This is a genomic window from Sinomicrobium halophytocola (assembly GCF_052983395.1).
The window spans coordinates 1-115,343 of sequence record NZ_JBRKIT010000025.1; the positions used below are offsets into that span (position 1 = coordinate 1).

Annotated in this window: 95 protein-coding genes, 1 tRNA gene and 1 pseudogene; 67 read left to right on the plus strand and 30 right to left on the minus strand. The window is 43.1% G+C overall.

What is annotated here, in order from left to right; translation table 11 throughout:
- The 15 genes and pseudogenes from ACVBDY_RS09420 to ACVBDY_RS09490 form a co-directional block, all read left to right on the plus strand.
- On the plus strand, positions 1 to 183 hold a 183-nt coding region (locus tag ACVBDY_RS09420; RefSeq protein ID WP_447174366.1), incomplete at its 5' end, for a transposase.
- A gap of 29 nt (positions 184 to 212) precedes the next feature.
- Positions 213 to 1,064, plus strand: a pseudogene (locus ACVBDY_RS09425) (IS3 family transposase); the annotation flags it as partial.
- A gap of 525 nt (positions 1,065 to 1,589) precedes the next feature.
- Positions 1,590 to 2,525: a M57 family metalloprotease gene (locus tag ACVBDY_RS09430; protein WP_447175226.1), complete on the plus strand. Its 936-nt coding sequence runs from the start codon at positions 1,590 to 1,592 to the stop codon at positions 2,523 to 2,525.
- 587 nt (positions 2,526 to 3,112) lie between these two features.
- Positions 3,113 to 3,700, plus strand: a complete 588-nt coding sequence (locus ACVBDY_RS09435) for a YceI family protein (RefSeq protein WP_447175227.1) — start codon at positions 3,113 to 3,115, stop codon at positions 3,698 to 3,700.
- A gap of 30 nt (positions 3,701 to 3,730) precedes the next feature.
- Complete coding sequence (locus ACVBDY_RS09440) at positions 3,731 to 4,996, plus strand: hypothetical protein (RefSeq protein ID WP_447175228.1); 1,266 nt, start codon at positions 3,731 to 3,733, stop codon at positions 4,994 to 4,996.
- Positions 4,997 to 5,095: 99 nt separating this feature from the next.
- Positions 5,096 to 5,677 carry a hypothetical protein gene (locus ACVBDY_RS09445; protein ID WP_447175229.1) on the plus strand — a complete coding sequence of 194 codons (582 nt, stop codon included), beginning with the start codon at positions 5,096 to 5,098 and terminating at the stop codon, positions 5,675 to 5,677.
- Between the two features lie 61 nt (positions 5,678 to 5,738).
- A complete protein-coding gene (locus ACVBDY_RS09450; protein WP_447175230.1) occupies positions 5,739 to 7,037 on the plus strand; it encodes an acetyl-CoA hydrolase/transferase family protein in 1,299 nt (432 codons plus the stop codon).
- A 204-nt stretch (positions 7,038 to 7,241) separates the two neighbouring features.
- Positions 7,242 to 8,480 carry a PAS domain-containing sensor histidine kinase gene (locus ACVBDY_RS09455; RefSeq protein WP_447175382.1) on the plus strand — a complete coding sequence of 413 codons (1,239 nt, stop codon included), beginning with the start codon at positions 7,242 to 7,244 and terminating at the stop codon, positions 8,478 to 8,480.
- Positions 8,458 to 9,507 carry a response regulator gene (locus ACVBDY_RS09460; protein WP_447175231.1) on the plus strand — a complete coding sequence of 350 codons (1,050 nt, stop codon included), beginning with the start codon at positions 8,458 to 8,460 and terminating at the stop codon, positions 9,505 to 9,507. The genes ACVBDY_RS09455 and ACVBDY_RS09460 overlap by 23 nt, the downstream gene beginning before the upstream one ends.
- Before the next feature lie 175 nt (positions 9,508 to 9,682).
- Positions 9,683 to 10,525 carry a universal stress protein gene (locus ACVBDY_RS09465; RefSeq protein WP_447175232.1) on the plus strand — a complete coding sequence of 281 codons (843 nt, stop codon included), beginning with the start codon at positions 9,683 to 9,685 and terminating at the stop codon, positions 10,523 to 10,525.
- Positions 10,526 to 10,771: 246 nt separating this feature from the next.
- On the plus strand, positions 10,772 to 12,313 hold the full coding sequence (locus tag ACVBDY_RS09470; RefSeq protein ID WP_447175233.1) for a helix-turn-helix domain-containing protein: 1,542 nt from the start codon (positions 10,772 to 10,774) through the stop codon (positions 12,311 to 12,313).
- 278 nt (positions 12,314 to 12,591) lie between these two features.
- Positions 12,592 to 12,954: a hypothetical protein gene (locus tag ACVBDY_RS09475; RefSeq protein WP_447175234.1), complete on the plus strand. Its 363-nt coding sequence runs from the start codon at positions 12,592 to 12,594 to the stop codon at positions 12,952 to 12,954.
- A 408-nt stretch (positions 12,955 to 13,362) separates the two neighbouring features.
- A complete protein-coding gene (locus tag ACVBDY_RS09480) occupies positions 13,363 to 14,574 on the plus strand; it encodes a GTP-binding protein (protein ID WP_447175235.1) in 1,212 nt (403 codons plus the stop codon).
- A 23-nt stretch (positions 14,575 to 14,597) separates the two neighbouring features.
- A complete protein-coding gene (locus tag ACVBDY_RS09485) occupies positions 14,598 to 15,266 on the plus strand; it encodes a superoxide dismutase (RefSeq protein ID WP_447175236.1) in 669 nt (222 codons plus the stop codon).
- Positions 15,267 to 15,876: 610 nt separating this feature from the next.
- Complete coding sequence (locus ACVBDY_RS09490; RefSeq protein ID WP_447175237.1) at positions 15,877 to 17,130, plus strand: lanthionine synthetase C family protein; 1,254 nt, start codon at positions 15,877 to 15,879, stop codon at positions 17,128 to 17,130.
- Here the strand turns inward: ACVBDY_RS09490 and ACVBDY_RS09495 are convergent.
- Positions 17,127 to 18,221: a hypothetical protein gene (locus tag ACVBDY_RS09495; RefSeq protein WP_447175238.1), complete on the minus strand. Its 1,095-nt coding sequence runs from the start codon at positions 18,219 to 18,221 to the stop codon at positions 17,127 to 17,129. The two genes, ACVBDY_RS09490 and ACVBDY_RS09495, sit on opposite strands and share 4 nt — an antisense overlap.
- Positions 18,222 to 18,466: 245 nt before the next feature.
- Entirely contained in the window at positions 18,467 to 19,336 is an 870-nt protein-coding gene (locus ACVBDY_RS09500) for a Crp/Fnr family transcriptional regulator (protein WP_447175239.1), read from the minus strand.
- On the opposite strand from ACVBDY_RS09500, the gene ACVBDY_RS09505 reads away from it, so the two are divergent.
- The 9 genes from ACVBDY_RS09505 (at position 19,324) to ACVBDY_RS09545 (ending at position 28,702) form a co-directional block, all read left to right on the plus strand.
- Positions 19,324 to 21,654 (plus strand): heavy metal translocating P-type ATPase, encoded by a 2,331-nt coding sequence (locus ACVBDY_RS09505; protein WP_447175240.1) that lies wholly within the window; start codon positions 19,324 to 19,326, stop codon positions 21,652 to 21,654. The two genes, ACVBDY_RS09500 and ACVBDY_RS09505, sit on opposite strands and share 13 nt — an antisense overlap.
- A 68-nt stretch (positions 21,655 to 21,722) precedes the next feature.
- Positions 21,723 to 21,908 carry a cbb3-type cytochrome oxidase assembly protein CcoS gene (gene ccoS / locus ACVBDY_RS09510; RefSeq protein WP_447175241.1) on the plus strand — a complete coding sequence of 62 codons (186 nt, stop codon included), beginning with the start codon at positions 21,723 to 21,725 and terminating at the stop codon, positions 21,906 to 21,908.
- A 2-nt stretch (positions 21,909 to 21,910) separates the two neighbouring features.
- The gene (gene ccoN, locus ACVBDY_RS09515; protein ID WP_447175242.1) at positions 21,911 to 24,112 is read left to right on the plus strand and encodes a cytochrome-c oxidase, cbb3-type subunit I; all 2,202 of its coding nucleotides are present in this window, start codon (positions 21,911 to 21,913) and stop codon (positions 24,110 to 24,112) included.
- Positions 24,113 to 24,114: 2 nt separating this feature from the next.
- A complete protein-coding gene (locus tag ACVBDY_RS09520; protein WP_447175243.1) occupies positions 24,115 to 24,300 on the plus strand; it encodes a CcoQ/FixQ family Cbb3-type cytochrome c oxidase assembly chaperone in 186 nt (61 codons plus the stop codon).
- Entirely contained in the window at positions 24,297 to 25,157 is an 861-nt protein-coding gene (locus ACVBDY_RS09525; protein WP_447175244.1) for a cbb3-type cytochrome c oxidase N-terminal domain-containing protein, read from the plus strand. Before ACVBDY_RS09520 ends, ACVBDY_RS09525 begins: the two co-directional genes overlap by 4 nt.
- Positions 25,158 to 25,275: 118 nt before the next feature.
- Positions 25,276 to 26,694: a cytochrome c oxidase accessory protein CcoG gene (gene ccoG, locus ACVBDY_RS09530; protein ID WP_447175245.1), complete on the plus strand. Its 1,419-nt coding sequence runs from the start codon at positions 25,276 to 25,278 to the stop codon at positions 26,692 to 26,694.
- Between the two features lie 268 nt (positions 26,695 to 26,962).
- Complete coding sequence (locus tag ACVBDY_RS09535) at positions 26,963 to 27,418, plus strand: FixH family protein (protein ID WP_447175246.1); 456 nt, start codon at positions 26,963 to 26,965, stop codon at positions 27,416 to 27,418.
- A gap of 38 nt (positions 27,419 to 27,456) precedes the next feature.
- Entirely contained in the window at positions 27,457 to 28,158 is a 702-nt protein-coding gene (locus ACVBDY_RS09540) for a sulfite exporter TauE/SafE family protein (RefSeq protein ID WP_447175247.1), read from the plus strand.
- Between the two features lie 142 nt (positions 28,159 to 28,300).
- Positions 28,301 to 28,702 (plus strand): group III truncated hemoglobin, encoded by a 402-nt coding sequence (locus ACVBDY_RS09545; protein ID WP_447175248.1) that lies wholly within the window; start codon positions 28,301 to 28,303, stop codon positions 28,700 to 28,702.
- Between the two features lie 57 nt (positions 28,703 to 28,759).
- Here ACVBDY_RS09545 and hemN read toward each other — a convergent pair whose 3' ends face one another.
- On the minus strand, positions 28,760 to 30,124 hold the full coding sequence (hemN, locus tag ACVBDY_RS09550) for an oxygen-independent coproporphyrinogen III oxidase (protein ID WP_447175249.1): 1,365 nt from the start codon (positions 30,122 to 30,124) through the stop codon (positions 28,760 to 28,762).
- A 361-nt stretch (positions 30,125 to 30,485) separates the two neighbouring features.
- Between hemN and ACVBDY_RS09555 the strand changes: the two genes are divergently transcribed.
- The 4 genes from ACVBDY_RS09555 to ACVBDY_RS09570 all read left to right on the plus strand — a co-directional run bounded on the left by ACVBDY_RS09555 (position 30,486) and on the right by ACVBDY_RS09570 (position 35,042).
- Positions 30,486 to 31,877: a M16 family metallopeptidase gene (locus ACVBDY_RS09555; RefSeq protein WP_447175250.1), complete on the plus strand. Its 1,392-nt coding sequence runs from the start codon at positions 30,486 to 30,488 to the stop codon at positions 31,875 to 31,877.
- Entirely contained in the window at positions 31,874 to 33,262 is a 1,389-nt protein-coding gene (locus tag ACVBDY_RS09560; protein WP_447175251.1) for a M16 family metallopeptidase, read from the plus strand. The genes ACVBDY_RS09555 and ACVBDY_RS09560 overlap by 4 nt, the downstream gene beginning before the upstream one ends.
- A 179-nt stretch (positions 33,263 to 33,441) precedes the next feature.
- On the plus strand, positions 33,442 to 34,302 hold the full coding sequence (locus ACVBDY_RS09565) for a helix-turn-helix domain-containing protein (protein ID WP_447175252.1): 861 nt from the start codon (positions 33,442 to 33,444) through the stop codon (positions 34,300 to 34,302).
- 275 nt (positions 34,303 to 34,577) lie between these two features.
- Positions 34,578 to 35,042: a YHS domain-containing (seleno)protein gene (locus tag ACVBDY_RS09570; protein ID WP_447175253.1), complete on the plus strand. Its 465-nt coding sequence runs from the start codon at positions 34,578 to 34,580 to the stop codon at positions 35,040 to 35,042.
- A gap of 88 nt (positions 35,043 to 35,130) precedes the next feature.
- Here the strand turns inward: ACVBDY_RS09570 and ACVBDY_RS09575 are convergent, their stop codons facing one another.
- Positions 35,131 to 35,919: an SDR family NAD(P)-dependent oxidoreductase gene (locus ACVBDY_RS09575; protein ID WP_447175254.1), complete on the minus strand. Its 789-nt coding sequence runs from the start codon at positions 35,917 to 35,919 to the stop codon at positions 35,131 to 35,133.
- A gap of 409 nt (positions 35,920 to 36,328) precedes the next feature.
- Positions 36,329 to 37,639, minus strand: a complete 1,311-nt coding sequence (locus tag ACVBDY_RS09580) for a spondin domain-containing protein (RefSeq protein WP_447175255.1) — start codon at positions 37,637 to 37,639, stop codon at positions 36,329 to 36,331.
- A 260-nt stretch (positions 37,640 to 37,899) separates the two neighbouring features.
- Here ACVBDY_RS09580 and msrA point away from each other — a divergent pair, with 260 nt between their 5' ends.
- Both msrA and msrB read left to right on the plus strand, forming a co-directional pair.
- Positions 37,900 to 38,589 (plus strand): peptide-methionine (S)-S-oxide reductase MsrA, encoded by a 690-nt coding sequence (gene msrA / locus ACVBDY_RS09585; protein ID WP_447175256.1) that lies wholly within the window; start codon positions 37,900 to 37,902, stop codon positions 38,587 to 38,589.
- A gap of 74 nt (positions 38,590 to 38,663) precedes the next feature.
- Positions 38,664 to 39,113 (plus strand): peptide-methionine (R)-S-oxide reductase MsrB, encoded by a 450-nt coding sequence (gene msrB, locus ACVBDY_RS09590; RefSeq protein WP_447175383.1) that lies wholly within the window; start codon positions 38,664 to 38,666, stop codon positions 39,111 to 39,113.
- Between the two features lie 111 nt (positions 39,114 to 39,224).
- Here the strand turns inward: msrB and ACVBDY_RS09595 are convergent, their stop codons facing one another.
- Together ACVBDY_RS09595 and ACVBDY_RS09600 are read right to left on the minus strand one after the other, a co-directional pair.
- Positions 39,225 to 39,434, minus strand: coding sequence for a GNAT family N-acetyltransferase (locus ACVBDY_RS09595; protein ID WP_447175384.1), 210 nt, complete (start codon positions 39,432 to 39,434; stop codon positions 39,225 to 39,227).
- 36 nt (positions 39,435 to 39,470) lie between these two features.
- Positions 39,471 to 39,710, minus strand: a complete 240-nt coding sequence (locus ACVBDY_RS09600) for a hypothetical protein (protein ID WP_447175257.1) — start codon at positions 39,708 to 39,710, stop codon at positions 39,471 to 39,473.
- 203 nt (positions 39,711 to 39,913) lie between these two features.
- On the opposite strand from ACVBDY_RS09600, the gene pdxH reads away from it, so the two are divergent.
- From pdxH to ACVBDY_RS09625, 5 genes are all read left to right on the plus strand, one after another.
- Positions 39,914 to 40,561, plus strand: coding sequence for a pyridoxamine 5'-phosphate oxidase (gene pdxH / locus ACVBDY_RS09605; protein WP_447175258.1), 648 nt, complete (start codon positions 39,914 to 39,916; stop codon positions 40,559 to 40,561).
- A 77-nt stretch (positions 40,562 to 40,638) separates the two neighbouring features.
- Entirely contained in the window at positions 40,639 to 41,124 is a 486-nt protein-coding gene (locus ACVBDY_RS09610; protein ID WP_447175259.1) for a SixA phosphatase family protein, read from the plus strand.
- 8 nt (positions 41,125 to 41,132) lie between these two features.
- Positions 41,133 to 43,229 carry a polyphosphate kinase 1 gene (gene ppk1, locus ACVBDY_RS09615; protein WP_447175260.1) on the plus strand — a complete coding sequence of 699 codons (2,097 nt, stop codon included), beginning with the start codon at positions 41,133 to 41,135 and terminating at the stop codon, positions 43,227 to 43,229.
- A 121-nt stretch (positions 43,230 to 43,350) separates the two neighbouring features.
- The gene (locus ACVBDY_RS09620) at positions 43,351 to 44,247 is read left to right on the plus strand and encodes a Ppx/GppA phosphatase family protein (RefSeq protein WP_447175261.1); all 897 of its coding nucleotides are present in this window, start codon (positions 43,351 to 43,353) and stop codon (positions 44,245 to 44,247) included.
- 112 nt (positions 44,248 to 44,359) lie between these two features.
- On the plus strand, positions 44,360 to 45,121 hold the full coding sequence (locus ACVBDY_RS09625; protein WP_447175262.1) for an alpha/beta hydrolase: 762 nt from the start codon (positions 44,360 to 44,362) through the stop codon (positions 45,119 to 45,121).
- 28 nt (positions 45,122 to 45,149) lie between these two features.
- Here the strand turns inward: ACVBDY_RS09625 and ACVBDY_RS09630 are convergent, their stop codons facing one another.
- Complete coding sequence (locus ACVBDY_RS09630) at positions 45,150 to 45,482, minus strand: sigma factor (protein WP_447175263.1); 333 nt, start codon at positions 45,480 to 45,482, stop codon at positions 45,150 to 45,152.
- Between the two features lie 388 nt (positions 45,483 to 45,870).
- The gene (locus tag ACVBDY_RS09635; RefSeq protein WP_447175264.1) at positions 45,871 to 46,701 is read right to left on the minus strand and encodes a UDP-2,3-diacylglucosamine diphosphatase; all 831 of its coding nucleotides are present in this window, start codon (positions 46,699 to 46,701) and stop codon (positions 45,871 to 45,873) included.
- 246 nt (positions 46,702 to 46,947) lie between these two features.
- On the opposite strand from ACVBDY_RS09635, the gene aroC reads away from it, so the two are divergent.
- The 3 genes from aroC (at position 46,948) to ACVBDY_RS09650 (ending at position 50,726) form a co-directional block, all read left to right on the plus strand.
- Complete coding sequence (gene aroC, locus ACVBDY_RS09640; RefSeq protein ID WP_447175265.1) at positions 46,948 to 48,012, plus strand: chorismate synthase; 1,065 nt, start codon at positions 46,948 to 46,950, stop codon at positions 48,010 to 48,012.
- Between the two features lie 74 nt (positions 48,013 to 48,086).
- Positions 48,087 to 49,625, plus strand: a complete 1,539-nt coding sequence (locus ACVBDY_RS09645) for a dicarboxylate/amino acid:cation symporter (protein ID WP_447175266.1) — start codon at positions 48,087 to 48,089, stop codon at positions 49,623 to 49,625.
- A gap of 111 nt (positions 49,626 to 49,736) precedes the next feature.
- The gene (locus ACVBDY_RS09650; protein ID WP_447175267.1) at positions 49,737 to 50,726 is read left to right on the plus strand and encodes a YpdA family putative bacillithiol disulfide reductase; all 990 of its coding nucleotides are present in this window, start codon (positions 49,737 to 49,739) and stop codon (positions 50,724 to 50,726) included.
- 16 nt (positions 50,727 to 50,742) lie between these two features.
- Here ACVBDY_RS09650 and ACVBDY_RS09655 read toward each other — a convergent pair whose 3' ends face one another.
- The 4 genes from ACVBDY_RS09655 to ACVBDY_RS09670 form a co-directional block, all read right to left on the minus strand.
- Positions 50,743 to 51,120: a DUF4258 domain-containing protein gene (locus tag ACVBDY_RS09655; protein ID WP_447175268.1), complete on the minus strand. Its 378-nt coding sequence runs from the start codon at positions 51,118 to 51,120 to the stop codon at positions 50,743 to 50,745.
- A gap of 43 nt (positions 51,121 to 51,163) precedes the next feature.
- Positions 51,164 to 52,363, minus strand: coding sequence for an alanine dehydrogenase (locus ACVBDY_RS09660; protein ID WP_447175269.1), 1,200 nt, complete (start codon positions 52,361 to 52,363; stop codon positions 51,164 to 51,166).
- Positions 52,364 to 52,399: 36 nt separating this feature from the next.
- Positions 52,400 to 52,618 (minus strand): hypothetical protein, encoded by a 219-nt coding sequence (locus ACVBDY_RS09665; RefSeq protein WP_447175270.1) that lies wholly within the window; start codon positions 52,616 to 52,618, stop codon positions 52,400 to 52,402.
- A 399-nt stretch (positions 52,619 to 53,017) separates the two neighbouring features.
- Positions 53,018 to 53,242 (minus strand): hypothetical protein, encoded by a 225-nt coding sequence (locus tag ACVBDY_RS09670; protein ID WP_447175271.1) that lies wholly within the window; start codon positions 53,240 to 53,242, stop codon positions 53,018 to 53,020.
- A gap of 395 nt (positions 53,243 to 53,637) precedes the next feature.
- Between ACVBDY_RS09670 and ACVBDY_RS09675 the strand changes: the two genes are divergently transcribed.
- Positions 53,638 to 56,046, plus strand: a complete 2,409-nt coding sequence (locus ACVBDY_RS09675; RefSeq protein ID WP_447175272.1) for an outer membrane beta-barrel protein — start codon at positions 53,638 to 53,640, stop codon at positions 56,044 to 56,046.
- 13 nt (positions 56,047 to 56,059) lie between these two features.
- Here ACVBDY_RS09675 and ACVBDY_RS09680 read toward each other — a convergent pair whose 3' ends face one another.
- The gene (locus ACVBDY_RS09680; protein WP_447175273.1) at positions 56,060 to 57,181 is read right to left on the minus strand and encodes a C1 family peptidase; all 1,122 of its coding nucleotides are present in this window, start codon (positions 57,179 to 57,181) and stop codon (positions 56,060 to 56,062) included.
- A gap of 59 nt (positions 57,182 to 57,240) precedes the next feature.
- Between ACVBDY_RS09680 and ACVBDY_RS09685 the strand changes: the two genes are divergently transcribed.
- The 7 genes from ACVBDY_RS09685 (at position 57,241) to ACVBDY_RS09715 (ending at position 63,077) form a co-directional block, all read left to right on the plus strand.
- On the plus strand, positions 57,241 to 58,083 hold the full coding sequence (locus ACVBDY_RS09685) for a 1,4-dihydroxy-2-naphthoyl-CoA synthase (RefSeq protein WP_447175274.1): 843 nt from the start codon (positions 57,241 to 57,243) through the stop codon (positions 58,081 to 58,083).
- Positions 58,084 to 58,155: 72 nt separating this feature from the next.
- Positions 58,156 to 59,058, plus strand: coding sequence for a 1,4-dihydroxy-2-naphthoate polyprenyltransferase (locus ACVBDY_RS09690; RefSeq protein WP_447175275.1), 903 nt, complete (start codon positions 58,156 to 58,158; stop codon positions 59,056 to 59,058).
- A gap of 36 nt (positions 59,059 to 59,094) precedes the next feature.
- Positions 59,095 to 59,772, plus strand: coding sequence for a metal-dependent hydrolase (locus ACVBDY_RS09695; protein ID WP_447175276.1), 678 nt, complete (start codon positions 59,095 to 59,097; stop codon positions 59,770 to 59,772).
- 15 nt (positions 59,773 to 59,787) lie between these two features.
- A complete protein-coding gene (locus ACVBDY_RS09700; RefSeq protein WP_447175277.1) occupies positions 59,788 to 60,831 on the plus strand; it encodes an o-succinylbenzoate synthase in 1,044 nt (347 codons plus the stop codon).
- Between the two features lie 3 nt (positions 60,832 to 60,834).
- Positions 60,835 to 61,788, plus strand: coding sequence for a CPBP family intramembrane glutamic endopeptidase (locus tag ACVBDY_RS09705; RefSeq protein WP_447175278.1), 954 nt, complete (start codon positions 60,835 to 60,837; stop codon positions 61,786 to 61,788).
- Between the two features lie 23 nt (positions 61,789 to 61,811).
- Complete coding sequence (locus tag ACVBDY_RS09710; protein WP_447175279.1) at positions 61,812 to 62,906, plus strand: AMP-binding protein; 1,095 nt, start codon at positions 61,812 to 61,814, stop codon at positions 62,904 to 62,906.
- Between the two features lie 97 nt (positions 62,907 to 63,003).
- Positions 63,004 to 63,077: transfer RNA gene (locus tag ACVBDY_RS09715), tRNA-Arg, on the plus strand.
- Positions 63,078 to 63,248: 171 nt separating this feature from the next.
- Here ACVBDY_RS09715 and ACVBDY_RS09720 read toward each other — a convergent pair.
- Both ACVBDY_RS09720 and ACVBDY_RS09725 read right to left on the minus strand, forming a co-directional pair.
- A complete protein-coding gene (locus ACVBDY_RS09720; RefSeq protein ID WP_447175280.1) occupies positions 63,249 to 64,616 on the minus strand; it encodes an NAD-dependent succinate-semialdehyde dehydrogenase in 1,368 nt (455 codons plus the stop codon).
- Between the two features lie 4 nt (positions 64,617 to 64,620).
- On the minus strand, positions 64,621 to 66,279 hold the full coding sequence (locus ACVBDY_RS09725; protein ID WP_447175281.1) for an acetolactate synthase large subunit: 1,659 nt from the start codon (positions 66,277 to 66,279) through the stop codon (positions 64,621 to 64,623).
- Positions 66,280 to 67,617: 1,338 nt separating this feature from the next.
- Between ACVBDY_RS09725 and ACVBDY_RS09730 the strand changes: the two genes are divergently transcribed.
- Genes ACVBDY_RS09730 through ACVBDY_RS09750 form a run of 5 tightly spaced genes read left to right on the plus strand, consistent with a single transcriptional unit; the run spans position 67,618 to position 76,642 of the window.
- Positions 67,618 to 70,710 (plus strand): SusC/RagA family TonB-linked outer membrane protein, encoded by a 3,093-nt coding sequence (locus tag ACVBDY_RS09730; protein ID WP_447175282.1) that lies wholly within the window; start codon positions 67,618 to 67,620, stop codon positions 70,708 to 70,710.
- 10 nt (positions 70,711 to 70,720) lie between these two features.
- The gene (locus tag ACVBDY_RS09735) at positions 70,721 to 72,379 is read left to right on the plus strand and encodes a RagB/SusD family nutrient uptake outer membrane protein (protein ID WP_447175283.1); all 1,659 of its coding nucleotides are present in this window, start codon (positions 70,721 to 70,723) and stop codon (positions 72,377 to 72,379) included.
- A 35-nt stretch (positions 72,380 to 72,414) separates the two neighbouring features.
- Positions 72,415 to 73,911, plus strand: a complete 1,497-nt coding sequence (locus tag ACVBDY_RS09740) for a sulfatase (RefSeq protein WP_447175284.1) — start codon at positions 72,415 to 72,417, stop codon at positions 73,909 to 73,911.
- 60 nt (positions 73,912 to 73,971) lie between these two features.
- On the plus strand, positions 73,972 to 75,288 hold the full coding sequence (locus ACVBDY_RS09745; protein WP_447175385.1) for a 3-keto-disaccharide hydrolase: 1,317 nt from the start codon (positions 73,972 to 73,974) through the stop codon (positions 75,286 to 75,288).
- A gap of 13 nt (positions 75,289 to 75,301) precedes the next feature.
- Positions 75,302 to 76,642 carry a Gfo/Idh/MocA family protein gene (locus ACVBDY_RS09750; protein WP_447175285.1) on the plus strand — a complete coding sequence of 447 codons (1,341 nt, stop codon included), beginning with the start codon at positions 75,302 to 75,304 and terminating at the stop codon, positions 76,640 to 76,642.
- A gap of 186 nt (positions 76,643 to 76,828) precedes the next feature.
- Here the strand turns inward: ACVBDY_RS09750 and ACVBDY_RS09755 are convergent, their stop codons facing one another.
- Entirely contained in the window at positions 76,829 to 77,287 is a 459-nt protein-coding gene (locus tag ACVBDY_RS09755; RefSeq protein ID WP_447175286.1) for a COG2426 family protein, read from the minus strand.
- A 283-nt stretch (positions 77,288 to 77,570) separates the two neighbouring features.
- Here ACVBDY_RS09755 and ACVBDY_RS09760 point away from each other — a divergent pair, with 283 nt between their 5' ends.
- The 6 genes from ACVBDY_RS09760 (at position 77,571) to ACVBDY_RS09785 (ending at position 83,642) form a co-directional block, all read left to right on the plus strand.
- A complete protein-coding gene (locus ACVBDY_RS09760) occupies positions 77,571 to 78,449 on the plus strand; it encodes a CPBP family intramembrane glutamic endopeptidase (RefSeq protein WP_447175287.1) in 879 nt (292 codons plus the stop codon).
- A 137-nt stretch (positions 78,450 to 78,586) separates the two neighbouring features.
- The gene (locus ACVBDY_RS09765; protein ID WP_447175288.1) at positions 78,587 to 79,585 is read left to right on the plus strand and encodes a glycosyltransferase family 2 protein; all 999 of its coding nucleotides are present in this window, start codon (positions 78,587 to 78,589) and stop codon (positions 79,583 to 79,585) included.
- A 10-nt stretch (positions 79,586 to 79,595) separates the two neighbouring features.
- Positions 79,596 to 80,570: a YbbR-like domain-containing protein gene (locus ACVBDY_RS09770; protein WP_447175289.1), complete on the plus strand. Its 975-nt coding sequence runs from the start codon at positions 79,596 to 79,598 to the stop codon at positions 80,568 to 80,570.
- Positions 80,571 to 80,691: 121 nt separating this feature from the next.
- The gene (gene coaE / locus ACVBDY_RS09775) at positions 80,692 to 81,279 is read left to right on the plus strand and encodes a dephospho-CoA kinase (protein WP_447175290.1); all 588 of its coding nucleotides are present in this window, start codon (positions 80,692 to 80,694) and stop codon (positions 81,277 to 81,279) included.
- 72 nt (positions 81,280 to 81,351) lie between these two features.
- On the plus strand, positions 81,352 to 82,923 hold the full coding sequence (locus ACVBDY_RS09780; RefSeq protein WP_447175291.1) for a sensor histidine kinase: 1,572 nt from the start codon (positions 81,352 to 81,354) through the stop codon (positions 82,921 to 82,923).
- Positions 82,924 to 82,928: 5 nt separating this feature from the next.
- Complete coding sequence (locus tag ACVBDY_RS09785) at positions 82,929 to 83,642, plus strand: response regulator transcription factor (protein WP_447175292.1); 714 nt, start codon at positions 82,929 to 82,931, stop codon at positions 83,640 to 83,642.
- Between the two features lie 89 nt (positions 83,643 to 83,731).
- Here ACVBDY_RS09785 and ACVBDY_RS09790 read toward each other — a convergent pair whose 3' ends face one another.
- Positions 83,732 to 84,436 carry an RluA family pseudouridine synthase gene (locus ACVBDY_RS09790; RefSeq protein WP_447175293.1) on the minus strand — a complete coding sequence of 235 codons (705 nt, stop codon included), beginning with the start codon at positions 84,434 to 84,436 and terminating at the stop codon, positions 83,732 to 83,734.
- An 85-nt stretch (positions 84,437 to 84,521) separates the two neighbouring features.
- Positions 84,522 to 85,340: a 3-methyl-2-oxobutanoate hydroxymethyltransferase gene (gene panB, locus ACVBDY_RS09795; protein ID WP_447175294.1), complete on the minus strand. Its 819-nt coding sequence runs from the start codon at positions 85,338 to 85,340 to the stop codon at positions 84,522 to 84,524.
- Positions 85,341 to 85,434: 94 nt separating this feature from the next.
- Here panB and ACVBDY_RS09800 point away from each other — a divergent pair, with 94 nt between their 5' ends.
- Positions 85,435 to 85,893: a nuclear transport factor 2 family protein gene (locus ACVBDY_RS09800; RefSeq protein ID WP_447175295.1), complete on the plus strand. Its 459-nt coding sequence runs from the start codon at positions 85,435 to 85,437 to the stop codon at positions 85,891 to 85,893.
- A 194-nt stretch (positions 85,894 to 86,087) separates the two neighbouring features.
- A complete protein-coding gene (locus tag ACVBDY_RS09805; protein WP_447175296.1) occupies positions 86,088 to 87,566 on the plus strand; it encodes a TPM domain-containing protein in 1,479 nt (492 codons plus the stop codon).
- An 8-nt stretch (positions 87,567 to 87,574) separates the two neighbouring features.
- Here the strand turns inward: ACVBDY_RS09805 and ACVBDY_RS09810 are convergent, their stop codons facing one another.
- Positions 87,575 to 88,999, minus strand: coding sequence for an L-serine ammonia-lyase (locus ACVBDY_RS09810; RefSeq protein WP_447175297.1), 1,425 nt, complete (start codon positions 88,997 to 88,999; stop codon positions 87,575 to 87,577).
- A gap of 463 nt (positions 89,000 to 89,462) precedes the next feature.
- Here ACVBDY_RS09810 and dnaK point away from each other — a divergent pair, with 463 nt between their 5' ends.
- A complete protein-coding gene (gene dnaK, locus ACVBDY_RS09815) occupies positions 89,463 to 91,385 on the plus strand; it encodes a molecular chaperone DnaK (protein ID WP_447175298.1) in 1,923 nt (640 codons plus the stop codon).
- A gap of 126 nt (positions 91,386 to 91,511) precedes the next feature.
- On the opposite strand, the gene pckA is transcribed toward dnaK, so the two are convergent.
- The 8 genes from pckA to ACVBDY_RS09855 all read right to left on the minus strand — a co-directional run bounded on the left by pckA (position 91,512) and on the right by ACVBDY_RS09855 (position 103,188).
- Positions 91,512 to 93,116, minus strand: a complete 1,605-nt coding sequence (gene pckA, locus ACVBDY_RS09820; RefSeq protein ID WP_447175299.1) for a phosphoenolpyruvate carboxykinase (ATP) — start codon at positions 93,114 to 93,116, stop codon at positions 91,512 to 91,514.
- 51 nt (positions 93,117 to 93,167) lie between these two features.
- The gene (locus ACVBDY_RS09825) at positions 93,168 to 94,667 is read right to left on the minus strand and encodes an SLC13 family permease (protein WP_240643134.1); all 1,500 of its coding nucleotides are present in this window, start codon (positions 94,665 to 94,667) and stop codon (positions 93,168 to 93,170) included.
- Positions 94,668 to 94,902: 235 nt separating this feature from the next.
- Entirely contained in the window at positions 94,903 to 96,126 is a 1,224-nt protein-coding gene (locus ACVBDY_RS09830; RefSeq protein WP_447175300.1) for a putative porin, read from the minus strand.
- Positions 96,127 to 96,145: 19 nt separating this feature from the next.
- A complete protein-coding gene (locus tag ACVBDY_RS09835; RefSeq protein WP_447175301.1) occupies positions 96,146 to 97,696 on the minus strand; it encodes a M14 family metallopeptidase in 1,551 nt (516 codons plus the stop codon).
- Between the two features lie 10 nt (positions 97,697 to 97,706).
- The gene (locus ACVBDY_RS09840; protein ID WP_447175302.1) at positions 97,707 to 99,017 is read right to left on the minus strand and encodes a porin; all 1,311 of its coding nucleotides are present in this window, start codon (positions 99,015 to 99,017) and stop codon (positions 97,707 to 97,709) included.
- 15 nt (positions 99,018 to 99,032) lie between these two features.
- Positions 99,033 to 100,178 carry a beta-aspartyl-peptidase gene (gene iadA / locus ACVBDY_RS09845; RefSeq protein WP_447175303.1) on the minus strand — a complete coding sequence of 382 codons (1,146 nt, stop codon included), beginning with the start codon at positions 100,176 to 100,178 and terminating at the stop codon, positions 99,033 to 99,035.
- A gap of 10 nt (positions 100,179 to 100,188) precedes the next feature.
- The gene (gene dcuC / locus ACVBDY_RS09850; protein ID WP_447175304.1) at positions 100,189 to 101,553 is read right to left on the minus strand and encodes a C4-dicarboxylate transporter DcuC; all 1,365 of its coding nucleotides are present in this window, start codon (positions 101,551 to 101,553) and stop codon (positions 100,189 to 100,191) included.
- Between the two features lie 15 nt (positions 101,554 to 101,568).
- On the minus strand, positions 101,569 to 103,188 hold the full coding sequence (locus ACVBDY_RS09855) for a lamin tail domain-containing protein (RefSeq protein ID WP_447175305.1): 1,620 nt from the start codon (positions 103,186 to 103,188) through the stop codon (positions 101,569 to 101,571).
- A 275-nt stretch (positions 103,189 to 103,463) separates the two neighbouring features.
- On the opposite strand from ACVBDY_RS09855, the gene pdxR reads away from it, so the two are divergent.
- On the plus strand, positions 103,464 to 104,984 hold the full coding sequence (pdxR, locus tag ACVBDY_RS09860) for a MocR-like pyridoxine biosynthesis transcription factor PdxR (protein WP_447175306.1): 1,521 nt from the start codon (positions 103,464 to 103,466) through the stop codon (positions 104,982 to 104,984).
- Between the two features lie 97 nt (positions 104,985 to 105,081).
- Complete coding sequence (locus tag ACVBDY_RS09865) at positions 105,082 to 106,005, plus strand: alpha/beta hydrolase family protein (RefSeq protein WP_447175307.1); 924 nt, start codon at positions 105,082 to 105,084, stop codon at positions 106,003 to 106,005.
- Between the two features lie 19 nt (positions 106,006 to 106,024).
- Here the strand turns inward: ACVBDY_RS09865 and ACVBDY_RS09870 are convergent, their stop codons facing one another.
- Positions 106,025 to 108,811, minus strand: a complete 2,787-nt coding sequence (locus ACVBDY_RS09870; protein WP_447175308.1) for a S8 family peptidase — start codon at positions 108,809 to 108,811, stop codon at positions 106,025 to 106,027.
- A gap of 173 nt (positions 108,812 to 108,984) precedes the next feature.
- On the opposite strand from ACVBDY_RS09870, the gene ACVBDY_RS09875 reads away from it, so the two are divergent.
- From ACVBDY_RS09875 to ACVBDY_RS09895, 5 genes are all read left to right on the plus strand, one after another.
- Positions 108,985 to 109,815: a M57 family metalloprotease gene (locus tag ACVBDY_RS09875; RefSeq protein ID WP_447175309.1), complete on the plus strand. Its 831-nt coding sequence runs from the start codon at positions 108,985 to 108,987 to the stop codon at positions 109,813 to 109,815.
- A gap of 199 nt (positions 109,816 to 110,014) precedes the next feature.
- Positions 110,015 to 110,440, plus strand: coding sequence for a PaaI family thioesterase (locus ACVBDY_RS09880; protein WP_447175310.1), 426 nt, complete (start codon positions 110,015 to 110,017; stop codon positions 110,438 to 110,440).
- Between the two features lie 63 nt (positions 110,441 to 110,503).
- Positions 110,504 to 111,646 carry an isochorismate synthase gene (locus ACVBDY_RS09885; RefSeq protein ID WP_447175311.1) on the plus strand — a complete coding sequence of 381 codons (1,143 nt, stop codon included), beginning with the start codon at positions 110,504 to 110,506 and terminating at the stop codon, positions 111,644 to 111,646.
- A gap of 174 nt (positions 111,647 to 111,820) precedes the next feature.
- Entirely contained in the window at positions 111,821 to 113,503 is a 1,683-nt protein-coding gene (gene menD, locus ACVBDY_RS09890; protein ID WP_447175312.1) for a 2-succinyl-5-enolpyruvyl-6-hydroxy-3-cyclohexene-1-carboxylic-acid synthase, read from the plus strand.
- A 75-nt stretch (positions 113,504 to 113,578) separates the two neighbouring features.
- On the plus strand, positions 113,579 to 113,920 hold the full coding sequence (locus ACVBDY_RS09895) for a DUF2853 family protein (RefSeq protein ID WP_447175313.1): 342 nt from the start codon (positions 113,579 to 113,581) through the stop codon (positions 113,918 to 113,920).
- A 94-nt stretch (positions 113,921 to 114,014) separates the two neighbouring features.
- On the opposite strand, the gene ACVBDY_RS09900 is transcribed toward ACVBDY_RS09895, so the two are convergent.
- Positions 114,015 to 115,307 (minus strand): mechanosensitive ion channel family protein, encoded by a 1,293-nt coding sequence (locus tag ACVBDY_RS09900; protein WP_447175314.1) that lies wholly within the window; start codon positions 115,305 to 115,307, stop codon positions 114,015 to 114,017.
- Between the last annotated feature and the right edge of the window lie 36 nt (positions 115,308 to 115,343).

Consider the following 115,343-nt stretch of genomic DNA (forward strand, 5'->3'; position numbering starts at 1 on the left):
CGAATGATAGTGGAAAGTAAAAGTTTATCAAAGAAGCACAAAGAGCAGGCAGAGCGCATTAAGGAGCTGGAACGGGCTTTGGGTCAAAAGCAAATGCGCATTGATTATTTAGAGAAGTTGATGGCGTTGGCCTCAGATCGGATGGGGGAGGATATTGAAAAAAAGAACAAAGGGCTGTCTTAGAATGGTTTCGTTGTCATCGGTCGGCTCATCGGTATAAGATGCAATCTTTATATGAGATGGTAGGTATAAGCAAACAGGGGCATTATAAGCAAGTGCGTGACCACCAGGAACAACTCCGGGTTAGGAATAGTGTTCTGGAAGCCGCAAGGGAGCTTCGTAAGGGCCATCCTCGGCTGGGTTGTAGGAAGCTCTATGCGGAGCTCAAGCCTACCGGGATGGGTCGGGACAAGACCGAGGCCTTATTGCTGAGTCATGGCTTTAGGTTAAAGCGCAAGCGCAACCGTTACCGTACCACTTATGGGGGGAAGCATTGGTATCCTAATCGGATCACTGATTTACAACTAACCGGGATCAACCAGCTTTGGGTGAGTGATATTACCTATATCGCTGTATCAGCTAAGAAGCCTTATTACCTGACCTTGATCCTGGATGTGTACAGTAGGAAAATCAAAGGCTGGAGTTTGTCAGCCACCCTGACCGCGGAGGATACTATAGTTGTAGCTTATAGGCAAGCTCTGGCCACGACTGCTAAAGCCGAACGGAAACAACTCATCTTTCATTCGGATAAAGGCAGCCAATACGTTTATAAGCGATTAGCTGAGTTACATACAGAAAATCAGGTACAGCCCAGCATGGGCGGTAAAGCCTGGGAGAATGCTCATGCAGAATCTTTAAACGGCATATTAAAAAATGAATATATCGATTTTGACCACTCCCATATCAGTTTAAAACAAGGGAGAATATTGATAAAAAAAATCGTAGAAAAGTACAATTATCAACGTCCACATGGTTCACTAAAAAATATGAAACCTGTAGAATTTGAAACCTTTGTTCAGGGGTTAACCCCTGAACAAAAACCGAGATTTAAGATTAATTATTAACCTGAAAAAAGGCAACCATATTCAGGCATGCCCAATGCCCAAACCTAAAACCTAAAACCTACAACCTACAACCTACAACCTACAACCTGCAACCTGCAACCTGCAACCTGAAATCTGTAACCCGTAACTTGAAACCTGCAACCAACCACCTCCGTTGCGTTTTTGGGACAAAGGTTTGCGAAAAGGGGATAAAATGTCGGTTATTTTATGAATACTTTTGGATTTTAACAGGTTAATTCCTCCTGTATGACAGGAAATTATTTCGCGAAACATGGCTGTTTCTCTATCCGGAAAGAGATAACCAAAATTACTAAAAACCTGTATAAAGTCGCTCTGCGGCATTACTAACTTAACTAAAATTTAAACTATGACCCAAGTATTTTTAATGCGCTACCGGAATCCTCCGGAAAACATTCCGTATATCATTGGAGTGCCTTTGCTTAAAGACCCTGCCCCGAAGTCATACGATTTAAAAGAGTAATGATCATTTTTTCTAAACACAAACAAAATTAAATATGATTTAAAATGAAACGTATTATAGCCCAAATCCGATTGAAATATACTATACCTGCAATCTGTACAGCGTTTATGCTCGTAGGTTGTGAAAAGGAAGACACTGCCGTGGTGGACAACAACACCCAAATGGAGATCAGTGACGAGGAAAAAGAAAATATATTCCTTGCCGGTTTTTCTCCCGAAGGTGTTATTAAGACCGACGGCGGATACCTTGTGGAAGGTGATATTTTTTTAACTGCCGAAGCTATAGAATACCAGAAAGAACTCATGTACAATACCATTACCGGCACCCCTTCTCCGGAGCAGTACAGCAGTCCTTTTAAAGTAGATGTAGGAAGCAGTACCCGTACCCTGAAGATCAAGGTAGATGCCGGGGCTCAACAAACCTATTTTTATAATTCGACGGAAGAAGCCATAGCGCGGTTTAACGAGCTGGACCTGGTCCTCGATTTTGAATTGCTTGATGCCGACGCTACGGATACTCCCGATATCGTGATTAAGGGAAGGCAGTTTGAAGATGGCAATGTATTAGGACAATCTTATGGTTTCCCGGATGCAGACGGCAATCCGGCCCCCCAGATCGACCTCAGTATAGATCATTACAACCCACAGACAAACAGGGCGGATTTTGTGACTACTATTGCTCACGAAATAGGACATGCCATCGGGTTCCGTCATACCGATCTGCACGATCGCAGCCTGAGTTGCGGTCAGTACATCAGTCCGCTGCAAGCTCTTATTCTTCGTTTCCAGTATGGAATAAACGACCCGTATGACGAGACAGAACTCGATCCTGATGAAGTTCCGTATCACATAACAGGAACCCCGACCGGCGCGGACCCGCAGTCCGATCCGTCCTGGATGCTCGCATGCTCTAACGGTACCAACCGTCCTTTTACTCCGAATGACCTGATAGCCATAAAACATCTCTATCCGGAGTTATAATAAAACAGATGCTGATTTAGAGAGTAGTTATCTGAGAAGCCCGGGCAATATGAGGTAGTTTGCCCGGGTTTCGATTTTTATGTCCCTTGAATCTTTCTTCTTTAGGGCCCGCCCCGGGATAATCGGGATTCCTGAAATCCCATATCGCCAGCCCAAAAATTCTATACTTTCACAAAGTCCGGGGGAATCCCGGCAAAGTTATTAGTTTTATTTGAAGGAACTTAATCCCTGTTCCCGATCCCGATAATTATGGGGATAACCGGGGTTATAGCAGCACTTGCACCTTCCAATGCGGAGTGGTTTAGGCTTAATTACAATTTACCTTCTCCTACAGGCCTACCCGGTTTCTGTTAGCGCATTCCACATCCTTTTTTATAATTCTCTTCAGGCATTTCTACCGGACCTGATAAATATCATGTTATAAGATTTCCTTTCACCCCACTTTTGTCCTGTAAATAAATACGAGGGTAAGACCTTATAAAATGTTACTATTATGAAATGAGCCATAACAATGTGAGTTGATACCAACCGGAATGTTCAATGGCGAATTACATCTGACCAATTAAAAACAAATAAAAAATGAACAGATGAAAAACACAAAACTATTAAAAGGAAAAATAGCAGGAGCATTACTGGGAATTATATTCTTCTTTCCGTTTGCCAGGGCACAGGAACTTCATGTAGTGCCTTCCGAAAGTAAGTTGGAGGTATTAGGAACTTCCAATCTGCACGACTGGGAACTCGAAGCGACATCTTTCAATGGAAAAGGGACCTTTTCCGTAGAAGAAAACCGGTTGAAGTCCGTGGAAAATCTATCGTTTACCCTGGCCGTAGAAGGGTTGAAAAGCGGAAAAAGCGGAATGGACAAAAACACGTATAAAGCCCTTAAAAGTAAGGATCATAAGGAAATATCTTTCCGTTCGGACAAAGCTACGGCTATAAAAGAAACCGGGACAGGACAGTACCAGGTTGAAATACCTGGAAATCTGACCGTAGCGGGAGTAAACAAAAAAGTCACCCTTACATTAACAGTAGTGCTCAAAGACAAAATACGCCTTTCCGGCAGTACCGATATAGTGATGACCGACTACGGCGTGGAACCGCCTACGGCATTGCTGGGAACCGTAAAAACAGGAGAAAAGGTTACGGTGAAATTTGAAATGACCTATAACTAAATACAGATAATATTCTTTAAACAAGCAATCATGAAAAGATTAACAACCATTGGATTACTGGCTATATGCAGTATGCTTACCGTGACGGTAAATGCCCAGCAGAGAAACCCGGACAACTACAGGAGTCCGGATAAGAACGGGATAAACGTTTTTGAGAGTCCTAAAGATACCGTATCTACTTTTGATGGAGTAAAGGTACGCGTCGGAGGGGCGTCCACCCTGCAGTTCCAGGCCCTGGACCACAGCAACAGCGGTAGTGTAGCGCTGAAAGAAATAGGAGATAACTTTAACCTGGCAACAGCCAACCTGGATCTTGACGTGGCCCTTTTTGACGGCGTCCGCATGCATTTGAGGACTTACCTCTCTTCCCGTCATCACCCGGAACCTTATGTAAAAGGCGGTTATTTCCAGATTGATAAACTGGACTTTATACGTCCCGGATTCCTGGAAGACGTGATGCAATATGTCACCATTAAAATAGGACATATGGAAAACAACTACGGGGATGCTCATTTCCGAAGATCAGATAACGCTCAGGCCATCTATAATCCTTTCGTAGGAAACTATATTATGGATGCCTTTACTACCGAAGTAGGCGCCGAGGTATATTACAGGAAGAACGGCTTTATTTCCATGTTGGGAATTTCTAACGGAAAGCTTAACCAGGCCGTAGATCAACCCGGGGAAACCAGTCCGTCTTTTTTGGCAAAACTAGGATATGACAGGCAAATACAACCGGATTTGAGATTGCGTCTTACCGGGTCTGTTTACCATACCGCTCATTCATCAAGAACGTATTTATACGCAGGAGACAGGGCAGGGTCCAGGTATTATTTTGTAATGGAAAACGAAGAGGCTACTTCTAAAGGGAATTTTACTTCAGGAAGGTATGATCCCGGTTTTAGTAACGAACTCACTGCCGTAATGATAAACCCTTTTGTAAAATATAATGGCCTGGAATTCTTCGGGATGTACGAAAGATCTTCCGGTAAAGCTGCAGGAGAGACCGATTCCCGGGTGTGGAATCAATATGGGGCAGAACTCCTGTATCGCTTTGGAAATTCGGAAAATTTCTATATAGGAGGAAGATACAATCTGGCTACAGGAGAAGAAACCCTTACTTATAATGATGTGGATATTACCAGGTATCAACTTGGTGCCGGATGGTTTATGACCAAAAATATATTGGCCAAACTGGAATATGTGAATCAGAAATACGATGGTTTTGACACTTCCAGCATCCTGAATGACGGTAAATTCGACGGATTGATGGTAGAAGCAGTGATTAGTTTCTGATCGGAATTCATACAATAACTCAGGGCTGTTCCGGAGGCCATAGCCATGGTATCCGATAAACCCGGCACTCCGGAAACAGCCTTGTAATTCGTTAAAACAATGGAAATGATCTTCCGGATAGGTATAATGCTGGTGTTTACTCTGTTCTGCTCTGGTAACCCTTTTTCCGAAGAGAAATGTGTGGTACGGATAAGTAAGGGAAGCGAACTGTATTTAGAAGGCTCTGCCAATGTTCGCGATTTTAGCTGTATTTATGACCGGGAACTCCTGGAAACATCCGTTCCCGTTAGTTTTAGAAGAAAACAAGACAGAATGATTTTTGACCGGGCCCTGATCCGCCTTGAAAATAAAGGATTCGGATGCGGGGGAAAAGGTATCAACAAAGATTTTCATAGTCTTTTGGAAACGGAAACCTATCCGCACATCGATCTGAATCTGAAGGAAGTAATATACAAATCAGGGGAAATGAATGCCTTCATATCCATTACTATTGCAGGGATCAGGAAAATGTATAACATTCCTGTACAACTTGATACGGACGAGGGATTGCGATGTTCGGGGATTTTGCCGTTGAATATCCGTGATTTCGGGCTGCAACCCCCGAAAAAGATGTTCGGGCTTATCGTTGTAGATGAAAAGATAGATATATATTTTGATTTGTCTCTAAAAATTGCTAAATAAACCTAAGCCGCTACCAGGGGGAGAATAATAGAAAAACAGATTGTTTAAAACTAATACAGACATGTTACATTACACTACAGCAGAAGAAGCCGTTGCCCTCGTAACCTCGGGGAGCCGGGTGTTTTTTCAGGGAGCGGCAATGACCCCTAATACATTGATCAACGCCCTCTGTAACCGGTATAACGAATTGGAAAACATAGAGATCGTACAGATGCATACCGAAGGGGAGGCTCTTTACACTAAACATCCCTATAGTGAAACCTTCCGCATCAACAGTTTTTTTGTAGGGGGTAATGTCCGTCCCGCAGTGAATTCCAGTCATGGCGATTACATTCCTGTGTTTCTGAGTGAGATACACCTTCTTTTTCGGCAAAATCTCTTGCCTGTAGATGTGGCCTTCGTCCAGGTTTCTCCGCCGGACAGGCACGGGTATTGTTCGCTGGGAACTTCCGTGGACATTACGCTTCCGGCAATCAGCGCCGCTAAGAAGGTCATAGCACAGGTGAACCCCAATGTACCCAAGACACACGGGGACGGCATTATCCATATCAATAAAATAGATGCTGCTGTATTTGCGGACGAACCCATATATTGTACGGAAATGAAGGAGCCTTCGGAAATAGAAAAACGTATTGGGTATCATGTAGCGGGACTGGTAGAGGACGGTGCTACCCTGCAGATGGGAATAGGAGGTATTCCCAACGGTGTTCTCAGTCAGCTCAAAAACCACAAGAGGCTCGGTGTACATACCGAAATGTTCTCCGATGGTATCCTGCCCCTGGTGGAAACAGGGGTAATAACCGGTGAGGAAAAGAATGTTAAACGCGGAAAACTGGTAACCTGTTTCGCCGTCGGCTCACCCGTCCTGTACCGTTTTCTTGACGACAACCCCATAGTGCATTTTAAAGAAGCAGCATATACCAACGATACGGCCATTATCCGCCGGAACCCTAAAGTAACAGCTATTAACAGCGCCATTGAAATAGACCTTACCGGGCAAGTGTGTGCTGATAGTATAGGGGCCATGCAATATTCCGGGGTAGGCGGACAGATGGATTTTATCCGTGGGGCATCACTTTCGGAAGGAGGAAAAGCCATAATAGCATTACCTTCGATAACCGCGAAGAACATATCTAAAATAGTTCCCTTTCTCAAACAGGGCGCCGGGGTTACCACCACTAGGGCACATGTGCATTATGTCGCTACGGAATACGGAGTAGTGGACCTCTTTGGCAGAAATCTCAAGGAAAGAGCAAAAGCCCTGATTTCCATAGTCCATCCCGATCATAGGGAAGCACTGGAAAAAGCTGCTTTTGAAAGGTTCGGGAGCAATATATCGGCAATATTCCGAACGACATGAAAAGGGAGGAATAATTTATACAACAATTTTTGATATTCAGGCGGAGCGGGAGAAACCAATATTTATTTCCGTTCCGCTTTTTGTTTTATACGTTGTTTTTTAAGACATATATTTTTAAATATGTCTTAAATTCCTATCTTTGAAAGCCTCGGTATAGTGAACCTTGTAGTTCGTGTAAACACTTGTAAATACTGGTAAATTGTGATGAAGTTTTTCCAACAGGAAGAAGATATTTTCGGTATTCTCCTCGAAACTATTTCAGAAGGTATTCTGGTTGTGGACGGAGAAAAAAATATAATGGCGGTCAACTCCACCCTGGAAAACATGTTCGGTTATGTAAAAGACGAGCTGGTCGGAAAAAAACTGGATATACTCATCCCTTTTCATTATCACAACAGCCACGACCAGTATTTCAGCAATTATTACGAGAAATCAAGCAAACGCAAGATGGCTGCCGGAAGGAACCTGTGGGGAATACGTAAAGACGGTACGGAGCTTCCTGTGGAAATTGGGCTGAACCCGTTTACTGTAAACGACAAAAAGTTTGTAGTGGCGCTGGTGATGGATGTTACCGTAAGCCGGGAAGCCGAAAATAGGATCAGGCAGCTCAATGAAGAACTGGAGGAAAAGGTAGAAAGCCGTACGCAGGAGCTGAAAGAATCCGTAAGCCTGCTGAAAAAAGAAGTGAAACGGAGGACAGAGGCCGAAAACAAGATCAAGAACGCGCTTCAGAAAGAAAAAGAACTCAACGAACTGAAGACCAAATTCCTTTCGCTGGTATCTCACGAATTTAAAACCCCGTTGAGCAGTATCCTGGTTTCGGCCACGCTCATAGGAAAATATACGGAAAACGGACAACAGGAAAAACGGGAAAAGCACCTGGAGACCATCAAAAACAAGGTACGTTACCTGAACAACATACTCAACGATTTCCTTTCCGTAGAGCGTATAGAATCCGGTAAGGAAAAATATACGTTTGCGCCTTTCCGTATTAGCAGGGTGTTCAACGAGGTGATATACGATGCCAATATGCTGTTGAAAACAGGGCAAAGGATCAATTTTCCCGACGAGATAGACGATTATATTATTTATCAGGACGAAAAGATACTGGAGCTCATCCTATCCAACCTGGTGCGTAATGCCGTCAAATATTCCCCCGAACATACCGAAATTGATATCATCGTGGAACAAGAAGGAAACCTGTTCGTCTTTAAGATAAAAGACCACGGCATAGGTATTCCTGAAGAAGACCAGAAATATATTTTCAGCAGGTATTTCCGGGCCAGGAATGCCATTATAGACCAGGGTACGGGTATAGGCCTCAATATTGTAAAAAGTCACCTGGAAAACCTGGGCGGGGAAATAGATTTTATCAGCGAAGAAGGAAAAGGAACTACATTTACGGTAAAACTACCTAACCATGAAAAAGATATTGCTCATTGAAGACGACCCCGTTTTGCGTGAAAGCACAGCAGAACTACTAGAATTGTCCGGATATGAAATGCTTACCGCACCCAATGGTAAAAAAGGCGTGGCCCTGGCAACAGAGGAAAAGCCCGATATTATCGTATGCGATATTATGATGCCTGAACTGGACGGATATGGCGTGCTGGAAACACTTTCCGCCAATCCAGGAACCAGGCAGATACCGTTTATATTCCTTTCGGCGAGGACAGAACGTAAAGAAGTGCGAAAAGGTATGGACTTGGGAGCCGATGATTACCTGACCAAACCTTTTGAAGAAGAAGAGTTGATAAGTGCCATAGAAAGCAGGTTGGCCAAGGTATCTCTTCTTAAGGAAGGTGTGGTGCCCGTATCACTTGCAGAAGAAGATGAGGAAGAAATACGGAACATCAATGAACTCAAGAATTTTTTTACTGACGAAGGGGAGTACTTTACTTTTGAAGAAGGAGATATCATTTATACCGAAGGTAACCATGCCAATTATATTTACCTCGTGGAAAAAGGCATGGTAAAAACGCATCGTATCGAAGAATATGGTAAGGAACTGATTACCGACATAAGCAGGGATGATGATTTTTTCGGTTACTATTCCTTTACACAAAACATTCCTTACGAAGAATCGGCAACGGCTCTCAAAAAAACCACGCTCTATGGCGTCCGCAAAGACTCCTTTGCCGAAATCTTAAGGAATAACCACAAACTGGCTGTAGAATTGGTGGAGTTTCTGGCCGGAGACCTCTCCGGAGTCAAAGAAAAATTGTTACAAATGGCTTATGGTTCCGTACGGAAAAAGACTGCGGGTACCATTTTACGCTTCGTGGAAAAGCTTCAACATCAGCCCGAACGGGAAATCCGTATTTCACGTAACGACCTGGCAAGTGTAGCAGGAATCGCTCCGGAGAGTTTTATCCGTACACTGTCCGAACTAAAAAAAGAAGGCCTGATCGCCATAGAAGGCCGAAACATAAAGGTGCTGGATATAGACGGGCTGGAGAAAATGCGTTAAAAAAACAAGAAGGGTAAATTTGTTACCCGGGGCTTCGATACACCCTTCGCTGCACTCAGCCACCTCCGCTTAGTGCTCACTGCAACCAATAACCCGACCGTTATCCCGGTTGATATTTATCATATTTTATTCTGTTCCTTCCTCATATTTTTGCTCGTGATAGATAAGAAATGTGATGAAAAATATCCTTATCCCGACCGATTTCTCCATAAATTCACGGAACGCCGTCAGATATGCCATGCTACTGTTCGGCACTTCCGAATGTAATTTCTACCTGTGTAATGTAGTAGAGCCCTATGTATATGCAGGTGGAGGAATGCCGTTGGTGGCTTTCCCTGAAGATTATGATACCGACGTACGGTCACGGTCAGAGGCAGGGCTGGAAAAAATGGCACTATGGATGAAAGAGGAACTGCCGGAAAGCAATTCGGATTTCATTCCGCTACCGGAATATGATTTTTTTATAGAAGCGATAAGAAAACAGGTCAAAGAAAAGAATATAGACCTGATTGTAATGGGAACGAAAGGGGCTTCCGGGCTCAGGGAAATGACGGTGGGGAGTAATACGGGGGATGTCATTACCAAAGTAAAATGTCCCGTACTTGTAGTGCCGGAAGACACGGCCTTCCATTTCCCGAAACAGATTGTTTTTCCTACGGATTACAGCATTCCCTATTCTCCAAAGGTATTGGACACGATGTTTTTCCTGGTGGATAAATTTTCTGCTGCCGTAAGGGTGCTCCATGTAGTAAAGAACGCGCATGAAAGCCTTGGGGAAGAGCAGGAAAGAAATAAAAGCTACCTCAAAAATTATCTCCGTGGGAGGGAGTACAGTTTTCACCGCATGACCCATAACAATCTGGGAGAAGCCATAGAGGAATTCACGGATAGTACGGATATAGACTGGATAGCCATGATGGCGAAAAAACTGAATTTCTTCCAACAGGCCCTCTTCAGGCCCACCGTGGCCCGGATAAGTTATCATACGAGAATCCCTTTTTTGGTACTCCACGAATAATAAGCCGGTAAAAACACCGGTTTTGTAGTTAATTTCCAGTTGTAGCTAAGGGATCGGGGACCATTATTTACAGAATATTCGTGATATGTGATTCCTAAAACGTATATTTGTTTTTTCCGTTTCGGGAAGGAAAAATCTGTTCACCGTAGAATATCCTTCCCGGATACCTTTCCGGATTAGCCCCTTCAAAAATTCCGGAAGTATGCAACCTGCCTTTTGTTTGTCAGATTAACCAACCGTTACCCGATGACAAGATATTATATTCTTCTGTTTTTCCTATTTCTGTTCGCAGAAAAGGCAAGGCCGCAGCAACGAGATGCTTTTGACAGTATTTACTATCGTTTGTATACGGCTAATAAAGATCTCGGTTACGGGATCCGCACTGCGGATTCGCTTTACCGGGCTTCCGTGGGAGAACATCAGAAAGTAAAATCTCTACTGTTGCTGTCCAGTTTGTACAGGCGTAAAAAAGCCAAAAAAAAAGCCCTTGAATACTTACTGGAAGGGGAGCGCCTGGCTTCCAAAGCCGGGATTTACGAATGGCAAGCGAGAGCCTGTGGAGCACTGTCCAGTCAATACAGGGAATCCGGTTTGCCGGAAGTGGGAATGCGCTACCTGGAAAAAGGTATAGCAATAAGCGGAAAAATCAGGGAGAAAGAGATATCCAACGAATACCAGGGCCTCTTGTACCAGGAAAAAGCGTATTACGCAATAGCCGAAAATAATTTCCGGGAAGCCGTGCAATTGGAACATAAAGCCGGTACCTATTTTATTTTGCTGAAAGATAATTTCCGAAGGAACCTCCACCTGGCTACTACACAGAAAGCCCTTGGAGAAAACTATCACAGGCTGCACAAAAATGATTCTGCCCGGTACCACTATCGCAAAGCCCTGGATTTCATTGCCGGTACTAACGGAGTGCCCATACAGGAAGGAATGATTCACTTGGGGTTGGGGAAAATTTTTATGGAGAAAAATGATTATCCCCGGGCCTGTAACCATCTGGAAAAAGCCCTTGGTTTTGCCGATGCTTCCGGAGATATTTCCCTTCAGGGAGAGGTTTACCAGGCTTTGTCAAACTACTACAAAGCTGTAGGGAATGTGGAGAAATATGCCTTTTACAATGACCGGTACCTGGAAGTAATAGAAAGGGAAATAGAGGCCAGGCAGGAAACCTACAGCCAGGCCGTCAGCCAGGTTTATAAAGAACAGGCAAAGACATCTCAGGTATATTACGTTATCATTGCCATTGTGTCCCTGCTGTTGTTGCTGGTAATTATATTCGTACTTATAAATCGTAAGAGACAAAAGGACAGGTACAGGAAATTCAGAGAAAAACTAACGAAAGTAAGCAGGAATACCAGGGTATTAATACCTGCGGAAAAAAGGGAAAGTGCGATAAGGGAGACGGAACTGATGCCGGAAAAAACCGAGAAATTACTGTTGAATAAATTATCGCGTTTCGAGGAATCCGGAAAATTCACGGACCGGAATATTTCTTCTTCTGCCCTGGCAGCAAGAATAGGTACCAATACCAAATACCTTTCCTATATTATTAACAAGTACAAAGGGAAAGACTTTAATACATACATTAATGAACTCCGGATACACTATATCGTTAAAAAATTGGAAGAGACACCCGATTACCTGAATTATAAGATCAGCTACCTGGCCAAGGAGTGTGGGTTTTCATCTCACAGTAAGTTCAGCATGGTTTTCCGAAGTATTATAGGCCTGCCTCCTTCCGAATTTATGGCGTATCTCAGGGAGAAGAAAAAAGTAGTGTGAGATATTTGTTTGTTGTTGACATTTTTGATTGTCAGGGATGGTAAAAAACGCTGTTAACGGTTGTAGATGTTGAAGGAAATGGATCGGTATTCCTTATCCGTATTCGCGAATATGAAAAGCCAAAAGCTTCCCTGAAGATCTGTATTTCTCTATTTTCGTAGGGTATATGAGTTTTCCAGACTTATGTGTTTTCTACCCCGGAAATAAGAGAAAAGGCCGGTCCTGTATTGGACCGGGTATTTTCTTGTTTTTTTTAATTTTATGCTCTTTTCTTAAAAATGATAAGAACATTGTTAGCCAGCGAGGTAGAATTTCAAAAGAAAATAGAGAGGTTCCGGAGTACCGGAGCCCTTCATAAGCACCCTTTTTTAGGATTTTATTATACCGAAGGCGTAAAATATGTGATGTGCGACCTGTTTAAAACGCAGAAACTCTTATTGCGTATAGCCAGGGGAGCATCCTGCATTTCCGAAACTTCCTTTATATCTATCCGGATATATGGTACCTGTATCGAATTCCGGGACAGGGATGGTCGTGTATTACAAAAACAAAAAGAAGAAAACCCGGTTCCGATACCCAGGGGCACGTCTTTTTGCCTGTACTGGATAGGAAGAACATTGCTTTTGCCTACGGAATATTAGAATAGTGAAACTTTTTTGTAAAATACCGCTCCGGCAAGTCTTGTACCAGGAATTGTGGACTCTTGTGTTTTCGTAGAAGCACTTAGCCGTTTCAGTTGGAAAATGCTGAGCGGAAACGTCGGACCTATATACGCTACAACTTTTTATCCTGCCCATCTTATTCCCGGGATAAACGCATCATATATTTTTTGATTATAATTTCGGCACTTGCAGGGGGATTTTTCTTTACCCCGACCCTAAGGGGAGGAAAAAATCCCTGATTATGAAAAGCCTTCTTTCCATTATATCAGGATGGAACAAGGAATAGTTTTATATGCGTTTATCTTCCTTTTTCTCTTAATTCTTTTATGCTACATAGTTGCGTTTATAAGAATATTTTTATATTTGCAATAAAGTTGCATTTAAAAAATGGATAAGAATACCAGAAAATTACCGGTAACCGTACTGAGCGGCTTCCTGGGAGCGGGGAAGACTACTTTATTGAATCATATATTACATAACAGGCAGGGACTTAAAGTAGCAGTGATCGTCAATGATATGAGTGAGGTAAATGTAGATGCCCGGCTGGTGGAGAGTGAAAACGTTCTTTCTCGAACCGAAGAAAAGCTGGTGGAAATGAGCAACGGTTGTATTTGTTGTACACTTCGTGAGGACCTTATGGTGGAAGTAGAGCGCCTGGCACACGAAGGAAAATTCGATTACCTGCTCATTGAAAGCACTGGCATAAGCGAACCTGTTCCCGTGGCGCAGACTTTTTCTTTTGCCGATCCGGAAAATGGAATAGACCTTTCCGCTTTCAGCTATATAGATACGATGGTAACCGTAGTGGATAGCTATAATTTCCTGAGAGATTTCGGTACGGATGAAATGCTGGCAGACCGGCAACTTACGGATATGGAGGGAGATTACCGCACCATAGTTAATCTCCTTACGGACCAGGTGGAGTTTGCCAATGTAATCATACTGAATAAAACGGACCTGGCAGGTGAAAGAACCACAGGACTGCTCCGTGCGGCCATAAGTAAACTCAATCCCGATGCCAGGATAGTGGAAACGACCTTCGGTAAGGTAGACCCCAAAGAAATTTTAAACACCGGGCTGTTTGACTTTGAAGAAGCCCAGGCATCTGCCGGATGGCAGAAGGAACTGGAGGCAGGGCATCACACCCCGGAAACCGAAGAATACGGTATAGGATCTTTTGTTTTTCGCAACCCGAAGCCTTTTCACCCACAACGTTTATGGGAATATCTGAACGAAGCATATCCGGGAAATATTATCCGTGCCAAAGGATTGTTCTGGCTGGCTTCCCGGCCTGATGAAGCCCTGAATTTTTCGCAGGCCGGAGGATCGTCAAGACTGGAACGGGCAGGGGTATGGTGGTGCAGTATGCCTTTTGCCGACAGGATTAGCTACCCTTCTTACCTGGACAACCGGGATGTTATAGAGGACAGGTGGAGCAAAAAATGGGGAGACCGGATCAATGAACTCGTATTTATCGGCCAGGATATGAACAGGGGAAAAATGATAAACGATCTGGAGAATTGCCTGCTATTTGACGAAGAAGAAATACTGTTTGAAGACAAAACGGCTTTCCCCGATCCGTTTCCCGAACATCTTTAATAAACGATAAATTAAATAACACCATGAAAACCGTAAAGATCCTTTTAATCGCCTTGTCCGTTCTGACCTTACAAGAGGTGGCTGCTCAATTTCGGCAGGAGCCCTTGCCATATGCTTATGATGCCCTGGAACCTTTTGTAGATGCACAGACAATGGAGATCCATTACAGCAAACACCATGCGGGGTATGTAGCCAATCTGAATAAAGCCCTTCAAAAAACGGGTAAATCTCCCGCTTCACTGGAGGCAATTTTCAGTGATATTTCCGAGTATGGCGTGGCCGTACGCAATAATGCGGGAGGGCATTTTAACCATACCTTGTTCTGGCCTGTCCTTACCCCGCAGAAAAATACCAAACCCTCCAAAGAGCTTTTGGAAGCCATAAAAAGGGATTTCGGTGGAATGGACAGACTTAAAGAAAAATTTCTTGGTGCTGCGGCTACCCGATTTGGTTCCGGATGGGCATGGCTCATTGTAACTGCGGAAAAGAAACTGGCAGTGACATCCAGTCCAAACCAGGATAATCCACTTATGGCAGATGCTCCTGTGAAGGGAACCCCTATTCTGGGAGTAGATGTATGGGAACATGCCTATTACCTGAAATACCAGAACAAGCGTCTGGATTACCTGGAAGCCTTGTGGAATATAATTAACTGGAAAGAAGTGAACCGAAGATACGGGGAATCCCTGTAAAATCATTTCTCCACACATCCCGGTTGTTATCCGGATGGAGTATTTCAAATCTAACCGGTAAGTAAACGGTTTTCGTCTTAAAACCGTGAGTTAATAATTGTTTCTATAAAAATCCCTGATTTCAGGGATTTTTTTATGGTTGTTAATGATCTATATTTGATAGCCTTATATGTAAAATAATAAAAAAGAATATAACCTGCTATGCATTGGAAGCCATTGTCTCGGGTGGTTTCCCTTGCCCCGGAAAAAAGGGGAAGCCGAAAACCTTTAATCAAAAAGAGTAGGCATAACTTCAAAAATCTCTTACCATGAAAAAATCACTGAAAAATTTACAGCTTAAGAAAGAAGTTGTAAGCAATCTGAGCACCCAAGGAATTAAGGGGGGAGCCATTACGGACGGACCAAGGTGTGAGGACTCTTATTGGTGTCCTACAAACGGGCCTCTGAACACTTGTCCTCCTCCGGGCATGCAATGTTATTAGTGGTAGACTGCAAACACGGGTCGTGCACTCTCAACAGGTGCCACGGCCTGTGTTTTTTGTGTCTGGCATAAAACGGAATTCTGATCGACCTGCAACTTTATAACCCATATCTCATTACTATCTTCACAATGCTTGAATCACATCCCGATACTTTTGTGTCTATACCTCCCGAAGCTTTTTTAAGGGCCAAATTGGAAGAGATCAGTGCCGTGCTGGAAAAGCAATACATGCAAACGAAAGATATAGGCGTGCTTACCGGTATATCCGGGATAGCCGTGTTCTGTTTTTATTACTCCAGGTTTTCAGGAAAGGAATATTATGCGGATTTGGGAAGTGAAATACTTACCGAGATCTTTGACAGGATGAATAATGGTTATGATATACATACCTACTGTTCTGGTATATCCGGAGCTTTGTGGAGTATGGAACATCTGCGGGAAGAAGGGTTTATTGACCTGGAAAGTGATACGATCTTTCCCGTGTTGGATGATTTTCTGGCGGACTGTATAGATCGGTATACGGACAACAATTTTTATGACTTTCTGCATGGCATAATGGGAATAGGCCATTATTTTCTGATCCGTTACCGAAATACGGGCTCGGGAGTATTAAAAGAGCGCTATGCAAAACTCCTGAACAAGATTGTCTACAGGTTGAAAGAAGCTACCATTACAGAGAATAGCGGTAATAAATGGAAGTCCTGGCTTATCCGGGAAGAACAACTTAAAGGATATAACCTAAGCCTGTCTCATGGTATGTCCGGTATAGTGAACTTCCTGTCCCGTCTCCTTGTTTACCCCGAATTCTCTGAGGTCAAACCATTGTTGAAAGGTGCTGTATATTATATTTTATCCTGGGAAGGCACGATATCCGGGACTTCTCTTTTCCCGGCATGGATAACAGATTCCGGTGAGAAAAGCAACAAGAACCGTCTCGGATGGTGTTATGGAGATGTAGGAACGGGATTATCTCTTTGGCATGCGGGAAAAGTTCTGAAAGATGACAAATTATCTGCCCGGGCACTAAAAGTATTGGAGTATTCCACATGGCGAAAAAATATGGAAGAAGCCGGGATCCGGGACGCGGGCCTCTGCCACGGTGCTTATGGTATTATGCATATATACCGATATATAGAGCGGCAAACAAACCAAAAAGTATTTGCAATGGCTGCTGATTTCTGGCGCCAAAAGGCACTGGAAATGGCTGTGCATTCCAACGGATATGCCGGTTATATGCAGTGGCGGGGTGGAGACAGACAGGATTGGCAACCGGAAACCGGGATACTGGAAGGAATAGCCGGTATAGGTCTTTCCATAATGGCCGAATTCTCTCCTGAATACACCCGGTGGAACGAATGCTTGTTAATAGGCAATTCCCGTTAATGCAGATCTACCCGGTATGCCTCAGACCTGTCCGGGGTTTGCCAGGCTCCTTCCAGGCGAAAAGAATGGTCATATTTTAGGTAGAATATTCCGGTAACAGTTTTCTGGTCCGGTCCTATTTCTCTGAATTCGTAGGAACCATCCGGTTTCCTTTCCGTTTGCAGATCTATTCTTTTTGCAGCTTTGTCGTAATAACAAAATGCCCTTAAAGAGCCGTCACCATAAATTTTTTCCACAAAAATACTTACAGGTTGTTGCTGTTCTATGTTGCCCCGGTACAACCCGATATGGATACCGCTTTTTTTATTTTGAAAATACCTGTCGTTGGAGGCAGAAGAAAAAAGGTGTTTGCCATATGTATTGAGGAAGGGCTTTAACTGCTCAAAATCAAATTCATTTTCAAAGTCACCTAGCTCGTCATGGATGTTATCGGAATGGGAATAACAACTGTTGCGGATAACCTTGAGTGAATTGTTGGTGAGCAGTAATTTATCGTATACCAGGTCGTCTTTTTTCAGGGCAGACAGGCAATCCGCGTATTTTTGATATTGCCTGGCATCATTCCGGTTGGTCGTATCCAGGGAGGTCAGAAAACGGTGTAATAAGTCTGCCCTTTGTTTTATAGCCAGTTGTTGCAGACCTTCCAGTCCTTTTGAAGTAAAAAGGTCATCAAGGGTTATGGGTTGTCCGCTTTGTGCATCGAAATTCTGAATGACCGAAAAGCGGGAACTGTGCATTCCGGCGTATTCCCCGGTAATATCTATGGAAATATACCTGTTGTTATTGGCATATACTAGGTAATTGAGCATGGTTACCCCTTGGACTGACCTGTTTTTGGGCCATATTTTTTCAAAAGGGGAGTACTGAAATTGTCCGGGAAGTATTTCCAGAATAGTACCGTGCAGCCAGGTATTTATCCTCATAGCAGCATCGGTACTGTCCGTTATAAAAGGAAAGTTGAAATGTTCCTTGTTTACCGGATGTGTGTCTCTTAGAGGTTTTAACGAAAAGTGCTGTGCACGGGCTACCGGGGATAACCCTGTAAAAATGCATAATAGCAATAAAAAAATGCGGGTAGTTTTTTTCATCATACGGTGTGTTTTCAGGTTAGTTAAAACAATAATAAAGATGCTCCGGGAATCCATCATATGGACTCCTGGAAATTTCACGGAATAACCAAAGTACGCATGTGGTACATACCGATTGTAAAAAGAATATTTTCTTTTTGTGAACTTTTTAATAAGTAGAAAGGGGATAGCACAAATATACGATATTTTCAGGAGGATGTAAAAAAAAGATATCCCGAAGAACGGGGCAAAGCCGGATAAAAGTTATTTCAAGATAAAACGCTTTCCTGTCCGTTGGAAATTTTTTTCAGCGCCGGTATATTATTAAGACGTATTTTTTTGCCTTCGGTTTTTATGTATCCTTCCCGTATGAGCCCCGAGAGTGTACGTATGAGCGATTCTGTGGGCGTACCTACCATACCGGCCAGTTCTTCCCTGCTGAGTTGTGCCAGAAGAAAACCGTTATTACTTGTACCATAGGTATTGTGAAGATATAAGAGTGTATCTGCCAGGCGCTGTCTTACCGTTTTTTGTGCCATATTTACGGTAGAATTGTTAGCGTTTTTCAGGTCATGACATACATCTTTCATTATTTCGGAAGAAAATTCCCTGTTATTAGTCAGGGACCTCAGTATATCTTCTTTCGGCAACATGCAGATTTCCATATCACTAACCGCAACGGCACTGAGATTCACCTTATCGCCGCTCAATATGCTCCGCTGTCCGAGCAGATCACCACGGGTCACCAGTTTTACGATCTGTTCCCTGCCGTTGGCACTCAGTTTGGTAAGTTTACAGATACCGTTTTTTATACAGTAAACACCTTTCAGATGATCTCCTTCAGCAAATAAAACCTGCCCTTTTTTTATGTTCTCCGACGTCCGGCATACCGCCATCCGTATCAGTTCATCTTTTGTGAGTGCATTGAGGGCCGTAAATTGCCGCACTATACATTGCTCGCACCTGTCCATATCCCTACGGTTGAAATCCGAAGTAAATTTACGAAATATCAACTGATAAATGTCATGTAATTTCCGGTTATTGATCGTCATTTTTGCTGCAAAATCAATGGGATATGGATGATACCGGAAAAACCTGTTTTCATTGTGGAGCCTCCTGTAAAGGAATGGATATAGCATATGATAACAAGAATTTTTGTTGTACCGGGTGCAGAACGGTTTACAGTATTCTCGCAGGTAATGGTATGGAGAGTTACTACAACCTGCAGGAAGCTCCCGGAATGCGTCCGGGGGAAATCCATTCGAAATACGATTTCCTGGACAACACGGATATTTCCGCGAAGCTCCTGGAGTTTCACGATGGTCCCGTACATGTTGTCAGTCTTTATATCCCCGGAATACATTGCAGTTCCTGTATATGGATATTAGAGAACCTGAAAAAACTGCATGGAGGTATAAGGGAATCGCAGGTGGATTTCCCGAAAAAAAGCATCCGTATAACGTATGACAGCAATACCGTTTCCCTGAAGGAAATAGTACAGCTGCTGGCTTCCATAGGATATGAACCGAATATAAACCTTCAGAACCTGGAATCCGTCCAGGGCTCCGGGAACAGGTCGTTGCTTTACAAGCTGGGGATTGCCGGTTTTGTCTTTGGCAATGTAATGCTGCTGTCTTTTCCGGAATATTTTGAAGTGGAAGAGTTCTGGCTGGAACAGTACAAGCTGTTTTTTCGCTGGCTGATGTTTGCTCTGTCATTGCCCGCGGTTTTTTATGTCGCGGGAGATTATTTCGTATCCTCCTACAAAAGTATCCGCTCCGGGCTGCTAAACATAGATGTTCCCATTGCCCTGGGAATTGCCGTGATGTTCTTACGCAGCCTGGCTGATATAACCTTCGGTTACGGCCCGGGATTTTTTGACAGCCTTACGGGCCTGATCTTTTTTATGACCATAGGGCGATACCTGCAGCAAAGAACTTATGACTTTCTTTCTTTTGAACACGATTACAAATCCTATTTCCCGGTAGCCGTGACCAGGGTATCCGGAGAAAAGGAAGAAGCCGTACAGGTTAATGAGATCGTAAAGGGAGACCGCTTTCTGGTACGGAACGAAGAACTTATCCCGGTGGACGGTAAACTTTTAAAAGGCAATGCCCTTATCGATTACAGTTTTGTAACCGGAGAGGCGGAACCGGTGGAAAAACAACGGGGAGACAAGTTATTTGCCGGGGGACGGCAGTTATCGGGTTTACTGGAAATAGAGGCTCTGGGCTCCGTTTCCCAAAGCTACCTTACCCGGTTGTGGTCCGACAGCACTTTCAGGGAGAAGAAGGAAGACCGGTACAGTACCCTGACCAACACGGTGAGCTGCTATTTTACGCCTATAGTCCTAGGGATAGCTTTTTTATCACTTGCATATTGGTTATACCGGGGATATACGGATGTTGCATTCAATGCCTTTACCGCAGTACTTATCATAGCCTGTCCCTGTGCACTGGCTCTGTCTGCACCTTTTGCTCTGGGAAACCTGGTGAGGATTTTCGGGAGAAAAAAATTCTATCTGAAAAACGCTTCCGTAATAGAAAGGCTGGCAAAGACAGATACTATTATATTCGACAAGACCGGAACCATTACCACGGGGAATTCCGCAGCCATTACCTACGAAGGGGATATTCTGAACCCGGAAGAAGAAGATATGCTTAAAAGTACCCTCAGGAACTCTTCCCATCCGTTGAGCAGGCAGTTATATACCATTCTGCATAGCAATGGTATCCTTACGCCCGATACTTTTCAGGAATACCAGGGAGAAGGAATAGAGGCCACATACACGGAGAAACATATACGTATAGGATCTGCCGGGTTTACAGGAAATAAAAATCCAGATATACCGAGAAAAACAAGTGTCCATATCAGCACTGACAACCACTATCGCGGCAGGTTTACTTTCGGGAATACGTACAGGGAAGGAATGTTGTTTTTATTTGAAAAGTTATCCCGGAAATATCGTCTTGCCATTCTGAGCGGTGATAACGAAAGCGAGCGGTCCTACCTGGAGAAACTGCTCCCTCCGGGTGTACAGATGCTTTTTAACCGCAAACCGAAAGACAAGCTGAATTACGTTCGGCAGTGCAGGAACAGGGGAGCCGGGGTAATGATGATAGGTGACGGTCTCAACGATGCCGGAGCATTACAGCAAAGCGATGTGGGAGTGGTCATTGCGGAAGATACCAACGCTTTTTCTCCCGCATGCGATGCCATACTCGATGCTTCCCGTTTCCGGGACATTCCGCAGTTCATAGATATTTCCAGGAAAGGGATACAAGTACTTAAAATAAGTTTCGTACTCTCTTTTCTCTACAATATAGCCGGGCTGGCCTTTGCGGTTTCCGGACAATTGTCTCCGGTAATAGCGGCTATCCTCATGCCTCTGAGCTCTGTTACCATAGTGGTCTTTGTAACGGTACTCACAAATTTTATCAGTAGAAATTTAAAATAAGGCAATATGACTTTTATCATATTTTGCCCGCTTACGGGAAAGTAATTTTGACAGCAAAAGAAACCGGAATGAGTGTCATATATATTCTTATAACAGTAAGTATCGTAGTAGCGGTTGTTTTCCTTGCGGCTTTTATAGCTGCCGTAAGAAACGGTCAGTACCAGGATAACTATACCCCGTCGGTACGTATGCTTTTCGAGGACGAACTGGTAAAAGAAGAAGAGTCTCATGAAACAGATAATAAACAATCATAAATATGGAAATAGAGCAATTTTACTACGATAACAAAATTGTACGGAAATTTTTACTGGCCACTATGTTCTGGGGGATTATCGGGATGACGGTGGGGCTGCTGCTTGCATTTTTATTTTTATTTCCCGGACTCACCGAGGGCATTTCCTGGCTTAGTTTCGGCCGTTTAAGGCCGTTGCACACCAATGCGGTTATCTTTGCATTTGTGGGGAATGCTATTTTTGCAGGGGTGTATTATTCTCTCCAGCGATTGCTAAAAGCCCGGATGTACAGCGATTTTCTGAGTAAATTCAATTTCTGGGGATGGCAGCTTATTATTGTTGCAGCCGCCATTACCCTGCCGTTGGGGTACACTACTTCCAAGGAATATGCCGAACTGGAATGGCCTATCGATATTGCCATAGCCCTGGTGTGGGTAGCTTTCGGGGTAAACATGATAGGTACTATTCTCAAACGGAGACAGAGACACTTGTATGTTGCCGTATGGTTTTACCTGGCAACCTTTGTTACCGTAGCCGTCCTGCACATATTCAACAGCCTGGAGATTCCGGTTAGTGCACTGAAGAGTTACTCCGTTTATGCAGGGGTTCAGGACGCCCTGGTACAATGGTGGTACGGACACAATGCAGTTGCGTTTTTCCTCACAACACCCTTTCTGGGACTGATGTATTACTTTGTGCCCAAAGCGGCAAACAGACCCGTATATTCTTATAAACTCTCCATAGTACACTTCTGGTCACTGATATTTATCTATATCTGGGCAGGCCCGCACCATTTGTTGTATTCCGCTTTGCCGGACTGGGCGCAAAACCTGGGTGTGGTATTTTCCATAATGCTTATAGCACCTTCCTGGGGAGGAATGATAAACGGATTACTTACCCTGCGCGGGGCATGGGATAAAGTACGTACGGATCCGGTGCTGAAATTTATGGTGGTTGCCATTACCGGTTATGGTATGGCCACCTTTGAGGGGCCCATGCTTTCTCTGAAAAACGTCAATGCCATAGCGCATTTTACCGACTGGGTCATTGCTCACGTACACGTAGGAGCCCTGGCATGGAACGGCTTCCTCACTTTTGGCATGATCTATTGGCTGGTACCCAGAATGTTCAAGACAAAACTGTATTCCAATACACTGGCAAACTTCCATTTCTGGATAGGTACCCTGGGGATCGTACTCTACACACTGCCGATGTACGTGGCCGGTTTTGTCCAGGCTTCCATGTGGAAACAATTCAACCCGGACGGAACACTGATATACGGCAACTTCCTGGAAACCGTTACACAGATCATTCCTATGTACTGGATGCGTGCCATAGGAGGTTCTCTCTATATACTCGGTGCCCTGGTTGGTGTGTATAATGTTTTGGTAACTATGCGGAAAGGTAATAAAGTAAATGACGAACTGGCCGAAGCTCCTGCTTTGCAGCGCGTATCCAAGCGCAAGGTTAGCGGAGAAGGTTTTCATACCTGGCTGGAGCGTCGCCCCGTACAGCTTACCATACTGGCTACCATAGCAATTCTCATAGGCGGTATTGTGGAAATTGTACCTACACTTATGGTGAAAACCAACATACCCACCATAAGCAGCGTAAAACCGTACACTCCACTGGAGCTGGAAGGAAGAGACATATACATCCGGGAAGGCTGTGTGGGCTGTCATTCGCAAATGATACGACCGTTCCGCAGCGAAGTGGAACGCTATGGCGAGTATTCCAGGTCGGGAGAATACGTGTATGACCACCCATTCCTCTGGGGAAGTAAACGTACGGGGCCGGACCTGTTTCGCGTGGGCGGAAAATATTCGGACAACTGGCACTTTAACCATATGTGGGACCCACAAAGTACATCTTCCGGCTCCATTATGCCCAGCTACAAATGGCTGGTAAGAGATAAACACGACCGGAGCAATACGGAAAGCAAAATGAAGGCCATGGTGGCTCTGGGAGTGCCTTATACGGATGAAGACATAGCACAGGCACAGGAAAATATGAGAATACAGGCAGACGCTATTGAGAAAAACCTGCATAACGATCCGGACTTTGTAACAGCCTATGAAGAAGACAGGCAAGTGGCAAAAGAACGCGATGAAGAGTTTACAGAGATGAAAGACCGGGAGATCGTTGCCCTGATCGCCTATCTCCAAAGGTTGGGAACCGATATAAAAATTAGAGAAGACAACAGTATTACCGATAAAAAACCATAACCATGCTCAAATTCGTCAAAGATCACATGGCAAGCATAGATGGTGTTGCGATATATCCCATCATTTCCCTCTGCATTTTCTTCCTGTTCTTCCTCGTCTTGTTCTGGTGGGTATTTACTGCGAAGAAAGATTATATAGAATCCGTAAAACAGATTCCCCTGGAATCACAAGAAAACGAAGAATTATGAGGTCATTTTCATCTTATCTCCGAATTATTGTCATAGTAGCCCTTGTTTTCGGAGCTGCGGAATACTTTATCGATTCCGGGGACAAGCCCGCTTTTATAGAACATCCCGAGGTTCTTTTATTCCTGTTGGTCTTTGCCATTATTCTTATTGCTATAGAGGCCGTGCTGGCCGCTTTAAGGCGACTTACGGAAATAATGATGACGGAAGAACAGCGGCAGGCTGAGGAGGCCGGGGAAGTATGGTACCGGATATGGCTGCGAAAACTCACCAGGTCGAAACCGGTGGAGCAGGAAGGGGAAATTCTTCTGGACCATAATTACGACGGCATCCGGGAGCTGGACAATTCCCTGCCGCCCTGGTGGATATACGGTTTTTATCTTACCATAGTGTTTGCCGTGGTCTACATGGTCCGTTTTGAAATATTCGGAGGACCAGGCCAGGAGGAAGAATACCAGGCAGAAGTGGCCCGGGCCGAGAAAGCTATAACCAAATACAGGGAAACGGCCAAAGACCTGGTAGATGCCAATACGGTAACCCTGCTGACGGAGACGGGAGACCTGGAAGCCGGGAAAACCATATTTCAGACCAATTGTGTGGCCTGTCATATGGGCGATGGCGGCGGGGGCATAGGCCCCAACCTCGCCGATCGATACTGGATATTGGGAGGGGGAATTAAAAATGTGTTTCACACCATTTCCGAAGGAGGGCGCTCCGGTAAAGGGATGATAGCCTGGAAACAGTCCCTGAGACCCAGGGAAATCCAACAGGTAGCCAGTTATGTGCTGTCTTTACAGGGAACAACTCCTGCGAACCCTAAGGAACCCGAGGGAGATATCTGGGAAGAAAGAGAAGAGTAATATATGGGCTGCCCGGGGTTTTGTTAGTTAAGGCGTAGTACAGGTTACGCCGTCAGTTTTCCCGAATTGCTATTTCTTATTTAGGGCAGCCTGTTTTTATAAAAGGTAAAAAAATACCATGACACAAGAGAACGAAAATTTCCGGGATTCCATAAGTACGGTAAATGCCGAAGGAAAAAGGGCCTGGGTTTTTCCTAAAAAACCTTCTGGGATCTATTATACCCGCAGGACTGTGGTGAGTTATGCCCTGCTTATATTCCTTTTCGCGGCACCTTTTGTAAAGGTAAACGGCAATCAGTTCTTACTGTTCAATATACTGGAAAGGCGGTTTCATGTTTTCGGTTTCCCTTTCTGGCCACAGGACTTCTATCTCTTTGTACTTTCCATGATTGTCGGGGTTGTTTTCCTGGCACTTTTTACTGTGGCTTTCGGGAGGATATTCTGCGGGTGGGTATGTCCGCAGACCATTTTTATGGAAATGGTTTTCCGGAAGATCGAATACTGGATCGAAGGAGACCGAGGTGCACAGATGCGATTACATAAGCAGGCCTGGAACGGGGAAAAGATACGGAAGAGACTTTTGAAGTGGAGCGTATTCCTGTTTGTTTCTTTTCTCATAGCCAATGTTTTTCTCGCTTACCTCATAGGAGGTGATGTTTTGCTGGAATATGTCAAAGAAGGACCGGCATCTCACCCGGGAACATTTGTTCCGCTTCTCATCTTTACCGGGGTGTTCTATTTCGTATTTGCCTGGTTCCGGGAGCAGGTGTGTATCATAGCCTGCCCGTATGGAAGGTTACAGGGGGTTCTGCTCGATGAGAAATCGGTAGTAGTGGCATATGACCATAAAAGGGGGGAAGGAGAGACCGGCAGAAAGAAATTCCGTAAAAATGAAGACAGACAGGCACTGGGTAATGGAGATTGCATAGATTGCCTGCAATGTGTACAGGTATGTCCTACGGGAATAGACATCCGTAACGGCACCCAACTGGAATGTGTTAACTGTACAGCCTGTATAGATGCCTGTGATCATATTATGGAAAGAGTAGGCTTCTCCAAAGGGCTGATACGGTACACGAATGAGGAAAATATCCGAACCAAAACACCTTTTCGGTTTACATTGCGAATGAAAGGGTATGCAGCCATATTATTTATACTGATTGGGATACTCACAGGAATGTTGCTTATGCGAAGTGAAGTGGAAACTACACTGCTCCGTCTTCCCGGACAGCTGTATCACAGAGAAGAAGGAAATATGATTAGTAATGTCTATACCTATAAGGCGGTGAATAAAACGAACCGTACGCTGGATAGCGTGAGTTTCAGATTGCTTTCGGATGGAGGCGAAGTAAAACAGGTTTCCGGCGAATATTTTACGATCCCGGAACAGGGACTTGCTGAAGGGACCCTGTTCATCAGAATTCCTTTATCCCGGCTGGGCGGGGAAAAAACAAAACTGAAACTCGGGCTTTTCCGCAACGGAAAACAGATAGAAACAACCAAAGTAAGTTTCCAGGGGCCGGCGCATTATCGATGATAAACAGTAAGTATGAAGCATAATAATAGTTGGTTTATTTAGTAGTCTGGTCGCCGTCCCTGATACCCGGATAGGTTTATGGTCTGAATGTTTTAATCTGTTTGGACGGGATGGCGGCTTTTTAAATAACTGACCTGGATATGAGACAAAACCGGATTCCCTTTAGTCGCGATAATATCGGCAAGGATAAAACCGATTTTCCGACAATTTAAGGAAAAACAAATTTTTCCATGTACTCAAATAACCGACACTATAAAAAAACAAAGCCATGAAAAGAATAAAAATAAACTGGGGAACAGCTGTGATTCTGGCCTTTATAGGATTTATAACCTTCATTATGTCGTTCGTAATACGGATGAATACGCAAAAGAAATATGATCACCAGCTGGTGACCGAAGCGTATTATGCCAGGGAATTGTCTTTCCAGCAGGATATGGACAGAGAACAACGGACACATACCGAAGGAATGGAGCCCAGTGTGGTACAAAAGAAAACAGGTATATATATATATTTTCCGGAAGAGGCAGATATACACAAAATAACCGGTAAGGTATCTTTCTACCGGCCTTCCAACCGGGCTGAAGATTTTGAAGTACCCATAACGTTTACGGAAGCTTTTTTACTGGTTCCTGCCCCGCAGTTGCTTCCCGGTCGATGGAACCTGGAAATCGATTGGCAATATGAAGATGATCGGTTTCTCTCCCATAAGAAAATCATGTACTGATTTACTGTTTTTGACGGAATAACACAAACACAGATAAGATGCTGATATCTGCAATCATATTGGGTATAGCCGGGGGGGTTCACTGCATAGGTATGTGCGGTCCCATTGCATTGATGTTACCGGTAGACCGGCATAATGGAAAGAAAAAAGCCTTGCAGTTGGTAAGCTATCACCTGGGACGGATATTTACCTATACAATTATCGGGTTGTTATTTGGAATACTCGGACTGGGTTTTCGCCTGTTCGGGGTGCAGCAGCAGTTATCCGTAACTATAGGCGTTGTAATGATCGTCCTTGCGCTGTTACCCGGGCTTAAGATGCCGTCCGGTATATTGCCCGCATGGTATTTCCGGGGGATTGCCATAGCGAAAAACCGTCTTGGGGCCGCTATGAAGAAAAAGTCGCCCGGAACTTTTTTTGCGGCCGGATTTCTAAACGGCTTATTACCGTGCGGTATGGTGTATATGGCTGTCCTGGCCGCGATGACCGCGGAAGGAGTGTGGAAGAGCGGTTTGTTTATGACTTTTTTCGGAATAGGCACCATACCCCTGATGACAGTATTTGTATATCTCGGAAATGTCCTTAAACAAAAGGCTCGACAGAAACTGCAAAAGCTTATCCCTGTCTTTATCGTATGTATGGGATGTCTTTTTATCCTGAGAGGGCTTGGTCTTAACATTCCGTATATATCCCCCGGACCTGTAGTGAACGGAGCAACCTATAATATGCAATGTCATTGATTTTAGGGAGGCACATCCATTTGCCTTATTTTTGTCGTTAGTTTCTACGCGTTTTAGCCAAGAATATATGGAGTACTTTACAGTGATTCGCGTGTCCGTGGCAAAACAGATTTTCAGTTTGATCCATAACAATCTCAGATAGATGAAAGATATTCAGAACAGGAAAGATATTTCCAATCTCGTTTCTTCCTTTTATAAAGAAGTGCGGGAAAATGAGGAAATAGGCCCGTTTTTTAACCGGGTGATCACCGATTGGGAAGAGCACATGGAAAAGCTTACGGATTTCTGGGAATCCAATCTTTTCCATAAAGCCGTATACAAAGGAAATCCCAGGATAGCCCATATTCATATGGATACTGCGACAGATCATACCTTGGAAATAAAACATTTCGGAGAGTGGATGCGATTATGGATTGAAACCATAGACGGAATGTTTCAGGGCGAACTAGCCGAACGTGCCAAGAACAATGCCAGGAAAATGTCTACACATTTATACCTCGGAATCTATATGAACAGAAAACCCGGTCTAACCGGGAACCCGTAAAAAGAGTCCCGGGCTAAAAACAAAATAACTACAAAAAATATTTTAAGTAAGTCCGAATTATACCGTGGAACTGAATAACCGGGTTTCCGGTTTTTTTCGCTGTAATCTTAAATCAAAAGCCATACAGATATTGCGTACGAAAGGTTTTCCCGCTTGGGTGATCCTTATTTCGTTATCACGAATTTCCACAAGACCGTCGTGCCCGGGTTCTTTCAGCATGTGAAGAACTTCTGTAATACCCGAAAACTGCATATCCGGGTTTTCCCAGGAAGTATAAAAGCCGCACATGAGATTGAGAATATGCCGGCGGATGACGAGGTCTTCGTGGTTCAGAATATGGCCTTTGCAGATGGGGAGTATATTATTATTAATGAGATTGCCGTATTCTTCTGTACTTTTTACATTCTGGGCAAAACCGAACCAGCTGTCGCTTATGGCCGAAACTCCTAGTCCTATGAGCAGGTTGGTTCCCGAGCTTGTATAGCCCATAAAATTCCTGTGGAGCATGCCATTTTCCGCAGCCCGACAAAGCGGATCGGAGGCCAGGGCAAAATGGTCCATTCCTATTTCGGTATACCCGGCTTTGTATAACAGTTTTTTCCCGGTTTCATACAAAAGCCGTTTTTCCTTCCCCGAAGGAAGGTCCTCCTCCCGGAATCCCCGTTGCCCGTTGCCGCTTATCCAGGGCACATGGGCATAACTGTAGAGTGCTATCCTGTCCGGTTTCAGGGCTATAGTATATTGTATGGTCTTTTCCACATCTTCAAGCGTCTGAAAAGGCAGCCCGAAAACCAGGTCGTGCGATATCGAAGTAAAGCCCGTTTTCCTGGCAGTATCGGTTACACTACGTACCTTCTCAAAAGGTTGTACCCGGTGGATGGCCCGCTGCACATGAGGGGCATAATCCTGTATGCCGAAACTGACCCTGCGGAAACCAAGGTCATATAATGTCTTAAGATGTTCTTCTGTAGTGTTATTAGGATGCCCTTCGAATCCGAATTCGTAGTTTACAGCCCTTTCGGCATATCTGAAAATCCCGTCGATCAGCATTTTGAGATGTTTCGGAGCAAAAAAAGTAGGAGTACCTCCACCCAGATGGATTTCCTTTATCCGGGGAATATGGTGAAGGGCTTCTACATATAGCTGCCATTCTTTTAGAACGGATTCTATATAGGGAATTTCCACTTCATGCCTTTTGGTGATACGTTTGTGACAGGCACAAAAGGTACACAGGCTTTCACAGAACGGCAGGTGGATATAGAGACTTATTTCCCGGGAGGGGTATCCCCCGACAAAAGCATTTTTCACCGAAGATATCCATTTTCCAGAGGAAAAACTGGCCGGGTCCCAGTAGGGTACCGTAGGGTAACTGGTGTACCTGGGGCCCGCTACATCGTATTTTCGGATCAGGGAATCCTTCATGTTTATTCGTTTTGAAGGCAAAACTACAATGTGGAATGTTTCCGGAAGATGATATTTGTCATGTGCTGTTGGGAATTATATAATTAGTTGGAATACGGCCCGAAACAAAGGAAAATTGGACTCGAAAAGGATACCTGGTAACCGAATACAAGGCTTAGTTTCATTGCTTGTAAATTGGAAAATACTATTTCTTTTACCAGTTTTTAGCCCTTAAGTGAGTGGTCTTTCTTTTTAGAGTGTAACGTTTCTTTCACTTTTTCGTCTATTAATTTATGGTATCCAAAGCATTAGGTATTTGTCTTTTTTGTATTTTGGATGTCCGGTATCCAACACACCAAGTTAAACTTTAACATTATTCTTCATGAAGCTAAACATTACGTTCTTAATGATGTGCCTGTTTTTCATTTCCTGTAAAAACAGCACGGAAACTACCGAAGAGAAAACAGCCGAAACTTATCAGGTTCCGGTGGAATACTACAAACTGGACAACGGCCTTAAAGTGATTCTTTCACAGGACAAGACTTCACCGACAGCCATTGTCGCGGTGTATTACAATATCGGTTTTCGCATAGAACCGAAAGACAGGACCGGATTTGCTCATTTATTCGAGCATATGATGTTCCAGGGGTCCAAAAATCTCGGAAAGATGGAATTTATCAATCTCGTACAGAAAAACGGGGGTGTGCTCAATGGTTCTACCAGGTTTGATTTCACCAATTATTTTGAGATCGTACCGTCCAATAAACTCGAAACTATGTTGTGGGCCGAAGCGGACAGGATGAAAGGACTGGATATAACCCAGGAAAACCTGACTAACCAGCAGGGAGTTGTTAAAAATGAAGTCAAGGTAAATGTACTTAACCAGCCTTACGGGGGGTTTCCCTGGCTGGACATGCCACAGTATGCCAATGAGAACTGGTATAATGCACACAATTTTTACGGGGACCTCAAAGATCTGGATGCTGCAAACCTGAATGATGTAGAAGATTTCTTCAAAACGTATTACGCTCCTAACAATGCGGCGCTGGCGGTAGTGGGGGATTTCGATACGGAAGAGACCAGGGCCTGGATAGAAAAATATTTCGGAAACATCCCGTCTGCCGAAATTCCCGCACAACCCGATATAACAGAACCGCTACAGGAAGCAGAAAAGCGCTTTGTAAAGGATGACTCCCTTGCCAACAAACCCGCCATAGCCGTAGCCTACAAAATGCCTGAAAGAAATACCCCGGAATATTTTGCTATGGGCCTGCTGGACCAGATACTGGCACAGGGAGATAACGCCCTGCTCAAACAAAAACTTGTGAATGAAAAAGGGTATACCTCCGGGATAAACGGAGGGATAAACTACCTGGGAAATATGTTTAACTATAAAGGCCCTATGGTATGGATGTTCGATTTTACCTATGATAACGGTACTACCGAAGATGAGGTAATCGGCGCCGTAGACCAGGTCATGGACAGCCTGAAATCGGAGGTTACTCAAAAGACACTGGATGGTGCCATAGTGAAAATGAGATCCGGTCTTTACGACGAATTGGGTGGAACTTTTGGTATGGGAAGGGCTGACCTGTTATGTAGTTTTGCCCTTTTTGACGATGATCCGGACAGGATCAATTCTCTTGAGGATGAATTCAAAAAGATCACCCCGGAGATCATCCAGAAGACCATCGACGATTATCTGAGGCCTACCAACAGGACCATTCTGCGGGTAAATCCTTTATTAGCTAACGATAAAAATTCAGCACAATGAGAAAACTTATTCTGAACTCTATATTAGCTGTCTTTATACTCACTGCAACTGCCCAGGAAAAGGAACAACCGCCCCGGGGAGGAGAACCTAAAGACTTTAAACTGCCTGCAAAGCAGGAGGTAGTCCTGGAGAACGGGGCAAAGCTTGTAATGGTGCCTTACGGATCTATTCCCAAAGCAACTATAAATATTACCGTAAAAACGGGAAACATCCACGAAAAGGAAAACGAGGTATGGCTGAGTGATCTCCTGGGAGATCTGATGGAAGAGGGGAGTGCTACCAAAGATGCAAGGGCAATTTCAGATAGCATGGCCTCTATGGGAGGGAATCTGAACATTTCTGTATCGAGCCATGCTACGACACTTAATACCAATGTACTGTCTGAATTTACTCCGAAAGCCATAACCACTATGGCGGATGTACTGATGCATCCCAAGTGGCCGGAATCGGAACTGGACCGTTTGAAAAACGACATGAAAAGAAACCTGAGTGTACGTATGTCCAGGCCACAGGCCCAGGTAACGAAGGAGTTTTATGCTTCCGTTTATCCCGATCATCCTTATGGCAGGGTGTATCCTGCGGATAGTATGATAGACACTTATACCCTGGAAGACATCAAACGGTTTTACAGTGAGAACTTCGGAGCTAAACGCACCGTGATTTATGTCGTTGGAAAGTTTGATACATCTTCAGTGGAAAATGCGGTAAAGGATGCGTTTTCATCATGGACAGAAGGACCCGAAGTTTCTTATCCGGCGGCTACGGCTGTTGCCAAAAACACAGTGAAGATCATAGACAGGCCCGGAGCTCCGCAATCTACCATTATGTACGGATTACCTACTGTAGATCCTTCCAACCCGGATTATCTGGCAATGGATATCACCAATTCCCTGTTGGGAGGCTCTTTCGGGTCGAGGATAACCAGTAATATCCGCGAAGATAAGGGGTATACCTATTCTCCGTACAGTAACCTGGACAGCCGGTATAAAACCGGTGTCTGGTATGAAGCCGCGGATGTAACCTCTGAGTTTACGGGACCTTCCATAGCCGAAATTAAAAAGGAAATAGTAAAGCTACAGGACGAAGCTCCTACAGAAGAAGAACTGGAAGGAATTAAGAATTATGAGTCCGGAATTTTTGTTTTGCGAAACTCCACTCCCGGTGGAATCATCGGACAATTAAATTTCCTCGATTTACATGAGCTCCCGGAATCCTGGCTGAAGGATAAGGTAAAGAACATTTATGCCATTACCCCGGAACAAATCCGGGAAATGACCAAAAAATATATAAAACCGGGAGAAATGACCCTTATTGTGGTAGGAGATAAAGAAAAAATCAAAGATCAGGTAGAGGAAACACTGGATAAAAGTAGTCTGAAAGAATAATTTATGTATCATTTCCGGCACCTGCCGGAAGTTACCTATGTATACTAAAAGAGCAGGGAAAAACATCCCTGCTTTTTTTATGCCGTGGTTACCGTTTTGTCTTGGTATGATATTTGTTCTAAAAACTTTAATTTTACATGATATCGTTCATTATCCATTATTAAAATAAAAGAGCCTTTATGCCATTAATATGCCGCAATAACAAGACTGCATCAGAATTCCGGTTAATTCTCGGCGAAAGTAATTTCAATCGCAGGTTTTACGGCAGGGACCGGAAAGAACGGTTTCTTACCATCGCATGGAATCGTGGAAAATCACAAACCGTGGTTGTAGACGGTATTGCATATGATTTTCCTGAAAACAGTGTTCTGGCCCTGATAATCAGCCAGACCTTTGATTTTTCAGATCCGGAATCTGTGGTGGCCTGGCAGTTTAACCGGGAGTTTTACTGTATTGTAGACCATGACAGGGAAGTGGGGTGTGTCGGGTTTTTGTTCTACGGTTCTTCTCAACTGATGTTTGTAGATATAGATGAAACGCAGCAGGATAAATTGAACACTTTGTTGAAGATATTCCAGGAAGAATTTGAAATGAAAGATATCATACAGGAAGATATGCTTCGCGTCCTTCTCAAACGTCTCATAATTATTGTTACCAGGCTGGCCAAAAAGCAATACCTGGCCGGGGATATGAACGATGAAAAACTGGATATTATCCGCAAATTCAATTTACTGGTAGAAACGTATTATAAGAAGGAACATGGGGTTAAATTTTACGCGGACCAGTTGTGCAGGTCGCCCAAAACCCTCTCTAACCTCTTTGCCATGTACAACAATAAATCTCCCCTCTCCGTGATCCAGTACCGCATTGTGCTGGAAGCAAAACGGCTACTGATGTATACTGATAAATCCATCAAGGAAATTGCTTACGAACTGGGGTATGACGATGCTGCGTATTTCAGCAACTTTTTTAAAAAACAAACTTCTTTTGCCCCTTCCGAATTTAAGAGTGCGGAAACTTCATCGATAGTAGGAATATAAGATAAGAAGGAATTCTTATTTAGGAAAAGAGTGAACTATTCTTATCTGGAGCTTTGGATTAGAAATCCATCGTGATCGGATCTTTTTTATGATTTTTCTTAACTTCGGACATACAAAATGTATTTCGGGAAGTTTAGGCAAGTCATCGGGAAGTTTTTTTATGTGTCCGTTTCCCGGCAGAGAATAAATTTGCTGAAAAACAATCGGATATTCATATGCTCCGGAAATACATGGTATGTCCGGGCAAGAGTGGAGTTCTTCTAAAACAATTAACAATGAAAAAAATAATTTTTGGTATTGCAATAATAGCAGTGGTAATCATTGCCGGCATTTTTTTCTTTTCCGGATCGGGGTCTGATGCATCGGAAGTATTTGTTTCGGATGGGAAAGCCATAAAGGGCTATGATCCCGTAGCATTTTTCGAAGTGTCTGAGCCGGTTATGGGAAAGGAGCAGTTTTCTTATGACTGGAACGGAGCTACCTGGTTGTTTTCCAGTAAAGAGAATATGAACCGGTTTAAAGAAAATCCCGAGGCTTACGCACCGCAATATGGAGGATACTGTGCATATGGGACTTCACAGGGGCATAAGGCCCCGGTGGAAATAGATACCTGGTCTGTAATTGATGGTAAGCTGTACTTTAATTATAATGGAAAAGTCAAGGATACATGGGATGAAAACCGGGCGGAATTCATTATGGAAGCTGATAAAAACTGGCCTAAAGTAAAGGGGGAGGAATAACCTTGGCGAGAGTTTAGTTAACGAAAAGAAAATATGAAAATTTCACCCATTGTGTGTTTTGCCCAAACACACAATGGGTGAAAAATGTTTACATAGAGCGATGATTTGCAGCCCGCTTCTGCACGGTATCATAAAGGGTACTTACTTTCTTGTCAAATTCAAGTGGTTTTTCAAAATTTGTTTTTTCATCTTCCAGTCTTTGGTCTCCGCCAAGGACAACCCTGATCTTTTTGTCCGTAAGCCCTTCTAAGGTAAGTTGCGCTACGAGTTCCGGAGAATCCATATTTCCCGTGGCGGCTGTTTCCATCATCGGTGTGTCCGTTGCTGTGGGATAGACGGTCATTACATGTATGGAAGTACCGTTGAGTTCCCTTCGCATAGCTTCGGAAAACCTGCTGACCGCAGCTTTGGTCGCGGCATAAGTGGCATAAAAAGGCATACCTATCAATCCCAGTCCGGAAGATACGTTTATAATAGCGGCTTCCTCACTTTCTCTCAGTAGGGGCAGTGTGTATTTAGTAAGTAATATCAGTCCCGTTACATTGATGTTCAGTTGCGAGATAATATCTTCATCACTTATTTTTTCCAGGGAACCTGCGCTTACTACACCTGCGTTATTAATAAGAATATCCAGTTTTCCCCATTGTTTGTTTACAACTGTAAAAATATGTTTTAAATCTTCAGGCTTAGCAACATCGCCGGGAAGAAAGAGGAAGTCGGCATTCGGGAAATCGGCTTTAAGAGGTTTCATTTTTTCCGCACTGCGACCTACTACCGCAAAGGAGGTTACACCTTTTTGATATAATTCGTTTATGATGGCTTTTCCTATTCCGCTGGACCCTCCTGTAATTAAAACTTTTTTTGTCTTAAAATTCATGATATGATATTTTTATATGTTAGCTTTCTCTATGATGTTTTCGGTCACAAATACACAGATTTGTTTTTTGTAAGACTTTTGTATAAGTTTTTTTATTAGATTCATTCATATTTTTTGTTTAAAGACATGCCGATTTCCGAAGGAAACAATGACTGCATAAGTGGAACCAAAGGACGATTGGTGATGTTTGAGAGGGTGGTTGGTTTAACCTTAACCGGTAAGGCAGCCGGATAGAAAGCATTGTATAGCATTAAAATTCCAAATTCCCGGAATTTCGGCATCCGGTTATAAAAATACGATTTAAATAACGAAAAACCCATTTCTCATACCTGTGATTTGAAACTTGTTTTAAGAACGTTGATATCAAAGGGAGAGGGTGTGTAGCCGCTCTCCCTTGAATTAAAGTTAGTTAGTTCAGCGTAATTTTCACCACCTGATCTAATGATGGCAGTGTTGTAAAACTGTTGGGGTTAGGTACTTCCTGTATGGGCTTTTCCTCCGGAATAACGGAACCACCCAGGTTGATTTGTGTTACACCTGCGCCGGGAAACTGGTTTACAGCCGAACCGTTATCATATAGTCTGATCATAGAAGAGATATCCCCGGTTTCATCTGCGGATATGCCACTGTCCCCGAGAGCAAAAAACCAGTCGTTCGAGAAGCCGTACATGGTGGCTATGGCGATGTGGTCTCCTTCTTCCAATGTCAGTTCCTGGCTTACCTTTCCACCCGCTGTTCCGTTAACGGAAGGAAGTAGGACCGTGTTTTGCGGATCGGGCAATATATATGTCGCTTTAATTCCGTTTTGCCCGTTCAGGGAACCGGCCAGGTCCTCGGCACTTCCTGTTTGGGCCAGTAATGTCAATCCCTCACCACGGTCAGTTTCCCCTTCTTTAAAGATCGGGTTGTCTATGCCATTGTACACCACAACAAGGATAGGGGATAGTGGTGTGAAAATACCGGTGTTGTCACTAACATCATCAAAAATCTCCGAATTGTCCCCCATTTCCGAAAGTTTTGTGAGTCCGCTGTAAGTACTTTCTCCTTCCTCATAAAGCGGTGCTGGGTTCAGGGGGGCTCCGCCCGCGATATACGAAACTGCCCAGACCCCGGGACTTACCGGGGTTTCATTGGCCGTACCACCGGAAATGTTTTCGAGAGTCAATGTAAAATAAGAGTCACCGTCGTAAACAAGTGAAACCTTTACCAGTTCGGATGCCGGCAGGTAGGGATTTCCCTGGTCGTCCGTACCGTTTACTTCACGGATAGACTTGGCCTCGGCTTCTCCCGGGTGGTCGACATCGGCGCCTGGCACCTGGTTGACCCTGCTCCCGTTATCCCAAAGTTTCAGTTCTTCCGAAACATCGCCTTCTATCGGATCGCCGTTGTCATCATAAACGGATATTCCCGGGTTTCCAGGGGCAAAGAAAAGGTCATTGCTCCAGCCGTACATGGCAGCAAAGGAAACAGTCTGTCCTTTAGCGGCCGAAAATGAAAATGATACGGATTCTCCCGGAAGGATTACCGGGGCACCCGCACCATCCCCCTCAAAAGTGCCGGACTGCACCAGGGTTTTTGCTTCAAGAACATTTTCTACGGTTAGGGTAGCCATTTCGGGAACCGGGTTTCCGGAATTATCGTCATCGTCACTACACGAATATGCAAATACACTTAGCAATAGCAATGTAAGCAATTGATGTGATTTTCTGAATTTTACCATTTCTCTAATTTTTTGTATTTATAAATTATGTCTGACAAAGGTGTAAAAGCATAAAAGAGCAGGAAATAGCAATTTTTCCTCCCGGCATGTAAAAAATTCCCTTAATCCGGAAACTGTATTGTATAGTGTTTTGGAGAAAAGGAGAAAAATGGCATAAAATATGCAGAGGGAAATATGTACAACCGGACGGGAAGTTCTTATATTTTCTGTACTGTGGTTTTAGGCGTATCTTTGATATGCTTATAAAATTAAAGAATATAATGATGACAAGAAAGAATATGGTAAAGATAATGAAAGGCTTATCCTTGTTTGCAGGCGTTTTTGCACTTACGGCATATACGGTATGGGAAAAAGGAAGGAATGTAACAACAACCCATCCGTCCGAAGAAAAAATGATTGCCGTAAAAATGGACACGGCTACTTTTGCCGCAGGGTGTTTCTGGTGTGTGGAAACCCAGTTCCAGCAACTTGAGGGAGTTAAAAAAGTGATATCCGGGTTTACGGGAGGTACGGTGGCAAACCCGTCCTACAAACAGGTAACTACGGGGAAAACAGGTCATGCGGAGGCCTGTAATATTATTTATGACCCTTCGGTAATTTCGTTTGACGAACTGCTCGAAGCCTTTTTTGTAGCGCACGACCCCACCCAGTTGAACCGCCAGGGAAACGATATAGGTACACAATACCGCTCTGCAATATTTTATCACAACAATTCGCAGAAAGATAAAGCCGGGTATTATATAAAACGACTCAATGAAGAAAAAGCTTATGATAAGCCGGTAGTTACCGAGATAGCTCCCTATTCCGTATTCTATAAAGCGGAAGATTACCACCAGGACTATTACAATCAAAACAAGTCGGAACCTTATTGCCAGTATGTGATCCAACCCAAACTGGAAAAGTTTAAAAAAGTTTTCAAGGACAAGTTAAAACATGGAACTAACAAATGAAGATGATAAAAACCGCCCTGGTGCTGTCGGTTGTATTTCTGGCATCCACGGGCATATGTAATGCACAACAGACAATGGAAACAAAGCACAAAAACAACCCGTATTATTCCCGGACGGACACAACACATCTCGATGTAAGTGATGTGGAGTGGAAAAAGATCCTTTCTCCGGAGCTTTATTATGTGGCCAGGCAACAGGGGACCGAACGGGCCTTTACCGGGAAATACTGGGACAGCGATACGAAGGGGACCTATTACTGTGCGGTTTGCGGAAACCTTTTGTTTCGTTCCGATGCCAAATTCGCCAGTAGTTGCGGCTGGCCAAGTTTCTTCGAAACGGAACGGGAGAACAGCGTAATTTATAAGGAAGACAACTCACACGGCATGAGTCGTATAGAAGTGGAATGCGGACGCTGTAATTCGCACCTCGGGCATATTTTCGACGATGGACCGCCCCCTACGCACAAAAGGTTCTGCATGAACTCTGTTTCGCTCGATTTTGAGCCGGATAAACAGGCTGAGTAAAAGGCCTTCGGCCCATGGGCAGTGGGAGATATTAAGCATGGAGAAGGATCGTCAAAGATGTGCCATCGTGTGTTTAACGGTGTTGCCTGAATATCGCTGTTTTCTCCCCAGCTACAATTCCTTATACATAATGTAAGTATCCACAAACCCAAGTTCCTTATGCCGGAAACCTTTGGGAGTAGTGCCTGTTATCCTGAAACCGGATTTTTGCCACAGCTTCAGGGCGACCTCATTGGTACTCACCACCATATTGAATTGTATGCCTTTGTACCCGTTATCCCTGGTATAAGTTATGGAGTGTTCGTATAATTTCTTTCCTATACCTTTGCCGTGTGCCTACTGAGCCACCTTATAGTCTCAATTGGCTATATGATTACCAAGGCCCGGTTGATTGGGATTAATAATGTAAGTGTCCAATATATTGCCGTTTTCCTCTACGACAAAAGTAGTCATGGAATCGGCAAACCAGTATTTTTTCATTTCAGCTTCGGAAGTTTCCGGAGGGTACGCATATGTATCACCGGTTTGCACAACAGCGGAGAAAATAAGCCATATGCTGTCGTAATCCTTTGTTATGCTGGCTTTCCTGATTTTCATGGGAAGGAATTTAGACATTACAATTATACACATTTATACTATTGCTTTTATAGCGTTCCCGAACAAAAAACAGGAGCTTCGTAAACCTGGTTTTACTCTTTATAAATTCTGGTAAGAACCGCTTCGAATCTTGTTTGACATACCTGGAGTATGAGCTGTAAACGGTATCTTTGTACGGAATAATTTCCTAAATATCACAAACTATGCAACAAGATTTGAGTAACTACAGGAGATCTTACGAAAAGAAGGAATTACTGGAAAACAAGACTCCCGGAAATCCTATGGAATTATTCCAGACCTGGTTTTACGAGGTGGAAAAGACCGGGGGAGTAGAAGAAGCCAATGCCATGACGGTTTCTACGATAGGGTTGGACGGATATCCGAAAAACCGGGTGGTCCTGCTCAAAAAATATACGCATGAAGGCTTCATCTTTTATACGAATTACCATAGCGAAAAGGGAAAGGCCATTGCTGTCAATCCCAATATTTGCCTATCCTTTTTCTGGCCCAACATGGAACGTCAGGTCATCGTAAAGGGAGTAGCGGAGAAAGTAGCAGAAAACCTGTCCGACGGATATTTTGAATCGCGTCCCGACGGCAGTAAACTCGGAGCTTTGGCATCTGCTCAAAGTGAAGTGGTTTCGGGCAGGGAAGAACTTGAAGAAGCGTTGAAACGCATGGAAGAAGAGTTCAGGGGAAAGGAAATTCTGCGTCCGGACCATTGGGGAGGCTATATAGTAAAACCCGTTTCCATAGAATTCTGGCAGGGCCGCCCTAACAGGCTACACGACCGGATACGATATACCCTCAAAAATAAGCTGGATTGGAAAAAGGAACGGCTTGCTCCTTGATAAATTGTAAATAAAAGCTTATAATTATATCATGAAAGTAAATCCGTAATCGTTATGATTGTTGAAAAAATGGTTTTATGAGACAACTTACCATCATAAGACACGCCAAGTCCTCCTGGGATTATAGTGTGGGAGACAGGGACAGGCCGTTAAAGGAAAAGGGAATCAACGATGCCATCCTGGTGGCTTCACATGTGAAGGGTAAGATCCCCGTACCGGACATCGTGTTTTCCAGTCCGGCAAACCGGGCATTGCACACCTGTACTATTTTTTTGAGGATGCTGGATATTCCACCGGAGAAGTTGCGATTAACGGGGGAATTATACGATTTTTCCGGAGCTTCGGTCTTTAATTTTATCCGAACGTTAAGTGACGATTGTGAAAAAGTTATGATCTTTGGCCACAATCACGCATTTACGGAAGTTTCCAATAATTTTGGGGATCATTACACAGACAATTTGCCTACCTCGGGAATGGTACATATCACTTTTGAGGAGGATAGCTGGAAAAAGATCGGTAAAGGTACGACGAACCTGATGGTCTTTCCGAAGCATTTACGTTAATAATTTATATGGAAGTAACACAAAACCAATACGTCAACAGGGAACTTAGCTGGTTACAATTTAATGCCAGGGTATTACAGGAGGCAACGGATGAGACTGTACCGCTTATAGACAGGCTTCGGTTTCTTGGAATATTTTCCAATAACCTGGATGAGTTTTTTAAAGTAAGGTACGCTACGGTAAAACGCATAGCACTTGCCGGTCGGAAAGGGAAAAGTGCCCTGGGCGGAGAAGTAGCCAAAGACCTGCTGGAAGATATCACCAGAATAGTGATACAGCAACAGGCGGAAAGCCAGAACATCCTTCGCTATATTGAAAAGAAACTGGAAAAAGAGAATATTTTCACCATTGATGAAACCGAAGTATCCGAATCCCAAAAGCAATTCATAGTCAATTACTTTGTACAGAAGGTCAGCCCGGCCCTGGTGACCATTTTCCTCAACGATCTTGCGGAATTTCCGCTGCTGAAGGACAGCGCGGCCTACCTGGCGGTTAAGATGGTAATGAAAAAGGAAAAAAAGCCGGGGGGACTGAAAAAGATATTTTCTTCCGAGCCTGATGAAATACGGTATGCTTTGATAGAGATCCCAAGAGATATTGACCGCTTTGTGGTACTGCCGAAAGAAGGGGACAAGGACTACATTATTATCCTCGACGATCTTGTGAGGTATTGCATGCATACCATTTTTAATATTTTTGACTACGAATCGCTCTCTGCCCATATGATTAAAATAACCAGGGATGCAGAGCTCGACATAGACAATGACCTTAGTAAGAGCTTTATCGAAAAAATATCCAGCAGCGTTAAAGGGCGGGAGATAAGCGAACCCGTACGTTTTGTATATGACGAAAAAATAGACAAGGATACATTGCGTTTCCTGAAGAATAAAATGCGGATAACGAATACGGACAGTGTTATCCCGGGAGGAAGATATCATAACCGTAGGGATTATATGAATTTCCCGAGCCTTGGCCGGCAAGACCTGTTGTATGACACATTATCGCCGTTGCCGGTAGAAGGACTGAGTTTACAAGGGAGTGTGCTGGAAAGGATAGCAAAGAAAGATTATCTTCTCTTTGCCCCGTACCATACCTTTTCGTATGTTATACGTTTTCTTCGCGAAGCTGCCCTGGATCCTAAGGTGCGGACCATAAAAATCACCGTGTATCGTCTTGCCAAGGCATCCCAGGTGGCCAGTAGCCTCATTAATGCCGTAAAGAACGGTAAGCAGGTAACCGTACAGATAGAGCTGCAGGCACGTTTCGACGAAGAAGCAAATATAGAATATGCCGAACAATTACAAAGCGAAGGAATTAAGCTCATTTTCGGGGTTCCGGGCCTGAAAGTACACAGTAAAATATGCCTGATAGAAAGGGAAGAACATGACAGGATAAAACGCTATGGGTTTATCAGCACCGGTAATTTTAATGAATCTACGGCGAAAATTTATACGGACTATACTTTGTTTACTTCCAATCAGGCCATACTGAAAGAGGTAAATACGGTTTTTGATTTTTTTGAAACAACATATAAAATAAACAAGTACAAGCACCTGGTGGTATCCCCCCATTACACGGGAAAAGTCTTTTCCAAGCTTATTGACAAGGAGATTGCCAATGTAAAGGCCGGAAAAGAGGGATACCTGAAACTGAAGATGAACAGTATCACCAATTACAAAATGGTGGATAAGCTTTATGAAGCCAGCAGGGCAGGGGTGAAAATACAAATGATCGTAAGAGGGGCCTGTTGCCTGGTGCCCGGGGTAAAGGGTATGAGCGAAAATATTGAAGTGATTAGTATTGTGGATAAATTTCTGGAACACCCCAGATTGTTTATCTTTGGTAACGAAGGAAATCCGAAGGTCTATATTTCTTCGGCAGATTGGATGACCAGGAATATAGATAACAGGGTGGAAGTGAGTTGTCCTATCTATGATGAGGAAATTAAGAGAGAACTCTTGGAGACTTTTGAAATAGGCTGGAGCGATAATGTAAAGGCAAGGGTTATTTCCGGTAAACAGGACAACGCCTACCGGCAAAATAATCTCCCAAAAGTACGCTCACAGGTAGCCACCTATGATTATTATGTTCAAAAACTAAAGTAGAAGACTCAGGATATATTGAAAATATAAACGGTTCGTTTTCAATTTCTTTACACTGTGGAGTTGAAGGAATACTTACGGATCGGGGACAAAGGGGCAAAGTGCCTCCTCCAACAGGTTATATATGATCAGAATACGAAAATTTGCCGCTATTGATATTGGCTCCAACGCCATAAGATTATTGATTAACAACGTAATTGAAGAAACGGGAAAAGAGCCCCAGTTCAAAAAAAGCTCCCTGGTAAGGGTTCCTGTCCGGTTAGGTCAGGATTCTTTTACGGTCGGGGAAATATCCAGGGTGAATGCCATTCGTATGGTAGATGCGATGAAAGCTTTTAAATTGCTGATGAAAGTACATAATGTGGAAAAGTATATGGCATGTGCCACTTCTGCAATGCGGGAAGCAAATAACGGTAATGAACTTGCGGCGGAAATAGAAAAAAAGTCAGGCATACGTATAGAGATTATTGATGGAAAAAAGGAGGCGGCCATAATTGCTTCTACGGACCTTCACCAGCTTATTGACACGGAAAAGTCCTATCTGTATGTAGATGTAGGAGGAGGAAGTACCGAATTCACCATATTTAAGAATGGTAAAATAGCAACTTCCAGATCCTTTAAAATTGGAACGGTGCGATTGCTCAATCAGATGGTAGAAGAAGGTGTGTGGAAAGAAATAGAAAAATGGATAAAGAAAAGTACTAAAAACCTCAAAAGCCTGTCCCTTATAGGTTCCGGGGGAAATATTAATAAACTCTATAAAATGTCCGGAAGGAAGCCCGGAGAACCGCTGTCTTACATCTGGTTAAATGCCCAATACCAGTTTTTGCAAAGCATCAGCTATGAAGACAGGATATCCGAACTGGGATTAAACCCCGACAGGGCGGATGTTATTATTCCGGCGACCCGTATATTTCTTTCCGCTACCAAATGGAGCGGGGCAAAGAAAATACATGTTCCTAAAATAGGATTATCGGACGGGATTGTCAAATTGCTTTATTACAACGAGAAAGAAAAATGATATTTACCAACCTCACCCAACCACCGTTATCATGTATTATAAAAGTAAGTATTTGTGTATTATATTCCTGTTACTGGGTGTGATTTGTCGGACCCAAGCCCAATCGGGAGATATGAAAACCCCTTCGGGCTTTGATTCCGTCCGTACGGATGTCCCGAAAGGCAAGGTAGAAACACTGGAATATACTTCGAAAACAGTGGGGACGGATCGTAAAGTTACGATATACACACCTCCGGGTTTTTCAGAAGACAGGAAATACAACGTTTTGTACCTGTTGCACGGAATCGGAGGAGATGAAACAGAATGGTATTATCACGGAAAGCCAAATGTAATACTCGATAACCTCTACGCCGAAGAAAAGCTTGAACCCATGATAGTGGTCATGCCCAACGGCAGGGCCATGAAAGATGACCGTGCAGGTGATAATATATTCGACAAGGAAAAAATAAAGGCTTTTTCCGATTTTGAAAATGACCTCCTGAATGACCTGATCCCCTTTGTGGAAACCAATTACCCGGTGTATAGCGACCGGAATAACCGTGCCCTTGCAGGTTTGTCTATGGGAGGAGGGCAGGCGCTTAACTTTGGTCTTGATCATGTGGATACATTCGCCTGGATAGGAGCTTTTTCCCCCGCTCCGAATACCAGGACTCCGGAAAAACTTGTGCCACGACCGGGGATGGTGATACGCAAACTTCGTTTGTTGTGGATATCCTGTGGCAATGAAGATGAACTCTTATATGTCAGTGAACGGACACATCAGTACCTTGGTAAAAAGGGCATCCCCCACACTTATTATGTAGAGCCGGGACAGCACGATTTTTCTGTTTGGAAAAACGATCTTTACCAGTTTTCACAATTACTTTTCATGTGATTAAACGTTATCACCTTTAGTATCCGGATTACTCACCCGGATTCATCTTGTTCCACAAACTTTCCCTGGAATCACCTTCATTAAAAGTACTGCGAAGTTTTTTGTAAACGCGGTTACTGCAAACGGACATCAGAAAGGGGCTGAAAGCATCGGTATCAATTTCCGATCTTCTTTCCCAGATTTCGGTAAAAACGTCTGCGGTAATCTCCCGGCTGATCTCTTCCGATTTCAGAAAAGACAGGGCAAAACAGTAAACGCGCGAATGGTATTGTTCGCATATAATCATATAAGCGTTAATATTCCCCTCCTTTAGGGATAATAATACGTTTTCGGTAGAAATTCTTTCCTGAGGATTTTCCATACTTAAAATTTTACTTGGTTAAACTCGCACCATAATAACCTGTAAAATACCGATAGAAATGCTTTTTTATACCATTGGGCGCGATAACGGCCAAATGGACGTAGCCAGAATGGGAAGGCAATTTTTAGCTAAAAAATTACTTCGATATTTTACAGAATTACACGTGGTCCTTTATACCTAAAAGAGCGTTTTATGGCAAATGGCCCCAAAAAGTGCGAATAAGTTATTAAGAAAATGATTTCAGGAATGGATTGTGTTATGTAATAAACTGTTTTTTAGTTGTTTATTTAGTAGGGTATTTTTTTGAAATTGTTAATAACTTTCAAGGATTTTTATAGGATAAAAAAAGAGGAAGAGCAGTTTTTATGTGGTAATGTAATGAAAACAATTATTTTTTTCCCGTTACCGTGATGGCGGCAAGCAGATCCTTATAACTCATGGATTTCAAATCTTCATCTGTATAAAAAGGACTCAGTTTATCATCGTTAAAGCTATAGAGTTCCCAGTGTTTCTTATGATATTCCAGGGAAGTGAGGTTCTCTACCCAGTCGCCGGAGTTGAGATAAAGGCAGGTACCGTGCTTGTTTACTTTTCGGATCATCTTGGGTTGATGGATATGTCCGCATATCACATATTTATATCCGTTTTGTATAGCCAGGTCAGCGGCTACCTTTTCAAAGTCATTAATGTATTTTATAGCTTTTTTCACACTGTTTTTTATCTTTTTGGAGAGAGAATATTTTTCCCTTCCCATTTTTACCAGTATCCAGTTTATAAGCCTGTTGAACAATATGAGAAAATCATATCCCCAGCCTCCGAGTTTGGCGATCCATTTGGTGTGCTGTATGGAAGCATCGAAAACATCGCCGTGAAAGATCCAGGCTTTTTTTCCGTCCAGTTTCAGGGATAATTTGTCTACAATAGCAATGTTTCCCATGGTTACGTCACTAAATTTGCGAAGCATTTCGTCGTGGTTCCCGGTAATGTAAAAAACCTGGGTCCCTTTGGTTGAGAGATCTATGATTTTTTTTATGACCTGGAGATGTTTTTTGGGAAAGTAGCGTTTCCGGAATTGCCAGATGTCTATAATATCTCCGTTGAGGATGAGTTTTTCAGGATTTATACTGTTCAGGTAAGAGAGCAATTCACTGGCATGGCAGCCGTAAGTGCCAAGGTGAACATCCGATATGACTACAATCTCTACTTTACGCTTTTTCAAGTCGGGAAAATTTTCTGTAAAGAAAAAAAAACTGTGTTAGTTGAAGATTACCTGGTAATTAATTATATATGAGCATATTGTTAAGGTATTGTGATCCCGGTGGCTTCGGTACATTCCGGGCGGTGCCGGAACACTCAGCCACCTCCGTTTTGGCTTGCAACCTGTTACTCCTAACGGTACCCCAAATTTTATATTAATTTTGAATAATTAATTATTAACATTTACATTTGTTCAAAATCAATTTAGATGGCAGGAAATTCCTTTGGAACGATATTCAAACTTACCACTTTCGGAGAATCACACGGACAGGCTTTAGGAGGAATTATAGATGGATGCCCGGCAGGGCTGGAACTTCGTTTGGATGAAATACAACGCGACCTGAACCGGCGGAAACCGGGACAGTCAGCCATAGTAACACAACGAAAAGAACCGGATGAATTCCGCATACTTTCCGGTGTTTTTGAAGGAAAGACAACGGGAGTACCCATTGGTTTTGTTATTGAGAATACCAATCAGAAATCACACGACTATTCCCATATAAAAGATAGTTATCGTCCCAGTCATGCCGACTATGTTTACGATCAGAAATACGGACTGAGGGATTATCGCGGAGGAGGAAGAAGTTCGGCTCGCGAAACCGCATGCCGTGTTGTGGGAGGAGCTATAGCCAAACAGTTGCTCAAGGATATCCGTATTGATGCCTATGTGTCTTCCGTAGGAGATATTTTTCTGGAAAAACCTTACCAGGATCTCGATTTTTCAAAGATAGAAAGCAATCCCGTACGTTGTCCTGATCCGGAAATTGCCGGGAAAATGGAAGATTATATAAAGGAGATACGAAAGCAGGGAGATACTGTGGGAGGTACGGTAACCTGTGTTATCCGTAATGTTCCCATAGGACTTGGAGAGCCTGTATTTGACAAACTGCATGCCGATCTCGGAAAGGCCATGCTATCCATAAACGCGGTAAAAGGGTTTGAGTACGGTAGTGGCTTTTGCGGAGCAAAGATGAAAGGAAGCGAGCACAACGACCTGTACAATACGGATGGTACTACAAAAACCAATCTCTCCGGGGGGATACAGGGTGGTATCAGTAACGGAATGGATATATATTTCCGGGTGGCTTTTAAACCCGTAGCGACCATTATGCAAAGCCAGGAAACGATAGACAGAGACGGTAATATCGTGGAGATGCAGGGGAAAGGTAGGCACGATCCTTGTGTTGTCCCGAGAGCAGTGCCCATAGTTGAAGCTATGGCCGCACTGGTAGTGGCAGATCATTACCTGTTGAGCAGAAATTCTAAAATATAGCCTGGAAAAAGGCGTTTCCGGTTTCGCCCCTGATTGAAGGATGGTGAGCATTATACACTAATTTAAAAAAGCTTATGAAGAAAAAATTAGCATTGCACTGGCAGATCGTCATAGGAATGGTTTTGGGTGTTGTGTTTGGCCTTATTATGGCAAATGTGGGAAAGCCGGATCAGGAAGTAAAAGATAAGGCAGCCATTTACCATACGGAATTATCAGAATCCCTCTCCAAACAGCAAGTATTTAAAAAGGAACTTAAGGAACTCGGTACCCGTTTTAAAGAGGGGCAGACCGGGGGAATGGTTTACCTCGTAGAGAAGGAGAACATTGAACAGGAAATAAGTGCCCTGGAAGAAAAAATAGAAGCAGATCAAAAAGCGCTGCTCGAATTACCGACGGAGCCCACCGGGAAAACGTTTATAGAAAACTGGGTCTACCCTTTCGGAGAACTGTTTATAAATCTGCTGAAACTCATTGCAATTCCCCTTATTATTGCATCACTTATCAAAGGAGTTGCGGACTTGCAGGATATATCAAAACTATCCAGTATCGGTATCCGCACAATGGTTTTGTATATAATTACAACCATCTTTGCCATTACCATAGGTTTGGGCGTAGCCAATATAGTAAAACCCGGATCAGGCATTTCCCAGGAAACCATAGACCGGCTTACCAGTAATCCCGGAAATGCGGATATTGTAAACCAGAGGATAAGTGATAGTCAGACCCAGACGAAGAACTTCGTAGAGTTTTTAGTGGATATTGTTCCTGACAATATTTTCGGGGCGATGGGAGATAATAACCAGATGCTACAGGTTATATTCTTTACCATAATGTTAGGTGTTTGTATGTTGTTGGTAGGAGAGAACAGGGCAAAGCCCCTGAAGGATTTTTTCGATAGTCTTAACGACGTTGTTTTAAAGATGGTAGACCTTATCATTAAAATCGCTCCGATTGCAGTATTTGCTCTTTTGGCCAACGTGGTGGCAGGCACGAACGATGTGGAAGTGTTACTGGCATTGTTAAAATATTCCCTTACGGTAATAGGCGCTTTGGCTTTAATGGTGGTTGTATATATGCTGATAGTAGGACTGTATGTCAAAAAGAATCCTTTATGGTTCCTGAAACAAATAGCACCTGTTCAGTTACTGGCTTTTTCAACAAGTTCCAGTGCGGCAACACTCCCCGTTAATATGGAAAGAGTAAGGGATCATGTAGGAGTAGATGAAGAGGTAAGTAGTTTTGTGCTGCCCATAGGTGCAACCATAAACATGGACGGAACGAGCCTCTACCAGGCCGTCGCTACCATTTTTATTTGCGAAGCACTTCATTTTGATATTACCTTTGCAGATCAGTTGACAATTGTATTTACTGCTTTATTGGCATCAATAGGTACTGCCGGGGTTCCGGGAGTAGGTGTGGTAATGCTTATCATTGTATTGCAATCTATTAATTTCCCGCCGGAAAAATTACCTTTAGGTATTGCGCTTATTTTATCCGTAGACCGGATACTGGATATGTGCAGGACCGTTATCAATGTAACCGGAGATGCTACAGTAGCCACGGTCGTAGCCAAATCGGTGGGGAAACTGGGAGAACCTAAATACGAAGATTAGTTTATAAGTCTGAAAATTCGTATTCTTTTCTCATGTAGGGTGAGACGGTAGGGGCAGGTGTTCGAAGAGAATCTTACGATTAAATTTTGTCAGGAGCTAAGAAAATTTGCTATGAAGGAATATGATATTTTAATAGTAGGAGGTGGGCCTATAGGGATAGCTTGTGCTTTGGAAGCAAAGAAAAACGGGCTAAGTTATGTAGTGCTCGAAAAAGGTTGTATTGCCAATTCCCTGTATAATTATCCGTTAAATATGACTTTTTTCTCTACATCGGAAAAACTCGAAATTGACGGAATTCCCTTTATCAGTATAAAGAGCAAGCCCCAGAGAGCCGAAGCGCTGGAATACTACAGGCGTATTGTAACTTCTAACGATTTGGATCTCCGTTTGTTTGAAAAAGTGGAGAATATCAAAAAGGACAACGACCTGTTTTCTGTCGTATCTTCTAAAGCAGTTTATGTTTCAAAACAGGTAATTATCGCAACGGGATTTTATGATATTCCCAATAGGATGGGCGTGCCCGGAGAGGAGTTGTCAAAAGTCTCTCATTATTACAAAGACCCTCATTACTACGCCGGTCAGAAGGTTATTGTAGTAGGGGCAAGTAACTCTTCCGTAGACGCGGCACTGGAAATATACCGTAAGGGAGGTGATGTGACCATGGTGGTCCGGGGAGAAGATATAGGTAAAAGAGTTAAATACTGGGTTCGGCCGGATATAATGAATCGTATTGCCGAAGGTTCGGTTAAAGCCTGTTTCCGAAGTAATATAGAAGAGATCAGGCAAGAAGAAGTGGTGATCGATACCCCGGAAGGAAAAAAAGTATTGCCCAATGATTTTGTGCTGGCGCTTACCGGGTATATGCCAAACTTTGCTTTCCTTGAAAAAATAGGTGTCGATTTATCCGATGACGGAAAGTTTTACCCATCCTACAACCCGAAGACGATGGAAACCAATATAGGTGGATTATACCTGGCCGGAGTTATCTGCGGGGGCATGGACACACATCTCTGGTTTATTGAGAACTCCAGGATACATGCAAAGCTTATCGTGGGAAATGTTCTGCAAAAGCGCATCAGCGGAAAAACCATAGACGGTTAAAAAATAATACCCGTATTTAATCGATTGGTGAAATGGAGCTTATTCTTGCTATGCTATCACAGTTTATTACAAATAGTTCTACTTTTCCCGTTTTGAGCGTTCCTTCTATGGTGTAGGTTTTGCAAGAATCTAGGTTGGTATCGCTTTTTGAGAAGATAACATCTCCCTGTGTAAATACGGAGGAAATAATGCCGGTGGTATCTATGCGATTTTCTTCTAGGCTTTTTTGCGCATCATCTTCATAAACAATAGTCTTGTTCCTGATGTCTTTCAGTACCCTGCAATTGGGGGAATAGCAGAATTCCGCGCCTTTTTCCCGAAAAATATAAGCTACAATAACAATACCTATGGCCAGCCCTATAAAGTAGTAGCCGAATCTTCTCAATATCTCCATAAAAACGGGTAATTAATTTCCGGAAGCAAATGATTTTCGGATTTTAAAAAATCAGGAGGTTAATATCGCTATGCGACAGGTTGAACCATTCCGCTACCGTTTTGTTTGTTAAAATTCCGTGGTAAAAATACAACCCGTTTCGCAAACCGCGGTCAAATCGGAGGGAATTTTCCAGTCCGCCTTCATCCCCGATTTTAAGAAGATAAGGAGTGAAGATATTACTAATGGAAACAGATGCGGTACGTGAGTACCTGGCCGGGATATTAGGCACGCAATAATGAACAACGCCGTATTTTTCAAAAGTAGGTTTGTCGTGAGTTGTAACTTCGCTGGTTTCGAAACACCCTCCCATATCAATACTTACATCAATAATTACCGCACCGTTTTTCATATTCTCCACCATAGTTTCGGTTACGACAACCGGCGCACGGTTATTTCCCCGCACGGCACCAATGACCACATCGCATCGTCTCAGTGCTTTAAAGAGGTTTTTGGGTTGGAGGGTAGACGTATGCATGGGACGACCCAGGCTGGTTTGTATACGGCGGAGCCGTGTGATGGAATTGTCGAATATTTTAACACTGGCCCCGAGCCCGAGTGCGGACCTGGCCGCAAACTCGCCTACTGTCCCCGCACCGAGGATAACCACATCTACGGGAGGAACCCCGCTGATGTTACCAAACATGAGGCCATTGCCGTTATTGGCATTGGTCATCAGTTCCGCGGCGATCAGTACGGAAGCTGTTCCGGCGATTTCGCTCAGGGAGCGCACAGCAGGATAATTACCGTCCTCATCACGGATATATTCAAAGGCTATGGCAGTGATCCTTTTTTTGGCGAGCTCTTCAAAGTATTTTTTGCTCTGGGTCTTTATCTGCAGGGCAGAGATGAGTATGGTCTGCGGATTGATGAGTTTGAGCTCATCCAGGGATGGTGGTTCTACTTTAAGGATAATGGGGCAGGAGAATATTTTTTTGACATCGTTGGTTACTTCGGCACCTGCCTCACTGTATTCCCTGTCTGTAAAATTGGCGCCCTCCCCGGCATTGGATTCTATGATAACCCGGTGCCCGTGCGCGGTGAGCGCGTTTACAGCGTCCGGGGTGAGACACACGCGTTTTTCCTGATATGCTATTTCCTTGGGAATACCTATAAACAGTTCTCCTTTTTGTTTCAGGACCTCCAGCATCTCTTCCTGCGGCAACAACTGCTGTCTGGTAAATGGCGACGAAGCTACATTCATAATCTTAACACTACAAATACCTGTAAAGCTATAAAATTATTTGGAGAAATCGTCTTCTTCCACCTCATACTTTTTCAATTCTTCATCCAACTTCTTCATGTCAATGCCGTGAACGATCTTGTCGAAGAGTTTTAGGCGGATAAGATACACTAGAGGAATTATAATAAGCATTATAGGGATAAGGTAATAAATTTCAAACTCGTCATAATATTTGGCTTCATCATTAATTACACTGACAAGCTGGAAGATATACATTGCAATCGGAATAAGAATAACATGATACCACCAATGCCTACATGTTAGAAACCATAATAGAAGTAAGTATAGAGGAACAAATTTTCCCAAAAAAATCCATGCTGCCGCGTTTAAATCTTGATAGGTGGGGCTGTTAAAGCTAAAAATAAAAAACTCCCAGGTTGGCTCTTCCGGAAAATTATTATACAAGTAAAATATATACGGCGAGATCGCTATTAAGGTAGCAACAATACTGCCCATAAATAACGATCTCCGTAAACGTGCCTTTTTAGGTTTTTCCACACTCATATTTTATATCTTAAATATAAAAACACAATATACAAAATAAGGATAGTTAAATTATAAAAACTTTGTGTAAAAATATTTAAGCGGAGGATTTGCAGAAATATTCCTATGATTTTAGCTTAGCATTATTGGACAGTGGTTGTTCTCAAAAATTCCATTAGGAAGTACTATTTCGGTTCCTTTTTGTTGTACAAAACTTTCGGTGCTAATAATTCCATTAGGAGGGATTATTTCTTTTCCTTTTTCTCTGGCATAATAATTATGTTCAAGAATATTCTGGCTCAATAATGAAAAGATTCCAATGCAAAAGAGTACAAAAAAATAGTTTACTGATTTCATGATAGTTTGCTTTTTGGTTATTTAGTTGTAGCAAACGTACCAAAAAATAAAATGTTGTCAATTAATACTTTCGTCGTAACTTTATTACTTTTTATCGAAAAAAAATAGATTTTGAATTCTTTTTTTTGTATAAGGAAAGAACTCTACAATATTACATAAAAATTCTTAATAAGATACAGTATTTTTAATCAATGTTATTTCTTACATGTTTCGTAAGACATATTTTATTGCTAATTTCTTCTTGCCTTTTCATAATTCTGAAGGTAATTAATACTTCTTGTATAGGATGGCTTTCATGCTTAGGATTTTGTCATTGAGACTATATATCTCTGAATTCGATAAAGTGTTTGTTTTTGTCGATAAAAAGCATATTTTTGATTTTTAAAATTATATCTATGAACATATCAGGTAAGCTCAGCTACCTAGTATTTTGGATTTTTTGTTTTCCCTTAGCCCTTTTGGCGCAGGAGTATACCATAAAGGGTTCCCTCCAAGATGGGAAACAAAATGCACTCTCTTATGTCAATATAATTTTGATACAACCATCGGACTCTGTGGTAGTGTCCGGGACCTCATCCGACAATGCGGGAAAATTTGCCATAAACGGGGTAAAAGCAGGGAACTATGTTCTGAAAGCCACTTTTGTCGGGTACCGGAATATGGAAAAATCGATTGAAGTAAACGATGATACAAATGTAGGGACTATTCTGTTGGAAGAGGTAACCGAATCCCTGGATGAAGTCACCATAACTTCGGGTAGACCTTTGGTGGAAAGAAGGAGTGATCGCCTTGTTTTTAATGTGGAAAATACTTCTTTTTCCGCCCAGTCATCTTTTGATATTCTCCGGAATACCCCCGGAATCCTGGTATTAAATGACCAGGTCGTTGTACGAAATAACCCGGCAATTGTGTATATTAATGACAAAAGAGTTTATCTATCCGGAGAAGAATTAAAAAGCCTGCTGGAAAATTATTCGGGGAGCAATATCCGTAGTGTGGAGGTCATTACTACGCCACCTGCCCACTATGATGCGGAGAGTGGCGCCGTTGTTAATATTGTTACATCCAGGAGTATTTCCGTGGGTTATAAAGGAAGTGTTAATAGCAGATGGACGGAAGCTATTTTTCCAAAATACAGTTTGGGTACAGACCATTATTTCAAAAATAATGTCTTGGATTTTTTTTTGGGTTACAGCTATAATCCCAGGAAGGAATATAAACACGATAATAGTTACTTTAATTTCTTTGACGGAGATACACCGGATGACCGATGGGAGGTAGATTTTAGAAGGACCACCAGGTCGTATGCCCATAATTTGCATACCATTCTGGATTTTACTTTAAACGAAAAGAACTCCCTTAGTGTAATGGCTAATATAATGCACTCTCCCGGAAAGACTTACGATAATAGTGCAGTTACCAATATTTTTGACGCGGATAGTAACCTGGAATCCTATTTCCTGACAGACAGCGAACTGAATAATGATCGTTCCAACCTTGCTTTTTCATTGGATTACACCTACAATATCAATGACAAGGGTGCAAAAATGAGTGCGGTGAGTAATTATATTTACTATGAAGACCGTCAATTCCAGCTTTTGTATACCGATTATTTTGATTCCAATTCAGTACCAACAGACAGTAATTATTTTGATTTTCTGGCCAAACAGCGGAATAATATATTTACCCAGCAACTGGATTTTTATCTTCCTTCGGAATGGACTCCGATAGAAACCGGGTTAAAATATTCTTCGATAAGCAGTAATAGCAGCGTGGCTTTTGGTGGGGATGATATTCCTCCAGAAACAGAAGATGACAGGTTTAAATACCGTGAAAATATTTATGCTGCTTATGTAAGTCTTAATAAGGAATGGGAGAGCTGGTCAGCCAATATTGGGCTTCGGGGGGAATATACGGATGTGGAAGCCAATTCCATGGTATTGGGAGAGGTGAATACTCAAACCTATTTTGAATTATTCCCAACTGTGGAATTTCAACATACGGTTAATGAAAACCATGAGCTGGGAATTAATTATAAAAGAGGTATAAATCGCCCGAGATACGGTAGTCTTAACCCCTATCGGTATTATTTATATGAGAAGCAATACAGTGAAGGTAATCCTTCATTAACACGTTCCATAAGTAATGAAATAGAATTAACTTATACTTTTAAAAAGAAATTTGAATTTTTTCTTTACTACGAACATTCTAATAATGCTATACAAGGGTTAACCTTTCAGGATAATATGAACAAGATTATAAGTAATGCACAATACAATATTGATGGAAAAAACGAATACGGGTTGGATTTTTCTTTTTACAGTTATATAAAAAAATGGTGGTATTTTTACACCTACATGTCCGGGTATTATATGGAAAATAGCTTCCCGGCCATAAAAAGTAAAATCCCTGTTCAAAAATTAAATACTATGGGATATTACGGTCGGGCGTATAACCAGTTCACCATATCGAAGGATCGCAGTTTTACCGCAGACCTGTCTCTTTTTTATATATCCAATTACATACAGGGATCTTTTATGTTTAAGAACCGTTTTTCCACAGATATAGGATTGACCAAAAGGCTTTGGAATAACCGTATCAGTGCTTCCCTGAATCTAACCGATATCTTTAACACCCAAAATATTTGGTTAACGTCCAGGTATCAAAACCAGGACAACGGTTACATCGCAAGACCGGAAACACGTACCGTTTCTTTTAGCCTGAAATATAATTTCGGCAACTACCGTCTCAAAGACAATAAAAGAGACACTACCCCCGACGAACAGGAAAGGATAGGAGAGTAGTGTCTTTTACCTTTTAGAGATTTAGCTTTTGACGTATATCTTTAGATAACCCGTCTTTGTGGAGCATGACAGATATGGCTTTTAGCCGCATGTAAGGAATACTCATGTTAATATAGCCACCGCTTTTTCCCACACGGATTTTATCCGTTCCCCAGGAGTTTTTTACCTTGTAATATACGTGGCCTTCCTGGTCTTTTACCTTACCTACGATGTGCATCAGGTGATCGTCGGTGGTGTGGTAGTTCTCGAATTCCTGCTGTCGGTATTCCGGGGAGATACTTTTTTCCTGTTTTACATCTTTCAGTATGGCTTTAGTGTCCGTTTCGCTTTCCGGGATAACCGCTACGCCGTCTTTTTGTGAGAATGTAGGTTCGCTCACATCACAGTCTAGCGCAAGGGTATACCCGTTTTCAAGGGCATGATCTATAACCGCTATAAACTCGTTCAGTGGAAGGTTATAGTAATTGCCGTTAGAAAAGTTATCCGGGATGTTGAGTATAAAATCCGAATAGAACGGCTTGTGTGTAAAGGAAGTGACGGAGACATAATCTTCCGGTTGTATTTTGGTCATTTTCAGGAAAGATTCCGGGGTATAGTTTTTACCTTCATAGGTGAATTCTCCCACTCTTTTCCCCAGGTATACATCCAGGACACTTTCAATAGCCTTGTTCCAGTTGGGAGAGAGGGTTTTAGCCGGGTTTTCCACATATACGTTTAGCATGCCTTCCAGAACAGAGAGCATTTCAATATGATTGTGTTTTTCCTGTCCCTCTTCTAATCCTGTATAAACACTTTGCGGTACGATACCGTATTCCGCTACACTGTTTATGACATCGTGTGAAAGTCCGCCCTGGCTGAACTGGGCTTTTCCCTGTCGCATGACATAGTTCCACGCTTTTTCGGGGTAAGTGTTCCGCACGTTATACATTTCGGAAATATCGATCTGCTTTCCGGTTATCCGCATGATCTCCGATTCCAGGAAGGAGGAAGTAGAAAAACTCCAGCACGTCCCCGTAATACCCTGGCTTATGACCGGGGTGGCTTCCAGGTCCGTAACTGTTTCAAAAGTATACTGTTGTGCAAAGGAAAGGGCCGAGAAGCATAAAGCGCCCAGCGATACAAGAATCTTTTTCATTATATGGTATTGGGTTAAAAAGACTAAAAAGGATTATTTTTACGCAAAATAACAAAATTATGAGTAAAGCAGATTGGAAAGTCGTCAAAGAATACGAAGATATCACTTATAAAAAATGCGGTGGTGTGGCGCGGATAGCCTTTAATCGCCCGAATGTACGTAATGCCTTTCGTCCCAAGACTGTCGGAGAGCTTTTCGAAGCCTTTCTGGATGCTCGTGAAGATACTTCCATAGGTGTGGTTTTGTTGTCTGCCGAAGGGCCTTCTACCAAAGACGGTGTATATTCCTTTTGCAGCGGGGGAGACCAGAATGCCAGGGGACACCAGGGATACGTAGATGATTCCGGGATGCCCAGGCTGAATATACTGGAAGTGCAAAGACTTATTCGTTTTATGCCTAAAGTGGTTATTGCCGTAGTGCCCGGATGGGCTGTTGGTGGCGGGCACAGTCTCCATGTAGTTTGCGATCTTACCCTGGCCAGTAAGGAACACGCCATATTCAAACAGACGGATGCCGATGTAACCAGCTTTGACGGAGGGTACGGTTCGGCTTATCTCGCCAAAATGGTAGGCCAGAAGCGCGCCCGGGAAATCTTTTTCCTCGGAAGGAATTACTCCGCGCAGGAAGCTTTCGATATGGGCATGGTAAATGCCGTAATACCGCATGAAGAGCTTGAAGACACGGCATTCGAATGGGCACAGGAAATACTCGCCAAGTCACCGACTTCCATAAAAATGCTGAAATTTGCCTTTAACGCTACGGATGATGGTATGGTGGGCCAACAGGTTTTTGCCGGTGAAGCTACCAGGCTGGCTTATATGACAGACGAAGCCAAAGAAGGGCGAAACGCCTTCCTGGAAAAGAGAAAACCGGATTTCAGCAATATCAAATGGATTCCGTAACGTCTCTTGAATAAGATTACCCTTATCGGAATTCCATAGAGGGAATATTATTTTCCTGCTAATATATTTTACATGACAAAAACAAAGGCTTTTATAGCTGCGGCACGGCTCCGGACATTGCCGCTTTCGGTATCCGGAATTATTACGGGTACCGGTATTGCTGCTTCCGGTGGGTTTTTTAACTGGCAGATATGCGTACTCGCCCTCCTCACCACAATTGGCTTCCAGGTGCTTTCCAACTTTGCCAACGATTACGGAGATGGCGTAAAGGGGACGGACAATAAAGACCGTATAGGTCCGCAGCGCGCCTTACAAAGTGGTGCCATAACCCCCGGAGAAATGAAAAAAGCGATGACCCTGACTATAATAATCACGCTTCTGGTGGCCACATTGCTTATTTATGTCGCTTTCGGAAAAGAAAACTTTCTGCTTTCCCTGATATTTTTCCTGTTGGGGATCGCTTCCATAATAGCGGCCATAAAGTATACTGTAGGAAAATCGGCATATGGTTACAACGGATTGGGGGACGTTTTTGTTTTCCTGTTTTTCGGACTTCTCAGTGTAGCCGGAAGTTATTTTCTCTATGTGAAAAGCCTGGATTGGACCGTTTTTCTCCCGGCAGCTTCTATCGGTTTGCTCAGTGTCGGGGTGTTAAATCTCAATAATATGCGTGATGAAAAAAGTGACGCCGCTTCCGGAAAGAATACTTTAGTGGTCAAAATCGGGGGAAAACGGGCTAAAAAATATCATTATACGATTCTTATTACATCATTACTGCTGTTTTTACTTTTTGCTCTCCTCCAAAGTTTTTATATTTATCAGTATATATTTCTTTTGGCATTTATCCCTGTGTTGAAACACATAAAAACGGTAAGGGAAAATGCGGTGCCGAAAGAACTGGACCCGGAGTTGAAAAAACTGGCCATAAGTACATTTTTGCTGTCATTCCTTTTTACTTTGGGGCTTGTTCTATAAACAGAAGTAATCTCAACCCGATTAAATAAAGAGAAAATGAAGATCACATATTATGGACACGCGAGTTTAGGAATAGAGGTAAACGATATTCATATTTTGGTAGACCCTTTTATCTCCGGAAATAAAAAAGCCGCGCATATAGATATAAACCAGATAAAAGCAGATTATATCCTCGTTACACATGCGCACCAGGACCATACGCTGGATGTGGAGACTATAGCACAACATACAGGGGCTATGATTATTGCCAACTTCGAGGTCGCTGATCATTACGGAGATAAGGGAATAGATGTTCACCCCATGAACCACGGGGGGAGCTGGGATTTTGAATTCGGAAAAGTGAAATATGTCAATGCGATCCATACTTCTTCCTTCCCGGACGGGAGTTATGGCGGACAGCCCGGTGGGTTTATCATTGAGGGAGAACATAAAAATATATACATTGCCGGAGATACGGCCCTTACGATGGACATGAAACTCATTCCCATGTATTTGAAACTCGACCTTGCTATTTTACCTATCGGGGATAATTTTACGATGGGTGTCGATGATGCCATCATAGCTTCCGATTTTGTAGAGTGCGATAAAATCCTCGGCTATCACTTCGATACGTTCGGTTATATCGAAATAGATCATGAAGAAGCCAAGCGAAAATTTTTTGATAAAGGAAAAGATCTGATGTTGCTTTCCATAGGAGAAAGCATAGAGCTTTAGAGTTATGAACAATAAATGAAAGCATCCTACCGGAAGTATATACTCCAGTTTAAAAGGCCTAGCGGGACTTCAAGGGGAATTCTGAATGAAAAGGAAACCTGGTTTATTTTATTGGAAGATAATGGCAGAACAGGAATAGGGGAGTGTGGTATTCTCCGAAGCCTGAGTGCGGATGACAGGGAAGATTATGAAGAAAAGCTGAAATGGGCATGTGACAATATACATTTGGGAATAGATGATTTGTACCGGGAACTGAAAGAATTTCCTTCTATCCAGTTCGGCCTGGAACAGGCTTTTTTGTCCCTTCGATCGGAATCTCCGTTTCTTTTATACCCTTCGGCATTTACCAATGGTGAAGATTCCATATTCATAAATGGCCTGGTATGGATGGGGAGTAAGGAATTTATGCAGCAACAGATCCGGGAAAAACTTCAACAGGGATTTCGCTGCATTAAAATGAAGATCGGGGCCATAGATTTTGAAACCGAGCTGGAGTTACTCAAATCCATACGCAGGGAATTTTCATCTTCGGATATAGAAATAAGGGTCGACGCAAACGGAGCCTTTACTCCCGGCAATGCTTTGGAGAAACTCAACAGTTTATCCGAGCTGGAATTACATTCCATAGAACAACCTATCCGGCACGGGCAATGGGAGGAAATGGCCGGTCTTTGCGCCAATACTTCTTTGCCGATAGCACTGGATGAAGAGCTGATAGGTGTTTTTGATCTTTCCGCAAAAAGAGATCTTTTAAAGGCCATTCAACCACAATACATAATTTTAAAACCGAGCCTTGTAGGAGGCTACCGGGGTAGTGAGGAGTGGATACAACTTGCCGAAGATCACAATGCCGGATGGTGGGTTACAAGTGCCCTGGAAAGTAATATAGGCCTGAATGCCATCGCTCAGTGGGCATATACCCTCCATAACACAATGCCCCAGGGACTGGGAACGGGAAGTCTTTATACCAACAACCCGGAAAGTCCCCTTGAAGTGAAAACCGGAACATTATACTACAATACAGATAAAAACTGGGAAATAAATACATTGAAAAATTAGCATATGTACATAGAACAGGCGTTTAAAGGAAAACACGAGTTATGGAGATATATTCTCGGCGTTTTTGTGACTTTCGGGGGAAGTCAGGTTATAGGAAGTTTTGTATTGGGTGCGGCTCTGGCTTATAAAGCATTTACCGGTGGTAATGTAGACCTGTCAAACCCTATGGATATTCTCACGATATACGATCCGAATATCATGCTTGTATTACTGCTGGTCCCTTTCGCTCTGGGGCTCGTAGGACTGTATTTTTGGATGAAACCGGTACACGGACTGCCTTTTAAGGTATTGCATTCGGCAAGACAGAAACTCGACTGGAAAAAAATATTCTTTTCCTTTGGTCTCTGGGGACTTATCAGTATTGTATTTGTGTGGGTGGGGTATTTTATTTCACCGGAAGATTATCAGTGGAATTTTAAATTGGTACCCTTCGTTATCATGTGTATCCTTTCCATATTGTTGATACCGTTACAAACCAGCTTTGAAGAGTATATTTTCAGGGGATATTTAATGCAGGGGATAGGTGCATTTGCTAAAAACCGTTGGGTGCCGTTAGTTACAACCTCTCTTATTTTCGGGCTTATGCATATCTTTAATCCGGAAATAGGTAAAATAGGATATGTGGCCCTGGTGGCTTATATTGGGATAGGTTTTTTCCTGGGAATAATAACGCTCATGGATGAAGGGATTGAACTGGCACTGGGCTTCCACGCCGCTAATAATCTCTTCATAGCACTGTTTGTTACTGCCGACTGGACGGCTTTCCAGACACATTCCGTATTAAAAGACATATCAGAACCTTCCGTGGGATTTGAAATTTTCTTTCCGCTGATAGTGATTTATCCCTTATTGATACTCATTTTCGCAAAAAAATACGGGTGGAAGAACTGGAAGGATAAATTGTTCGGGAAAATAGCTACTCCGCTACAGGAGGAATCCATACAAACGGAAATATAAGTGTAATCACAGATAAAAGAATCATGGAAAATACCGCAGAACTATCCATCACCTATAAGAACATTCACAACCGCTTTAAACTGAACGGTACCTATTTCAACAGGGAGGAACTCAGTTTGGTGGCATACAGTTTTATAAAAGAAGGAGAGCCTTACCAAAAAGTTATTGGCGACTTTTTACTGGATTGGCTGGATAAACGTGAAACAATTGCCGTTTATACTTCGGGTTCTACGGGGAAACCCAAGAAGATAGAATTGAGCAAACAGCATATGGTGAATTCGGCGATAGCCACGGGAGATTTTTTTGAAATTACAGTGGGAGATACTGCTTTATTGTGTCTGCCGGCCGATTATATTGCCGGAAAGATGATGCTGGTCCGCGCCATGATCCTGGGACTGGAAATAGATGTGGTCAAACCGTTGTCAAATCCTTTGGAAAGGATAAACAAGGATTACGATTTTGTGGCCATGACACCCATGCAGGTGAAAGATTCTCTTTCCGGGCTGGACCATGTTAAAACTCTTATCGTAGGAGGAGCCCCGATGTCGGGAGAATTAAAAACGGCGCTTTCCGATACTACCTGTAAAGTATATGAAACGTATGGCATGACGGAAACCGTTACTCATATTGCTGCCGGGAAAGTAAACTATCTGAAACCCGGAGAAAAGCCTTGCTTTACCCTGTTACCCGGGATTAATATATCGCTGGATGATAGAGGTTGCCTTGTGATAAATGCACCGGAGATTTCAAATTTGACAATAACTACAAATGACCTGGTGGAACTGGTTTCCGAAAAAGAATTCCGATGGTTAGGGAGATATGATAACCTGGTAAATTCGGGTGGGATAAAGCTTGTTCCGGAATTAATAGAGAAAAAAATCAGGAAAATAATACCCGGACGATTTTATGTAACGGGAATTCCCGATGACAAGCTCGGGGAAAAGCTGGTTTTGTTTGCAGAAGAAAAAACAAACCCGGGATTGACAGCAGAAGAAATTCAAACGAAAATAGGCGGATTGGCCTTGCTGGATAAGTATGAAACCCCGAAAGAAGTACACCTGATTAAAAACTTTAAAGAGACCAAAAACGGAAAAGTACTAAGACATAGAGAATTGTAATTTTGCTTTTCTGCCGATGTGTAAATTATCCGGATTTGTGTTGTTTTGTACAATATTCGGTTATATATTTGCACCGCTTTTAAGGAAAAGTAAAAATGGTCGCGTAGCTCAGTTGGATAGAGCATCTGCCTTCTAAGCAGACGGTCCCAGGTTCGAATCCTGGCGCGATCACTTTAAAATCAAGGGCTTACAAATATGTAGGCCTTTTTTGTTTCCTGAGAATGCATACTATGTGCATACCGCTTTATCATCGATAGGGAAGACTAAACCACCCTGTTTTGAAAGGTAAAGAGTGGTTTAGTTCATTTTTATTTATCCTGTTATTTATAATTGCAGGGAAGGTTAATTGACCCAGACAGATTTAATATTGACAAATTCTCTAATTCCATAACCTGAAAGTTCCCTTCCGTATCCACTGTTCTTAATACCTCCGAAAGGTAATCTTGGATCTGAAACTACCAGTTTGTTGACAAAGCTGCTTCCGGCTTCAAGTTGCAATGCCACTTTTTCTCCACGTTCTTTATCTGATGTAATAACTCCGGATCCCAAACCAAATTGAGAATTATTGGCCAGTGCTATGGCTTCATTTTCATCCTTAGCCCGGATAACGGAAGCTACCGGACCAAAAAGTTCATTATCAAAAGCTTCCATGCCGGGTTGCAGATCGGCCAGGATGGTGGCCGGGTAATAGGCTCCTTTTCCTTCGGGGATATTTCCCCCTAACAGCAATCGGCCTCCTTGTGTAATGGTTTTGGTGACTTGTTCATGTATTTCATCGCGCAAATCTACTCTGGCCATGGGCCCATAATAGCTTGATTCGTCCATAGGATCGCCCATTTTCGCTTCCCGCATCTTTTTGGTAAAGAGTTCGAGGAATTTATCGTAAATAGCATCGAGAACCACAAAACGCTTGGCTGCTATACAGGTTTGTCCATTGTTCTGTAATCTTCCCAAAGTAGCCAGATCGGTTGCTTCTTCCAGGTCGGCATCATCCAGGATAATATATGCATCGCTACCTCCGAGCTCCAATACCGTTTTCTTAAGGTTGGCTCCTGCAACAGAGGCTACCGATCGTCCTGCCGGATCGCTTCCGGTAAGGGTTACCGCTACGATATTCTTATCTTCGATAACATCCTTAACGTTACCGGCGCTAATATTCAGATTGGTAAATACTCCTTCGGGAAACCCGGCTTTGACAAAAGCATCCTCCAGGGCAAAAGCACTTCCCTGCACATTAGATGCGTGTTTCAGTACCCCGGTATTACCGGCCATCAATGCCGGAGCTGCAAAACGAATGACCTGGTAAAACGGGAAATTCCAGGGCATCACAGCCAGAATAACTCCTATTGGCTGAAAAGTAACATAGCTCCTGGTTGCCTCGGTATCTACCATCTCTTTCCCTAGAATGCTTTCGGCGTTATCAGCATAAAAGCGACATATCCAGGCACATTTTTCTATTTCCTTTCGGGCTTGTACAATAGTTTTACCCATTTCCATTGTAGCCAACCGGGCGTATTCTTCTTTATTGGCGTCGAACAGATCGGCCAGTGCATGCATTCGTTTCGAACGTTCTGCAAAGCTTGTTTTCTTCCAGGAATTATATGCTTTGCCCGCCAGAGCTATCTTTTCTTTGCTTTTCAAAACATCTATCCGTTCAAATTCGGCCACCGTTTCCCCGTTTGAGGGGTTTATCGTTATTGCTTTGCTCATTGTTTTATTTTTTAAGTTTACTGGAATATTTCTTTATTAATATATTTAAAATTTCGTGGTTCAGGGAATAATCTACAGGTAAGTCAATAAGCTGTACTCCTTTAGAGTTCAAAGCATTTTCCAGGATCTGTTGAAATTCTTCTACTGAAGCCGGCCGATATCCTTTTGCTCCGAAACTTTCGGCATATTTGACAAAGTCCGGGTTTCCATAATCAAGGCCATACTTCACAAATCCTTCGTCCTGTTGTTTCCATTGTATCATGCCATAAGCATTATCGTTCAGGATAATGACTACCAGGTCAAGTTGCAGGCGTATGGCGGTTTCCAATTCCTGGGAGTTCATCATAAACCCTCCGTCACCGTTTATGGATATTACTTTTTTATCGGGATTCAATTTTTTTGCCATCATCGCAGAGGGGAGTCCTGCTCCCATAGTTGCCAATGCATTATCGAGAAGCAGGCTATTTTGTACATAGGCCGGGTAATTGCGAGAGAACCATATTTTGTACATTCCGTTATCTAAAGTGATGATACCGTCATCGGGGAGAGTATCTCTCACAATTTTCACCACCCGTTGCGGTAAAATCGGAAAACGATTGTCCTTTCCGTATTTTGTCAGGTGGGTCGATACGTTGTCTTTTATCTTCAGAAAGAAATCGGTATTCCAGCTCTTGGCAAAGGGTTTTAAATTCTCTGTCAATTGCGAAACACTGTTTGCTATATCTCCGATAACATTTAATTGCGGAAAGTAAACTTCGTCTATCTCGGCAGGAAAAAAGTTGAGATGAATCACCTTACGTTTGTCTTCGATATGCATAAAAAAAGGTGGTTTTTCGATGGTATCATGTCCTACATTGATAATCAGGTCCGATCCGTTAATGGCCTCGTGCAAAAAGTCGTAATCAGACAATGCTGCAGTCCCCAGGTATAACGGATGGCGCTCGTCTATGATCCCTTTTCCCATTTGTGTATTGAAAAAAGGAATCCCTATGGTATCAACAAAGGTTGTCAATGCCATACTGGCCCTTTTTCTATTGGCCCCGGCACCGATGAGCAAGATGGGTTTTCCGGCCTTTTTGATCATGTCTGCGGCCTGCTGAATAGTGTCTTCCCCGGCATAGGGAATTTTAAAATCTACCACCTCAAATATCCTGGAGCTTTCGACTTCTTCTTCGGCAATGTCCTCGGGCAGTTCTATATGGACCGCTCCGGGCCTTTCGTCCTGCGCCAGCCGAAATGCCTCCCGGACCATAGAAGGGATATGCGAACTATGGGTAACCTGTTTGGTATACTTGGTCAGCGGATGCATCATTTTGACTACATCGACGATCTGAAATTTTCCCTGTTTACTCTTTTTGATCGGCTTTTGCCCGGTAATAATAACCAGTGGCATGGCCCCTAATTGAGCATAAGCTGCCGGGGTCACCAGATTGGTAGCACCAGGCCCGAGGGTAGAGAGGCAAACCCCGGGTTTGCCGGTTAACCTGCCATAAGTTGCAGCCATAAATCCCGCTCCCTGTTCATGCCGGGTAAGGACCAATTCTATTTTTTCCGATTTCCTGACGGATTCGAGGAAATCGAGATTTTCTTCTCCTGGCAGACCGAAAATAAATTCGACACCTTCATTTTCCAGGGCTTTAATAAATAAGTCCGATGCTTTCATAGTTTTTTACTTGATCTATTTTTTGTATTAGATGTTATCAGAATTTTGATATAGGTAATAGCTTAATTAATTCATAAATTTAAGCATTAAAAATAGGTTAGGAGCAAGATTTAATATACCTTTAAAATAAAGGGATAGAAAAAATCTATCAATATCCTTATTGGTCACGTTGTAGGCATGTTTATAATGTGTATCCGGTAACACAAAATATCTACACCTATCTTTTGCTGAAGAAAAATTAGATCACATCATTATAAAATTGTTTTATTCAGACATTCATTTTTTATCTGTTTACGTTCTTCATAACTTCTCCAGGCAATGAAACTTAGGGCAAATATTCCAAATACTGCACCAACCCAAGGGGCTATGTTAATACCCTGTTTCCCGATAAACCAACCGCCAACGGATGTGCCGATCCATAATGCCATAAGCCAGTATAACCGGAAGGAGCATTGTGCCCGACAGGAAAAATCCCGGACAGATTTTATACGCAATTAAAACAATACGAATTAAATGGAAATGGGGACGGATATTCAAATCATCTCATTTTACATCAAATCATTTCAAATCCCGACAGATTTTATGATTTCCAAGCAATTGAGCTGTTTTGAAGAGAAATTGAGACAGTTTTTCTGTGGATGTTCAAAATAAAATATTCTACTTTGAACCGGGAAAATATGGTAATTATTGACCTGTATTTTATTTAAATCATCAAAATTTATATTCAAAATTTACATAAATAATAATCCATTTAGGATCCTGTATAATTTACATTCTATAACATGATGATTATTTTACACAGAAAAAACTATGGATTTCGGATCCCCGATCTGTTATTAACCGCCTTTATAAGTTGTAGAAAAGGGAGAAACATCCGGCCGAAAACAGATTTCCGGAACAACAGTCCCACAAACTCTTGTTAAACTTGGACATGATATATAGTATGACATATCATTTTTTTATTTCATGATTACGCAACCGATTGCGGTAATAAAAAATATCAAAAAGCACCTCCGTTAATACCGATTATAGAAAAACACTAACCCCGACAGTAATGAAAATAAACTTTTTTTATCCGTTTCCCGTAACAGTATCGTTACGGAATTCCGGTAAGCAATATCTCAATGCCGGCACACCCGAAGAAACTTTTCCCGGGTTTTGCCAAGCTTTTTTCAATGTCCTGTTTCCCTGACCAACAAAGCAAACTTAACCTGTTGTTTATAAGTTTTTAATACATCATACGAGGATGTTTTAACAGCCAGGCTTTTACCAAACCCATGGAAATTTTGAGAAGCCCCGAAAGAAAAATAAAACCAATAACATTAAATTGAGAACAACATGAAAAAAGAAGAAGAGGGTGATCCTTTGCGATTATTTAAAGGTCTACCGAAGCAGGCAGTCCTTGTAACACTGTTTTGTATGATTGTAAATCACGGTTTTGGTAAAGATTTATATGTGAAACATGAACCTTTTGATGCCGGAACCGAACAAGAAGCAACTATAACCGGAACAGTTGTCGATTCCGAGGGAGTTCCGCTTATCGGAGTAAATGTCCTGGAAAAAGACGCCAGTAACGGTACCTCAACAGATTTTGACGGTAAGTTTAGCCTGACGGTAAGTAAAACACCTACGGTACTTGTATTCAGCTATATTGGCTTTGCCACTTTTGAAAAGGAAGTCACCGACGACCAGCCGCTATCCATAACCATGGAGGAGGATATGGGCAAACTGGATGAAGTAGTGGTTATCGGGTACGGAACACAAAAAAAGAAAGACCTTACCGGTGCAGTATCAAGCGCTAATCTTGAGGATTTCAGAGAAGCTCCTGTTACTAACATGGGACAACTGTTACAGGGGAACGTTCCGGGATTGAACGTGGGGATGGTGAACAGCGCGGGATCTACTCCAAATATTTCTATCAGGGGGGCATCAACCATAAACGGTAAGAAGGATGTATTGATCATTCTGGATGGAATACAGTACAACGGTTCCCTGGAATCGATCAATCCGAACGACATTGCATCGATCGATGTTTTAAAAGATGCCAGTTCCACTGCAGTTTACGGGGCCCAGGCTGCCAATGGTGTCATTTTGATAACCACGAAAGACGGAGGCAGAAATCAAAATCCGAGAGTTTCAATATCAGCTTCCTATTCTACATTAGAACCTGCAAATGATCTCAGGCCTCTGAATCGGGAAGATTACCTGAACCGCCTTAAAACCCTGTATTATGAAGATGCTTACTTAGGACCTGATTTTACACAACCCAATCCCGGTTTCAATTATGCCGATTATATTGATCCTACCATGCTGGATGATGAAGGAAAGCTGGTAAATACAGATTTTGATTGGTGGGATGCCGGTACCAATACAGGATATATTAACGAACAAAAAGTGAGTATAAGCGGTGGATCGGAAAAAACCAGTTATCTGATATCCCTTGAACATACCGACCAGGAAGGTTTTATAGTCGGAGACAAATTCCAGCGTAAGGGGGCGAGGGTAAACATTACTACACAAGCAACCGACTGGTGGAAAGTGGGAGTACAGTCTTTTGCTTCCTTTGTTAAAAAGGACGGGGCAGAACCCAAAATGAGTGACCTGGTCCGTTCTTCTCCGCTGTTATCGCCCTATGACGGGGAAGGAAATTTAATTCCCAGCCCTTTCAATTCATTAGATCTCAATCCGTTTCTGGCTTCGGATATAGACGACATGGAAAGGCACGATTATTTCTTTGCGAATTTCTTTTCCGAAATCCATTTCCCTTTCCTGGAAGGCCTTTCTTACCGGGTAAATTTTGGTAATAACTACAGGATCAACAGGTCTTACGGGGCAAGTGAATATGCTGCCGGGTTTACGGGTGAAGCCTATAAAAACCAGGATTTCTATTACGATTATACCTTAGACAATATCATAAACTATAAAAGGATATTCGGAAAACACAGTTTTGATGCGACTTTTGTCTACGGTGCTATTGAGCGTAAATTCGAAAAAACATTTGCTCGCGCCACCGGATTTTCCAGGATGGATCTCGGATTTAACGGCCTGGATCAGGGAGCCAACCAGTTTACCGATTCCGAAGCCTGGAGTGAAGCACTGAGTTACCAGATGGTAAGGCTTAACTATAAATTTGACGAGCGGTATCTCATTACCGGAACTATACGGCGGGATGGGTTTTCTGGCTTTGCTGAAAATAACAAATACAGCTATTTCCCTTCAGTAGCAGTAGCCTGGAATATCGATAATGAATCTTTTTTTAACGAAGATTGGGTCGATAATCTGAAACTGCGTGCCGGATATGGTATCAGCGGAAATCAGACGGACAGGTACAATTCGCTCGCCAGGGTTCTTCTCAGGCCTGCCTATGTCTTTGGCGACGGGGGCTCTACGGAATTCGGACAGCAACTCAACTCACTGGCCAATACCAACCTGAGATGGGAAAAAACAGCAGGAATAAACGTTGGACTCGATTTTGCAGTATTGAACTCCAGGATACAGGGAACAATAGAATTCTATCGGTCCATTACCAACGATCTTCTGTTTGACGTAGCTATTCCGGATATCACAGGCTTCGAGACCATTAGTACGAATATCGGGAAAATCGAGAATAAGGGTTTTGAGCTTACGCTTAATACACATAATATAAAAAGTGATAATTTCAACTGGCATTCGACCTTTAATTTTTCCACCAATTCCAATGAAGTAAAAGAACTGATAGGAAGAGATGCTAACGGAGATGGTGTAGAAGATGACCTTATTTCCAGCAACCTGTTTATAGGAGAATCCCTCGGTGCAATTTACGGCTATGAAACAGACGGAATATACCAGATAGGAGATGATATTCCCGATGGTTATTTTCCAGGTACACGCCGAATCATAGACCAGAACGGAGACGGAACTATAACCCCTGCAGATGACAGGGTGATCATGGGAAGAACAGAACCGGCATACAGGTTCAGTTTTTTGAATACTTTTAAATACAGGGGGCTTAGCCTTAGAGTCTTTATAAATTCCATACAAGGAGGTAAAAACGGATATATGGCTTCCAATTCCAATTCGATTTTTGTAAACGATAATGCCGTTCGGTATAATTGGTTAAGTGATATTAACTACTGGTCTCCGAGTAATCCCGAAGGTGACAGCCCGGTTTTCAGAAGTTCTCCTACCGTAAATCCTGATGTGTTCAAGGACCGCAGTTTCGTAAGGCTGCAAGACGTAAGCCTCAGTTATCAGTTTAACAAAAGCCTTATAGAAAAACTCGGGATGGAAGAACTGCAGATTTTTGTAAGCGGAAAAAATCTTGCTACCTGGACTAAATGGAAAGGCTGGGATCCCGAGCCTGATTCCAACGAAGGTAGGGATCGCAGACTGAGTATAGAAGGAAGGCCGGTACTTAAAAGTTATTCCCTGGGAGTTAACATCACATTTTAAATTAAGAGACATGAAAAAAATAATTTTATATACGATAATTGTTCTTTTGGCTTTTACTTCATGTCAAAAAGATTTTCTGGACGAGAAACCACAGGATTTTCTGGGTTCTACCGATGCATATCAGAATTATGAGGGGCTTAACGCTACCATTAACAATCTTTATTGGTTTACGAGACGAGTGTTTTTCAACCGGGATGAATCGAGACCTTTTGATTTTTTATACGGTACCGACCTGATTTTTGATGGTGAGCAAAGTACCAGCCGCCATTCCAATATGATCGCAGCATATGATCCTACCTCGGGCATTCCGGCCACACATTGGGATAATCTTTATACCATGGTCGTAGAATCTAACCTGGTCATCAGCAGAGCATCCGATGCCGACCTGACCGATGAAGAATATAATGATGTTATGGCACAAGCACATTTTTTCCGAGCTTTTGCATACAGGACCCTGGTTTACCTTTTTGGAGGCGTTCCATTGGTGTTGGAAGAGGTATCTACTCCCCGAACCGATTTTGTAAGAGCTTCCAAAGAAGAAGTTCTTAACCAGGTCATAGAGGATTTGCGTTATGCCGCGGAAAACCTACCCGGAATAGCCCAGGTCAAAGACGGAAAACTAAGTAACCTGGCTGCACAGCATTTACTTGCCGAAGTATATCTGGCCGCAGGACATCCTCAGGAAGCTGTAGATGTAGCAACAATTGTTATTAACGACCCCGCCACGGGATTAATGAATAGCAGGTTCGGATCACGTTCCGGTGAACCCGGTGACGTATACTGGGACCTGTTCAGGAAGAACAACCAGAACAGGGCTTCCGGAAATACCGAAGGAATATGGGTTATTCAATTCGAAACAGATGTTATAGGAGGAGGTTCCGTATCCAGCGGCAAAAACGGCTCCTTTGCCCTTGAAAGACATCATGTACCATTTTTCAGGGATACGAAAGTTGATGGCGTGAACCTCTTCATCTGGCCGGTGAGCGGGTATACGGGAGGAAGAGGTATAGGATGGGGGGTTTCCACCAAATATTTCAGTGACGAGATTTGGGAAGGTGATTTTGATAATGACATCCGTAATTCCAAATATAACTTTGTAAGGGAATTTTTGGTAACCAATCCTAATTCTCCCCTCTATGGAGACACGATTTCCACTCAAAATCCTCCGGAAGGACTCCAAGTACCGAGCAGGCCTTTTTATGCTTATCAATCGAAGGCCACAACACCTTTTAACCATCCTGACGGACTGTATGCCGATAAGGATACTTACCTGCTGAGTAATTCTGCCGGAGCCACCTATACCGATCAATATATGTTCAGGTTGGCAGAAACCTATTTGTTGCGGGCAGAGGCTTATATGGATCTTGGTAATAATACAAAAGCAGCAGAGGATATTAATGTTGTCAGATCAAGAGCGCATGCCAATCCGGTTGCCCCCGGAGATGTGGATATAGATTATATCCTGGATGAAAGAATGCGGGAACTCGGTGTAGAAGAAAAGAGAAGGCTTACGTTGATGCGATTGGGGCTTTTGTACGACAGGGTAAAAGCACATAATCCGTATTACGCTGATGAGATTTTACCGAAATATAACCTGTGGCCTATCCCCGCAGAGGAAATAGAACGGAACATTGATGCGGATCTGGAGCAAAATCCGGGATATAATTAATAACTTTTCGGAAAATTAATTATAAAGATGGTGATATGACCAGAAGAGGTAGATTCACATTGGCACTATTACCGGCATTTTTTCTTTGCATAAAGGCATTTGCCTTTCAGCTTAAGGAAGATCGTCCTCCCAATGTCCTGTTTATTTTTGTAGATGACCTCCGCACCGACCTGGGGTGTTATGGCAATGAGATCATAAAAACACCCAATATTGACAAACTGGCATCCCGGGGAAGTGTTTTTAAGAAGCATTACGTACAGGTACCCACCTGCGGTGCTTCCAGATGTTCCATACTTACGGGGATGGTCCCGACAACGGAAGGGCATTTGAGCAATGAATCGATCCGGAACTATATTTCCGGACAACCGGAAAAAGAAACTCCGGAAACCTTTATACACCACCTGAGGCGCAATGGATACTTTACGGTGGGCATAGGTAAGATAAGTCATTATATAGACGGGTTATACGGCTATGCCGAAACCCCGGAAAAAGCAAAACCCGAACTCCCTTACAGTTGGGACAGGAATTTGTTTGATCCGGGTAAATGGGGTGATGGTTGGGACGCTTTTTTTGCTTATGCTGATGGCAGCAGCAGGATCACCATGAAAAAACAGGTGAAACCCTACGAAATGGCGGATGTCCCGGATGAGGGCTATCCGGATGGTCTTTCGGCAAAACTAGCCCTGGAGCAACTGGATTCCCTTGCCAAAGAAGAAAACCCTTTTTTTCTTGCAGTCGGCTTTTTCAAACCGCATTTACCGTTTAATGCCCCTAAGAAATACTGGGATATGTACGACAGGAATGAAATTCCGCTTACGTCATCACCACTTGTTCCTGAAAATGTCAATCCGGCCAGCCTTCACGACAACCCGGAGTTTAACAGGTATCTGTTGGGTGAAGAAAAGCCCACACTGGAAAAACCGGCATCCGAAGCATATGCGAAAAAGATCAAACACGCCTATTACGCCGCGGTAAGTTATACGGATGCACAAATAGGTAAATTGCTCGATAAGCTGGAAAACAAAGGCCTGGAGGAAAATACGATCGTAGTACTTTGGGGAGATCACGGATGGCAATTGGGAGATCACAGGGTTTGGGGAAAACATACTTTGTTTGAAAAAGCCTTGAAGAGCCCTATGATCATAAAAGACCCTACCATTAAAAATCAAAAGAAAGAAATAGATAAAATAGTAAGTACCGTAGATATATATCCTACGTTGATGGATCTGTGTCATATAGAAATGCCTTATAAAACCTCGGGAAGAAGTATGGCAGGTCTTATTCAGGGCGATCGCATCAGAAAATGGCAAGAAGCATCTTATGGTTATTTCAATAATGGCATTACGGTAAGAGTGCCGCGTTACCGGTACACAAAATACTATCGGGAGGAACAACCGGTAATTGAACTTTACGATCATAAGAAAGATCCGGAAGAAAATCATAATATTGCATCAGATCATCCGAATATTGTTAAAAAACTAGATAAAATACTAGAAAAAGGAAATACAGGACTATATTTAAATCAAAAATAAATGAAATTCTTAAGTACAAACACTACAATTATCGCGCTGTGCCTTGCTTCTTTTTCCGTTATGGGTTGTGCGGATAAGAAAAAACAAGACAATACCCCCTGGCAAGCGCTTTTTGACGGGGAAAGCCTTTCCGGATGGAACCAGAAAAACGGTGAAGCCAAGTATGAGGTCAGTGATGGGATGATCATAGGGACCACAAAACACGATACGCCTAATTCCTTCCTGACAACTGATAAAATGTACGGAGACTTTATACTTGAACTGGATTTTAAGGTAGACCCGAGCATGAATTCGGGAATTCAGATCAGGAGTAACAGCTATCCCGATTACAAGAATGGTCGCGTACACGGATACCAGGTAGAGATAGACCCGTCGGACCGGGCCTGGAGCGGAGGGATCTATGATGAAGCAAGACGGGGATGGTTGTACCCGCTTAGTCTGAATACTTCCGCGCAAAATGCGTTTAAGCAAAATGACTGGAACCATTACAGGGTAGAAGCCATAGGCGATACCATACAGATCTGGGTGAATGGCGTAGCTACGGCAAACCTGGTTGATGACAAGACCCGTGAGGGATTTATAGCACTACAGGTGCACAGTATAGGAAAGGGTGATGAGCCCGGTAAACAGATCATGTGGAAAGATGTTAAGATACTGACCGATAGCTTACAGAAATACAACAAGGAGAGTAATGCCCCGGTTTTTCATACCAAAAACCGGCTTACCCAGGCAGAAAAAGAAGACGGATGGGAGTTGCTTTGGGACGGAAAAACTACAAATGGCTGGAGAGGAGCCAAGTTGGATGGTTTCCCCGAAAAAGGATGGAAGATAGAAGATGGAAACCTGATTGTCCTGGCTTCAGACGGAAAAGAATCTGCCGCGGGAGGTGATATAGTTACTGTAAAAAATTATGGTGATTTTGAGCTGAAAGTCGATTTCAAAATCACCAAAGGCGCCAACAGTGGTATTAAATATTATGTAGATGCCGATTTGAACAAAGGAAAAGGGTCTGCAATAGGCCTGGAATATCAGATACTGGACGATGACAATCATCCCGATGCCAAACTGGGTAATCACGAAGGCAGCAGGACCGTAGCTTCCCTCTACGACCTGATTAAAGCAGATCCGAAAAAACCCGTTCACCCTATTGGAGAGTGGAATACTGCACATATTATATCAAAAAACAACCATGTGGAACACTGGTTAAACGGGGTTAAGGTACTGGAATACGAGCGCGGCAGCGAAGCATTCCGGAAACTGGTTTCAGAAAGTAAATATAAAGTATGGCCTGACTTCGGAGAGTTGAAAAGAGGGCAGATCCTGCTACAGGATCATGGCAACCAGGTGTATTTCAAAAATGTAAAAATCAAATCTTAAAACCGATTATAAAATGACATCAAGAAGAAATTTTATTTCCAAAACAATATTAGGCAGTGCTGCCGTAGCCATGAGCAATCCGCTTATGAGTATGTCTGCCTCAAGTTACCGAAGAATTATAGGCTCCAATGACAGGTTGAACATAGCCATAGCCGGTCTCGGTAGAAGAGTAGGAGCATATTATGAGCCTATTGCTAAAAAGGAATCCAATGTTCACCTGCTCTATTTGTGTGACGTGATGAAAAGCCAACGCGAAAAAGCATTGCAGAATTTGTCCGAGCGCCTAGATTACAAACCCGGACTGGAAAATGACATACGGAAAGTCCTGGATGATAAAAAAGTAGATATCCTGATAAACGCGACACCGGATCATTGGCATACTCCCGGCTCGATCATGGCCATGAAAGCAGGTAAACACGTATATGTGGAAAAACCCTGTAGCCATAATATGGACGAAAATGAAATTCTGGTCCGGGCCGCTAAAAAGTATGACAAAGTAGTGCAGATGGGGAATCAGCAGAGGTCTTCACAGCACACCAATAAAATAATAACGGACATCCATAATGGTGTGATCGGTAAGCCATATAAGGCCGTTGCTTTTTATACGAACACCAGGGGAGAAGTACCGGTACAAAAAGCTGCTCCCGTACCCGAAGGCCTGGATTGGGATTTATGGCAGGGGCCGGCAGTAAGACGAGACTACACAGATAATACCTGGGACTACAACTGGCATTGGTATGGCTGGAACTACGGTACCGCAGAGGCCGGTAATAATGCGACACACGAACTGGACGTAGCCCGTTGGGCTCTGGGGGTGGATTATCCGCATTACGCCGAAGTAGAAGGAGCAAAAAGACACTTCGAAAAAGACGGCTGGGAGATGTATGACACCATGCTGGCCACCTTTAAATTCAAAGACGACAAGATCATTCAATGGGATGGTAAAAGCCGGAATGGCTATGACACTTACGGAGCCGGAAGAGGTACTATTATCTACGGAAGTGAAGGCTCGGTATTTATGGACAGAACACGGTATAAATTGTTCGACCGTATGGGTAAATTAGTGGATAGTTTTGACAGTAATAGTAATGAAGCAGGGACCGCTCTGGGTGGCGGAGGTGCTTTAACCACTGCTCACATGATCAACTTTTTTAATACCATTCGCGGGAAGGATAAACTGACTGCCCCTATAGACGATGCCAGTATCAGTATGGCTATGGTACATTATACCAATATCGCTTATCGCACAGGCAAAGGATTTTCTATAGATGACAATTCCGGAAGAATAAATGATCCGGAAGCCATGAAATTGTGGGGTAGAGAATACGCGTCCGGATGGGAATTAAAGGTTTAGGAAAACGACTCCTGACCTGAAATATGAAGTTGTTTATTTTCTGATTGATGTTAAATCAATGGAAAAAACCTCAATGCACTATTCCCGGGAATACTAAAGACAAGCTGGCATAACCAGGAAGATGGTTTTTTCCTTTTCCTGGTTTAAACCTTCTGAACCATCTTTGTGAAAAAAGGCAAAGACCATTTATCTCGTACCGTGATAAGTAGCCAGGGTCATTCCCCAAACTATAGCGCAGGAAAGAAAAATCCCGATGGCATTGGCCCAGAAAGCCTGTCGGTATGGCATTCGGAATAAATAAGAAGCGATGGTCCCTGCATACACGCCTGTGCCTGGTACCGGAAGCATTACAAAGATCAGAATTCCCCAAAAACCGAACCTGGTTACATTGGAACCCGCCCCGATCTTAACCCGTTTGGCCACTTTAATGGCCGCTCTTTTATAGAATTTCCATTTTAGCAGATAGCGGTTCAAATGGTCCAGGAAAAACCGCATAAGCGGGTACACCGATATATTGGCCAAAAGGCAGACCACAAAAGATATATAAATATTAACGTGGTTAAAAATAGCGTACGGAATTCCTACTTTCGCCTCTCCGAAAGGGGAAATACTCCATAAAGCGGCGATCAAAATTTCTACTATCACAGCATTTTTTTGCAAAAATAGGAATTAAAAATATCCTTATGTTGCAGACCATACCATTAATTAGCTATTTAACATATTTTAAGAACAGGTCTGCCAACAAATGCAAACTGGGGAAATGAAAAGCTAAACTGGTTAGTACCGGGGTATTTTGTTATCTCTTGCTCAGGAATAAGTGAAACGAGTTCCGTAAGAAATTTGTTCGAAAGATTGAGAAAAATGTATCTTTATACATTCGGTCATGAGATAGGTCCCGGAATAAAATAAATCCTTTTAGTATTAACATATGGACAAGATAGGTAAGAAAAACAGCCTGGCTCCCGTACTTCAGTTTCTGGTGATAAACTTTGCCCTGAGCGGGATTTTTTACTTTTTCATTATTTATTCCGGGAAACTGGGAGCAGGGAGAGGGCTTTTTACAACCGGTTTGATGTGGTGCCCGGGAATAGCAGCCCTCATAGCCATGAAATTACAAAAGAGAAACCTGTCCGAACTGGGATGGAAGTGGGGAAAAACAAAATACCAACTGCAAAGTTACCTGGTTCCGGTCTTATACGGGTTAATCGCCTATCTGATTATATGGTTGACCGGACTTGGTGGATTTTACAACAAGGAATTTGTCAACGGACTTACCGAATCTTTTGGCCTTGGTAATATAGGAGACGGATTAAGTATCGGATTATATGTCATTCTGATAGGCATATTCGGCACCATACGGAGTGCTGCCAATGCGATGGGAGAGGAAATAGGGTGGCGGGGATACCTGGTACCGGAACTTTACGCCCGATACGGATTTACAAAGACATCACTGATTTCGGGATTTATATGGGCGGTCTGGCATTTGCCTATTTTACTTTTTGCCGATTATAATAGCGGTACTCCGGTATGGTATGCCATGATCTGTTTTTTTGTACTCGTGTTAAGCGCAGGTTTTATTTTCACCTGGTATCGCATGAAGTCCGGAAGCCTCTGGACTGCAGTAATACTGCACGCATCTCACAATCTTTTTATCCAGGCTATCTTCACCCCGCTGACCATAGACAATGGCAACACTGCTTATTTTACCGATGAGTTCGGTGCAGTACTGCCTTTGGTAACCCTGGGTTTTGCCGTTTATTTCTGGAGAAGGAGAAAAGAGCTGAAAGCACCTTCTATCCTTCAATAGATACGGCACTATTGAAAGCCAAATAAAAAGTGACCGGATGAAGTTGTTTTCGGATTTTTTATTTTTCAGGATTTTCGGTCATCTTCAAAAGATAACGAACTGCTTTTCCGTACCCGCTTTTGTTATATCTTTGCCGCATGCATTTAGATTTTTCCTTTATCATTCCCGTATACAACAGACCGGGGGAAGTGGCCGAGTTACTGGAAAGTATGACAGAACTGGACTACGACCACCCTTTCGAAGTTGTTATTGTGGAAGACGGATCTACCATACCTGCCAAGGAAGTGACAGAAGCTTTTTCCGGCCGTTTACAGATATCCTATTATTTTAAGGAGAACTCCGGCCCCGGTGATTCCCGAAATTACGGAATGAAGAAAGCAGCAGGGAATTATTTTATTATTCTCGACTCCGATTGTATACTACCGGCCCATTACCTGAAGGAAGTACATAATGCATTAAGTACGGATTATGTGAACTGTTACGGTGGTCCCGATACGGCACACTCTTCCTTCACCGATTTGCAAAAGGCCATCAATTATGCGATGACCTCCACGATTACTACCGGGGGAATAAGAGGAAAAAAAAACGCTGTGGGTAAATTTCAGCCCAGAAGCTTTAATATGGGGATTTCCAGAGAAGCCTTTCAAAAGACAGGGGGCTTCGGAAAAATACATCCCGGGGAGGACCCTGACCTGACTATACGGCTTTGGACATCGGGTTATGATACCCGGTTCCTGGAAAATGCCTTTGTTTACCATAAACGCCGTATTTCATGGTCCAAGTTTTATAAACAGGTCTACAAATTCGGGATGACACGTCCAATCCTCAATTACTGGCATCCGCAGACGGAAAAGATCGTATATTGGTTTCCGGCTTTTTTCGTGGCCGGTCTTATTGCATCTTTGTTTTTATGGGGTATGGGGATACCGTTTTTAATTTCTCTTTATGTAATATTCTTTTGTGTTGTATTTACCGATGCTTTATTCAGAAGTAAAAACCTCAAGGTCGCTTTTTTATCCGTTTTTGCCGTACTGATACAATTTTCCGGGTACGGATACGGTTTTATAAGGAGTACGTTAAGCATAAAAGTCTTACATAAAGAACCCGAAAAAGCTTTTCCGGAACTGTTTTTTTAATGAGAGCCCTGTGAAAATAAATAAGTGGAAAATACCGGCTAATATCCGGGGAGGAAAGGCATCACAGTTTGTGTTTTTTTTCTTCGTATCCTTTCTCCTGTGGTTTTTGATCAAATTACCCAACCGCTATACCAGTACGGTTTCCTTAAAACCCGATTATAGTGGTGTCCCGGAAAACAAATTACTGGTGAACCCCCCGCGTACCATAAAGGTATACATCAATGCAAAAGGGATGCAATTGTTGGGAATGAAATATTTCGGCCGGGAAGTAAATATCGACCTTTCCGGGCTTCGGAAGAACGAAGACGGTTCTTTTCTTCTGGCAGGGGACCTGAAAAAACAATTGACAGGTGTTTTGCCTGAAGATGTGGAAGTCAGGCAATTTGCAGCAGACACCTTGTTTTTTTCTCTAGGGGAAAATATTATCAGGAAAGTAAAGGTAATGCCTCGGGCCGATATAACTTTTGCCAAAGATTACCGTATTTATGACAGCCTCACGGTATCACCATCAAAAATAAACGTATTCGGGCCGGATGTGGAAGTGAATAATCTGGATACACTGTATACATCTAAGATCACCCTTAGAGATGTGAATGAAGACATTCACATGAACATCGCAGTAGACATACCCCAGAAATACAAAAACCTGGAATTCAAAGACAAAAAAGTAGCGGTAAAAGCCAGGGTAGAACGGTTTTCCGAAGGAAGGTTTACCGTACCTGTTTTTGTGATTAACGTACCGGAAGAAAAATCCGTAAAAACTTTTCCTTCTGAAATAGAGATTATATGCGAAGGAGCACTAAGGGATATAAGCAAGCTACAGTCATCCGACTTTAAGGTTACCTGTGATTTCAAGGCCATAACTGATTCCGTAAATTATCTTCCCTTGAGGGTGTCTAAAATGCCGGAGACGATAAAAAGAGTGGAATTATCCCGCCACGGAGTGGAGATTCTGGTTAAGAATTCGGACCAAAAAATTATGTAATTCCATTGAGAAAAAATCAAACATTTCATTTGTAGGTTTTTGCTTAATAAAATGTATTGCTTTTTCATTTGTATATTTAAGATAAAACAGTTAAATTAATAGAAATAATACAGTGCAGGTAATGATAGTAGGGTTAACAGGAGGCATCGGAAGTGGAAAATCTACTGTGGCTTCGATGTTTTCAGAATTGGGAGTCCCCGTGTATATCGCGGATGTCGAAGCAAAGAAACTTATGTATACCCCCGGGGTCCGGGACAAGATAACAGGAGTTTTCGGAGAAAAAGCATATACTGATTCCGGACCGGACAACATGTACATTGCCGGTATCGTATTTCGGGACAAAGAAAAGCTGGCTATATTAAACAGTATAATTCACCCGGAAGTCGGCAGGCATTTTAAAAAATGGTATTCGAAACAGAAGGGACCTTACGTCATTAAGGAAGCGGCTATTCTTTTTGAAAGCGGTGCATCTAAAGATTGTGATGCCGTAATAATGGTCATGGCCCCGCTGGAAACCAGAATAAAAAGGGTCATGCTTCGCGATGGTACATCCCAGGAAGCTGTGATGAACCGGATAGGAAATCAGTGGGATGATGACAAAAAAGCGGGGCTCTCCGATTATGTCATAACTAATATAAACCTCGAAGAAACGAGGAAGCAAGTACGGGAATTACACTCCCGTTTGATAAAAATCAAGGCTTCCCGTTAAATAAAGGATAATTTTGTTAAGGTTTGGTTAAAGCTAAGACAAACTGCATATTAAACCCTTAATTTTGCTTCGATGAGTAGGAAGTTATTTGTCCTTTTAGTTGCTTTGATGAGTTTATCCCTGATTGGTATCATTTTTGTACAGGGGTATTGGATAAAGACAGCTGTGGACGACAAGGAAGAGCAATTTTCCAACAGTGTCATGCAGGTATTAAAGTCCGTTTCGGACAAGATAGAGAAAAGGGAGATTGAGGATTATTCCAATAAATTCCTGCAACTTATAGATAGTATAGGAGAATTTAAAGAAGCTGAGCTTCGTGAGATACTCTTTATAGATAAAGATGAGGAAAATAATGAAACATTTATTTATTCTCATGGTGTTTTAGAAGAAGATTACGGTATATCTTCTACGTTCTTTGATAGTGAATCAGATTCTATTCCCATTAAAAGTTTTAACAGTAAACGAAGGACAATTATTGTTAAAGAAGGGGTAGACATCGATGGTAAAGTGACGTATACTCCTTCCGAGAGGATTGAAAAAATAGGAGGAATGTCTGCCATAGACAAGGCCCATTTCGAGACTTATTTCCGGCACTATGCAAAACGGAAGCCCATAAGAGAAAGGGTTTCCGATCAGGAAATACAATTACTGTTGCAGCGGGAACTTTCCGAAGCAGGGATCGGCCTGCATTTCGAATATGGAGTGTATGGTAACGGTCTGGCTACTAAGGTGAGGTCAAGGGATTTTGCCCTTAGCGAAAGTACCAGGTATAAAGTGCCGATTTTTGTAGACGAAGAAGGAAAAACAGATTTTGACCTGCTCGTTACTTTTCCGCAGAAAAAGAAATTTCTCGTATCGAGTATTATGGGAATGGCTTTGCTGTCCATCATTTTTACTTTGATCATCGTTATAGCATATTCCGGTGCTATTCACCAGCTTATCCGCCAAAAGCAGATATCCGAGATAAAAACGGATTTTATTAACAACATGACCCATGAGTTTAAAACTCCCATTGCTACCATAAACCTGGCACTGGATGCCATTCAAAATCCGAAGGTACTGGACCGTCATGATAAAGTAAAACAGTACCTCCAGATGATCCGGGATGAAAATAAACGAATGCACGCGCAGGTGGAAAATGTGTTGAGGATATCCAAGTTGGAGAAGAACCAGTTGGAGATTTCCAAAGATACTCTCGATATCCACGATATCATAGAGGAGGCCATAGCGCATGTGTCTCTTATGGTTGAAAATCGCGGTGGCTATGTACATACGCATTTTCAGGCAGAACAAAGCGAAGTTCTGGCCAATGAGTTTCATGTTACCAATGTATTGGTGAATATACTGGACAATGCCATAAAATATTCGCCCGATTCACCTGAAATAGATGTGTATACAGAGACCGTAAAAAATAATATCGTGATTAAAGTACAGGATCAGGGTATGGGAATGAGCAAGGCTGTACTGAAAAGAATATTTGAAAAATTCTACAGGGAACACACGGGTAATATCCACAACGTAAAAGGACACGGGCTTGGGCTTGCCTATGTTAAGAATATTGTTGAAGATCACCAGGGTGTGGTTTATGTAGAAAGTGAAAAAGATAAAGGAAGTACCTTTTTTATAAAGTTACCTTTAATATAAAAATTATGGAAGCAGTAAATAAAAAAATCTTATTGGTTGAAGATGATCCGAATTTCGGGATTGTTCTTAAAGATTATTTAGCGCTAAACAATTTTGATGTGGTTTTAGCAAAGAATGGTATGGAAGGTTTCGAAAAGTTCCGGAAAGAGAGTTTTGACCTTTGTATCCTGGATGTGATGATGCCTTATAAAGACGGATTCACCCTGGCAAAAGAGATTCGGGAAAAGAACGAACATATACCTATTATATTCCTTACCGCCAAAACAATGAAAGAAGATGTCCTCAAAGGATATAAGGCAGGTGCGGATGATTATCTGAATAAACCTTTTGATTCTGAAGTGCTACTCTTTAAAATCAAGGCTATTCTGCAAAGAAAAGCGACTGCAGGTGCGGCAGACAGTAATCAGTTCGAATTTCAGATAGGTAAGTTTCATCTGAATTCCAAGTTGAGGTTTTTAACTTACGGAGACGAGGAGCCCATAAAACTTTCTCCAAAGGAAAACGAATTGTTACGTCTTTTGGCCTTGCATGAAAATGACCTGATGCCCAGAGAGCTTGCACTTACCAAAATATGGAGGGATGACAATTACTTTACCTCCAGGAGTATGGATGTGTACATAGCCAAGCTGAGAAAATATCTGAAAAGAGATGAAGACGTGGAAATTTTAAATATTCACGGTGAAGGTTTCCGATTGGTTATCAAGAGCGAAGCGGAATAGATATAATATCCAAACAACATTTATTTTCACCCCGGGTGCAGCGGAGACTATCCCGCCGGAAAAAAATCCTCTGCTGTACCCGACTTTTTTTAGTAGTCAGGTAAACAATGTTGCCAGATAACATCTGTGACAGGTGGTGGTGCTGTAATGGTTATTTCTTCTTTTTTTACAGGGTGAATAAAGGAAAGTTTCCTGGCGTGTAAATGAATACCCGCATCTTTATTACTTCGGTCAAATCCGTATTTCAAATCACCCTTAATAGGACAACCAATACCGGCTAGTTGAGCACGAATCTGGTGGTGTCTTCCGGTATGCAAGTCTATTTCCAGCAAATAATAACGTTGTAATTTTTTCAATATCCTGTAAGTCAGAGATGCTTTTTTCGCATCCTGGACCTCTTTGGTATGTGCATACGATCTGTTTTGTTTCGGATTGCGTACAAGCCAATGCTCCAGCGTATCCTCCTGTTGGGGAGGCGGGTTCTGTACAACAGCCCAGTATGTTTTTCCGGCGTCTTTATTTGCAAACATTTTATTGAGCCTGGGTAAGGCTTTTGAAGTTCTCGCAAATACGACTATACCACTGGTTGGCCTGTCCAACCGATGTACAACCCCGATGTACACATTCCCCGGTTTTTGATATTTTTCTTTTAAATATTCCTTCACCACCTCACTGAGAGGTTTATCCCCGGTTTTATCACCTTGTACAATATCTCCCGGACGTTTGTTCACGATAATCAGGTGATTGTCCTCGTAGAGTACCTGGAGATTATTTTTATCAGAAAGTAATTTCATAACAGCCTGTAGGGCGACGACCTGTCATCTTCCGAATAGCACTGGGGTTACAGGAAAGATCACAAGCCGCAAATCCCGAAAATTGTTAATATTGCTCGTTATCATTCGGAAAGTCCCTGTCTTTCACATCATCTACATACTGAGAAATGGCCTTGGTCATATCGTCATACAGGTTCATGTAACGGCGCAGGAATCTCGGACTGAATTCATATGTCATACCGAGCAGATCATGTAATACCAGTACTTGTCCGTCTACTCCGTTTCCGGCTCCGATACCGATAACAGGTATGGATACACTTTCGGCGACTTCTTTGGCAAGTTTGGCAGGTATTTTTTCCAATACTATGGCAAAGCATCCTGTTTTTTCCAGGAAGATAGCATCTTCCTTAAGTTTTTCCGCCTCTTCTTCCTCTTTGGCCCTTACCGTATAGGACCCGAATTTGTAGATGGATTGTGGTGTCAGTCCCAAATGTCCCATTACCGGGATTCCCGCATTCAGAATCCGTTTTATAGATTCCTTGATCTCCCTTCCACCTTCGAGTTTTATGGCATGAGCGCCGCTTTCCTTCATAATCCGTATGGCCGAACGAAGGGCTTCTTTGGGGTCTGACTGATAACTTCCGAAAGGAAGGTCTACGGCAACAAGAGCCCTTTTTACGCCGCGTATAACCGAGGAGGCGTGGTAGATCATCTGGTCGAGGGTGATAGGAAGTGTGGTTTCGTGACCGGCCATGACATTACTTGCGGAATCACCGACCAGGATAACATCGATCCCGGCGCTATCCACGATTTTCGCCATAGAATAATCATAGGCAGTGAGCATGCTTATTTTCTCACCGTTCTCTTTCATTTCTATCAGAGACTTTACCGTAATTCTCTTGTATTCTTTTTTTGCAACAGACATATATTATTTATGTTTTGTAGTTTTCGGTTCTTTTATAATTGAGAAGTGAAAATAATTGTAAAAGTACTAAATTGTATGTTTAAAAACATTATCGATGAGAACGGTTTTATTTTTAGGGATGATACTGAGCCTCGCAGGCCTTAATGCCCAGTCCGTATCGGAAGAAAAGACCATCAGGAATACCGTTGAAGAATTCTTTGGAGCTTTTCATGCACAAGACTCGGTGCGGTTAAAAAACACTGCAGGTCAGGAGTGTATCGTGCAAAGCATTTCAGTGAACAAGGAAGGACAGGTGATCGTGAGCACACAGTCTTTGGGTGATTTTATACAAGCGGTGACAGCTTTGCCTAAAACAGCCGATTTCAGGGAAAAACTCTTGTCCTTTGAAATTAAGTACGACGGACTGATGGCCCATGTCTGGGTGCCTTACGAGTTTTATTACGAAAATAAACTGCACCACACCGGGGTAAACTCCATAGTCCTGTTCCGGAACGAGAAAGGGGCATGGAAGATAGCCGGTATAACCGATACCAGGAAAAAGGAGGCGTCCTGATAACACAGGATATAACCGTTGGTCACCTCTCCCGTTAATACTGCCTGCATGAGAAGGCGGGAATTAAGATATGCAAAGGCTTTACCGGGTAGTGGAAAACAGGTATTTTTGCATATTTTCCGTTTAAATATCAGACTGTTTCGCTTAACACTGTTTATTTTTATGGTGATTTTATATAATTCCTTCCGATTTTCATGATGAAACAATTTCTTTTAACTGTTGTTTTTACCACTTTTCTGAGCGGCATCGGGTATGCTCAATATACGGTGAAGAATCTGCCAAACCCGAAATCGAACGGGCAGGATTATTTTGTCAGCAATCCGGACGGGATTTTGAGTTTGCATGTTACGGATTCCGTAAACGCTATTGCCGTGGAAATCGAGCGGCAGACTACTGCAGAGGTTGCCATTGTGGTTGTCAACGATTTTTCGGGCCAGGATGATTTTAATTTTGCATTGGAGCTTTTCAATACATGGAAAATAGGGAAGAAGGAAAACGATAACGGACTTTTACTCTTTATTGCCAAAGACAGGAGAGCTTATCGCTTTATCACCGGCTACGGTATGGAAGGGGTTTTGCCTGACGCCCTTCTCAGACGTATAGGAGAGCGTTACCTCGTTCCGTATTTCAGGGAACAAGATTACGACGGAGGGGTGCTGGAAACTGCCGGGGCGATAAGGGATATATTGCTGTATCCGGATAAAGCGGAAGAATTACGGATGGAATTGCGGGAAGAATCCTTTTTTTATCGCAACAGAATGGTATTTATAGATGTAGCTTTTATATTTCTGGTGATTCTGGCTTTAATGAAGTGGACAGGATATGTTATTGAAAAAAAGGTTTTGAAGGGAGATAAGAAGTTAGGCAAGGGGACCCGTTTGAACCTGACAAGTGTAATGGGAGGCTGCGGTTGTATGGTGGGCCTGTTTTTCGCAGGAGTATTTTCTTCACTGTTTATTGATTCATCCCCCGAGTTTATTTTTCAAATGAAGATGGTCCCCTGGTACCTGGCCATTGCGGGGAGTATCATATTAACCATAATGTATTTCCGTGGGTCTAAGATCATAATCAAGTCCTTCCGGGATGAAAAGAACCGCTTAAATGCCCTTGCGGAATACCATAAATGGATGGTTATCCCCCTGATATTCTCACCTGTGGCCTTGTTTAGTGTCCTGGGATATCAGAAGCGGAAGAAATCTATGGGAAAGAGGTTCCTGCCACCTGACAATTCAGGTAACTGGGAACGCCAGGACAGAGACAAATTAAAGAAAAAGACAGAATTGCTCGATGAAGGGCAGTTAAAGGAAGAGTGGGCATTGTCCCGAAGCTATGAGATATGGAAACACAAGGTTTCCGGAAAAATTAAAGTGATAGGATGGGACGGGATCAAAATTAAGGACTATTCCGATTGCCCTTCCTGTCATTACCATACGTTTAAGCAACCGCACACCAAAACTATTAAGGCAGCTACCTATAAGGCAAGCGGAAAAGGGGAGCGCATCCGGGAGTGTGTATATTGCGGAAATACCATTTCATTGGGCACCGTGGTTATACCCAGGAAACAAAGAAGTTCTTCCTCCTCGTCTTCCGGAGGAGGTGGTTATTCCGGAGGAAGTAGCGGTAGCTTTGGCGGTGGCAGTAGCGGGGGAGGTGGTGCCGGAGGGAGGTGGTAAATTCGGCTCTAACAATCAGACAGAAAAACACCCACGGCCAGTCCGCCTTCCGAAGTTTCCTTGTACTTGGAATTCATATCTTTTGCGGTCTCCCACATGGTGTTTACCACTTTGTCAAGCGGAACTTTAGCATTCTTCGGATCAGTATCCATAGCCAGTTCTGCCGCATTGATCGCCTTTATTGCGCCCATAGCATTACGCTCGATACAAGGTACCTGTACCAGTCCGCCTATAGGATCGCAGGTGAGCCCGAGATGATGTTCCATAGCAATTTCGGCAGCCATAAGAATTTGTTCCATAGACCCTCCTGACAATGCCGTGAGCCCGGCGGCAGCCATGGCGGAAGAAACCCCTATTTCGGCCTGGCAACCACCCATGGCAGCAGATATGGTAGCTCCTTTCTTAAAAATACTGCCAATTTCTCCGGCAACAAGTAAAAAGCGTTTGACATGTTCGAAATCCGCTTCGTGATTTTCAATGACCATATAATACATAAGTACTGCGGGAATAACCCCCGCGCTTCCGTTGGTAGGAGCGGTAACGACTCTTCCTAAAGAGGCATTCACCTCGTTGACACTGAGGGCAAAACAACTTACCCACTTGAGTATCTGTCGGAACTTTACCTCGGTTTTTCGAATGGTTTCCAACCATTCCTGCGGCGTACCATAAGGAATATCTCCCTTGAGTTTCTGATAGGAATCATATGCCCGCCGTCTTACCTGTAAACCTCCGGGAAGGGTACCTTCGGTATGACAACCGATATACATGCATTCGAGCATAGTACTCCATACACGTTGTAACCCCCTGTCAATTTCTTCGTCCGTTCGCAGTGATCTTTCGTTTTCCAGTACGATTTCCCAGATCGTTTTGTTTTCCAGGTAGCAGTATTCCTGGAGCTGAGCCGCATTTTCCACCTGGTAGGGGAAACGGTTGAATGCTTTCAGGTTTTCTTTGGCAGAGATCCTTTCTTCTCTTATCACAAAACCACCTCCTATGGAATAGTATGTTTCCGAATAGACTTCTCCACCGGTGGAAACTGCAGTAAACCGTATGCCATTGGCATGGAAAGGCAGGAATTCTTTATTGAAAACGATATCTTTATTCACATCAAAGCCAACCATATAAGTGTTGCCGAACAATATCTCTTTCTTTTTCTTAACCAGGTCTACCACTTCCGGGATTTCTTCTATCGGAATGTATTCCGGATCTTTTCCGGAAAGTCCCAGTATAACGGCAAGATCCGTTGCATGGCCTTTCCCGGTAAGAGATAAAGAACCAAAAAGATCGGCCCTAACGGAAATTATATGATCAAAATGTCCTTCCTCTTTGAGTTCCGCGATCCACCTTTCCGCTGCCCTCCAGGGGCCTAGCGTGTGGGAGCTGGACGGACCTATGCCTATCTTGAGCATGTCAAAAACACTGATACACTCCATATCTATTTGGTTATCTTAAAAAAAGTCTGTCTTAATACCGGTTAAAAGATCATTCCAGATTCCGGACAATAGACAGAAATAAGTGTTATAAAATACGATTGTACAGCTTACTGTGTTAAATTACAAACACTATTGCGGAGACAAATATAAACGAATAGTTGTGAATCCCTAACACCGAAAGACAGTTTTTCCGGATATATAAAAGGAAAGCGATGGGACCTGAAATACAGTCACCCTTTTTTCTTTTTTTACTGAAAATACGGATTGTAAAAGTGTTGTTCGTATAGGCTGACGAAATGAGTACTGAAGAGCGGAAGCCTTTATTCTTTGCGGTTTCCGGTCAAAATGACAGGGATACTTTCAATATGGCAGTAAAAAACAGGCTGTATTTTTTTGGCACAATCATTGACTTAAGGATAGCAAACGAGTAAAAATACCAAGTAAAAAATAAGAACACACTATTATGAGTAAAATTATTGGAATCGACTTAGGTACTACCAACTCCTGCGTTTCCGTAATGGAAGGTAATGAGCCGGTAGTGATACCTAATGCTGAAGGAAAGAGAACAACACCTTCTGTTATAGCATTCGTAGAAGGAGGGGAGATAAAAGTAGGAGACCCCGCAAAACGTCAGGCTGTGACTAACCCGCATAAAACCATTTATTCTATAAAGCGTTTTATGGGGAACAAATATTCGGAGTCTGCAAAAGAGGCAGGCAGAGTACCTTACAAGGTAGTTAAAGGAGATAACGATACCCCGCGTGTAGATATAGATGGAAGGTTATACACTCCCCAGGAATTGTCTGCAATGATACTTCAGAAAATGAAGAAGACGGCAGAAGATTACCTCGGACAGGAAGTGACGGAAGCGGTTATTACCGTCCCCGCATATTTTAATGACTCTCAACGACAGGCTACCAAGGAAGCCGGAGAGATCTCCGGACTGAAAGTACAGCGTATTATCAACGAACCTACGGCCGCTGCCCTGGCTTACGGACTGGACAAGTCTAACAAAGACCAGAAGATCGCCGTATATGACCTTGGTGGTGGTACTTTCGATATTTCGGTTCTTGAACTGGGAGACGGTGTTTTTGAAGTACTTTCTACCAACGGAGATACTCACCTTGGAGGGGATGACTTTGACCAGGTAATTATCGACTGGCTTGCAGATGAGTTTAACAAGGAAGAAAACGTAGACCTTCGTAAAGACCCGATGGCATTGCAACGTCTGAAAGAAGCAGCCGAAAAAGCCAAGATAGAGTTGTCTTCTTCCTCACAGACCGAAATAAACCTGCCTTATGTAACAGCTACGGCTTCCGGGCCTAAGCACCTTGTAAAAACATTGACCAGGTCCAAGTTCGAGCAACTGGCCGATGAACTGGTGAAGCGATCTATGCTCCCTTGTGAAAAAGCCCTTAAAGATGCCGGGCTATCCAAATCGGATATTGACGAAGTGATCCTGGTAGGTGGTTCTACCCGTATCCCAAGGATACAGGAAGAAGTAGAGAAATTCTTTGGTAAAAAACCGTCTAAAGGGGTTAACCCGGATGAAGTAGTTGCCATTGGTGCCGCTATTCAGGGTGGTGTACTTACCGGAGACGTAAAAGACGTGCTGTTACTGGACGTAACACCTTTATCCCTCGGAATTGAGACTATGGGAGGAGTGATGACCAAGCTTATAGAGTCCAACACAACTATTCCTACTAAAAAATCGCAGGTATTCTCTACGGCTGCGGACAACCAGCCTTCGGTGGAGATCCACGTGTTACAGGGAGAAAGACCTATGGCAAATGACAACAAAACCATAGGACGTTTCCACCTCGACGGAATTCCGCCAGCACAACGAGGAGTGCCGCAGATTGAGGTAACTTTTGATATCGATGCCAACGGGATTATCAAAGTTTCCGCTACAGATAAGGCAACAGGTAAATCCCAGGATATCCGTATCGAAGCCTCTTCCGGACTTACAGAAGAAGAAATCGAGAAAATGAAGAAAGAAGCTGAAGCGAATGCCGAAGCAGATAAAGCAACTAAAGAAAAAGTGGAAAAGCTCAACGAAGCAGATGCCATGATCTTCCAGACCGAAAAACAGTTGAAGGAATTCGGAGATAAATTGTCAGCAGACAAGAAAAAACCGATAGAAGATGGGTTGGAAGAATTGAAAAAAGCTTATGAAAGTAAGGATGTAGCTGTTATTGAGCCTGCACTTGCCAAAATAAACGAAGCCTGGAAAACAGCCAGCGAAGAAATGTACAAAGCACAGGCAGAAGCACAACAAAACGGTGCTCCGGGTGCAGATGCCAATACAGATGCGGCTTCCGGTGATGAAGGAGGTAAGCAACAGGGTGATGATGTACAGGACGTAGACTTCGAAGAAGTAAAATAAAGGTTGATAACCTTTGCATAAGATAAAAAAGCTGTCAGGAATTTTCCTGACAGCTTTTTGTTTTCAGGATAATAACTTTCTCATGCACAAAACCTGATAATTGAGTTTTGCAGCGTGTAACCCGATTCAGGGATGTGCATTGCGCAATCGTGGAGCACCATCCCGTATCTCTGCACCGGCAATGCTTTCAAATAACCTGAAATTTTCGTGAAATTTACCGACAAGCTTGTCTGCCATTTTATAAAAGGCCGTATCGTCGTTCCAGGTTTGGCGCGGACTGAGTACCTTATCCGGAACTCCGGGACAGCTTTCGGGGATTAAGCTGTTAAAAACACTGTGTACCCGGTAATTCACCTTATCCAGATCTCCGGATAATGCCGCGTCTATCATTGCCCTTGTGTACTTTAGTTTGATCCTTGATCCTACACCATAAGGTCCCCCGGTCCACCCGGTATTTACCAGCCACACCCTGGTTTGGTGTTTTTCCATTTTTTCTCCGAGCAACTTTGCATATTCCGCAGGATGTAAAGGCATAAAAGGCGCTCCGAAACACGCGGAGAACGCAGGAGTGGGTTCTGTAATGCCCTCTTCGGTTCCGGCCACTTTGGAGGTATACCCGGAAATAAAGTGGTACATGGCCTGAGATTTTGAGAGCTTCTGGATAGGAGGGATAACTCCGAAAGCATCACAGGTAAGGAAGAATATATTCTTCGGGATCGTACCCTTAGATGGAACCCGTACATTTTTGATATGTGTTATAGGATAGGAGACCCGGGTGTTTTCGGTAATGGAAATATTGTCATAGTCCACTTTGCGGCTATCCGGAAAAAAGGCAGTGTTTTCCAGGATGGCGCCAAACTTGACAGCATTGAAAATATCCGGTTCTTTTTCCTCGGTAAGTCCGATGGTTTTGGCATAACACCCTCCTTCGAAATTAAAAACATTATCGGTACTCCATCCGTGTTCATCGTCCCCGATCAGGTTTCTTTTCGGATCTGCCGACAGCGTGGTTTTCCCGGTTCCGGAAAGCCCGAAAAAGATGGCCGTATCTTCCGGCCCCATTCCTGTATTTGCGGAACAATGCATAGGGAGTACACCGTGCTGTACCGGGAGTAAAAAATTAAGGACGGAAAATATTCCCTTTTTCATTTCGCCGGAATATCCTGTTCCACCGATGAGAATGATCTTTTTCCCGAAATTTATTATCGAAAAATTTTCCTGACGGGTTCCGTCCGTTTCGGGATCAGCTTTAAATTCGGGACAACAGAGGATGGTAAATTCCGGTTCGAATGTTTCCAGTTCCTCTTGTCCGGGTTGTATAAACATATTATGGCAAAACATGTTATGCCAGATTACGGTATTAATAACACGTACATTCATCCGATAGCGGGTGTCTGCTCCGGCGTAAACATCCCTGACATATACTTCCTTGTCTTCCAGGTATTGCAGCATTTTTTGATGTAAAAGGTCAAATTTGTCTGCCGTATAAGGAATATTGATGTCTCCCCACCATACCTTGTTTTCCGTTACCTTGCCTTTAACGATGTAACGATCCTTCGGAGAACGGCCTGTAAAACCCCCGGTAGTACACATCAGTGCTCCGGTATCAGTTAGCCGGCCTTCCCCGTTTTGAAGCGATCTTTCCACCAGCTCGGCAACGGGGAGGTTCCAGTGGGCTTGTTTGACTTTAGGAAAATTCTTTTCTTCCGTAGAAAATCTGGTACGTCTCATAGATATGTGTATTTAGTAGTGTTGAATGATCTGTATTAAGTTTAACGGGTATCAAAGGGGTAAATGGAGAAACGCTTTCAGTTCTTCCGGGAAAGGTGTGGCATGTATATTCCATATTACCGGAAGGATAAAATAAGTAGCCAGGGTAATAAGAATAATAGAAATAATATTAAGCGTTAATCCGGTTTTTATCATATCGGGTATTCGCAGGTGTCCGGAACCAAATACAATGGCATTGGGAGGCGTTGCTACAGGTAGCATAAAAGCACAGGAAGCGGCCAGGGTAACGGCTGTCATGATCAAAAAAGGGTGCAAATCCAGGGATAAGGCCATAGGGGCGAGGACAGGCAAGAGCATGGCTGTGGTGGCCATATTGGAAGTAACTTCGGTAAGAAAGTTAACGGCAGCTACGAGTAAAAGAAGCAGTATCCAGAATGGCATATTATCAAATTCTGTCATCCGCTGGGCGATCCAGTTGGCCAGTCCTGTTTGTGAAAACCCTTCTGCGAGGGCCATTCCCCCGCCGAAGAGCAGGATAATGCCCCAAGGCAAATTTACAGCTTCATTCCAAGAGATGAGACTGCGTTTTTCGGATTTTGCCGGGATCAAAAATAAAGTGATCCCGGCTGTCATAGCGATAATGGTATCATCTACTCCGGGTATTAACTTCTGTATCAGCGCCCGAGAAATCCACGCCAATGCGGTGATGACAAATACGCCCAGCACGGCTTTTTCTTCGTATGTTATTTTACCTAGGGCCCGCTTCATGGTCTGTATTTCTTCTTTTCCCCCGGGAAATGAGACCGCCCGGAAATCGTAGGCATAACGGGTAAGATATTTCCAGCATATGACCAGTAATAACAAGGCGATAGGAAAACCGAACTTTGCCCATTCGAAAAATCCGAGTCTGACACCGTATATTTTTTCCAATATACCTGCGAGCACGAGGTTAGGAGGAGTACCTATAAGGGTGGCAATTCCCCCTATGGAACAGCTATATGCTATACCCAGCATGAGTGCCTTTCCGAAACCGGAGGAATTACCGGGGCTGCGTTTTTGAAACTGATCAATAATGGCCATTCCTATAGGCAGCATCATCACACACGTAGCTGTGTTGGATATCCACATGGATAAGAAGGCGCTGGCAACCATAAATCCGAGGATGATGTGTGTTACCCTGGTACCTATAAATGCGATAATACTCAAAGCGATACGCTGATGCAGTTTCCATCGTTCAATAGCGATGGCCAGTATAAAACCACCCATATACAGAAAAATGTATTTATGCCCGAAGGAAGCGGTGGTGACCTCTATGGACAGGGCTCCCGTAAGCGGAAACAAAATAATAGGCAGGAGGGCCGTGACAGCGATAGGAACCGCTTCCGTAACCCACCACAGAGCCATCCATACGGTGATGCAGAGCACCTGATAGGCTTCCACGGGCATGGATTCCGGTTTTCCTATAATTTCAAGGAACAGGAATAGCAAAGGCCCTGACATCCGGAAAAGATATTTTTTCCCGGCCATACGGGATGTACCGAATATTTTCATTTTCAATAGCTTTTTTATGGATAACCCGATATTATCGTGGTCGCTTTTAGGTTATAAAAAGTTATCAGGTTAATGTTTAGTACACGACAAAACTGATTTTCCAGGAAACACAAGATTAAAACAATTTTTGTCATGCACTAAAAGGTTAGTAGATTATTAAATCATTGGTTTTGTGTGTATTGTGTAACTAATAAATAACTAAAGATCAATTTGCTTGTCAAAATCTATTGAGGGGCTAAAAGACTAATTGCAACAAAAGTTCTCCTCGGAATTCATTGACACCGGCCTCGTAGTCAATCCTGGAGAAACTGGTCTGTAGTTTAAAAGCGTTATTTTTAAAGTATTTGGAGAAACCTAAGGTATAGGCTTTGGTGTCCTGCAAAATGGAATTGCTATAATCGTCGAACTCCGGAATTAACTGTGTATAACGAAGGTCAACGGAATATCCTGTTAAGGTAGCATATCCCAGTTGAGTGTTCCATGCGTCTCCGATAACGAGGTAAGAGCTTATTTGCTGTGGCGCCAGTGGCAGGCTGGCTGCCTCATTTATGAAAGTTTGATCCAGTCCTGTAGCCGAGGTATTTACATATTCTCCAAGCAGGGAAAAACCCTGGTATTTCAATAACAGGTCGGTGTATATTTTTCTGTAGTCGGGGAGTTGGGCTTCACCATCTTCATTATAAATAATAAAATCGCCATGTCCTTCTCCTATGGCATTGCTGGCCCCGTCATTATAGCTTGCGGCTGCACCTATTACCATTTTTAAGGAAGATTCGTGCTGTAGATCGGGGGTCATTCCTTTGTTTCCTTCACTAAAGTATCCCAGGGGATAAATATCCAGGCGCCCCCCGTATTTTAATCCGCCTTTGTCCGCGTCCCTGGAGTCGCTTCCGAATGAATTTCGTCCGTCTCCCGAGGTTACGGCCAGTTGCGGGACGAAGCCCGCGTTCTTCCATTCGAAGTTCCCTTCAAGGTATAGTCCGAATTCCCGCCCGGTATCACTGAACATACGGCTTACCATACTCCGGTCCGCGAATTGCAGAACGTCTTCGTTATAGGTCATTTCCCTGCTGTTGGTAAACGTACGTTTTTGCCCTACAGTGATGGAAATGGCGGAAGTAGGATGATAGGCTACCCAGGCATCCAGAAGAGGTTTGTCCAGACTGAAGTCGGTTTGAATAAAAAAGCTCACTTTCTCTTTCAAGGCTTTTCCGGAAATATTGAAATAGGACCTTTTGGAACGAAACCTGCTGTTTCCCTTCTGGTCTTCGGTTTTTGAATATGTATAGGACGGTTGTATAAAACCTCCGATTTTAAATTGGTAATCCCCGTCTTCAAAGGAAAACTGCAGTCCTTTGCCCAACTCAAAATCCGCTTTGTTGGTATTTATTTTTTCTTCCTGTGCCAGTACAACCTGTACTGAGAGAAAAAGGGCTACGTATACGAATATTTTTTTCATGACATGTAGTGTTGGGTCGTTATAATTTGATGTTGTTGTTATACCTGTAAACCGGTAATTCCTGTCCTTTCCCTGTCGGCAATATTTCAAAGGAAACAAAGCTGTTGGACGCTTCGGGTTCCAGGGTTTCGATAGCCAGGCCTATATTTTTCTGATCGGTATAAATAATATGACTGCCCCTGGGAAAGTTCATCGTCTTTTCCGTTAACCGGGTGTGTACCGTTTGCCGGTGTGTTCCCTCGTATTTTTGGGCCGCCCTGTAGTAGGCCGTTATTTCATATGCTTGCACTGGAAGAGTAGTTTCTTTACCGAGTGTTGTTATTTTTAATCCGAGTATCTGTAGTTTTTTAATCAATTCTGTTTGTGAAGGGAGCAGGATGTAGGCCTTTGGCAAGGGACGTGAAAGTACGGGAGAAGAGTGCAGGGCATCTCTTAGTATTACGGTCTCGTCTACCTGTTTATGCGTGTGTAGATCAATAAAGGCCAGGGGTTTTCGTGAAACTTTTCTCCTTGAACTTATTACTGCTTTGGCGTTGTTTAGTTGCTCCAGGCTTTTCTGTAATACCTTTTTTATGCTACCGGACTCGGCTGCTGCTGTTTGTATATAAGACAGAGCGGTCAGAAAAGTAGTCATAGTACGGCGCTTGAACGAGGTTCTACCCAATCCGATTCCCCTTACTTCCACGAGAGTGGAAACACAGTTGCTCAGGGCATAGGAAGTGGCACTGGACCTTGCATTGACCGATCCCTGGTTGAACACAGTATATCCCTGGTGATCTGCTGCGGTAAAATAGGCGTGTGTCCGCAACCCGTTATCTTTCAGTAATTTCTCGGCATTGTTAACAAAAGGGGTCCGGGTATATGCCCGTAGCGTGTCGGATACATTCAGGTTCCCGGTGTAGAGAAACATGACGTCATAGGCATTGGTAAGCCCGAAAGTTCCCATCTGAAGGTAATCCCTGCGGAATGGACGAAACTCGTGAAAGTCCAGTGCTACCTCAGCCCCGAAGTTGGTAAAGGCTTGTTTCAGGGCTACACTTTCGGGTGCCACCAGTTTGGTTTGGTCCCGGTTAAGGTCCAGTCCGTTGGCGGCATGGCGTAATTGTTTGTTAAAACCATCGATATTGGCCATAGGGATGATCCCTATTTCCAGTTTATCCAGTAATACCCGATAGGATTCGTCTTCGAGGAGCCGTTGTATGAGGTACAGCACCCCTTCGGTACTGGCAGGCTCGTTACCGTGAATTCCTGCCTGTATCCACACTTTTATTTTCGCCTGACTACTTTCAGGATTGGTGAGTACCAATTGTGGTATGGATAATCCTTTTTGGCTTTTTCCTATGTACGACAGTTCTGTAAGTTTTTGGTGTTGCCTGACCAGTGGTTCCAGAAAGGACATCATTTCCGAATAGGTTGTAAAGCCTCTTTTTTTCCGGAAGGCAGGAGTGTGAATATCCGTTTCGAAATCGGGGAAGTACTCTGATGTAATATCTTTACTTTGCGGATTGAACAGCTGTGCCGAACAAACGGTACCGGACAGGATTAAGAATAAAACGATCAAATTTTTCATAACATTAATTTTAAAAGCCTATGGTCAGGACTAATCTTCCGATCCACTCATTTCCTGCTATCGGGTTTCCCTCATTATTATTTGAGCCTTCCGCTGCATCTACATAGGTAAAGGAAGCCTGTATCTTGGCCCCGTAATTCCTGCCCAGGTATTTGCTTATACCCAGGGTGTAATAATTGGGACGGTTATAAAAAGTGCCATTATTCATAAAAGAATATTTATCCGCCCGGAGATGTGTATAACGGGCGTCTATTGAAATAAGGTTGGTAAAAATATATCCTGCCTGAATGTTGTACCCTTCTCCCATCATCATCCGGTTTTTTACATAATTGCCCACATGCTGTTCTCCATCAATTTCAAAGCTGGTGGAAACAGAGCCGTCGTTACGTACCCGTTGGGTAATGGCATCACTTACATGGGCCGAACCTTTTACATATTCGCCAAGCATCGAAAACCCTTGATATTTGAACATAAAGTCAAAACCCAGCTTCATATAATCGGGCAGTTCTTCCTCTCCCTGGTCATTAAGGTAGAGGATACTTCCGCTATTACGTCCTCGGCGACTGCTGACACCGTCGTTATAGCTGTAGTTTATCCCCATGACCAGTTTTGGCGTCCTTTCCCTTGCGATATCAGCTTCCCGGAACTGCCCGAAATTGCTGAACAGGCCAAATGGGAGGAAATCCAGACGTCCCCCGTATTTAAGTCCCCCGTGATCTTTTTTGAAAGCATTCTGCCCGTCGCCATTGGTAATGGCAATGGATGGTTTCAGGTACATACCCCCGGGACTGATGCGGTAAGAACCGTCCAGGAATAACCCGAATTCGCGGATAGTACTGAAGACCGAAGTAACCCGACTGCGTTCGGGAAGTTGTAGGGTCTGGGAGTTAATATTCAACTCCCGGTTGTCCGTAGGCGTTGATTTTTGCCCGAAAGTGGCCGACAGGTTATCGTTAATATGGTATCTGATATACGCGTCGAGCAAGATGCTGTTCTCCGCCTCATCGACATCCGCTTCGGCGGTACCACTAAGATCAACGCGCAGGCGGTAACTCAGTTTTTCATCGGCCATATTACCGGAAAGTTGCAGCCGCAGGCGTCGCATACGGAAACGGTTGTACAGGTTAGAATCGTCATTCCCCGTGTATCTTTTGGTCTCCATGTAAGGCTGAACAAATCCTTCGAGTTTTATTTTGTACCCTTGTTCACCGGAGAAGTTCAACCCTTCGCCAAAATTATATTTGTCCAGGTATATCTGGGCCTTTCCCAACAGCGGAGCCATCAGGAGAGAAATTACAAGAAGCGTTTTTATCGTTTTCATGGATGGTTTTTTTTGCTACACTTCAAAGTTGCCTTTAACCAGGACTTCTTTATCGCGCATCATTTGTTTACCCATGGCAAATACATCGGTAAGGTTGAAATCTTTGTCGAAACAGCATATATCGGCATCATAGCCTACTTTAAGATGACCTTTTTGCTTTAGGGCAAGGTTTTTAGCAGGATTGGTCGTTACAAGTCTGATCGCCTCGGATATAGGTAAGCCTCCCTTTCGGATCAAAGCGGCGGTTTGTTCCATATTCAGGTGTATAGGGGCTTTGGTAAAACCTATGAGTTTTCCGTTGGCATCCGTCTTTCCCAGACCGGCATTCCCATCGCTGCTAAAGGTCAGCTGGTCTATGGAAATACCTTTTTCCAATGCGTATAATACCGATTTATAGGGATCTGTGTATTTGGTCCCCCCGGTGGTAATGTCGATCATGCCGCCCAGTTCTGCAAATCTCAGGGATTGGTCAAATAATGCCTTGGTACGCCCTACATGGGTAGGGGATATATTTTCTATGGGATATTCGTATTTTTCCACCAGTTCAAGGAGAACATCTATCTGTGATGTCATTTTACCCAGGTGAATATGCAGGATGCCTTTTTTTCCGGAGATCTGTCCGCCCACACGTACTTCTCGCAAATGGCGGAGCAGTTCGGTGGCGGTAGGATAGGAGGAACGTTCATCACTTATGGCCACTTTACACCCGAGGACCTTATCTATAAATACCATATCATCCTGTATGGATCCGGTAATGGTCACCGGGTCAATGCTGAAATAGCTGGTAAACATATAAGCACTGATCCCTTCATCGGTCAGGGCTCTTGCTTTGGCATACAGTGTTTTTACGCTCCTTGCCGTACCGTCGGTGCCGAGTAATCCAACTACAGTGGTGGTTCCGCAGGAAATAAATTCTCCCAACATGATCTCGGGGGTCATGGAAGCATAACCGTGTTTCCCGCCTGCCCCGATAATATGTACGTGCTGGTCTATAAACCCGGGAGTAACGGTCTTTCCTTTAGCATCCCAGACGGTGGAAAATGTTTCATGCGGAACTATGGAATCTTCAATAGCCAGGATCTGGTTGTTACCGATAAGGATATCTTTTTTTCCGAGATGCTCCGGTGCGTATATGTTCGCGTTTTTAATTAAAGTTAGCATATATTAAGAATTATAAATAGAGATATATTATCATTACTACCAATGCCGCGGAGAGGGGGATTATATTCCGCTTTACGATCTCGAAAGGGGATACCTCGGCCACTTCTGCCGTAGCGATGAGCACCCCGGCCACCGGAGAGACCGTCCGTCCCATGGAAGCTGAAAACTGCATAGGCAGGATTATGGAAGAACTTTCCACACCCAACTGAGCTGCAATTTTCGGTACCAGGGGACCAAAGGCAAAGAAAGAGGCGTTACCACTACCCATAAGTACAGAAGCCAGGAAGATCATTACCGTCATCACTATGCCAACACCAATGCCTCCGAATCCCAGATTCTGTGAAGCGCCTACAAGCCCGTCAATAAACCCGAGGCTGATCAGTCCTTTGGAGAAAATGTCGGCGGCGATGATGAGGGTAACCACCGTTTTAAAGATATTTCCCATACCATTCCAGAATATGGACAGTGATTTAAAGACTTCCCTGGGTTTTCGTTTGCGTATCAGCTCAAATGCAAACGCCACAAACAGGCTTATAAACATTACGGTAGTGGTGTTGAGTTCAATGGGGACGGCAAAGAAATCAAACAACTGTGAAAACAGGATAAGCAGTATTAATGGCAACACCGGGATAACAGCATAATATAAAGGGGCCTTTAATTTGGCCTTTTCGATCTTCGGGACCGGTGCTTGCTCCTGATCCATTTTTTTATCATAGTACCGGTTTACAAAGTAATATGTTATCATCATGGTGATGCTTAGTGGAATTGCCAACGGAATCTGTTCTTTCAGAAAATAAAAGACCGTGTCCTTTTCGATAATAGATGTAGCGCTTGCGGTTATGGCAGAGGCGGGGCCCATACCCATAGCGGTGCAGGATGTTATAACCGATACGGCAGATAACCGGCTCACACCGAGATTAATAAGAATAGGGAAGACCGAAGCCATTAACAACAAGCCCAGTCCTGCTGCCGACGGAATACATATGAAGAGTAATTGTCCGATAGGGATAACAAGGACAGCCGCCAGATAGGGTTGTTTTTTAAATAACTGCAATGGTTTCAGCGCCAGGTAGACCAATGCTTCCGAAGCCCCAATATTATCAATATAAGCTACAAATCCGCCTATAGCCATGATCATAAGGCCTACACTGGCATTGGTTTCGGCAAAAGAACTGTTGATATAACGAAAAAGGTCAAAGCCAAATGGTCCGCCGGTAAGTGCTACGGCCGGTTCATGTCCGGGCAGCCAGTAAGATGCGGCGAGCATAAGGAGTCCGGCTATGAGTAATACCGCATGCGGATAAAACTTTTTGAGCAGCAGTCGGGCTACAATAATGATGAACAAGATGGCTATAACCGGGCCTAGATAGGACATGAATATACTTTTTAATTAATTAAAAGGAGTACCGTCTACTTTGGTTCCCGGGGAGAACAAAAGATCGTTTACAGAGCTGTGTCGCGTAAAATCGCCATTTATATCCGGGTTACGGGTATAGGATTCGTTGGGGTTGCCGGACAACGGTTCTATATCAAAATTGATGATAACTTTTCCGGAAGCATCCTGTATCGTGAGCATATCGGCCGCATTGTTAAAATTCAGGTCGCCCGTGGTGGAGGTTTGTACTAAAGCACCACCGAAATCTCCGACAGGGGTTCCTCCTCCGAATATCAACAGAACTCCGTTGGCGGGTATTACCGTGCCCTCAGGTACTACGTGGCGAGGTGTATCGTTTTCCAGGGCATCGGTATCATAAACCCTGAATCCGCTGGCATCGAGTGGCTCGGAAGAATTGTTGTATAATTCTATGAATTCGTCTTCATTCTGGGCATACTGGCCATCTCCGTTGGCATCGCCATCCAGATCATTATTGGAAGGATCATATAAAATCTCATTCAGTACCAGCGGAACGGATTGATCGTCATCTTCAATGGTCAACACGAGCGATCCTGCGTTGCCGGGAATAGCATTTTGAATATCCGAAGTGGCGATCTCGATAGTTTCATTACCTTCTTCGTCTGTGTCCTGAACGGCAGTTATTTCGGTAGAAATGCTGACTTCTCCGGCAGGGATCACCAATGTGGTATTTTCTACGGTATAATCGGTATCACGGGTAGCCGTGCCTGCAAAAGACAGGGAGATGGTAACATCCTGGCTGACGGCGGTGTTTAGTGTGGCAGTAAGAGTGGCAGTACCTTCGTTCTCGGAAAAAGCGGAGGGTTCAGCACTTAAAATAACCGTCGGTTCTACCTGGGCATCAGATACCACCCCCAGGCGGTTTTCTTCTTCAAGCTGATTGTATATAGCCGCCGGAACTACGATGTCGCCTGTTTCAGGATCACCGTCAGGCCCCGGATTATCACTCATATCCAGCATTTCATCAATTTGCAGGTTGCTGGATAGATCTATAGTCGCAAAATTGTGGTTTGGAAGGAATAGGTGACGCAGCCGGGTGTTACTGCCCAGGTCCAGTTCATTTAATAACTGTTCGTCACCGGCATTTCCGCTTGCACGGTAGCGTAGCATGGTAAGGTCCGGGTTTCCGGAGAGGTCCAGTTGCCCGATAAGGTTAAAATTGATCTCTAACTGTTCCAAAGCGATCAGTTTGGAAACGTCGAGTTCCTGGATATCATTGGATGTAAGCACCAGGTGCTGCAGACCTATAAAGTATTCTAAACCTGAAACATCTGCAATCTTAACGTCCGCAGTGACCAGGCCTGCCTGCTCCAGGGTTTCTACATTATTCCCGGTTTTACTGAGTAAAAGTTCACTTACGGAAGCCACTTCGATAGGGTCGAGATAGTACTTTACCGTATTATCCTCTATTTGTTCATAAACTCCCGGAGTTCCGTTGTATACCATGTATTCCCCGAATGCCGCATCCGGAATCAGAACGGGTTCTGTCGGAATTTCCGATGAGCCTTCTTCCACATCATCGGTCTTACAGGAGGCAACACCAAGCAGGATAATTGCCAGATATAAAACATTTATAAAAGTAGTAATTGTTTTCATCTGTAATTTTAGGTTACGTTATCGTTGTGTTTTTTATTATTTCACCAAATCCTTATAAAATGGTATTTACTAAAGATAAGCCACTTTTTTGTAAAAGATTTTCATACTCGGCTAAGAAGGTAAGAGGGCGGGGGATTATTCTTTTATTTCGTTTGTGTAAAAAAATTAAGGTTTATAATATCAATATTCAAAAAGTAAATATGTTTTTTAATTAAAATGACATTTCAAAGGGACTAAAGTTTTTACTACCTTTAGCACACCAGTTATGATTAATTATGCATACCAGTTTGGAATTACTTACCCGGAAGATACTCGGCGAACTGGACTTAAATGCCTACCGCAGGGATTTAAGCCTATACCTGCGTATCAGCGAATACCTGAAAAACAAGATCCTGCAAAGGGAAATCCCGGAAGGGGCATCACTTCCTTCGACAAGGGTACTGGCAGAGTACCTAAAGGTTTCCAGGAGCACAGCCATTAAGGCTTATGATATATTGCTTCTGGAAGGTCTGATCGAAGTTCGGCACGGGGCGAGATACAGGGTGAAGAAAAATATGCAGGACGATGTTCTTCCGGATCACAAGGTTCCTGCCGATGTTACATATCCGGAAATATCGGAAAAGGGGAGGGCTTTTAAAGAAAATGTTCATTTGATAAATACCACCTCCGAAGAGGCTATTGCTTTTCGTCCCGGTTTACCTCCGCTGGATATTTTCCCGGTCAACCAATGGAAAAAACTATCCAATTATTATTGGCGAACGATAAAAGCTTCTTCGTTATCTTATTCCAATTCTTCGGGGGTGGAGATTTTAAAGAGGAACCTGGCAGGTTACCTGAATATGATGCGCGGGATCAAGTGCGATTATGAACAGATCATCATTGTATCCGGTTCGTTGCAGTCCCTTTATCTTTTAGGCAATGCCCTGATGGACCGCGGAGATACGATGGTCATGGAAAACCCTACCTTTCCCAATGTACATTCTATTTTCCGGAGTCTGGAGGCTAACATCATAGCAGCATCGGTCGATCGGGAGGGCATATGTATCCCGCAAGCTGATGAGGTAAGCGCCCGACCAAAGTTAATACATGTCACTCCATCCGGTCATTACCCTACGGGAGTTAAAATGAGCCCGCAGCGAAAGTCGGACCTGCTTCGCTGGGCTTCGGAAAACGGGAGTATTATTATTGAGAACGACTATGAACATGAGATTAGTAACTGGGGACTAAAAGATCCTTCGGTCTTCAGCATGGATACGGAGCAACGCACGGTTTACCTGGGAACATTCAACAGGCTGTTGCACCCTTCCATACGTTTGGGATACATGGTGGTCCCTTATTATTTGCTGGATACCATAAAAGCCTTACAAAATCATTCCCATCGTTTTGTATCTCCTTCGAACCAGGTGGTGATGAACCAGTTTATTGAAAAAAATTACCTCTATCACCATATAAAAAACGTCATAGAGGTTGCGGAAGAGCGTAAGGCGCTTTTTTCCGGGATTGTCCGGAATGAATTCCATCCTTCCTTCCAACTGGCAGACAGCCAGGCCCGAAGTTTGCATTTGCTGGGTAATTTTGAACTGCCGGTTTCCGATCAACCCCTTATCCGTAGGTTTAAGGAACGGCATTTGATCGCCCATGCCTATAGCAAGTGTTTTATCAGCGGACAACAAAACGGGTTGATCCTCGGGTATGCAGCTGTTCGCAAGCCGTTGATTCCAAAAAAGCTGTCCGAAATGGCAAGTATATACAATAAAATGATAAAGGAGGTTACGGAAAGAACAGGTTTGCCCTAGAACCTGTTTTTTAAACTGGTATGCATAATTAACCTGTACAGGTATGGAGAAATGGTGCTTCCGATGGCTACATTTATGCTCTTTTATATTTTTCCAAATGAAAAAACTTTTCGGATTTCGTCTCCTGGCCGTTTTAACCCTTTTGGTCCACGTCGGTTGCGATAATAATGAAACCTCTTCTCCTGACACTACTATTCTTTCCGGAACGGGAAGTTTTAATTATACCGGATATGAACCTTTGCAACAGGCACCTGTAAGAGTGTTTTATCACATTCCCGAAGGAGATGTCACGACAATGCCCGTGCTTTTTGTTCTACACGGTTCCTCGCGGAATGCTGTTGATTACCGGAATGCCTGGATACCGCTGGCCAATCAATATAAAGTGGCTATTATTGCCCCGGAGTTTTCAGACCGGTATTATCCGGGAGGGAATGCCTATAACCTGGGAAATGTGTTTATTGACGGAGACCATCCTTCCTCCAGTACTCTTCATGCTGAGGAAATGTGGACCTTTTCTCTTATTGAACCCCTGTTTGATGAGGTGAAAGTACTCATGGAAAACACTTCAAATACTTATGATATATACGGTCACTCCGCCGGAGCACAATTTGCACACCGCTTTATCATGTTGAAACCGGGTGCCCGTGTGCGAAAAGTCGTGGCCAGTTCATCCGGCTGGTACACCGTACCGGATAATACGATAATTTTTCCTTACGGAATAGAAGAAAGCCCGATCACCAGCCTGGATCCGCAAGACTATTTTTCAAGGGAATTGATCTTACAGATCGGAGAAAACGATACCGATCCCGGCAGCGCCGGTTTAAGGCACAATGCGTTTCTGGATGTAGAACAAGGAATGAATCGTTACGAGCGGACGCTACATTTCTATGATAAAAGTGACAGCATTGCGAGGTCAGGCGATTTTCCTTTCCGTTGGAAATTACTTGTAGTGCCCGACGCCGCACACGATTTTCGGAATACTATTTCCGATGCTGCGGCTAGTTTATACGGAGATCCTTGAGATAATATCCGAACAGTTCCTAGGTCCGGTAAAGTATTAATCCTCCCGATTTACGTTTTTTACCGGCTACTTCAATGCTGTAATAATATATTCCGTTGGTAAGTTGTCCGAGAGATATAAAATCCCGGTCGGAAATAACCTGTTTCTTTAAAATGAATTTACCTTCCACCGAATACAGATAGATATATACTTCTTCACCATCTTCGATTTTCCTGCTGTAAACATTAATTCCTTCCGATGTCACCGGGTTAGGGAATACAAGGAACGGAGTTCTGGCCAGGTAGATCGCATTGACAGTTTCGGAATAGATTTCGGTACCGTCCTCCAGGATAAGTCTGGCACGGTACATATTACCTCCTTCAACGGGATTATTATCCGATACCTGGAATTCTTTTTGATTGACCGGGTTTATTTGCTGTATAAGTTCTTCTTCTCCGTAAGTTATTTTGTAGATCTCGATGCTTTGGGCCTGGTATGTGCTTCCGAGTGAGAAATAGAGAAGGATGCGGTTCTCGTCTTCCAGGTTAGTGGCATATATGGATTCCCAATAGCATTGTTCGCTATCTGTAATAACAGAGACGGCTTCGCTTCGTATCCCTGTTGCATTATTTGCGTATACGGGGGCAACGGCATGGTATCGGGAATCCCCGGAAATGATGTAAGTGGTGTCGGTCACCCTCTCGGTAAATGCCATAGTGTTATTTCGTAACGAATAAATATCGTAGGCGATGGCCGTAGTATTTTTTTGCCAGGTCATTTCGGTAATGTCACCGCATTTCAGGCTGATGCGGGGACGCAGGGCATAGGAAATGAGGAACGGGGAGGAGAGGAAACGCTGACCGTTAACAGTCATTCTCAGTATGGCTGTATGACCTTCTTCGGTGACCGGATCCCAGGAATAATATCCCGGCGACAGGGGAACTTCGTTATTAATGATGCTCCAGGTACTTCCGTCATCATAACTCACTTCAAGTTTACCGGAAGCGGCGGGGGATCTACTTTTCCACCTTATGTAGTCTGTTGAAATACCATCATAGGGAAAACTGTTACCGCTTACCGGGTTTGCCCATTCAAAATCATTTGTTTGTATCCAACTGTAAGCGATAGAAAAAGCCTGGGTATACCCGCTTATCGCATATCCCTGTACTCGTATGGTAACCATATCATCCGTGATTTCTTCCACCAGTACCTGCTCTGTGTTATTAAGATGATCCTTGTTGCGTATGGCAGGCTTGTTAAGGGCTTCTTCATTGGCATTATGGTCAAGTGTCCAGGGATTCACGGTTTTGCTTCCCTGGATTACCGTCAGGTCCAGGTCGTTGACCAATGCTATATTGGAGTTGGGTTCGGCGGGCAGGTCTGTCCAGGAGAGGGTGACTTTCAGGCTGCCGTTGCCTTCGGGAACGGGAAGTGAATATTCCCGGCTTTGCGAATCGCTTACCGCACCTGAAATAAACTGTCTGTTCTCAAGTATTTTCCAGCTTTCATGGGCATTGACATTGCCATATCCGCTTTGGAAATCCGGCCCGGGAGCACCTATATCGTCCGCACCGTTTATCAGGACGGCTTTTATCAGGGATGAAGGGGGAAGGGAGTCCTGGTGTTCTTTGCGGTAATGTTGTTGAAGTAATAGTACTATGCCCGATACCAGGGCGTTAGCGTTGGAGGTGCCGATAGAACTGAATGCGGCCAGATCTGGCTTTATCCTGCCGTCGTATGCCGGCCCTTTGGAGGAAAAACCGGGAACTGATAATCGGGTGTCCAATGCCCCTACGGTGATTATGTTTTTCGCCATTTTAAAATTTCCGGTAATATTGGCAAATCCGGGGATACCGGAATAAACCCCGTCCGAAGATGTTTCACTACCGGAATTCCCGGAAGAAAAGAGATGGACCTGTATCGGGTTATCGTATAAGTAAGCGTCATAAGCTTCAGCCAGGGAACCGTAAAAATTTTCTATTTGCGTACCATATGAATGGTTTTGGGTGGTAACATCCTGATTTTGCAGGTCAGTATCCGGGTAAAGGGACCGGAAATCGGAAGACGATAAACGGGATTCCGGGGCTACACCTTTTCCGTTTACGGAAGTATTTCCAAGTCCCGTAGCGATCGTAGCCATATCTGTAGCGTGATCGCTAATGTTTTCAGGCTCATTTCCGGAAGCGATATGTTTACCCGAAAGGTCTATGTCGTCAATATCATAAAGATCATCCTTTACCGATAAGATCATGCCTTTTCCCCGGAGTTCGGGAACTTTTTCCTGTAGCAGGGATACCCGGTTTACAGACAGGTTAAGGTCGGGGATAGTGCTTTCCCGGACCGGGACGAGAGACTCTTTCCCTATGTAAGTAACACAATCCAGCGGCAATATATAATCGCGTATATATATTCCGGATGTTTTAATCAGCATATATCCGTTATAAAGCAGTGTGCTGTGCAATCCTTTTTTTTGAAGGGCATTATCCAGGCAATTTTTGTCCGGGGTTTTAACGATATAGATGCTTTTCTTTTTTGCGGATAAATCAATACCGGGAGCTATTTTCCATAGGTCGTTCACAGGGCGTATGTTGTTCCGGTCGTATTTCTGTCTCGCCATATCCGGGGTACGGTCCATACGGATAATGATATGTTCCCTGTCAAGAATCCTGACGGTTATATATCCACCGGGAAGCTTTTCAGTGTCTTCTTTTTTCACCATATAGTACTTCCCTCTATCATCATCCTGTAGGAAGTGATGCCATTTTTCCGTTTGTCCGTAAAAACTTAAGGAAGTTATAAACAGTAAGAGAAACAGAGACTTTTTCATTGTCATGTTTACAAATTAAAGCGTAATGTATGAAATCAACAGTTAAATAAAATAAAAAAAGATTAAAGAAATGTTAAAATTTAAAAATATTTTATTATGTTTGTTTTATGCCATTGTAAGTTAAGACGTCTACTTATGGTAAGAAACAATTATTAACTCAAATCAAATTTTACATGAAAACAATGAAGTCTTTTTTTATCCCGGCGATAGTCGGGATAGGATTACTGTTAACCGCTTGTGAGAATGACCCGAAAGAGGAGAACCTGGAAGCCCAGCAGGAAGTAAGTGATGAAGTCCTTGATAAGCTTGCATCTCTCGAACTGAACACCAATGATGTTTCGCTGACAGACATTATTCTACCCGACGGGAGTGTTGAAACCAACTATCTTATAGAAGGAGATATTCTCATGTCCAAGGAACATCTGTCCGAAATGGAACTACACGGAGGTGTAGTGAGTGAGCAATATCACACCTGGAACCTCGTAAGTTCTCCTAAAACTATTAATGTAATAGGATATACCGGGAGTAGCCAGGGACTTTCTTCTGCAATGCAGACTGCCCTGCAGCAGGCTGTTAGCAGCTATAACAGTCTGAACCTGGGCCTTACTTTTACCCTGACTTTCGGAACTAATTATAATCCGTATGACATTGTAGTATACAGCCCCAGCGGAGGAGCAGGTGGTCAGGCAGGTTTCCCCTCCGGAGGTAATCCGTACAAATGGGTACAGATATTTTCGGGTCTGAACAGCTATCCTACACAGGTAATAAAGCATGTGATCATGCACGAGATCGGACATTGTGTGGGAATGCGTCACACAGACTGGTTCAGCCGTCAAAGTTGCGGACAGAATTCCAACGAAGGAGAAGCAGGGGTAGGAGCCGTACATATTCCGGGAACTCCTACAGGCTATGATTCGAGTTCCGTTATGCTATCCTGTTTTAACTCGGGAGTTAGTGGTAACTGGGGACAGTATGATATTGTAGCATTAAATTACCTGTATTAGACGGACTATCCGGACTAATAAAACCTGAATGAAATTATTAAGCGCAATCCCGGGATTGCGCTTTTTTTATGGTTTTTGGTTCCAAGTTGTTCAAAATATGTAACCTGCAACCTGGAACTTTCTCATTTGCCTGTTTCTTTTCCCTGGAAACTTCGTCTTTACTGCTTTCTTTTGTATTTTTACATCGTAAATGTCGAGCATGAAGGACAAACAGAAAATCCTGGATAAGTGTAATGCCATGAGGAAGGATACGCTTATGGAAACTCTCAGGATAGAATATACGGATGTAGGAGATGATTATCTGGTTGCAAAAATGCCGGTAAACAGCAAAGTTCACCAACCCGATGGTGTATTGCATGGTGGGGCCATGGTTGCCCTGGCTGAAAGTGTTGGAAGTGCCGCAGCCTATATTTTCCTGAATACCGACGATTTTTTTATTCGAGGGGTGGAAATCGCGGCTAATCATGTGAGAAGTCTCAAAGAGGGTGAAGTTTATGCGAAAGCCACAATACTCCACAAAGGAAGAACAACGCAATTGTGGCAGATATTGCTGACGGATACGGAAGGCCGTCTTGTCTCCGTATGTAAACTCACTACAATATCACTACCTAAAAAGAAAGACTGACCATATCGGGATATCGGGTAGCGGATCAGTCTCCGGGTATTTATCAGAATCCAATTGATTGAAATGATATCAGCAGAAGATTTTTTCACACAAATAAAACAGCAATACACACGGGGATTACCCTTTGTGGCATATCGCAAACCCTTATCTGAAAGTACGGTGACCTCGGAAGGGGCCGGGATAATAAAAGCATTATTGCAGAAGGATGCAGAATTACATATCGTAAAAGATTTTTCGGAAAGAGGATTTGTTTTTTCTCCTTTTGATGCAAAGGAACAAACTATTCTTATACCGTATTCGGAAACTGAAAAATTGTTTTCCCGATTAGCCCGGAAAACAGGGAGCGAAAAGGAAACTAATAAAGAAGAGGGACCGTTAAGCAAAGACAGTACTGCAGGCAGGGAGAAACACGTGGGATTGGTTCGAAAAGGTGTGGAAGCCATCCTGAACGGAAAACTGGAGAAAGTAGTCCTTTCCAGGGAAGAGGGTGTCCGCATTACGGAAAATAACCCTATAGCTATTTTCCAAAGACTGCTTGAATCTTACGAAGATGCCTTTTGTTATATCTGGTATCACCCGAAAACAGGTCTGTGGCTGGGGGCTACCCCGGAAACCTTATTACATATAAAAGGTTGCGTACTCCACACAATGGCCCTTGCAGGGACACAAAAATTTTCAGGAACTACAAAAGTAAACTGGAGAGAAAAGGAAAAACGGGAACAACAGGTGGTTACAGATGCTATAGTAGACAGTTTGCGCTTCAAGGTTAAGAGCCTTAAAATATCTGCGGCCGGTACACACCGTGCAGGAAACCTGATCCATATCAAAACGGACATACAGGCGACCCTGATCCCCAAATATAAAACAAAGAATATTGCCCCCTTGTTACATAGTTTGCATCCCACACCGGCGGTTTGCGGATTCCCGAAAGAAGAGGCAAGGAGATTTATTCAGGAGAACGAAGGATATGACCGGAGTTTTTATGCCGGTTTTCTCGGGGAACTGAATGTAGATATTACTCCCGAAACTGTCCCTGATCCCGATAATCGGGATTCCGCTTTATATGTTAACCTGCGTTGTATGCAAATAAGTGATGATGTAGCTTGTCTTTACATAGGAGGTGGTATAACCAGGGATTCCGTTCCCGAGTCTGAATGGGAAGAAACCGTGTATAAATCGCATACGATGAAAAAAGTTCTTAGGTAGCTAAGGCAGTGCGGTAAACGATAGTCACACAATATTCTCTCAAACTAAAGTATTCCTCCTAATCCTTTGTACTTACCGGGCTGTAGTCTACTTTTGTTGTTACAAAAAGGTTTCCGTATACCCTGAATTCAGATAGATACCGGGTTGTTATTATCAAGAACAAGAATACATTACATGATATATCCTAAAATACCGCTTGCACAGACGGTACTTCAATTGTGCAAGGCGAAAAACATTACTGAGATCGTATTATCACCGGGGTCGAGGAATGCTCCGCTGACCATTGGTTTTACCCACGACAGTTTTTTTAATTCTTATAGTGTGGTCGATGAGCGTTGTGCGGCTTTTTTTGCATTGGGAATAGCCCAGCAAACCAGAAAACCTGCTGTTTTGGTATGTACTTCCGGATCGGCGTTACTCAACTATTATCCGGCTGTTTGCGAAGCTTTTTACAGTGATATCCCCTTGGTAGTGATCTCCGCGGACCGGCCTGCCCATAAGATAGATATAGGAGACGGACAAACGATACGGCAACAGAACGTTTTTGCCAATCACATTCTTTTCTCGGCCAATCTGACCGAAGGTGAAAAGGTATTTAATGAAGAACAAATACAACAGGCCCTACATACCGCTATAACCAACAAAGGCCCGGTACACATTAACGTACCTTTTGAAGAGCCTTTATACGAAGTAATTAACATTTCCGAAGCCGAGGTTAGGGAATGGTCCCCGGATACAAAAATGGAAAGCAGCGATAAAAGTACCAGAGATGCTTTCCTGGAGCAGTGGAACAGCACGACGCGTAAAATGGTATTGGTGGGGGTTAATTTTCCCGGGGATATCCCTGTGGAATACCTGGATCTGCTGGCCCGGGACCCTTCGGTAATTGTTTTTACCGAGACCACATCAAATCTTCACCATCCCGGATTTTTCCCCGGGATTGATAAGATTATAGCTCCTGTTGAAAAGGTAGAGGAAGAACTTATGAAACTACAGCCCGGTTTGTTGCTTACCTTCGGTGGATTGGTGGTTTCCAAAAAAATAAAAGCATTTTTGAGAAAATATCCTCCGAAATGGCACTATCATATAGACAGCAAGAAGGCATACGACACCTTTTTTTGCCTCACACATCATTTTAAGGCCGATCCGGCGGATTTTTTCTCTGATACAGTTCCGGCATTCCGGTATGTGGAAAGTGATTACCAGAAATACTGGCAGGAGGCAAAACAAAGGAGAGGAACAAGACATGAAGCCTACATTAAAAAAATTCCTTTTTCCGATCTCAAGGTGTATGCCGAAATATTCAGGGCTATTCCGGAGAAACAACTTGTACATTTAAGTAATAGCGCTACAATACGGTACTCGCAGTTATTCGATATGAAAGAGGGATGGCAGGTTTTCTGCAACCGGGGAACAAGTGGTATTGATGGCAGTACATCCACCGCTATGGGAGCTTCAGTACATGCCAAATTGCCTGCGACCTTAGTTACGGGCGATCTTAGTTTCTTTTATGACAGCAATGCGCTTTGGAATAACTACAAGCGAAAGGATTTCCGGATCATAGTGATCAACAATGGAGGAGGAGGGATTTTTCGCATATTGCCCGGACATAAGAATACGGATAATTTTGACACCTATTTTGAGACCGTTCACGGACTTACAGCCGAACATTTGTGTAAAATGTATGGGATAGGATATATAAAAGCCGGTGGTACGGAATTACTTGAAGAAAGCCTGGACAGATTGTATGAAGCTTCGGAAGAACCAAAACTGCTGGAAATATTTACTCCCCGAAAAGTTAATGATGGTATTTTAATCGATTATTTCAAGCATTTGTCCGATGATTTTTCCGAATAAATGGCAATAAAACGATAAAAATCGAAGAATAATTGTTAAATTAGAACCACCTTATTAACTATAAAAATATTACTGATGAGCAAAAGAGATGAACTTATTGCCAAGTATGCCGCAGATCTGAAAGATAAATGTGGTGTAAAAGCCGACATGGACCTGCTGACGAAGGTAACCATCGGACTAGGACCTTCCATTTATAACGCGGATGCAGAAACAGTTTCGGGTACGGACCCGAGTGAGCTGACTACTGTAAAGAAAAACTTTCTTATTAAAAAGTTAGGTTTAAAAGACAGTGCGGACCTTGACAAGGCGATCGATTCAGTAATCGAGAAGTATGGAAGATCTAACCGGAACAAATACAGAGCGGTAGTTTATTATCTTTTAGTTAAGCATTTCAAGAAGGAATCGGTTTACAAATAGATCCTTTTTTCCAATAAATAAAATGTCCTGAAAATAATTCCTATGAGGAATGTGTTTTCAGGACATATTTTTTTAACCGCCGTGAATCGTTCCGTTAACTTTGCATAGAAGCAGAAGATTGTGATAGCCTCTTCATGTCTTTACTGCTTGGAGATTCATAGATTTCCAGGTCAAAATAAGGAACGGCCGCCAGGACATGGTCAAATATATCGGCCATGATATGCTCGTAGTTTACCCACCGCTTGTCACTTGAAAAGATATACACCTCCAAAGGAATACCCTGGGGTGTAGGAGGGAGGTGGCGTACCATCATAGTCATGTCTTTATTAATCGCAGGGTGGTTTTTTACGTAAGTGTCTATATATTTTCTGAAGACTCCCATATTTGTCTGGTTCCGTCCGTTCAGCAAAATACTCTTATCTACATTATTATCCGTATTATATTTTGCTATATCCGTTTGACGATGGTCCAGATAGGAAGTCAGGAGCTGTATTTTCTTGAGATCCTCAATTTCCTGTTCTGTCAGGTACCGGATACTGCTCACGGCAATATACAAGGCTCTTTTAATCCGGCGCCCGCCACTATCCTGCATTCCCCTCCAGTTCCGGAATGAATCGGAAATAAGAGCGTAAGTAGGGATGGTGGTAATGGTATTGTCGAAGTTACGGACCTTTACCGTGGCCAGGTTTATTTCCATAACGTCTCCGTCGGCACCATATTTTTCTACGGTAATCCAATCGCCAATCCTAAGCATATCATTGGCAGCTACCTGAATACTCGCTACAAAACCGAGAATGGAATCCTTGAATATGAGTAAGATCACAGCGGATGCCGCTCCCAAGGCCGTTAAGAATGCTATAGGGTCTTTTTCCGTAAGTACGGTAAAGAGATATATTGAGGCAATGATCCATGCAAATATCAGGAACACCTGTACGAAACTGTCCAGCGGTTTATCTTTATAAGCTTCTTTGGTACGGAGGAAATTTTTGAGAGAACGAAGGAAACTGCGAAAGATCCACACGGCGAGTATGGTCATATAAATATCCACGATCTTCATACTGAAGTTGCTCCATCCCGGAAAATCGGAGAAAACCGTGGGGATCATCCGTATAATAAAGATCAGGGGAATGATATGGGCTATATACTTGGGAAAGTTACTTTGTACTAGAAAATCGTCAAAAGTGGTTTGGGTCTTGGTAGAAAAGATGGCAAATGTTTTGATCACCACTTTTTTGAAAATAAAGTCCAGCAAAACAACAACAACGAGAAGTACTATGAGATTTAGTACGAGATTAAGCTGAACGGACAATTCTTCCGGGACACCTTTATGTATCAAAAGGTTATAAAATTTTCGGCTCCATTCGTAAACAGGTCCTTGTTGTTGCATAAATTATGTGTTTTCGGGTTCAGATCTGCTGCAAAG

Bases quoted from the DNA above. Each gene is read 5' to 3' on its own strand.
- ACVBDY_RS09430 (WP_447175226.1), top strand. From the start codon at position 1,590: ATGAAACGTATTATAGCCCAAATCCGATTGAAATATACTATACCTGCA.
- ACVBDY_RS09435 (WP_447175227.1), top strand. From the start codon at position 3,113: ATGAAAAACACAAAACTATTAAAAGGAAAAATAGCAGGAGCATTACTG.
- ACVBDY_RS09440 (WP_447175228.1), top strand. From the start codon at position 3,731: ATGAAAAGATTAACAACCATTGGATTACTGGCTATATGCAGTATGCTT.
- ACVBDY_RS09445 (WP_447175229.1), top strand. From the start codon at position 5,096: ATGGAAATGATCTTCCGGATAGGTATAATGCTGGTGTTTACTCTGTTC.
- ACVBDY_RS09450 (WP_447175230.1), top strand. From the start codon at position 5,739: ATGTTACATTACACTACAGCAGAAGAAGCCGTTGCCCTCGTAACCTCG.
- ACVBDY_RS09455 (WP_447175382.1), top strand. From the start codon at position 7,242: ATGAAGTTTTTCCAACAGGAAGAAGATATTTTCGGTATTCTCCTCGAA.
- ACVBDY_RS09460 (WP_447175231.1), top strand. From the start codon at position 8,458: ATGAAAAAGATATTGCTCATTGAAGACGACCCCGTTTTGCGTGAAAGC.
- ACVBDY_RS09465 (WP_447175232.1), top strand. From the start codon at position 9,683: ATGAAAAATATCCTTATCCCGACCGATTTCTCCATAAATTCACGGAAC.
- ACVBDY_RS09470 (WP_447175233.1), top strand. From the start codon at position 10,772: ATGACAAGATATTATATTCTTCTGTTTTTCCTATTTCTGTTCGCAGAA.
- ACVBDY_RS09475 (WP_447175234.1), top strand. From the start codon at position 12,592: ATGATAAGAACATTGTTAGCCAGCGAGGTAGAATTTCAAAAGAAAATA.
- ACVBDY_RS09480 (WP_447175235.1), top strand. From the start codon at position 13,363: ATGGATAAGAATACCAGAAAATTACCGGTAACCGTACTGAGCGGCTTC.
- ACVBDY_RS09485 (WP_447175236.1), top strand. From the start codon at position 14,598: ATGAAAACCGTAAAGATCCTTTTAATCGCCTTGTCCGTTCTGACCTTA.
- ACVBDY_RS09490 (WP_447175237.1), top strand. From the start codon at position 15,877: ATGCTTGAATCACATCCCGATACTTTTGTGTCTATACCTCCCGAAGCT.
- ACVBDY_RS09495 (WP_447175238.1), bottom strand. From the start codon at position 18,221: ATGATGAAAAAAACTACCCGCATTTTTTTATTGCTATTATGCATTTTT.
- ACVBDY_RS09505 (WP_447175240.1), top strand. From the start codon at position 19,324: ATGGATATAGCATATGATAACAAGAATTTTTGTTGTACCGGGTGCAGA.
- ACVBDY_RS09500 (WP_447175239.1), bottom strand. From the start codon at position 19,336: ATGCTATATCCATTCCTTTACAGGAGGCTCCACAATGAAAACAGGTTT.
- ccoS (WP_447175241.1), top strand. From the start codon at position 21,723: ATGAGTGTCATATATATTCTTATAACAGTAAGTATCGTAGTAGCGGTT.
- ccoN (WP_447175242.1), top strand. From the start codon at position 21,911: ATGGAAATAGAGCAATTTTACTACGATAACAAAATTGTACGGAAATTT.
- ACVBDY_RS09520 (WP_447175243.1), top strand. From the start codon at position 24,115: ATGCTCAAATTCGTCAAAGATCACATGGCAAGCATAGATGGTGTTGCG.
- ACVBDY_RS09525 (WP_447175244.1), top strand. From the start codon at position 24,297: ATGAGGTCATTTTCATCTTATCTCCGAATTATTGTCATAGTAGCCCTT.
- ccoG (WP_447175245.1), top strand. From the start codon at position 25,276: ATGACACAAGAGAACGAAAATTTCCGGGATTCCATAAGTACGGTAAAT.
- ACVBDY_RS09535 (WP_447175246.1), top strand. From the start codon at position 26,963: ATGAAAAGAATAAAAATAAACTGGGGAACAGCTGTGATTCTGGCCTTT.
- ACVBDY_RS09540 (WP_447175247.1), top strand. From the start codon at position 27,457: ATGCTGATATCTGCAATCATATTGGGTATAGCCGGGGGGGTTCACTGC.
- ACVBDY_RS09545 (WP_447175248.1), top strand. From the start codon at position 28,301: ATGAAAGATATTCAGAACAGGAAAGATATTTCCAATCTCGTTTCTTCC.
- hemN (WP_447175249.1), bottom strand. From the start codon at position 30,124: ATGAAGGATTCCCTGATCCGAAAATACGATGTAGCGGGCCCCAGGTAC.
- ACVBDY_RS09555 (WP_447175250.1), top strand. From the start codon at position 30,486: ATGAAGCTAAACATTACGTTCTTAATGATGTGCCTGTTTTTCATTTCC.
- ACVBDY_RS09560 (WP_447175251.1), top strand. From the start codon at position 31,874: ATGAGAAAACTTATTCTGAACTCTATATTAGCTGTCTTTATACTCACT.
- ACVBDY_RS09565 (WP_447175252.1), top strand. From the start codon at position 33,442: ATGCCATTAATATGCCGCAATAACAAGACTGCATCAGAATTCCGGTTA.
- ACVBDY_RS09570 (WP_447175253.1), top strand. From the start codon at position 34,578: ATGAAAAAAATAATTTTTGGTATTGCAATAATAGCAGTGGTAATCATT.
- ACVBDY_RS09575 (WP_447175254.1), bottom strand. From the start codon at position 35,919: ATGAATTTTAAGACAAAAAAAGTTTTAATTACAGGAGGGTCCAGCGGA.
- ACVBDY_RS09580 (WP_447175255.1), bottom strand. From the start codon at position 37,639: ATGGTAAAATTCAGAAAATCACATCAATTGCTTACATTGCTATTGCTA.
- msrA (WP_447175256.1), top strand. From the start codon at position 37,900: ATGATGACAAGAAAGAATATGGTAAAGATAATGAAAGGCTTATCCTTG.
- msrB (WP_447175383.1), top strand. From the start codon at position 38,664: ATGGAAACAAAGCACAAAAACAACCCGTATTATTCCCGGACGGACACA.
- ACVBDY_RS09600 (WP_447175257.1), bottom strand. From the start codon at position 39,710: ATGAAAATCAGGAAAGCCAGCATAACAAAGGATTACGACAGCATATGG.
- pdxH (WP_447175258.1), top strand. From the start codon at position 39,914: ATGCAACAAGATTTGAGTAACTACAGGAGATCTTACGAAAAGAAGGAA.
- ACVBDY_RS09610 (WP_447175259.1), top strand. From the start codon at position 40,639: ATGAGACAACTTACCATCATAAGACACGCCAAGTCCTCCTGGGATTAT.
- ppk1 (WP_447175260.1), top strand. From the start codon at position 41,133: ATGGAAGTAACACAAAACCAATACGTCAACAGGGAACTTAGCTGGTTA.
- ACVBDY_RS09620 (WP_447175261.1), top strand. From the start codon at position 43,351: ATGATCAGAATACGAAAATTTGCCGCTATTGATATTGGCTCCAACGCC.
- ACVBDY_RS09625 (WP_447175262.1), top strand. From the start codon at position 44,360: ATGAAAACCCCTTCGGGCTTTGATTCCGTCCGTACGGATGTCCCGAAA.
- ACVBDY_RS09630 (WP_447175263.1), bottom strand. From the start codon at position 45,482: ATGGAAAATCCTCAGGAAAGAATTTCTACCGAAAACGTATTATTATCC.
- aroC (WP_447175265.1), top strand. From the start codon at position 46,948: ATGGCAGGAAATTCCTTTGGAACGATATTCAAACTTACCACTTTCGGA.
- ACVBDY_RS09645 (WP_447175266.1), top strand. From the start codon at position 48,087: ATGAAGAAAAAATTAGCATTGCACTGGCAGATCGTCATAGGAATGGTT.
- ACVBDY_RS09650 (WP_447175267.1), top strand. From the start codon at position 49,737: ATGAAGGAATATGATATTTTAATAGTAGGAGGTGGGCCTATAGGGATA.
- ACVBDY_RS09655 (WP_447175268.1), bottom strand. From the start codon at position 51,120: ATGGAGATATTGAGAAGATTCGGCTACTACTTTATAGGGCTGGCCATA.
- ACVBDY_RS09660 (WP_447175269.1), bottom strand. From the start codon at position 52,363: ATGAATGTAGCTTCGTCGCCATTTACCAGACAGCAGTTGTTGCCGCAG.
- ACVBDY_RS09665 (WP_447175270.1), bottom strand. From the start codon at position 52,618: ATGTATATCTTCCAGCTTGTCAGTGTAATTAATGATGAAGCCAAATAT.
- ACVBDY_RS09670 (WP_447175271.1), bottom strand. From the start codon at position 53,242: ATGAAATCAGTAAACTATTTTTTTGTACTCTTTTGCATTGGAATCTTT.
- ACVBDY_RS09675 (WP_447175272.1), top strand. From the start codon at position 53,638: ATGAACATATCAGGTAAGCTCAGCTACCTAGTATTTTGGATTTTTTGT.
- ACVBDY_RS09680 (WP_447175273.1), bottom strand. From the start codon at position 57,181: ATGAAAAAGATTCTTGTATCGCTGGGCGCTTTATGCTTCTCGGCCCTT.
- ACVBDY_RS09685 (WP_447175274.1), top strand. From the start codon at position 57,241: ATGAGTAAAGCAGATTGGAAAGTCGTCAAAGAATACGAAGATATCACT.
- ACVBDY_RS09690 (WP_447175275.1), top strand. From the start codon at position 58,156: ATGACAAAAACAAAGGCTTTTATAGCTGCGGCACGGCTCCGGACATTG.
- ACVBDY_RS09695 (WP_447175276.1), top strand. From the start codon at position 59,095: ATGAAGATCACATATTATGGACACGCGAGTTTAGGAATAGAGGTAAAC.
- ACVBDY_RS09700 (WP_447175277.1), top strand. From the start codon at position 59,788: ATGAAAGCATCCTACCGGAAGTATATACTCCAGTTTAAAAGGCCTAGC.
- ACVBDY_RS09705 (WP_447175278.1), top strand. From the start codon at position 60,835: ATGTACATAGAACAGGCGTTTAAAGGAAAACACGAGTTATGGAGATAT.
- ACVBDY_RS09710 (WP_447175279.1), top strand. From the start codon at position 61,812: ATGGAAAATACCGCAGAACTATCCATCACCTATAAGAACATTCACAAC.
- ACVBDY_RS09720 (WP_447175280.1), bottom strand. From the start codon at position 64,616: ATGAGCAAAGCAATAACGATAAACCCCTCAAACGGGGAAACGGTGGCC.
- ACVBDY_RS09725 (WP_447175281.1), bottom strand. From the start codon at position 66,279: ATGAAAGCATCGGACTTATTTATTAAAGCCCTGGAAAATGAAGGTGTC.
- ACVBDY_RS09730 (WP_447175282.1), top strand. From the start codon at position 67,618: ATGAAAAAAGAAGAAGAGGGTGATCCTTTGCGATTATTTAAAGGTCTA.
- ACVBDY_RS09735 (WP_447175283.1), top strand. From the start codon at position 70,721: ATGAAAAAAATAATTTTATATACGATAATTGTTCTTTTGGCTTTTACT.
- ACVBDY_RS09740 (WP_447175284.1), top strand. From the start codon at position 72,415: ATGACCAGAAGAGGTAGATTCACATTGGCACTATTACCGGCATTTTTT.
- ACVBDY_RS09745 (WP_447175385.1), top strand. From the start codon at position 73,972: ATGGGTTGTGCGGATAAGAAAAAACAAGACAATACCCCCTGGCAAGCG.
- ACVBDY_RS09750 (WP_447175285.1), top strand. From the start codon at position 75,302: ATGACATCAAGAAGAAATTTTATTTCCAAAACAATATTAGGCAGTGCT.
- ACVBDY_RS09760 (WP_447175287.1), top strand. From the start codon at position 77,571: ATGGACAAGATAGGTAAGAAAAACAGCCTGGCTCCCGTACTTCAGTTT.
- ACVBDY_RS09765 (WP_447175288.1), top strand. From the start codon at position 78,587: ATGCATTTAGATTTTTCCTTTATCATTCCCGTATACAACAGACCGGGG.
- coaE (WP_447175290.1), top strand. From the start codon at position 80,692: ATGATAGTAGGGTTAACAGGAGGCATCGGAAGTGGAAAATCTACTGTG.
- ACVBDY_RS09780 (WP_447175291.1), top strand. From the start codon at position 81,352: ATGAGTAGGAAGTTATTTGTCCTTTTAGTTGCTTTGATGAGTTTATCC.
- ACVBDY_RS09785 (WP_447175292.1), top strand. From the start codon at position 82,929: ATGGAAGCAGTAAATAAAAAAATCTTATTGGTTGAAGATGATCCGAAT.
- ACVBDY_RS09790 (WP_447175293.1), bottom strand. From the start codon at position 84,436: ATGAAATTACTTTCTGATAAAAATAATCTCCAGGTACTCTACGAGGAC.
- panB (WP_447175294.1), bottom strand. From the start codon at position 85,340: ATGTCTGTTGCAAAAAAAGAATACAAGAGAATTACGGTAAAGTCTCTG.
- ACVBDY_RS09800 (WP_447175295.1), top strand. From the start codon at position 85,435: ATGAGAACGGTTTTATTTTTAGGGATGATACTGAGCCTCGCAGGCCTT.
- ACVBDY_RS09805 (WP_447175296.1), top strand. From the start codon at position 86,088: ATGATGAAACAATTTCTTTTAACTGTTGTTTTTACCACTTTTCTGAGC.
- ACVBDY_RS09810 (WP_447175297.1), bottom strand. From the start codon at position 88,999: ATGGAGTGTATCAGTGTTTTTGACATGCTCAAGATAGGCATAGGTCCG.
- dnaK (WP_447175298.1), top strand. From the start codon at position 89,463: ATGAGTAAAATTATTGGAATCGACTTAGGTACTACCAACTCCTGCGTT.
- pckA (WP_447175299.1), bottom strand. From the start codon at position 93,116: ATGAGACGTACCAGATTTTCTACGGAAGAAAAGAATTTTCCTAAAGTC.
- ACVBDY_RS09825 (WP_240643134.1), bottom strand. From the start codon at position 94,667: ATGAAAATATTCGGTACATCCCGTATGGCCGGGAAAAAATATCTTTTC.
- ACVBDY_RS09830 (WP_447175300.1), bottom strand. From the start codon at position 96,126: ATGAAAAAAATATTCGTATACGTAGCCCTTTTTCTCTCAGTACAGGTT.
- ACVBDY_RS09835 (WP_447175301.1), bottom strand. From the start codon at position 97,696: ATGAAAAATTTGATCGTTTTATTCTTAATCCTGTCCGGTACCGTTTGT.
- ACVBDY_RS09840 (WP_447175302.1), bottom strand. From the start codon at position 99,017: ATGAAAACGATAAAAACGCTTCTTGTAATTTCTCTCCTGATGGCTCCG.
- iadA (WP_447175303.1), bottom strand. From the start codon at position 100,178: ATGCTAACTTTAATTAAAAACGCGAACATATACGCACCGGAGCATCTC.
- dcuC (WP_447175304.1), bottom strand. From the start codon at position 101,553: ATGTCCTATCTAGGCCCGGTTATAGCCATCTTGTTCATCATTATTGTA.
- ACVBDY_RS09855 (WP_447175305.1), bottom strand. From the start codon at position 103,188: ATGAAAACAATTACTACTTTTATAAATGTTTTATATCTGGCAATTATC.
- pdxR (WP_447175306.1), top strand. From the start codon at position 103,464: ATGCATACCAGTTTGGAATTACTTACCCGGAAGATACTCGGCGAACTG.
- ACVBDY_RS09865 (WP_447175307.1), top strand. From the start codon at position 105,082: ATGAAAAAACTTTTCGGATTTCGTCTCCTGGCCGTTTTAACCCTTTTG.
- ACVBDY_RS09870 (WP_447175308.1), bottom strand. From the start codon at position 108,811: ATGAAAAAGTCTCTGTTTCTCTTACTGTTTATAACTTCCTTAAGTTTT.
- ACVBDY_RS09875 (WP_447175309.1), top strand. From the start codon at position 108,985: ATGAAAACAATGAAGTCTTTTTTTATCCCGGCGATAGTCGGGATAGGA.
- ACVBDY_RS09880 (WP_447175310.1), top strand. From the start codon at position 110,015: ATGAAGGACAAACAGAAAATCCTGGATAAGTGTAATGCCATGAGGAAG.
- ACVBDY_RS09885 (WP_447175311.1), top strand. From the start codon at position 110,504: ATGATATCAGCAGAAGATTTTTTCACACAAATAAAACAGCAATACACA.
- menD (WP_447175312.1), top strand. From the start codon at position 111,821: ATGATATATCCTAAAATACCGCTTGCACAGACGGTACTTCAATTGTGC.
- ACVBDY_RS09895 (WP_447175313.1), top strand. From the start codon at position 113,579: ATGAGCAAAAGAGATGAACTTATTGCCAAGTATGCCGCAGATCTGAAA.
- ACVBDY_RS09900 (WP_447175314.1), bottom strand. From the start codon at position 115,307: ATGCAACAACAAGGACCTGTTTACGAATGGAGCCGAAAATTTTATAAC.